Origin of the sequence: Nocardia crassostreae, assembly GCF_001613405.1 — a bacterium.
In the GTDB taxonomy this organism is placed as follows: Bacteria; Actinomycetota; Actinomycetes; order Mycobacteriales; family Mycobacteriaceae; genus Nocardia; species Nocardia crassostreae.
Window position 1 is genome coordinate 1 of the sequence record NZ_BDCH01000040.1, and the last position, 114,725, is coordinate 114,725.

Genomic DNA, 114,725 nt, shown 5'->3' on the forward strand with positions numbered 1-114,725 from the left:
TCCTGAGCAGACCCACCCCGGACACTGTTCGTACATCCCCGGTTTCGCCCCGAGAGCTGGTGGTTTTGTCGCGGTTTCGCCCCGATGGCTGGTGGTCTCTCGTGTCCTCGCTTTGAACTTGGTCATCGTCGCGTGTTCCCGCTGAACTTTGGTCGTCCCACGCGCGTTCGGTACCGGGTTGGTCGCTTACCCGTTTTGCCCCGGCGGGTGGTCGCCCGTCGCGGATTCGCTCCACGGGCTGGGCCTGCGCCTAAGCTTCGTGCCGAAGGCTGGTCGTGGATGCGTCGTGCTCCGCTTCGCCCCGGCGTTCCACGCCGGTTCGTTCGCATCTCGACCGAACCTGGCTCGGTGCGCATACGTTGTTCAGGTATTGCCCGCGATGGCTTACCGAATCGAGGCTGGCTAGATGTCGACGTTTCGTGGACTGCCCACGCATGTGTTGTTGGTGCATGGGTTGGTTGTGCTTGTGCCTTTGACTGCGGTGCTGTTGATCCTGTGTGTTTTGTGGCCTGCGGCTCGGGCTCGGTTGGTTTGGCCTGCGGCGTTATTGGCGGTTGTGGTTGTGGCGCTTACGCCCATTACCACTGAGGCGGGGGAGTTGCTGGAGGAGCGGATCGGCTCGACTCCGGCGATCGAGGAGCACACCGAGTTGGGCGGGACGATGTTGTATTTCGTTGTGCCGCTGTTGGTTGCGGCTGCACTCGTTGTGTTGCTGCACCTGCGGGCGGGGCGGAATCGGCCGGTTGGGCGGGCCTTGGTCGCGTTGGTGGCTGTGCTTGTGGTTGCCGCGGGGGCGGCTGCGACGGTTCAGACCTATCGGGTGGGGGATTCGGGGGCTCGGGCGGTCTGGACGGGGGTTGTGCAGTGAGGGCGCGACTGTCGTGACCCGGCGCCCGGTCTGCGGGGCGGGCGCCGGGTCACGGCAGTGCGGCACGGTCAGATCTTGCGAATGACCGTGACGACCTTGCCGAGGATTTGGGCGTCGTTGCCCGGGATCGGGTCGAAGAGGGGGTTGTGGGGCATCAGCCACACTTGGGAACCGGTGTGTTTGAAGGTTTTCACGGTGGCTTCGCCGTCGATCATGGCGGCTACGATGTCACCGTTTTCGGCTACGTTCTGTTGGCGGACCACTACCCAGTCGCCGTCGCAGATGGCGGCGTCGATCATGGACTGGCCGACGACCTTCAGCAGGAAGAGGGAGCCCTCGCCTACCAGTTCGCGGGGGAGGGGGAATACGTCCTCTACGGCTTGTTCGGCCAGGATCGGGCCACCGGCGGCGATGCGGCCCAGGACGGGGACGTAGGTGGGGATGGGGTGGTCGGAGTCGGTGTCCGACGGTACGGCGCGTAGTTGCGATCCGCCCGAGGTGGCGCGTACGGCTGTTTCGTCCAGGCCCCGGACGTCCACGGCGCGTGGGCGATTGGGGTCGCGGCGCAGATAGCCTTTGCGTTCCAGAGCGCGTAGCTGGTGCGCCACCGAGGAGGTCGAGGTCAGGCCGGCTGCGTCGCCGATTTCCCGGATGCTGGGGGGGTAGCCGCGGTCGCTGACCGATTCGCGGATGACCTCCAGCACCTTGCGCTGCCGGGAGGTGAGATCCGCCCCGGCGCCGGATGTTTCGGGAGTGCCGTCGTCGGCGAGACCGACCGGCCCGTCCTCACCTGCCACACCGCCGTGTTCGCTCACCGCCGCAGTCCTCCGTTCACTGCTGTGTCTCACCGGAATTCGCTCCCCGGACGGCGTGCGTAAGGCCTGCCGGAGAGCTCGTGTCTCGACTGTAGTCCGCGCGGGCCCGGTGATCAAACATCTGTTCGACGCATGTCGCGTGGATAGCTGACATTGTCGGTCCGGCTTGGTAGAAATTCGAACATCAGTTCTTCGAACACATGAGCGAGTCAATCGTCCAGTGCAACCGGTCCCGTCCATTTGGAGGTTTGTTCGATGCGCACGGTGGTCAGCGAATTCGATACTCTTGGAATCGATCTCGGCTTCGACAGCATCCCGTGGGAGCTGCGCGCCGGTGGCGCCCCGACCCGCGGCGCCGAGTCCGTGCAGCGCGCCCAGGCCGGTTTCGCCGCACTCGCCATTGCCGCCCTGGTCAGCGCCCTGGCCGTGGCCGGTCTCATTGGCCTGGCGCAATTGCGCACCATTGAATTCCCGGCCGAGCCCACCCCGGTCGTGGACATCGCCCCCGTCCTGCCTCGCTGATCGCGATCGCCCGCGCCCGCCGCGATCGCACAGGGGATGGTGCGATCGCCGAAGGTTAGCCGTCCGGTCGATAGGGATGGACGGCCAGCGGTATGGCCGAAAATGCAGATTGAAAACTGAAACGCGTTGCTAGCGTGCCCGAGATGTGACAGCGGCTACATTCGCGCCGGTCCGCCCTGGACCGGCGCGCATCTCGACAGGGGGCGCAATGACCATCCGCACCGGCGGAATACGGCTCACCCGCGACAGCGCACGCCGGAATGCGGCCCGGCCGCGACCACTCTCGGGCCGAGCGGGGCGCGGGTCGGGGCGAAGCACGGGCAGACCCGCGCGGGCCCGGCATCTGCTCCGCGGTGCGGTCCTGCTCGCTTCCTTGCTGCTCGGCCTCGCCGCCGCACCCGTGGCGCACGCCGAACCCACCTATGCCGCATATCTGGATCTCCCGTCGGTCAACGGCGACGGTGCGTACGGCGGCGGACTGAACCCGACCCTGCCCCTCGACCCGGACGAACTGCGCACGGCTCTGGACGCGGCCCGCGCCGCGGGTATCCCGCCGACCCGGTATGCCACGCTGCTGCACCAGTATTGGCTGGCCGTGGCCACTCGGAACGCCGATATCGACCTGTCCGGATGGGATCCCGAGCGGGGCGTCGTGGCCAATACCCACACCTTCACCCAGGTTTACGTGAACTATCTGCGGCTCAACAACGAGCATCCGGACTTCTACTGGGTGGGTCTGGCCGGTCTCGCCGGTGGCTCGTTCGCCTCCGGATTCTTCGACATGTTCGATGTCGCCGCCCTGATCGACGTACCGGGCGTCCATCAGCTCGGCGGCGCGGTCGCCGACCTGCTGCGCGGCACACCGGCCGACCTGGCGGATCTGCTGCCCTCCGATATCCGCACCCTCGCGCTCGAGGGCGCGCGGCTCACCGCCGCGGACCTGGCCTGGTACCAGACCCGGCTGATGATCATGCAGAAGCACATCTTCATCGACCAGGTCCCCATGCACGAGGCGTACATCGCCGAGGGGCAGGCCGGTGTCGAGGAGATGTACCGGGCCGGAGTCCTGGACGAGAACGCCATTCTCGCCTGGCGCGGTATCGAGGGCGGCACTCCCGCCGGTCTGGCCGATGCCGCGGTGCGCATGACCGACCGCGAACAGAATCAGATCATCGCTGACCAATGGGACGTCACCTCGCAAGGCCGGGGCGCCATGGGGCGGGTCATGACCTATGTCAGCACCCTCGCGGGCAAGGCCGCCGTACCCGGCGTCCGCGCCCCGGGCGTGTTCGCGCCCATCACCATCTCCGCGGGCACCGCGTCACTGCGCGCCCCGCTCCCGGACTTCAACTGGGCCGACCGCGACACGCGGTGGCACTACATCACCAATGATCTGCTGCCGCGCTACCTGGAACTCTGCGCGAACGAGGCATTCGCGAGACCGATTCTGGCCGAACCCTTCCCGGCCAAACTCGCCCAGGGCAGGCTGCTGACCCGGCTGCCGGACATCCTCGCCGATATGACCCAGCAGTGGCGGGTGACCGTCTGATTCGACCCCCTAACCCGGGCGGACGCACGGTGACCGCGCCCACCCGGGTATCCTCGAGATTGCTGAGGAGCTCAGGCACCGACGAAGGATTCCGGATGCATTGCCCGTACTGTCGCCATCCCGATTCGAGGGTTGTCGACTCGCGTGAGGCCGAGGAAGGCACCGCCATCAGGAGGCGACGTGCCTGCCCGGAATGTGGACGACGTTTCACCACGGTTGAAACCGCGATTCTCTCGGTCGTGAAACGCAGCGGCGTCACCGAACCGTTCAGTCGTGAAAAGGTCATTCGCGGTGTCAGCCGCGCCTGTCAGGGTCGCGAGGTCGACTCCGATGCCCTCAACCTCTTGGCGCAGCAGGTCGAGGATGCGGTGCGCGCCAAGGGCTCCCCGGAAGTGCCGAGCCACGAGGTGGGCCTGGCCATTCTGGGCCCGCTGCGCGATCTCGACGAAGTCGCTTATCTCCGTTTCGCCTCGGTTTACCGATCCTTCAGTTCCGCAGAGGATTTCGAGCGCGAGATCGCCGAGCTACGCAAGCACCGCGAGGAGAACGCGGTAGCCGCCACCTCCACCTAGGCTCGCGCGGTCAGCGCGCCCAGCGGAACGCGATGCCGTAACAGTCATACGTGGTCGCGGATCGGCTGATACCGAAACTGGTGACGCCGGTAGCGGCGCTCGTTGTGATGCGTGCGCCGACAATCCCATCGGCCTGGTCACGGGCGGCGATGTTCTGCATCATCGCCATGGCCTTGGCCAGATCGTTCGCATAGCCCCAGACGATCCAGCCCGCGGTCATCTCGGCGGCGGATCCGGGGACGTGGTCGGTGGTGTACACGGCGGGAAGGGTCATGGACCACCATCGCATTCGGTTCGGACGCGAGTCCATCCCGGATTCAGCGGCGAGGCGGGGGAGCCTTGCGTACGGCGTCGATGGCCTTCTCGATGCGCTTGGCGGACACCGGATATGGCGTGCCGAGCTGCTGGGCGAAGAGGCTGACGCGCAATTCCTCGATCATCCACCAGATTTCGACCACATCCCGGCCGCCTTTGCGACCCTCGGGCAGCGCGGCGACGAGGCGGTCGTAGGCGGCGTGCACCCGATCCAGCTCGGCCATGCCCTGGCGGTCGCGGCCCGAGGACTCGGGTAGCGCCTCCAGACGCACGCGCGCGGCGTCCAGATACCGTGGCAGTTCCCGCAATCGAGCCGGACCCCATTCGGAGATGAAGCCGGGGAAGACGAGATCGTCGAGCTGATGCAAGACATCCTCGACGGCCTCGCCGTCCCGGTGTCGGCCAGCGTGGACCGCACCCGATGCGCCACGGCCAGCGCGGGCACCACCGCGCGGACGATATCGGCGACCGCCGTGGTGAAGCGCGGCCGCACCTTCTCCAGTAGCGCCTGGAACTGCTCGGGCGTGCGCACCGGTCCGCCGTTCGCGGCAATGAGCTCATCGGCGGCGGCCGCGCGGCAGTCCTCCACCAGTGCGTCCAGGGAGCCGTACGGATTCTGGCTCAGCGCAAGGCGATCCACGGGCGGCAGGCTGGCGGTCACGGAGCGGACGGTGGTCGGCAGCGCATTGAGCAACAGGGTGCGGGTGCCGACGCACATGGCGGCGGCCTGCTCGGCCGGTGAGCTCAGCACTCGGACGGCGACGCCTTCGGGCTCGGCGACCAGCGCCGGATATCCGGTAATGGTCTGCCCGCCGACCTGACGTTTGACCGAAGGCGCCAGGGAGCCCAGGGATTCCGAGGTCCAGACCGTGGCCGGTGCGCGTTCGGCGGCCGTGTTCGCCCGCGCGACGGACTTCGAAACCTGCTCGGCAAGGCGGGTTTTCAACTCCGCGAGGCTCTTGCTGCGGGCGATCGGCGCACCCGCCGGGTCGGTGGCCGCGAAGGTCATGCGCAGATGATCGGGCAACCCGGCCGGATCGAGATCGGCGGCGGTAATGGTGACCGAACCCAGTCGCGACAGCTCGCGGGCCAGTCCGGTACGCAGCGGTTCGGCGCGCGGGGTGAGCGCGGCCAGCGCGGCCTGGGCGAAGTCCGGGGCCGGAACGACCATGCGCCGCAACTGTTTCGGCAGCGTCTTGATGAGCGCGACGGCGAGTTCTTCGCGCATGCCGGGGACCAGCCAGCCGAATCCGACGGCCCGCACATGCGCCAGCTGCGCGATCGGAATGTGCACGGTCACAACGTCATCGGCCTGGCCGGGCTCGAATTGGTAGGTGAGCGGGAAGGTCAGCTCGCCCTGCCGCCAGCTGTCCGGGTACGAGGTCGGATCCAGCAGCGCCGCATCCTCGTTTACGACGGTGGAGGCCGTGAAGTTCAGTAGCTCCGGATCCTTGCGCTGCGCCTTCTTCCACCAGCTGTCGAAGTGCCGCACCGACACCACATCCGCCGGGATTCGCTTGTCGTAGAACTCGAACAAGACCTGGTCGTCGACCAGGATGTCGCGCCGCCAGGCCCGATGCTCCAGATCCGCCACATCCTCGAGCAGTTCCCGATTCTCGGTGAAGAACGCGTGCTTGGTCTGCCACTCGCCCTGCACCAGCGCATGCCGAATGAACAACTCCCGCGACAATTCCGGATCGATCCGCCCGAAATCCACCCGCCGCTGCGTAACCAGCGGAATCCCGTACAGCGTCACCCGCTCATAAGCGAGCGCCGCCCCCCGCTTCGACGACCAATGCGGTTCCGAGTAGGTGCGTTTCACCAGATCCCCGGCGAGCCGCTCGGCCCACTCCGGCTCGACGCGAGCCGCCGTCCGCCCCCACAACCGCGACGTCTCCACCAACTCCGCCGCCATCACCCACCGCGGCGGCTTCTTCGCCAGCGATGACCCGGGGAAGATCATGAACTTCGCATTCCACGCGCCCAGGAACTCCCGCGACTCCGCCTCCCGCACACCGATATGCGACAGCATGCCTGCCAGCAGGGCCTGATGAATCGATGTCACATCCCACGGCAGCGCATCATCGGCCGCGGCCAGCGCGGCCAGGTTCGCGAAGCGATCCGCCTCGCCGCGCCCCCGGCCCTGTCCACCCTGGTTCCTGGCGCTCGCGCCACGTCCGCCGGATTCGCCGATCTGGGCGCGTAGCGGATTGGTCGCGGCCCGGGCCCGGCCGCCACTGGCGGGATCGCCCTGATCCGTGCTCCCGCCGTCAGCGCCCATGCCGCGGCCACCCGCGTTGCGTCCGCTGTCGCCACGTCCATCCGCGCCGCCGCGACGACGTCGCGTGCTGGCGCCATGCCGGTCCCCATCGCCGCCGCGGCCGGTGGGCTGCTCGTCGGCGTCGTCGCCCGGGCGGGTGGTGTCGGTGGACCAGCCGAGGCCGCGGGTGATGGTGCGGAGTTGGCCGTGCAGGTCCTGCCATTCGCGGATGCGCAGGTAGTGCAGGAACTCGTCGCGGCACAGGCGGCGGAACTGGTTGGCGGAGAGGGATTTTCGCTGGTCGCCGAGGTAGTCCCACAGGCGGAGGTAGGCGAGGAAGTCGGAGCCTTCGACGGTGAAGCGGGCGTGTTTGGTGTCGGCGGCCTGCTGGTGTTCGACGGGGCGTTCGCGGACGTCCTGGATGGACAGGGCGGCGACGATGACGAGGACCTCGGTCAGGCAGCCGGTGCGGTTGGCCTCGACGAGCATGCGGGCCATGCGGGGATCGACCGGGATCTGCGCCATTTCGCGGCCGACGGGGGTGAGGACCAGGCCCGCGTCCGGAATGTCGGGGCGGGCGTCGTCGGTGCGGCGGCCGAGGGCGCCGAGTTCCTCGAGCAGGGCGATGCCGTCGCGGATGGCGCGATTGTCGGGCGCCTCCACGAAGGGGAAGCTCTCGATATCGCCGAGGCCGAGCGCGGTCATCTGGAGGATGACGGCGGCCAGGTTGGTGCGCAGGATCTCCGGTTCGGTGAACTGCGGGCGCGATTCGAAATCGTCTTCGGAGTACAGGCGGATGGCGATGCCGTCGGCGACGCGACCGCAGCGGCCGGAGCGCTGGCGCGCCGAGGCCTGCGAGACCGGTTTGATGGGCAGGCGCTGCACCTTGGTCCGCAGCGAGTAGCGGGAGATGCGGGCGGTGCCGGGATCGATGACGTAGCGGATGCCGGGGACGGTCAGGGAGGTCTCGGCGACATTGGTGGCGAGCACCACGCGGCGGCCGGTGTGCGGGCTGAAGACCCTGTGCTGTTCGGCGGGGGAGAGCCGCGCGTAGAGCGGGAGGATCTCGAGGCGCGGCAGTTTCATATCGCGCAGCGTGTCGGCGGTATCGCGGATCTCGCGTTCGCCGGAGAGGAAGACCAGGATGTCGCCGTCGCCTTCGGCGAGCAGTTCGCGTACCGCGTCGCCGATGGCGTCGGTCGGGTCGCGGTCCACGACCTCGGTGTCCTCGTCATCGGGATCGTCGGAGGTGAGCGGAACTTCGAGGGACAGCGGCCGGTACCGGATCTCCACCGGATAGGACCGCCCCGAGACCTCGACAATCGGTGCGGGCGTGCCCTTCTCGTCGCTGCCGGAGTCGTCCGTTTGCTTCGTGAAGTGCCGTGCGAACAGCTCCGGATCGATGGTCGCGGAGGTGATGATGATCTTCAGATCCGGCCGCTTCGGCAGCAGCTGCTTCAGGTACCCGAGTAGGAAGTCGATATTCAGGCTGCGCTCGTGCGCCTCGTCGATAATGATCGTGTCGTAGCGCCGCAGCAGCCGATCGCGCTGGATCTCGGCCAGCAGAATGCCGTCGGTCATGAGCTTGACCAGCGTGCGATCCGAGGCCTGATCGGTGAAGCGGACGGTGTAGCCGACCACATCGCCCAGTTCGGTGCCCAGCTCCTCGGCAATGCGCTCGGCCACCGTGCGCGCCGCCAGCCGCCGGGGCTGGGTGTGCCCGATGGTCCCGCGCACCCCGCGCCCGAGTTCCAGGCAGATCTTGGGTATCTGGGTGGTCTTACCGGAGCCGGTCTCACCGGCCACGATCACGACCTGGTGCTCGGCGATCGCCTTGGCGATGTCATCGCGGTGCGCCGAGACCGGCAGCTGCTCGGGATAGACGATCGCGGGTACGGCGGCGCGTCGGGCGTCGACGCGGCGCTGGGCGGCATCGATATCGGCTTCGAGATCGGTGAGATCGCCGCCGCGGGCCTTGTCGAGCCGGCGACGCAAGCGGTATTCGTCGCGGATCGAGAGATCGGCCAGGCGGGTACGAAGCTCGCGAAAGGTGGCGGCGGTCCTGGTCATTGCACCGTCAAGCCTAGCGAAGCCGGGAAATCGGCCGGTCGGCGCGGTGCCGCATACCGCCCAAATAGGATTGCCAGAAGTGTGCTGAATCGGCGTATCGTCCGCGTTCCCGGACCGCCGCGTGCGACGATTCGATCATGAACGGCACAGCTGAAGCGCCCTGGTGGATCCGAGGGTTGCGCCTCGCGTTCGGTGTGCTCGGAGTTTTCACGCTGGCCTGGGGGCCGCTGAAGAACCTCGACAATCCGGCCTACTCCATGGCGAACTACTTCTCCTACTTCACCATTCAGTCCAATATCCTCGCCGCCGTGGTGTTGCTGGTCGGCGGACTGCGCGATCCGCGGGACCGGCGCTGGCGGGTGTTCCGGGGCGCGGCCACGCTGTACATGGTCATCACAGGCATCATCTACGCCGTGCTGCTCGCCGATATCGACGTGCAGATGCAGGGGCAATGGACCAATACGGTGCTGCACCGGGTCATCCCCGTCGTCATGCTGGTGGACTGGCTGCTGGTCCCGGCGGGCATCGGGGTGAGCGTGGGCCTGCTCGGCGCCTGGCTGATCTACCCGATTCTCTACGGCGTCTACACGCTGATCCGTGGGCCGATCGTCGACTGGTATCCGTACCCGTTCATTGACCCGCGTGAGCAGGGCTACCTGGATATGGCGCTCGGATTGGTGGTGATGGTGCTCGTCTTCATGGCGCTGGCCGCCGTGGTGGCCAGATTGGGCGTACTGGTGCACCGCTACTGGGATTCACGCCAAACCCACTACACCCGAGCGTGATTGCCGCTCAGAGGGCGCGCGTCATGAAGATGGAGTACGGGTCCTCGACGTAGTCCGCGAATGGCGCGCACCGGGTGAAGCCGTGGCGCTCGTAGAGCCGCACGGCCGGGGCGAAGAACTCCGGAGCCCCGGTTTCCAGGCTCAGCCGTTCGTAGCCGCGCGCCCGCGCCTCGTCGAGAATGTGGTCCAGCAGCAGCGAAGCCACGCCCTGCCCCCGGAAGTTCGCGGCCGTCCGCATGGACTTGATCTCCCCGTGGGTAGGGTCCAGCTCCTTGACCGCGCCGCACCCGGCCAGCTCCTCGCCTTCCCGGACCGACCAGAAGGTGACCTCCGGCTTGCGCAGCCCCTCCAGATCCAGCGCGTGCACGCTGTCCTCGGGGGAGTGCTCGAACATCTCGGCGACATGGGATTCGAGCAAGGCGATGACCTCGGATCCGGTGAGGTCGTCGAGAACGATGCGCATGGCGGCCAGCCTACGAGACTGGTCGGTCTCCTGCTCGGCGGCCGCCGAACACGGTCATTGCTACGAGAATCACAGCGGTCGTAGCCTGAGAGCGTCACACAGCGGATTGGGGTCGGGGTGGCGTCCAACGAGAAGCCCGGCCGTCTGATCGGTGGGCGGTACCGCTTGGTCGAGGTGCTCGGCGCCGGAGCCTTCGGCGAGGTCTGGCGAGCCCGGGACGAATTGCTCCGGGTCGACGTGGCCGCGAAAAGGATTGCCGGACTACCTGGTCCGGGAGTCGGCGAGCAGATCTTCCGAGCCGCCCGGGAAGCGCGGAATGCGGCACAGCTGCGCGATCACCCCAATGTGGTGGGAGTGCACGATGTGCTGGCCGAGGATGCGGACACGTGGATCATCATGCAGTTGGTGGACGGGTGTTCGCTGCGCGAATACCTCGACCGGAACGGAACACTCACCCGGGAGCACGCGCTCGACCTCGCGCGCCGCCTGCTCGGCGCACTCGTCACCGCGCATGCGGCGGGCATCGTGCACCGGGATATCAAGCCCGCCAACATCATGATGGCCGCGGACGGCGGGGTGCTGCTCGCCGATTTCGGCATCTCCGCGCAGCAGGAAGACACACAGCTGACGGCGACGGGGATCTTCATCGGCACCCCCGCCTATGCGGCGCCAGAGCGTTTGTGGGGCGACGATCGCGGGGCGATCGGCGATCTGTTCTCGCTGGGCGTCACGCTCTACGAGGCGATCGAAGGCAGGCGGCCGTTCGCTGTCGATGCCCGATCGGGAACCGCGCGGGAGCCTACGAAATGTGGCGAGCTCGCCACGCTCGTCATGCGGCTCCTGCGGAAGGATCCGCAACGTCGCCCGACCGCGGCGACGGCGCTCGCCGAGCTGCCGGATCGGATCGCCTCGGCCGCCGCGCCGAATACTCCGGCGCCAATGGTCTTCTCGTGCGTGCGCGCGGGTCGGCGCCTGCCGGGCACCTCTCTCGTCGGGGCTTTCGCGGGTGTGCTGGTCGACATCCCGATCCTCTTGATGGTCACGTTCGTGACGGACGACAAGATGCCGTTGTGGGGACTGCTCGTGCTGCCGGGAGCTCTGGCGGTTGTCGCGCCCTGCGTCGAAGTACCGATGATGTACAGGCAGGCCAAGTGGACACTGACGGTGGACTCGTCGGGGTTGTCGGTCAACCCGAACAGCCGGATCGCATGGCGGCGAATCGAGTTCGTCTCCCTCCATGCCTACCGGATGGCGATCCACATCCGCGAGCCCACCGTCATGGAACGGCGAATCTCGTGGGGCGAGGGAATCGGGTTCACGGCACAGGAGGAATCGACCGAACTCGTTGTCGACCTGTCCTTCCGCAACGCCAAGCCGACATCGATCGTGGCGGCAATGCAGGCCCACCACCCCGACCTGGTGGTGATGCGCTAGCCGAAAGACCCTCGAGCCCTGTGGGTTTCGCGGCGGCGTCCGCCGGTCGCCCCGAACGCCGAGCCCGGCCAGGAGTGCGTCGAGCGTGTCCACATCACTCCACCCGTTCACCGCGATGGTTCCGTCCGTATCCACCCGCACCTCCACCCGATCCGGCGCGCTCACGAACTCCAGCTCGCGATACCGCCCGGTGAGCGCCCGCAACCCCTGATTGGTCGACCCCACCCACGGCCGCACCCGATCGATGAGATCCGCCCGATACGGCCCATCGGCCAGCAGGTCGGTCCGCTCGAGCAACTCCCGGATATCGCGCCGCCGCCGACTCCACACGGTCAGATCGCCGTACTCGTACCCGGTGAACGTCATGACCGACAACCCCCGCGCCTGCGCCGCCGCGGCCAGCCGCGCCAATGGTGCGGCCTGCTCGAACGGTTCACCCCCGAGCAACGTGATCCCCTCGGCCCCGGCCTCCGTCGCCGCATCGAGGACCCGCGGAATCCATTCCCCGACATCCACCACCGTCCCACCCGCCGCCGCCCACATATGCGGGTTGAAACACCCCCGGCACCGAATAGTGCACCCCTGCACCCAGATCGCACTCCGCCGCCCCGGCCCCTCCGCCTCGGTCGCCGCGAGCACCCGACTCACCCGCACCGCATTCCCGGGAACCTCGCCGGGGCACACCGATATCGGAATCACAGATCCAGCTTTCGGCCCAATGCCCGCGCTGGTTGCGGTGTCGCGCCGGTGAAGTCGAGCCGATCCGCGATTCGCCGCAACTCGTGCGGTTTGAGCCCGGATACCGACGCGAACTCCTGCAGATCGCGAATGCCTCCGCTGCGGTCCCGCGCCGCGAGCACTGCCGCCACGGTGTCGGGGCCGAGGGCGAGTGCCGAAAACTGTTCGGCGGATGCGGTATTCACCAGCACGCGAGAGTTCGAGTCGGGAGCGGCGGAGTCCGGAGCAGCAACAAGCGCTCGCGGATCCGGCCATGCGGCAACAGGGGTCGCAGTCGGCGGGTGTGAAGCCCACTGCTGCGGCTGACCGCTGGTGGGCCAGGCTGCACCAGCGGCGGGCGCGCCCGGCGGGGCCCAGCGCCCCTGTGCGTTGCCCGCGACGAAGCCCGGTGCGGCGGGTGCGGCCCAGTAATGCTGGGTGTCGTCCGTCAGCCAGGTCGGTGCCTGGGGTTCACGAATCGGGTTGGGGTAGAGGGGCATCGGAGGATGCTGGCGGGGTACGCCGGACTGGATGCGGTGGAGGTAGTGGGGGTGGGCCAGGAGGGCGTGCACGATGCCGCCGATCCATACGGCGATGAGAGCTCCGGCGCCCCAGTCGTCGATGGTTTGCTGGGTGGGGGTGGGCGGCGCTGCTTTTCCGGATGCGACGTCGTCATCGGTGGGGCCGGACAGGCCCAGGAGGACGAATATGCCGATGGTGGCGGCGAAGTAGACGGCGGCGCTGATCAGCCACGGGCGGTGTTTGGTGCGGACGCCGATGTAGAGGAAGCTCGCCCAGGTCAGGAAGCCGCAGAGGAAGGTGGGGATGATCCACAGGCTGTTCGCGGTGCGCCAGCCGTGGGTGCCGGGGAGCGCGCCGTTCACAGCCGGTCGTCCACCCGGGCGGGATCGACGGCGGGGTCGAGGTGTGAGACCACCGGGGCGGCAGCGGTTTTCCACCAGTCGCCGGTGTATTCGCTGTCGAGGGTGGTGGCTTCGAGCATGTTCTCCAGGATCTGGATGTACGGCAGACGGCCTGCGCCGACGGTGTCATGGGTCTGGGCGCTGACCTGGCCGTCGGCGGCGATGGTGACGGTGATGCGGACCGGCTCGCTCACTGGTTGACCTCCAGGACCATGGTCACCGACTCATCGGTATTGGTGGTTTCCGAGACCAGCGTCATGCCCGCGGCCGGTGCGCGGTCGCGGACCTTGCGCAGGACCTCGGCCTGCACCCGGCGGCCGTAGGCGGCGTCGACGGCGAGCTCGGCGTCCACGCAGCGCTGTTCATCGGTGGTGCCGGTGAAGTGCGCCTGCCAGATGCCCTCGGTATCGCGGCGCAATTGCGCGGCGAGTTCGGCCCATTCGACATCGATGGCATCGGGACCGGTCACGATGGCCCGGCCGCCGGTATCGCCGACGGCGAGGGTGAGCAGCCGCGGATCACGCAGCCGGGTCGAGACGGTGCATACGTTCACCGCCGCAGAACCTTGGGATGCGGCGGCTTTGGCGACCGCGCCGATCGCGAGGGGCAGCAGGATCAGGGAGACGCTCATAATCGGAAGTATTACTACGGCGCTTGTGAATCGCTTATGAAGTTCTTCGCCGCCGTGCCTATTCGATATCGTCCGCGGTCGGCGGCGCGAAGGTCGACGCCGGAACCGCGCGCAGTTTCGCCCATTCCCGCAGGGCGGTGATCTGGGCGTCGTGCAGGGTCGAGAGCGGGACGGTGTTCTCGATGGCGTGGAAGAGATCGGCCGCATCCAGTGGCCGTCGCGCCGAATAGGCGTCGAACAGGCCCGCGATCACGGCCTGCTCGATTTCCGCACCGGAGAAGTCCTTCGAACCGCGCGCCAGATCGGCCAGCAGGCCGGGGGTGAGCTCGAGCCCGGCCGCGGGGCCGATGAGCCGCCGGTGCAGGTGCAATCGCCAGATCGCCTCGCGCTCATCGGCTCCGGGCAGATCCACGAAGAAGATTTCGTCGAATCGCCCCTTGCGCAGGAATTCCGGGGGCAGATTCTCGATATTGTTGGCCGTCGCAATGACGAAGACGGGCCGGTCCTTCTCCTGCATCCAGGTGAGGAAAGTGCCGAAAACCCGTGCGCTGGTTCCGGTATCGCCCGCCGTGCCCGCACCGGCGAAACCCTTGTCGATTTCGTCCACCCACAGCACGCACGGCGCGGACGCCTCGGCCGTCGCCAGCGCCGAGCGCATATTGTGCTCGCTCGCGCCCACCAGCCCGGCGAAGACCCGGCCGATATCGAGCCGAATCAAAGGCAGACCTCATTCGGCCGCAACGGATTTGGCCGTCAGCGATTTACCGCAGCCCGGAACCCCGGTGATCAGCACGCCCTTCGGGACCGGCAATCCGTAGGCGGCGGCCTCGGCCAGCCAGGAGTCGTTGCGTTTGCGCAGCCACGATTTCAGTTCGTCGAGCCCGCCCACATCGGCGAGCGCCGATTCGGTCCGCACCAACTCCAGCAGCCCGGATTTGCGAATCGTCTGCGCCTTCTCGGTCAGCACCACCTCCACACCGGCATCGGTGAGCCGCCCGTCCTGCACCATGGCCAGCGAGAAGGCGTTCTCGGCCCCGGACAGTGTGAGCCCCAGCGCCGCCTTGGTCAGCCGGTCATGACCGTGCGTACCCAGATCGACGGCGACGGTATCGCGATTGCTCGCGATCATGCCGTTGAGCAGTTCGCGGATCTCCGGCTCCCTGGGCAGCGCGAAATCGATTACGGTGACCTCCTTTTCGAGCTCGGGCGGGATGCGCAGCACCGGCGCCACCACGATCACGGTGCGCGCCACCGGCCCGGCGCGGAAATCGCGCACCACATCCCGCAGGGCCCGCACCACCAGCGGTTCGGCCGGACGGGTGCCGTCGCCCAGGAAGGCGTGCAGATCGGTGCACACGAATACGGCGCGCTCACCGACCCGCCGCACGCTCTGCAACATGGCGGCCGGATCGTTGGTATTGCGCTCGGGCAGGCCGCCGGTGCGGCGCAGCCCCTCGGTCGCCGACCAATGCCACGGCGGGCGCGGTGTCTTCAGGGCCGCCAGCGTGGCCGTGATCTCGTCGAGTACCCGCTGCTCCTCGAAGGTTTGGATGTAGAGCAGCGGAAAGCGGGCCTGCAACAGCTGGGTCAGGACGCGGCGAAAGGGGTGCACAGTCGCCGATGGTAGGGAAAATCGGTGGCCGCCGTGCAGTCGCGGACCGTACCGTTATCGCGACGCCCGGAAATGGCGTCGGCAATCGATGAAAGGACACATTGGAAGCGACGGTCACGGTAACCCCGGATCAGTTGCCGGAGTTGCTGCTGCACGTCGCGGTGGTGCGTCCGGTATTTCTGTGGGGCGCCCCCGGAATCGGGAAGAGTTCACTGGTGCGAGCGTTCGCCGATTCACTCGGCCTGGAATGCGTGACGCTGCTGGGCACCCAGTTGGCGCCCGAGGATCTCATCGGCGTGCCCCAGATAGTCGCGGATCGCAGCCGGTTCGCACCGCCGGAAATGATTGCCCGGCCGGAGCCGTACTGCCTGTTTCTGGACGAACTGAATGCCGCGCCCGGCGAGGTGCAGAAATCGTTCTATTCGCTGATTCTGGATCGGCGTATCGGCAATTACGATCTGCCCGCCGGATCGGTGGTCATCGGGGCCGGTAACCGCGCCACCGACAATGCCCTCGCCCGCCCGATGGCCTCGGCGCTGGTGAATCGCATGGTGCACATGCATCTGCGCGCCGATGTGGACGATTGGCTGAAGTGGGCCGCGGACAACGACATTCACCCGTGGGTGGTGGAGTACATCATGCAGCGCCCGGATCATCTGTGGTCGGCGCCACCCAAGACCGAGCAGCCCTTCTCCACCCCGCGCGGCTGGCACATGCTCTCGGATGCCTTGCACTCCTATGGAACCGGGGTCGCGGACGAGGCGCTGTGGGTGCTGGCCTCGGGCACGCTGACCCCCGCGCATGCTTCGGCCTTCCGGGCGTATGTGGAGACGGTGCGGCACGCCTTCGATCTGGAGGCGGTCATCAAGGGTGATACGGCCTGGCCGCGCGATCCGGCCGATCGCGATCTACTGTACTTCCTGTCCGAGACGTTCCGCGCCCGGCTGATCAAAGAATTGCCCGCCTCCCGCGAGCACGCCTCGGCGGGGCTGAAACGCTTTGTGCTGCGGTCGAAGACGATGCTCACCGAACTCGCGGAGATCTCGGTGGAATGCGCCCAGCTGGTCATCGCCACCGATGACGACGGGCTGCCGCTGCTGCTGTCCTGGTACCTGGTGGAGGTCACCCGGGATCTGCCGCGCCTCGCCGCTCGGAGGTGAGCGGTGGCCGCACGGTCGACCCGTAAACGTCGCAAGGTCGCCGAGCCGTGGTACGAGAACGTCCTGGCCGGGTGGCGACTGGTATCCGGCAATCCGCTGTTCCGGTGGGCGGGAAGCCGTTTGATCGAGGGTGAGAAGGAGCTGCCCGCCGACCTCCGGGCCTATATCGACGGGTGGGGTTACGTCGTCTACAACCAGAAGGCGCGAGCACAGCCGGAGGAATGGGCGTGGACCTTCGCGCATCTGCTGCTGCACGCCGGGTTCGGACATCTCGATCCGCGCGAGGTGCCGCCGCGGCTGATGGCTCCGAATAGATTCGACTCCCGCAGGAATCTCGGTGCGTCACAACCGCATCCGGCCTATCGTGCGGCCTGCTGTGTGACCGTCGATCGGTACCTGCTGACCTTGAAGATCGGTCGCCCGCCGGGCGATCTGCCGCCGGGGCCGGGCGGCTCCGACGAGCGGGCCCTGGCCGAGCGCTGGTGTGACGGTGAGGTTCCCGAGCACTACCGGCAGCCGGAGTTCCCGGACTTCTTCATCGCCACGGCCGCGCATGCCGAGAAGGCCGACTACCAGACGAGTTTCGCCGTCGGCGTGGGCCTGGCCGCCCGGGCCGCGCTGGACAGTGCCGGTCACGTTGTCACCCGCGGTCGGCGCGAGACCATGCAGGTGTGGGATCGCGCGCTGAACTGGCTCGTCTCCTCCTATCCGCTGCTGGGTGCGCTGGCGGCGGGCATGAAGATCGTCGCCGACGCGGATGTGGCGCGCGGCTGGGATATTTCGATCGCGGCGGTGAATGCCGAGGCCGCCGAGATCTACATCAATCCGTTCGCCGGGCTGAACGACGACGAGTGGCGTTTCGTGCTCGCTCACGAAATGCTGCACGCCGCCCTGCGGCACGGTGAGCGCGCGGGCTGGCGCGACCACTATCTGTTCAATATCGCCTGCGATTACGTGGTGAACGGCTGGCTGGTCGAGATGGGAGTGGGGGAGATGCCCGAGGGTCTGCTCTACGATCCCGCCCTGAAAGGTCTTTCGGCGGAACAGATCTACGACCGCATCACCGGAGACCTGCGCAAGATGCGCAAGCTCGCCACACTTCGCGGTAAAGGCCGCGGCGACATCTTCGGAGAACCCTTGCCGCACGGTGGTTCTCCCGGCCGCTACATCGACCTGGACGAGTACTACCGCGGCGCCCTCGCCACCGGTCTGGCCTACCACCAGAACAGCGGCCGCGGCCTGCTGCCCGCCGGACTGGAACAGGAGATCCGCGCCCTCGACCAGCCCCCGCTGCCGTGGGATGCGCAACTGGCGCAATGGTTCGACGAGCACGTCCCCGCCGTCGAGAAGCGCCGCAGCTACGCCCGCGCCTCCCGCCGCCAATCCTCCACCCCCGATATCCCGCGCCCCGCCTGGGTGCGCCCACACGACGCGGTCCGCCTGCCCACCTTCGGCGTGGTCCTGGACACCTCGGGTTCCATGGACGTCCGCCTCCTGGGCAAGGGCCTCGGCGCCATCGCCTCCTACGCCCGCGCCCGCGACGTCCCCAGCGCCCGCGTGGTCTACTGCGATGCCGCCGCCTACGACGCGGGCTACCTCCCCGTCGACGACATCGCGGCGAAAGTCCGTGTCCGCGGCCGCGGCGGCACCGTCCTGCAACCCGGCATCCGCCTGCTCGAACGCGCCGAGGACTTCCCACCCGACGGCCCGATCCTCATCATCACCGACGGCATGTGCGACGTCGTCCGCGTCCGCCACGAACACGCCTTCCTCATCCCCGCCGGAGCGTCACTCCCATTCCGCCCGCGCGGCCCCGTCTTCCGCATGCGCTGACCGCCCAGCGCTACTGCCGGACGCAGTCGAGCACCTCGCTGCGATACCCATCGTCCCGATCCAGCGCATCGTGATAGGTCTGACGCACCGTGCACCGCACCCGCTCTCCCACCGCGATCCCCTCGGGCAGCCGTGACGTGGGCAGCCCGTACAGGAAGGAATCCACCAGCGCATCGTCCTCCGCCGTTCCGGGCACGCTCCGCAACTGCACCTTCCCGGTCATGAAGTCCACGCTCTCGACCACGAATTCCATATGCCCGGCCCATTTCCGCTCCACCTCCTGCGGAAAACACGACACCGCCACCACGGCCGCCATCAACAATCCGGCCAACCCCGCGACCACGAACGTCACCACCCGCGACCACACCCGCCCACCGTCCGACATCCCGTGCGTCTCCGGCCACATCGGACACCTCCAGGTCTCGACCACCGACCGCGGCGCAGCCCCCAAACCGTGGTCTGGTCAGGCACATCGGACTCCCTCCCGAACGGCCCCGCCTCACCCATGGTCCCACCGCCGGACCGCCCCTGCCCGCCCACGACCGGTGGTTCCCGATCAGTACGAATATCGAGATCCGCCCGCGACCGCGCACGGAACGGGCCGCCCTGCGATCTCCAACGGAGACGTTCCGCCGCACCTCCATCGCTGCCATCCCGGGTACTCGCGGAGTTGCCTGGGAGGCTGCTCAGTGGCGCGGGAATGGCAGTATTTCGTCCGATTTGCTGCCACTGATACGCAGTCGCTGCCATTTCGGCTGCTTCCGGTCGGAGTCCGGTGCGAGCATGGAGGGGAACCGGTCGCCGCGAGAGGTGGTGGGTGTGACGGTATTCGTGCAGGAATACGACGTGCTGCGGTGGTTGGTGGTTGCCGCGTTCGGGGTGGCTGTGGTGATCGTGGTGGGGCGGCTCGCGGGGGCGCGGCCGGATGCCGCGGGGGCGGGCGGGGGCGGGGCTGTGGTCGGGGACGGCGCTCCAGGGGTGACGTGTGCGCGCGCTGTTTTGACCGAGGGAGTGGCGCTTTCATCGGCGGCGGGAGGAATGGCGTTGGGGCGCAGGGGATTCCGTGCTGTTGACCTGGAATCGGATGCGGCGCATCTGCTGATGTGCCTGGTGATGCTGGCCATGCTGGTGTTTCCGGCGGCGGCCGATCCGCGGGCGGTGCGGGGCGTGCTGACGGCCATGACGGTGGTGTTCGCGATGCTGCTGGTCGGGCGGACGCTCCAGCGGCGCAGTGCGGGCGGGGATTCCGGGATGATGCCCTGGGGTTCGGGTGCCGTGGGTCGGGGATCCGAGTCCGGCCTTGGGCGGGCGGGGTTCGTGGCCGTCCCCGGCGAGCGCGAGGGACTGCCGAGCGGATATGCGGCGCGGTCGGGGGAGAGCGTGACGGCTTTCGCCTATCACGTCGTCGCGGCGGCGGCCATGTTGTACGCGATGAGCGGGCACGGGGGCGGTCATCACGGGGCTGCGCCGACGCCGTGGGTGATGCTCGGACTGGCGGTGCTGTTCGCGCTGGACGCGGTGCTCATGGCGGCGCCGGGGTCGAGACGGGCCTTGCGGCATGTGTTTCCGCATCCGGTGGGGGCGAGTGGGCCGCTGGCGGTGGTGCCGCACGTGGTGATGGATCTGGGGACGGCGTACATGCTGGTGGCGGCGGTCGCAGGCGGAATCGGATAGGTCGTCCGGGTGGCATTCACCTGGAAGCGGTGCCCTTGGCCGGGCGGGTGGTGCGGCATGTGCCGCCGTGTCGGGCTGGCGAGCGGGTGAGCGGCGATGGCGATCGATCTTCGTCGCGGTGTGCGTGCCGGTGGCGGCGGGTGCGGGGGGAACCGGGCGGTTGGTCAGGGGGTAGTTGGGGCTGTTCACGGGGGTGGTGGTGTGATGGTGAGGAGAGAAATCGGGTTGCCGCGGGGTGGCCCGTGTCGGGTGATGGAGGTGCTGGATGGGTTCGCTGTGGCATGGCTTCGCCGATATGGGCGCGGTCGAGCGGGATGGTGCGTTCGTGGTGGCGCGGGGTGCGGGCGCTTACATCTGGGATGAGGGTGGCAACCAGTATCTGGACGCGACGGGCGGGCTCTGGTTCGCCAATGTCGGGCACGGGCGGCGCGAGATCGCGGATGCGGTCGCGGCGCAGCTGACCGATATCGCGCACTACTCGAACTTCGGGGATCTGGCCTCGCCGGTCACCCGGGAGCTGGCCGAGCGGCTGTCCGCGATCGCCCCGGTGCCGGGCAGCAAGATCTTCTTCACCTCCGGCGGGTCCGACAGCATCGATACGGCGGCCAAACTCGCGCGGCGGTACTGGCACGAGAAGGGGCGGCCGGACAAGACCCTGCTGGTCGCGCGGCAGAAGGCCTATCACGGCATGCATATCGGCGGCACCGCGCTGGCCGGGCTGCCGCCCAACCGCGAGGGCTACGGGGAGTTCATGCCCGATACCCGCACCGTCGAATGGGATCAGGCCAAGGCGCTCACCGCCCTGATCGAAGAGGTCGGCGCGGAGCGCATCGCGGCCTTCTTCGCCGAGCCGATCATCGGCGCAGGCGGGGTCTACCTGCCGCCGCAGGACTACCTGACCGAGGTGCGCCGCATCTGCCGGGAGAACGACATCCTGTTCGTGGCAGACGAGGTCGTCACCGGCTTCGGCCGCATCGGCGGATCCTGGTTCGCCTCCTCGCGATTCGATCTGCAGCCCGATCTGATGACCACCGCCAAGGGCCTGACCTCCGGCTACATTCCCATGGGCGCGGTCTTCATCGCACCGCACATCGCCGAGCCGTTCTTCGCGGGCGGCGTCTGGTGGCGGCACGGCTACACCTACGGCGGGCACGCGGCCGCCGCGGCCGCCGCCATGGCCAACCTGGACATTATCGAGCGCGAGAACCTGCTCGACGCCAGCAAGAATCTGGAATCGCTGCTGCACGAGCACTTCTCGCCGCTGGCCGCGCACGCCCGGGTGTCCGAGGTGCGCAGCGGCCTGGGCGCGGTCGCCGCGGTGCAGCTGGCGGATCCGAGCGAGGCGCTCGGCATGGTGAAAACCCTGCGCGCGCACGGCGTCTCGACCCGCGCCGCCGGTCAGGGCGCGCTGCAGATCTCGCCGTCCTTCGTCATTACCGAGGAGCAGATCGTGGAGCTGGCGGCGCGCTTCACCCGCGCGCTCGACGCCTGAGATTCGACATACGTACGGCCCGGACGCTTTCGAGCGTCCGGGCCGTCTATGTAAGGCGGGGAAGTGCCCTTCGTGACCAGAGGTCAGTGCCCTTCGTGTCCGGGCAGTTCTCCGGCCGGAATGTGCTTCAGCTTGATCAGCGCGATCGCGCCGATGAGCGCCGCGGCGACCGTCGCGATTCCCGCGGTCAGCTGCACGCCGTCCACGAATGCCTCCCGAGCCGCGGTCAGCACGGCCGATCCGAGTTGCTCCGGCAGCGAATCCGCCACCGCCACGGCCGCGCCCAGTGTGTCGCGAATCGACTGCGCGGCCTCCGCCGGTAGCCCGGCGGGCAGCGAATCGGCCAGGTCGCCGCGATAGATCGCGACGCTCAGGCTGCCCAGAATCGAAATGCCCAGCGCACCAACGATTTCCGCGCCGGTCTCGGACAATCCGGAGGCCGCCCCCGCCTGCTCGGGCGGAGCCGAGCCCACGATGAGCTCGGTGGTGATCCCGAACACCGGGGCCAAGCCCAGCGAAATCAGCAGCGAGGCAACGATTGCCAGGGCGGGGCCGGTGCCCAGGCTGACCTGGGTCAGCAGCGCCAGCCCGACCGCCGAGGTCGCCATACCGCCGCCGATCAGGTACGCTGGGCGCACGAATCGAACGATGCGGGGCGCCAGCTGCGAGCCGACGATGAAGCCCAGACCGGACGGTGACATGGCCAGGCCCGCCTGCAACGGCGACATGCCGAGCACCAGCTGGAAGTACTGCCCGACGAACAGGAAGTACCCGAAGGCCACGAACACGCCGATCACATTGATGCCCAAGGCCGTCCGGAATGCGCTCAAACGGAACAGCCGCAGATCGAGCATGGGATCCGGACTGGTCAGCTGCCGCCGCACGAACAGCGCACCGACCGCCAGTCCACCGGCCAGCGCGGCCAGCGCCACCACGCCGACGCCATCCTGGGCGATCTTCTTCATGGCGAACACCAGCGCGATCATGGTGACCACCGACAGCGCCGCCCCGACCAGATCCAGCCGCCCGGCCTCCGAATCCCGGAACTCCGGCAGCACTTTCGGCCCGAGCGCCAGCAGCAGCGCCATCACCGGCACCGCCAGCAGGAACACCGACCCCCACCAGTAGTGCTCCAGCAGCACGCCACCCGCCAACGGCCCGATCGCACCGCCCGCGGAGAACGCGCCCACCCACACGCCAACCGCCACCGACCGCTGCCGCGCATCGCGAAACATATTGAAGATCAACGATAGTGTGGACGGCGCCAAGGTCGCCCCCGCGATCCCGAGCACGGCACGGCACGGCACAGTATGAGTATCTCGGCGGTAGGCGAAAACGCCGCCACCACCGACACCACGCCGAAGGCCGCCGCCCCGATCAGCAGAATCCGCCGCCGCCCGATCCGATCCCCGAGCGTCCCCATGGTGATCAGCAGCCCGGCCACCATGAATCCGTAAACGTCGATGATCCACAGCAACTGCGAACTCGTCGGATGCAATTCGGCACTGATCATCGGCACCGCCAGATGCAGCACCGTGAGATCCATGGCATAAACCAGGCAGGCCAGCGCCAGTACGCCCAGTCCGATCCATTCCCGCCGCCCGGCCAGAGGCTCGGCGTGGGTGGCCGAGTCAGCGGATAAGGCAGTTCTTTCCACGGCGGGTAGTCCTTCCATCGGGAGCGTGCAACTGCCGGTCATGACGTCGCGATCCCCATGATTTCATCGGTTGCTGACACTTCCGGGCAACCGATTTTCCGCGCGCGCACGCCGACTTCAGGGGCAACCGCCCTGCTCAGTGAGCTATTCCTGAAGTCGTCCGATGATCAGATGAGAACTGTACGGTTCGCTGCGCCCGGCTAAATGACCACCGGGTGGTCGGGGACGCAGCGGCCGCCGAGGCGGACCCAGCCGTCGGAGTCCCATTCGGTGAAGAGTTGGGAGCCTTCGCCCTGGGTGATGTGGAGGCCGCGGCGGAGGCGGGCGGTGAGGGCTATGGCTGCGGCGCCGGTGGCCTCGTCTTCGGCGATTCCCATGGCGGGGGCGAACATTCGGGTGCGGACGGCGCCGCGGTCCTCGTTGGTCCAGCTCCAGACGTAGTGCTGGCCCTCGGCGAAGTCGGCCGGGTCCAGGGTGAGGAGTTCTTCGGTGTCGGCGAATTCGTGGAAGGTGAACTTGGGGGTCCACTCGGATTTGGCGCGGACCCAGGTCATTCCGTCGGTTCGGGCGATGTCGACCGGTCCGGCGGGGACGTCGAGGACCGTGATCGGGGAGCCCTGGGTGGCCAGCCACCAGGCGGCGCCGACGGTGGGGTGACCGGCGAAGGGGAGTTCCACGGCGGGGGTGTAGATGCGCATGCGGGCGCGGTCCGCGGCCGGTGGGTCGACCACGACGGTTTCGCTGTAGCCCAGGCGCGAGGCGAGGGCCTGGTGATCGATTCCGGTGACGTCGGCGCTGCGCGCGATGCCGAGTGGATTGCCGAATCGGCCCGCCGCATCGGTGAAGACGCGGATCACCTCGACCTGTGTGCCATCGCTTTCCGGGGTACCCATGGTTGCCGAGCTTACCGATGGTTATCGGGTAGCGGGAGGCGCACAGGAATTCAGCATGTCGGCCAGGGCCGACTTCTCGGTGGGCTGCACCGTCAGGCCCCAGCGTTGTTTGACCCCGACCCAGCGCCGCGCGTAATCGCACCAGTACTCCGGGCGCGGCCGCCACTGATCGGGAGTCTTGGAACCCTTGTCCTGATTGGCCTGCTTCTGCACGGCGAGCAGATTGCCGATGTCGTTGGCGAAGCGCTCGCGGCGTTCGGGCTGCCATTCCGAGGCCCCCGAACGCCACGCATCGCCCAGCGCGACAACATGATCGATCTCGATGCCGGAGGCCTTGAAGCGGTCGTAGGGCAGCCGCTCGCCGGAGTAGGGATCGACGAGCGTCCCGGACAGCACCATGCACGGATTGCTGTCCGCCAGGCGCACATCCGTCAGATCGCGCTTCATGACGTCCTCGCGCGCGGTGCAGCCGTCGACGAGCTTGGGCTCACCGCCGTGACCGGACCAGCCGGGCCCGAAGGCATTGCGCTCGTAGGACTCCCAGTTGCGGTTCCAGGCGACGGTGAGCCGGTCCAGATCGCTGCGCGCCTGCTGTGGGTCGGGCAGCGGGGTGCTGGTCGGATCGGCTCCGGCGGTACTGCCGGTGGATTCGGGCTCCCGCGTGTTCAACCAGAGTGCGAGTCCGCCCGCAGCCAGCGCGATGAGCACGACCGAGGTGGCGAAGAACCTGCGCCACCGACGCCGGGCGGGGGTCCGGGTGCGCGTGGGCATGCGGGGGAGTCTAGGTCGCGAAACCGGACGATCCGGTCAATGTTGCGGAGCGGTGACCCGCTTGCAGCTATCTGTTCGCAAATACGACGGAGGCTGTGCACCACATGGATGCACAGCCCCTGCCGGAATGCTTGCGATCGAATCGAATCGCTTTAGACGGCCGCCCCCGCGAGCGCCTCCGTGGTCGCCACGGCCTGGCCGACACCGGCCACGATCGCGGCCACACGCAGCGACTCGAAGATCACCTCACGTGATACGCCCGCCTCGCGCAGGACGTTCTCGTGCGCCTCCAGGCAGTGCGCGCAGCCGTTGATCGAGGAGACCGCGAACGACCACAGCTCGAAATCGACCTTGTCCACGCCTGGCGTGCCGATGATCTGCATGCGCAGACCGGCCCGCAGGTCGTCGTAGCGACCGCCCAGGAACGCCTTGCCGCGGTAGAACATATTGTTGATGCCCATGATCGAGGCGGCGCCCAGGGCGGCGTTGTACGCCTCCGCCGACAGCGTGTCGGCGGCCTCTTCGGCGATCTCCCGCAGCGTGGACGCCGAGCGGGTGGCCGCGGCCGAGGCGAGCAGGGTGCCCCACAGCTGCTGCTCGGTCAGCACGGTGGTGCGTGCGATCGAGGACAGGTTGAGCTTGAGGTCCTTGGCGTACTCGGGGAGCGAGTTCTTCAGGTTTTCGATGGTCACGCTGAAACTTCCTTTAACCGTGTCGGACTGATCGGAATGCGTCGGATCAGACCGAGGCGGTCATGAGCTCGTCGGCCTTGATGGTCGGATCGCCCTTCTTCCAGTTGCAGGCACACAGCTCGTCGGACTGCAGGGCGTCGAGCACGCGCAGCACCTCGTCGACATTGCGGCCGACCGAACCGGCGGTCACGGACACGAACTGGATCTCGTTGTTCGGGTCGATGATGAAGGTGGCGCGGTCGGCGACGCCGTCGGCATTGAGAACGCCGGTGGCGGCGGCCAGATCACGCTTGAGGTCGCTCATCATGGGGAAGGGGAGGGTCTTCAGATCCTCGTGCTGGGCGCGCCACTGGAAGTGCACGAACTCGTTGTCGACGCTGGCGCCGAGCACCTGGGCGTCACGATCGGCGAACTCCTCGTTCAGCTTGCCGAACGCGGCGATCTCGGTCGGGCAGACGAAGGTGAAGTCCTTCGGCCAGAAGAAGACGATGCGCCACTTGCCCGCGTAGTCGTCGCTCGAGATCTGGGTGAAGTAATCGTCGGGCTGCTGAGCGTTCACCTTGGACAGGTCGCCGCTGATGACAGCCGTGAGGTTGTAGGCGGGGAACTGGTCGCCGATGGTCAGCAAGGCCATGAATGTGCTCCTCTATGTAGTCGAACCGATTGTGTCGTGACTTCGGGAAACGATCTTGCCCATCCTCCGGTGAGAGGTAAAGGTGATCAGTCGCACTATACTGATAAGCGTGACTGATCAAACTTATCAGCCGACCCTGTCACAGCTGCGTGCGTTCGTGGCGATCGCCGAATACCGGCATTTCGGAACCGCTGCGACCAGGCTGAATGTGAGCCAGCCAACGTTATCGCAGGCCTTGGCATCATTGGAAAACGGACTCGGGCTGCAATTGATCGAACGCAGCACGCGCCGGGTGCTGGTGACGCCCGCGGGCAAGCGGCTGCTGCCGCAGGCCATGGCCACACTGGAGGCGGCAGATCGGTTCGTGGCCTCCGCGGCCGGGACCGGGCTCGGGGGCACGCTGCGCATGGGGATCATTCCCACCGTCGCCCCTTACGTTCTGCCGACACTGCTGCCCGAACTCCGAAAGCAATTACCGACTTTGGCGCCGTATGTGATCGAGGATCAAACGGCTCGACTATTGGACGCACTGCGCACCGGCGTACTCGATGTGGCCTTGCTCGCGCTGCCGACCGATGCGTCCGGACTGCTCGAGATACGCCTCTATGCAGAAGAATTCGTTCTCGTCGTCCCGCGTGGGCACGAGTTCGCCGGGCGTCGCGATCTGCGTCCCGCCGATCTGGACTCGCTGCCGCTGCTGCTGCTCGACGAGGGGCACTGCCTGCGTGATCAGACCCTGGATCTGTGCCGCTCGCACAATGTGCATCCGGGCGCGGTCGGTGACACCCGCACGGCCTCGCTGGCCACCGTGGTGCAGTGCGTGGCAGGAGATCTCGGCGTGACCTTGATTCCGGAGATGGCGGTATCGGCCGAAACCTCGCGCGGCACTTTGGATATCGCCCGCTTCGCCTCGCCCGCGCCCGGGCGCACCATCGGACTCGCCTTCCGCGCCTCCAGCGCCCGCGTCGAGGATTTCGAGCGCCTCGCCGACATCATTCGCGGTAACCGCCCCGAGTGAGGCGCGCACGGTGACCTTCGCCGCCGAAGTCGCCGCCGCCGCGCGTTCGGATTGACCGTCCGGTTGGCGTCTGCGACGCTCGGGCCATGCGGATCCACCATCTCAACTGCGGCACCATGGCATTCGGCGTGATCGACCACTGCCTGCTCATCGAGACCCGTACCGAACTCGTGCTCGTGGATACCGGATTCGGCCTCGACGCCGTGCGCCGACCAGCGAAGATGATCGGCCTGAGCCGATTCGGCCTGCGCCCCGCGCTGGCCGAGCACGAGACCGCGATCCGCCAGATCCAGGCCCTGGGCTACGACCCCCGCGATGTCCGCCACATCATCCTCACCCACCTGGACCTCGACCACTCCGGCGGCCTGTCCGACTTCCCCGAGGCCACCGTCCACATCCACGGCCCCGAATTCCGCGCCGCCACCGCCACGCCCACCATGTCCGAGCGCATGCGCTACCGCGCCGCCCAATGGGCCCACGGCCCCAAATGGATGGTCAACGAGGTCGAGGACGGCGAGGACTGGTTCGGTTTCCGTGCCGTCCGCGACCTGCCCGGCCTGCCTCCGGAAATCCTGGTGATCCCCCTGGCGGGCCACACCCGCGGCCATGCCGGGGTCGCCGTCGACCACGGGCACGGGTGGCTGCTGCACGCCGGGGACGCCTACTTCGTGGAGTCCTCCATCGACCCGGAGAACCCGCACACCCCGTTCCTGTGGCAGGTCTACCAATCCGGCAATATCGTCGGCGACGCCTACCGGGAGAACCAGAAGCGTCTGCGCGAACTCAAGCGCCTGCACGGCCATCAGGTCACCGTCATCAACTCCCACGACGCGGCGGCCTTCGCCCGAGTGGCGGTGCGGTGACCTCCGATCGTCCCTGGGCTCGGCGGCTCCCGCATCCCGCCGACCCGCTGTTCGTGTACGGCACCTTGCAATTCCCCGAGGTCCTCACCGAATTGATCGGCCGCACACCGGAGTCCGAGCGAGCCGTCCTGCTCGGCCGCCGCGCGGCAGCCCTGCCGGAGGGGGTGTACCCCGGCCTCATGATCGCGAACACCGCTGTCGCTCAAGTCTTTCTGCTCAGCGGACTGACCTCCGCCGAATGGCAGGTGCTCGACGCCTTCGAAGACGACGAGTATGACCTGATCCCGGTCTCGGTCCGAGCGGGCGAGCGCGAAGTTTACGCCTGGACCTACGCTTGGACCGCCGAGGCGCTCCCCACGAACTGGTCACCCCAGGCATTCACCACCGACCACCTCCCGACCTACATCCACCGCTGCACGCAGTGGCGCCGAACGCTCGCCCCCGCCACACCCTGATCCCCGCATCCTGGTGACCAGGACCCTATGACGCACGCCACACTCTCGAGGTAGAACGTGTTGGCATGGAGACACCCATCGTGGCCCACGCGCGCAGTCAGGCGCTCGGGGATCTATTGCGGCGCAGCGCTGCCCGCCTACCCGATAAGACCGCCCTCGTCTGGCGGGGCGAACGCGAGAGTTTCGCCCAGTTGGACGCGGCGGTGAACCGCGTGGCGCACAGCCTCGCGGATCGGGGCGTGGGGCAGGGGGATCGGATCGCGATCTACTCGCACAACTGCCGTGAGTTCGCGCTGGTGTATTTCACGCTGGCGCGGCTGGGCGCGATCTCGGTGCCGATCAACTTCATGCTCACCGCGGAGGGAGTCGCGTATATCCTGCGGCACTCCGGGGCTGTCGGGTTGATCGCGGAGGATGCGCTGGCCGCCGAGGCCGAGGCGGCGGTGAAGCAGCTGGACGGCAATGGGATTCGGGTGTTCGGGTGGATCGGTCTCGGTGGAGTACCGGCCGTTGAGGGGTGGGAGGAGGTGGCCGGATGGGCGGAGCACGCCGACTCCTCGGAGCCGGATGTGGTTGTGGGCGAAGATGATCCGATCCAGATCATGTACACGTCCGGGACCGAATCGCGGCCGAAGGGGGCGGTGCTGTCGAGCCGGAGTCTGATCGCCCAGTATGTGAGCGTCGTGGTCGACGGGCGGATGAGCGCGGAGGACATCGAGGTGCATGCGCTGCCGCTGTATCACTGCGCGCAGCTGCATTGTTTCCTCACACCGGACATCTATCTGGGGGCGACCAGCATTGTGCTGCCGGGCCCGGATCCGGCGACGGTATTGCGGGCCATCGAGACCGAGCGGGCCACCAAGCTGTTCTGCCCGCCGACGGTGTGGGTATCGCTGCTGCGGCATCCGGAGTTCGACGACTTCGACCTGTCGTCGCTGAAGAAGGGCTATTACGGGGCGAGCATCATGCCGGTGGAGGTGTTGCAGGAGCTGGCGCGGCGGCTGCCCGGCGTTGCGCTCACCAACTTCTACGGTCAGACCGAACTCGCGCCGCTGGCAACGGTTCTCGCCCCGGAGGATCAGCTGACCAAGCCGGGGTCGGCCGGTCGCCCGGCCTTGAATGTGGAAACTCGCGTGGTCGACGACGAGGGAGTCCCGGTGGGGCCCGGCGTGGTCGGCGAGACCGTGCACCGATCGCCGCAGGCCATGCTCGGCTACTGGAATGATCCGGACAAGACCGCGGAAGCGTTCCACGACGGCTGGTTCCACAGCGGTGACCTCGGTGTCATGGACGCCGACGGCTATCTGAGCGTGGTGGACCGCAAGAAGGACATGATCAAGACCGGCGGCGAGAACGTCGCCAGCCGGGAGGTCGAGGAGATTCTCTACCGGCATCCGGAGATCTCCGAGGCGGCCGTCGTCGGCATACCGCACCCGCATTGGATCGAGGCCGTCACCGCGATCGTCGTCGTGCGCGCGGGAACCGCTCCCACCGCGGAATCGGTTGTCGCCCACTGCAAGCAGCACCTGGCGGGCTTCAAGGTGCCGAAGTACGTGACCTTCGTCGCCGCGCTGCCGAAGAATCCCAGCGGCAAGATCCTCAAGCGCGAATTGCGATCGGAGTACGCGAATCTCGCCGCCGATTGACGGGCGGCCCGTCGCGCCGGTCAGGGCATTCGGCGGTGCGTTCGCGGCCGCGGTGTGTCGTCCGGCGCACCGCGGCCACGGATTTGTTCGGGCGGCCACGGTGCTCGTCGGCGGGGTTCACGATCGCGCGGCCACCTCGCGCTCGACGCCGGTCTGTGCGGTCCGGTTGCCGTTGCCTTTGATGGTGCTCATCGAACCGGGCTTGCGGCCTTCCTTGCGGATGCTCGACACCGTGCCCTTGCAGATGGCCTCCTTGAGCGAGGCTCCCAGGCGGCCGCCGACGTAGTACTTGGTCGAGGTGTCGTCCTTGCGGGCGATCTGCATGGTGGCCGCGCGTCGGCCGAGGCTGACGCACGAGGCCACGAGCCGATGTTCAATGCGGCGGGCCGGTCACCGGCAATGCGGCTCAGGACGGTTTCGGCCGCCTGCACACCGAGCGGGATGGCGGCCTGGCAGCTCATGCGCAGCGGCTGGCCCGAGGGTGCGGCGGCATCCCCGGCGGCAATGACGCGATCGTCGTCGACGCTGGTCAGGGTTTCGTCGGTGAGCAATCGGCCGAGCGTGTCGGTGCGCAGCCCGCTGCGGGCGGCCAGTTCCGGCACGCCGAATCCGGCGGTCCAGATGGTGACGGCGGCGGGCACGGCGGTGCCGTCGGCCAGTACGACCGCGTCCGCGCGCACCTCGGCCACCTTGATGTTCTCCACCACCTCGACGCAGTTCTTGGTGAGCCACTTGGCAATCGAGCGGCGGGCCGGATCCAGCAGGGACGGAGCCAGGCGCCCGCCGCAGATCAGCGTCACGGCGCGTCCCGTTTCGGCGAGTTCGGCGGCGGTTTCGATTCCGGTGAGCCCGCCCCCGACCACGGTGACCCGGCCTGTCTCCGGCATGGCGTCCAGCGCGGTCCGCAGCCGCCCCGCGTACTCCCATTCCCCGATGGGATGGGCGAATTCGGCCGCCCCCGGAATCCAGCTCGGCGCCGCCGCCGTGCTGCCGACCGCATAGACCACGTAGTCGTAGTCCAGCATCCGCCCCGACCTCAGCTCCACGGTCCGTGCGCCGGTGTCGATGCGCTCGGCGTCATCGACCACCACGCGCACCCGCTCTCCGACCACGGTCCCCAGATCGGCGGCCGCGTCGTTGTTCCCGGCGACGAACTGGTGCAACCGAATACGTTCGACGAACTGCGGCCGCGGATTGACGAGCGTGATCTCGACATCCTCCCGCTGCTGCAGCCGATTGGCCGCGGTGGTCCCCGCGTAGCCGCCTCCGATAACGACAACCTTGGTGATGCTCTGTGCAGTCATGCCCTTCTGACAATCGAGGGCTTCGATTCATGACACCGTGTGACGTGCTTCACGCCGGACCGGGTCGCCCGCCGATCGAATCCACATGCGCGATATTCGCCCGATCCACCGGGTCCGCGCTGGCAGCGCCGGTGAACCAGGCATCCAGGATCTCGCTCAGCAGCACCCGCGAGGTCAGTCGCAGGCTCAAGGCTAGTACATTGGCGTCATTCCACTTCCGGGCTCCTTCGGCGCTGTACGCGTCCACGCACAAGGCCGCTCGCACACCGGGCACCTTGTTGGCCGCGATCGACGCCCCGGTTCCCGTCCAGCAGCAGACCACCGCCTGATCGGCCCGGCCGTCCGCCACATCCCGCGCGGCCGCCTCGCTGGCCCACGCCCAATCGTCCCGTTCCGCGGGCTCCAATGCCCCGTGCACGACGACGTCGTGCCCGCGTTGCCGCAATTCCGCCACGACCTCTGCCGCCACACCGGTGTTCTCGTCCGCCGCCACCGAAATCCGCATGCGCCCATTGTGGACCGGCGACCCCGTCGCGGACCGCCGCCCCGGCGGATCAGAGCTGTTCGGCGGTCAGCAGCAGGCGTACATGGGTGGAGGCCCAGAGTTCGAGGGCATGCGCGGGGCTCGCCGTGGGGAGTGTGCGGCCCAGCGTGTCGAACGTGGCCGCGGCCGATGTCAGCGACAGGCGGCGCAGTGTCGCGGACGTTTCGGTGGCGCGAGTGAACCAGGACGGTGGGAGATGGCGAGTGCCGTGATGGGGGACCTCGGCGGACAGCGACAGCGCGGCGGCGAGGGCCGCGGTGAGCGGATCCCGGTGGGGGAGGACCGTTCCGGTAACGAGTGGACTCTCGGTGGTGGCGAAGCAGGGGGTCACGACGGTGTTTCCGGCGGACACCGCGGTGGGCTCGATGTGCAGGCGACCCTGGTGGCCTTCCACGGCCCCCGCGATGTACCGGACGGGGCCCGCGTCGCCGGATAGGGCGTGCGCCAATGCGTCCAGGGCGCCGGGAGTGGCGCCGCTGTGGGTGTAGGTGAGGGTGGCGGTGCCGGTCGGGGCGTGCACGGTGGCGTGCAGGCGTTGTTCGCCGGGGAGGTACTGGATTTCGGTCACCGCGTCGACGGCTACGGCGCGAATCGAAGCGCCGCGGACACGGGGGCGGATGAGGGAGGGCGGGAGAGATTTCTGGCGGGTTGACTCGGAGTCGAGGTCGGTGAGGAGCAGTTCGGGCGGGAGTTTGGACCAGTCGCCGGTGGAGGGGAGGACGGAGGTGCGGGCCACCCGGCTGGTGGCCAGGCGGACGGTGCGATTGGCCGAGCGTATGGCCGATTCGGTCACGACATTGCCCGCGGCCAGATCGGCGAGGCGGGCCGATCCGGCGCGGCGCGCGCCCAGGGCCGTCACCGCCGGGGGTTCGGCGCCCTCGGGGATGGGTGCGGTGTGGCGCAGCGTGAGTACGATTCTCGCCTCCGAATGGGCGAGATACGTTTCCACGGTGCGGGATTCGGCATCGCCGGTGATTCGGGCGCCCAGGCCGGTGAGCCGGAGATGGCGGAGCGGCGTCTGCGCGGCCTCCTCGGTGCCGAGGACTGGAACCCAATCGCGGCGGCTGGCGCGCTGCCGGGCGACGAGCTCGGCCATGAGGGCCGCGGTGGCCAGGGGGTCGTGGCGGGCGCTGCGGTCCCGATAGGCGGACAGCTGGTCGAGCAGATCGGTGAGGGCGTCGTGCGGCCAGCGGGCGGCGGCGCCGTCGAGGGTGCGCAGCGTCCCGGCGAAAAGTGTTGGGAGCGATACGCCCACATGGGCCACGCCATCCGCGAGGAGATCCGCCAGCGGAGCCAGAACCGACCCCGCCGCCATCACCGCGGCCGACCCGTCCGCCGCATCGCCCACCGTGACCTCGAGCGATCCGGCGGCCGGATCGAGCTCGTCGGCGACGCGAAATGCCCACACCGCCAATGCGATCGCATCGCTGCGGCTGCCCCGGGCCGCATTCACCCGGGCATAGCCGAGTTCGCGGGGAACCAGGAAACGCACCGTCACGGTGGAGAGCTCGACCGACGGAACCGGATCCTGCGCCGTCGCGTGCCGCACCTGGGCGCGGAATCCGGACCGCCGCACACGCTTGGCGGCGGCGAGGACGCGGCTGCCCAAGAGATCGGCGAGCTGCTCGTCACTGAACGCGGCCGGTGACCAATCGTGCTGAGGCGCACCATAGTTCGGCACTCCTCTGGTTGCCGAGGCCGCCGTATCGGGCCTGCCGTCGCCCCGGACGACAGGCTTCGCCTCGGCCGCCTGTGCCGCAGCGCCCAGCGAATGGTCCTCGCCCGCCGGTGCGGTCGCGTCCGGGAAGGTGCCGCCGCTTGCCGATGGCTTGGACCGTGGTGTGGTGTCGCTGCCCGCCGCTGGGATGGTGCGGGGTGAGGTGGTGCTACTTGCTGGTGGGGTAGTGCGCGGTGAGGTGTCGATGCCCGCCGCTGGGGTGGTGTCAGGGGAGATGTCGCTGCTTGTCGGTGGGGTGGTGCGTGGTGTGGTGTCGCTGCCCGCTGCTGGAGTGGTGCGCGGTGAGGTGTTGCTACCTGCTGGTGGGGTGGTGCTCGGCGAGATGTCGCTGCCTGCTGGTGGGGTGGTGCGCGCTGAGGTGGCGGTGCCCGTGGGTGGCGCGGTGGCGGGTGAGTGGTTATCGTCGGCCGATGTCATTGCGTCGCGGTAGGCGAGCACCGCCATGACGCGGTGGCGGCAGACCGTTGTCGCTCCGCAGGTGCAGGGGGCGGAGTCGAGGGGGACGGCGGGTGGGAGGGTGGTTCGGGCGCCGTCGGGGAAGACGGCGGTGACTGTGCCGTCGGGGGATTCGGTGAGTTGGGGTGGGGTGGCGGCGTTTTCCTTGAGGGCGCGTTTGAAGATGCCGCGGTTGGCCAGGGTGATCAGGGAGTCGTCGGTGAGGGCGAGGAGGTCGGGGTGCATGACGGCTATCCGATCGTTTCGGCGATGAAGGCGGCCAGCTCGCCGGGGGTCATGGTGCCGACGTGGACGCCGACATCGGCGAGGCGCTGACCCATCTCGCGATCGAAGACGGGCTCGGCTTGTTCGTCGAGTGCGGCCAGGCCGAGTACGGTCGCGCCCTCGGCTACCAGGGAGGCCGCGGTGCGGACGAGCCAGTTCTCGTCGCCACCTTCGTAGAAGTCGCTGATAACCGCGACAATGGCGCGGCGGGGCTGCTCGACCAGCTGCGCGGCGTAGGCGAGCGCGCGGGCGATATCGGTGCCGCCCCCGAGCTGCACCTTCATCAGCAGTTCGACCGGATCGTCCACATCGCGGGTGAGATCGACGACGGCGGTGTCGAAGGCCAGCAGATGTGTTGTGATGCCGGGCAGATTCCACAGGCAGGCGGCGGTGACCGCGGAGTGGATGACCGAGTTCACCATGGAACCGGATTGGTCCACCAGCAGGATGAACTGCCAGTTGTCCACGTGACGGCGCGTGCGGGCGCGGAAATGCGCGGTCTCGACGTAGAGCTTGCGCTCCTCGGGCCGATAGTGGGCGAGGTTGGTGCGCACCGTCTTCGGGAAGTCGAAGTCGGCGGCGCGGGCAATGCGGCTGGGGCGACGCGAGCGGGTGCCGGTGAAGCTGGTGCGGATCTCGGTGGCCAGCCGTTCCATGAGCTCGCGCACCACCTGCTCGACAATGCGGCGGGCCATGCGCAGCACCTCGGGATTCATGAGATGTTTGGTGCGCAATACCGCACCGAGCAGCTCGGCATTCGGTTCCAGCCGTCCGAGCACCCCCGGATCGGTGAGCACCTCGTGTAATCCGTAGCGATGCACCGCATCCCGTTCGAGCCGTTCGATGGTGGCCTTGGGGAACAGCGTATGGATATCGTCGAGCCAGTCCACGGCCTGCACGATCGATGGGCCGCTGCCGCCCGTGCGGCGGATATCGCGGTCGTCCAGATCGGAGTCACGCTCGTAGAGCCAGTCCAGGGCGGCGTCGCGACCGGCGGCCACTTCGCCGAGCGCGGAGCCCTGGCACACACCGGATCCGGCATTGCCGAGGATCAGCCGCCAGCGCTCTAAACCGGGATCGATCTCAGACATCTTCGCCTCCTTGGCCATTCGTATCAGCGGCTGCGGCCGGTCGAGGTTCGAGCCGCCCCTTTCCGGTGGCGTCGCGCGGTTCGCGCCCGGCCCGCGGCGATGCGTGGTGTTCGTGCTCGAGCAGCCCGTGCTCGGCGAGCATCCGATCCACCCGCTCCTCCACCGCCCGCGCGCGGGCGAGCGTCCCGGCGTCTGCGGGCAGGCGCAGCAGCGTGGACCCCGAACCCGTGATGCCCCGCATCTCCAGCAGCCGCGACCCGATCTGCGCCCGTTCTCGCGGCGGGAACCAGGCGAAGGCCAGTCGTAGCGCGGGCAGCGCGACCAGAAACTCCTCGGCGCCGAAGCCGCCCACCAGCTCGTCCAGGACGGACAGTAATGGTGTTGTGCCGCTGGATATCTCGCTGACATCCTCCATCAGTTGCTCGCGCGCGAGCGCGAACAGCCCGGCCAGGAAATCCCCCAGCACGCCGGGTGCGCCCGCCAACCGGACGGCGCGGGCGACATTCACGCTTTCCTGCGGCGTGAGCGCGGCGACCACGCCGACCGCCGCGCCGCGCCCCGCAGCGCGGGCGGCCGGTCGGCGGCGGTGCACCGGTGGAAGACCGCCGCGAGATCGGCGCGCTCGACACTCAGCACCGCTGCCGCGTGCAGCGCCGCATCCCGGACCGCCACAATGGCTTTCAGCAATCCGTCATCGGCGGGCTCGGGCCCGCCCCGACTCCCCTCCACCAGCCACAGCCGGCGCAGCACCGCCGTATCGATGAGATCTGCCAGCATTGGAGACTGTGCCGTCCCGAAAAGCCGGTCGTGCCGCCACAATCCCAGCGCCACCGCCAGCAACTGCCCCAGACCCGCTGCGTCACCGGAGGATCCGACCAGCCCGCGCACCGTGCCGACCACCCGCCCGGTGAGCTCCGAGAGCCCGCACAATGTGGCATCGAAGAGCACGATCGCCAGCACCCCGGTATCGGATCCGGCTCCGGCGAATCGCTCCCCGAGCCGCGTGGCGGCGGCCTCGGCGCATGTGGCGCCCAGTGATCCGGCCTCGATCAAGGCGGGCAGCCGCATCTCCGACGCCCTGATGCGCCAGCTCTCCCGCAACTTCGGCGCCCGCCCGATGACCGGTCCGCTCTCCCGCTCGTACCCCGGAATCCCCAGCACCCGCAGCCGATGCAGCACCCGGCTCGCCGCCAGCCCCGCCGCGGAACCGAGATCGACCTCGAACCGCCCCTCCTCCGGAATCCCGCAGCGCGCCAACTCCGCGGCCGCATCGTGCACCAGCGGCGGATGCGGCGTCCCCGTGTGCAACCGCCCCACCCGGCTGCCCGACAAGGCGGCCACCATCTCCACCACCACCGGATCGGTCCCGGCCCGCAACTGCCCCCGCCCCGTCCACGGCAGCGGATGATCCAGCGCCGAGGTGATCAGGGCCCCCGCCAACCCATCGAGAACATAGGTCCGCGAAGGTATTTCATGCCCTCGCAACCGGCTCAACCCCACGGTCAACGTGCGCGCCCCGATCAGCGAAGCAGTCGATACCGCCTGCCCTCGCTCCCGCAACCGCCGCACCACCACCCGTGTGATGGTTTCCGCCGCCGCTTCCGCGCCCTCCCGCCAGAGCTGCTCGTAATAGGCGGGTGACGGCATGCCCGACTGATACCCCGCGAACGCATCCAGCCGCCGAAAACTGAACGGCACCAGATAGCTTCCGCCGACGCCCGCCCCGGGGAACGGCGGCACCTCCGGCCACGCACCTCCGGCCGCGACAGATTGGCCCCCGACGCTGCCCGGCGCCTTCGCTTCGGCGGTCGCGTCTGCTGTCAGCAGGCGGGCGATGAGGGGTGGGCGGTGGAAGCCGCCGGTGATCACGACGATGTGTGCGGGCCGGTCCGCGCAGTCGGCCACGGCGGCGCGGATCCACCGGGTCATGTATTCCTCGCGGGCCAGGTCGCCGGGGGAGGCGTCTTCGTCGCCGCGCACCAGGTCGAAGTAGGTGGCCAGGCGTTCCGCGAGGGTTGTGCTGGATTCCGGTGCGGGATCGTCGATTTCGAAGAGGTGGTCCCAGAGGGTGTCGACATTGTCGACGGCGAATTCGGTGCACAAGCGGGTGATCGCACGGTCGTAGCGGCGTTCGGCGTCGGCGTAGCGGTTCTCGGTTCCGGCGAAGGCCGGATGCCAGGCGGGGAGGTCGATGAAGCGGACCTGGGCCCCCGCCGCGCGGCCCGCGGTGAGGGCGACCCATTCGGGGGAGTATTCGCACAGCGGGGCCCAGGACATGTGCCGGGTGTCGACGTCGCGGTAGCTGCTGAATACGGCGATGGGCAGGTCGTGGCCCAGGAGCAGTTCGTCGAAGCGGTCGTTCATATCGGACGGGCCCTCGACGAGCACGTGGGCGGGGCGCAGGGCGGCGATGGTGTCGCGGACCAGGCGGGCGCAGGCGGGGCTGTGGTGGCGCACGCCGAGGAAGGTCACCGAGACCTGGCCGAGCCGGATCGGGGCGTGCACCGCGGCGTCGGGCATACCGGGCACGGCCTCAGCCCGGTAGCTGGAAGCGGGCGTCGTGCAAGGCTTTCCAGGCGCGACCGGATTTGCGGGGGACCTGCTGTTCCAGATAGCGGCGCAGCCGGGCCAGATCGTCCGGATCGTCCTTGGCGGCGGTGCCCGCCAGGCAGTGCACGATATCGGCGGCATCGCCGGGCTCACCGCGCAGGTACCAGCCGCGCAGGCCGACCGCGTGCGCCACCGACACCGCCTCGGCGGTGCTCATGACCGCGGACATGCGGTCGAGGGCATCGCCGGAAGCCGTCGCGCCGGAGCGCAATTCCCGGAATGCCGTGACCAGCACCTCGAGCACGTCGCGCGGCGGCGCCTGCGGCACCCCGGAACGGCGCAGCAGCGCTTCGGACTCGGCTTCGACCAATGCCAGCTCGGCGGTGAGATCGCCGATGGGGAACACGGTTTCGAAGTTGAAGCGGCGCTTGAGCGCGGCGCTCATATCGTTCACGCCGCGATCGCGGGTGTTGGCGGTGGCGATGACATTGAATCCCGCTGTCGCATACACCATCTCGCCGAGCTCCGGCACCGCCAGCACCCGGTCCGACAGCAGTGACAGAATGGAGTCCTGCACCTCCAGCGGACAGCGCGTGATCTCCTCGAACCGCACGATCTTGCCGTCCCGCATACCGCGCATCATGGGCGCGGCCACGATGGACCGCTCCGACGGACCCTCCGACACCAGCAGCGCGTAATTCCACCCGTAGCGGATCTGATCCTCGGTGGTGGCCGCACCACCCTGAATCGTGAGCGTGGAATCCCCCGAGATGGCAGCCGAAAGCAGCTCCGAAAGCAGCGATTTCGCGGTACCCGGCTCCCCGGTGAGCAAGAGCCCGCGGGTGGTGGCCAGACTCACCAGCGCCCGATCCACCAGCGAGGCGTCCCCCACGAACTTGCGTTCGATCCCCAGCGTCGGATCACCGACGATGAACCGCTTGGCGGCATCCACGCTCAAGGCCCAGCCCGGCGGTGTGGGCGCGGTGTCCTGCTCGCGCAGCCGCGCCAGATCGGCGGCCCAGCGCAGCTCGGCGGGTGGTCGCTGCATGTGCTCGGTCGTGCTGTTCATCGTGATTCCGCTTTCAGCCAGGCGATATCGCGCAGTATCTCGGATGCGGTGACCGCGTCCAGGTCGGCGAAGGTGAGGTCGCGGTCGGCATCGAACCGGCTGCCGGTCAGGCGCGCCTCGAAGGTTTGATCGCCATTGGCGTTGGGATCCCAGGCCAGGAGCCCGGGGTCGGTGGTCACCTCGAGGAATCCACCCCGCGGCAGCGGCTTCTCGAAGACGAACAGGTGCTCCCTATCGGTGTACTCGAGTGGTAGCCAGCCCCGTCCTGGCAGCCCGAGGAACCGCGTGCTGCCGACCTTCGTACCGTCATCGGTGATCCGCCCGGTGTGCAGCAGCTCCGCGGGAACCGTGTAGATCTCCCGCCCGAGCTGCGGGAACGGCTGGAGCAGTTCGTAATCGTCGAACAGCTCCGACCAGATCGCCGCCTCGCCGCGGAATTGGACGGGATGCGCGATGCCGAGCACCGCGTCGTCCGCCACGGTGACCGTCTCGTCCGCGCTGTCGGCGAAGGTGCGGTCCTCCGCGATGCGGAAGCTGCTCACCAGTGCGTCGCCCTCGTACACGCCCCACACCAGCCGCCGGGTGACGTGCCAGCGCAGGGGATGCGCGATGAACAGGGTGCGCAACTCCGCCACCGTGAACCGCCGGTTCGTCGCCATGGCCCGCTCCAGGCGTGTGGTCTGGTCGGCGGCGATCACACGGGCGTTCTTCTTCAGCTGCCGGAAAGTCTTGTGCGCCTGTTCGGCGAGCCCCGCGTCATCGTGCGCACCGGCCTTGGGCAGCGTCTTGACGACCTTGCCGCCGTCGGTGGTGAGGACGGGCCGCAGTTGTTCGTCGAATCCGACCACGAAGCGGCGCGGCCCGAAATCCAGTTCGAGGGTGCCGTCGGCGCGCAGCCCGAGATCCGGAACCAGCCGATCGGCGAGCTGATCCGCGGTGAGCCCCAGTCGATCCGACACCGCCTCGATACGCTCCCGCGCCCCGTCGCGCACCCGCTTGGTCTTCACCTCCTCGCTGATGAGTTTCACCGCCAGCAGCGCCGCATCCGAGCCGATGGCGACGAAGGCGTCCAGCGCCGTCACCGAACGCCGGTCGGAACTGTTCCGCCGCACGTGCTCGAGCAGCGCGGCGACGGTGTCATCGTCACCGAGCGAACCGAGCGCCTCGTAGACCCAGTCGTGCTGGGCCGGAACGCCGGACCGCAGCCACTGCGCGTACAGCTCCCAGACCAGCGCACCCAGATCGCCCGGACGACACAGCTTGTAGACCTGTGCCACCCCGGCATACGGTTCGCCGGTCTCGGCGAGCATCAGCATGACGAGCAGATTGTGCAGCGCCGCCGGTGACAGCCGCCCGCCGTCGCGGGTCCGGACGACCGGCAGCACCGCCGGATTCACCCAGGCCGGAACGGCGGGAATCCGGTTGGGCAGCAGGGTGAGCGGATCCGCGTCGAGCAGGGTGACCACGGCCTCGGCCGCCCGCGATCTGTACTCCCGTGCCGCGCCGAGTATCTCCTCGCCGTGACCGAGTCCGTGCAGGAGCCGCAGCGTCCGGATGGCGAGGCGGCGATTGCGCTCCCGGCGGCCGACCGCTCGCGGAATCAGCACCTGCGCCGTGAACCGGGCGTGCCGCCGCAGATACCGCACCGCGCCCTCGCGCATGGTGCGCCGATCGAGGCGCGCCAGTTGCAGATCGACCACCTCGGCGCCGACATAGGGGAGCAGCGCCTCGGTGACCTCCCGCGGCTGATGCCTGATGGCATCCCGCACGAGCGGAAACGCATCGGCCTCGAAGGCGGCGGTGGCGGCCAGCATTTCCCGGGACGGACCCCAGAACCAGCTGAGCCTGGCGTCCCGCACGAGCGACCGGGTGCGGTCCGGCCCGGCCAGCACGAGCGCGCCGAGCTCGAATTCGGTGACGCTCTTCGGATTGATCCGATCGAGTGTGCGCTCGAGCTCCGGATAGCGGGCCGGGTCGACCAGCGCGTGCCAGCGCTGGCGTTCCCCGGGCAGCCAGGCGCAGTGAATCCCCTCCGGCGGCTCGAGCCCTTCCACGACAGCGGCCTTGGCGCGGGCACGGATCGTCCACGGCGGATTCCGCAGCAGTTCCGGTTCGGACTCCGCCTCGTTCGCGGCGGCTTCGGCCCGGCGCACCTCGTCCGCGATGAGAGTCGCGGTGGCGGCGGGCAATTCGTCCTGCCGGGTCCGGGCGAATTCGAGATGCCCGGCGATATGCTCGCGCAGCAGATCGGCATGCTCCGGTTTCCCGGCGTCCAGCAGCTCCAGGGCGCGTCGCGGAAACAGTTTCGCGGCCTCCCGGATCGGCGGTACCGCCTCGGTCCGATAGGCGCGCGCGGCGAGGGCGGTGAATGCCGCGTCGGTGGGAATCACCGCCAGGTCCTGGGCGATCGCCTTGCGGAGCGGCTGATTCATTTCCCAGTGATCGAACCAGTCCGTGAATACCGGGACCACCCCGAAACCGACCCCGTCGACCACGGTGATCGCCGAGTCGCCGTGGGAAAGCGCCACACCCTCGTCCGGTGTGAGGCGCACGGTCGCCACATTGAGCCGCCGCAACTGCGCCACCGTGCTCGCCGCGTCGACGAGCGGTCGGCAATGGGCGTGGGCATTGCCGTCCGCCGCCGCCTCCTCGATATCCGCGGCCACCCACTCTCGTTGCGAGGGCAGCACGAACGAGGTGACCACCCGCGCGTGCCGCGAGTCGCCGCGGACGCTCTCCAGCAGGGCGACGATATCGGGCATGGCCGCCTCGGGCAGCGCGGCGATCCGATTGCGCAGCACACCCAGTGCGGTGCGCACGGGGCCGTACTCGCCCCGATGCCAATACGGCGGCCGCGTCGACAACGGTGCGGTCATTGCCCGCACCATGGCCTCGACCGCGAAGGTGACGCCCCGCACCGCCGTCCAATGATCGAGCAGTGCACCGATATCTGCCACGGCACGCCGTTGCTGTTCGAGAGGAAGCCCGCGCGGCCAGTCCATGCGGGTGCTCAGCAGCGCGGCGGTCACCTCCAACGGCAGTTCTCCCACCGCACCGGGAGTCTCGGGTAGGACGCGATCGGGCCGGGGAGCGCGCTTGTGCAAGCGCTCTACGGCTTGTTCGTAGAACTCCAGGCACGCCCCGGCCTGGGCCGCCACCGCAGCGGCGTCGACCGCCGGTGCGGGCGCTCGCAGCAGCCCGTCCCGCCGGTACAGCAACTGCTTGCGCTGCGCCGCGGTCGGTTCGAACAGATCCTCGGCACCCGGCAGCTCCTCCCTGGTCGCCGGATCGTGCTCGGATTCCGTCATCGGACCCCCATGTCGTACTTCGTGATTCGCGACCGACTGTAATCAGCGCGACCGACACCCGCCGCGCGCACTACCGCCCGCCGTCCGGGACCGCGGTGAGGTATTCGAGATCGCGCAGCACCTCCGAGGCGGTCACCGGATCCAGCACACCGAAGGGCGCGGACTGTGCGCCCGGCCACCAGTGCTGATCCGGACCGCCGCCCTTCAGCCAAACCCGATCCAGCTCCTGATGATCCCCACGCTCATCCGGTGGCATACCGGCGCTGAATCCAGGATCCACGTCGACGACGATCGAGACATCGCCGCCGAGCGCGCGGAAGACGCAGCGCGAATCGCCATTGTCCCCGGGCGCTTCCCGTTCCCAGCCACGGGACATCAAGCCCATGGCATTGCCCACGGGGACCTTGATTCCCATGAACCGCGCCAGGCGAACCGCCCCGGACTCCTCCTCGGTGAGCCGGTAGGTTTCGCGAGCCAGCTGTGGAAACGGTTGCAGGATCTCGTAATCGGCGAAAACCTCACCCCAGGCCGGGAGCATGCCCGGTAGGTGCAGCGGGTGCGCGATGCCGAGGCGGGCGTCGTCGGGGAGCGTCACCGATGCGTCGTGGGCATCGGCGAGACTGCCGTCCTCGGCAATACGCGCCGATCCGATGACGGCGCCCTCCGCGTCGAAGATCGCCCATACCAGTCGTCGCGCCGACTGGCGGACGAGCGGATGGTCGACGAACAGCTGCCGGTATTCGCCGGGCGACCAGCGGCGGCCCGCCACCATGGCGTGCTCCAAGCGGCGGATCTGCCCGCTCGCAATGGTTTTCACGTCCTTCTTGAAGGCGCTGAACTGTTTGACGGCGGCCGCCGCGAGCTCCGGATCGTCCGTGCCGCCGGGTTTGGGCAGACTCTTGCGCGGGGCGCCGTCGGCATCGCCTATGGTCGGCCGCAGTTGCTCGTCGAGTCCGATGCGGAACTGTCGCGGACCGAAATCCAGGTGCAGCACACCCGCGGCGGACAAGCCGAGATCGGGCGCCAGCCGATCGGCGAGCTGCTCGGCCGTCAGGCCGCGCTGCCGCGCGATCCGCTCGATCATGCGCTGCGCCTCGGCCTTGATGCCCTTGAACTTCACCTTCTCGGCAATGCCGTTGAGCTGCATGAGAGCGATATCGGTGCCGATCGCGGCGAGCGCCGCCATGCCGTTGACCGCACGCTGATGCGCGGACTCCCCGGGCCACGCCCGGATGAGCGGGGTGAGGCGGCGCGCGGTCTCGTCATTGCCGAACCAGCCGAGCGCGCGCAGCACCCACCCGTCCGCGGCCGGATAGTTCACCGCCCGCCAGGTGTCGAACAGCGCCCAGGCGAATTCGGCCAGCGAGACCGGATCGGCGATCCGCGCCATGCGGTCCACTCCGGCGTAGCGGTCCTCGGCCTCGGATATTGCCAGCATGGTGCATACCACCTGGACGGACTCCGGTGGCAGCGCACGGCGACCGTCGTGCAAGACGATCGGCGGGAGCGTCGCCGGAATCAGCCAGGACGGCAGTGTCGGCAGCTTGGCCGGTAGCAGCAACAGGGGATCGGTGATCAGTTCGGCCTCGAGCGCGGCGACCGCTTCGGGGCCGAAGTCGGCGGCCGCGGCCAGCAGTAGGTCGCGGTGTCCGCGCCGGGACAGCAGATGTATTGCGGCCCAGGCTTGTTTGCGTGGACGGGCGGGTTTGTCCAATGCGGCGGCGAGGAGATCCGGTGCGGCCGTGGCGATGTGGCGCTCGAACCAGGCGGTCGCGGTCTTCGCGGATTTGCGGGCGCCGAGCAGTCGCGCCATGAGCCGGGTGACCTCGGTGCCCGACAGGGGCGTCAGCGCCTCGGCGCGATCGGCCGGATCCAGTTGTGCCGCCGCGAATATGAGCGGGACCACCGGTTCGCCGAAGCGGGCGAGAATCCGGTCCATTCCGGAGAACGAGCTCCAGAAATGATCCGGCCGTAGCACATCCAGATGCGGAGTCAGCAGCTCGACGGGCGCGGAGCAGAAGACGCGAATCAGCTTGTAGCGGCGGTCGGAGCGCTGATTCGCCAGGGCGGCGTCGATGTCGGCCTGCCAGTCGCGCTCCGCGGGTTCGGTCTCGTTCGGATCCTGGTAGGGGTACCGGGCGGTGGCCCAGCGTTCCCGCTCGCCGTCCTGCCAGTCGAGGCCGACCGGTCGCGGGGTGCCGAGACCGGGTATCACGATCGAGTCGGCCGAGGGTTGTGGCCGGTCCCACGGCGGGATGCGCAGGAAATCGGGCAGCTCGTCCGGTGTGGCGGTGCCGTCATAGGTGACCGCGCTCGGTGCGAGCCGCGCGGCGATGCCGAGTTGGGCCGCCAGTTCCGGGTACATGTGGGCTTGGGCGCGCAGCAGACCGGAGATGATCGCGGAGGGCGCGGGCACCGCCGCCAGGAGCCGCAGCGCCCGGCGCGGGAACCGCCCGATCGCCTCGTACAGGGCGGCGCGCACGGTAGTGCGGTCGATCCGCTCCAGCAGCACCGTGAACGCCTCATCGGTGGGGAAGTGAGTGAGCATCTCCGCCACGGCACGGTGAATTTCGGGCCGCAAACCGGTGTTGTCGAGCGCTTCGGCCATCAAGGGCGCGACCTGTGGACCAATGTGCACGGCCACCGCGAAACGCAGGAAGTCCCACGCGAACAGCCCTCCGTCCGGCAGGGACAGCGCGGTCAGCTGATCGAGGGTCGTCGCGGACGAGACAGCCCCGGTCCACGAGGAATCCCGGTAGCTCGGCCGGTTCTGTACGGCGATGTGCAGGTCGGCATCGAGCCATTCCTGTTCTGTCGGAAACAGATACACCGTGGCCACCCGCGCCGCCACGGTGCCCGGATCGGTGCGCAGAACACCGATCCGGTCGACGACAGCGCGATATTCCGCCTCGGGCAGCTCCGCTAGCAGACCCCGCAGCCGCCGCAGCGTCTCGATGATCTGCGAGTTGTATTGCGCGGCAGGATGCAGCGGCCGCACGAACGCCTCCTGCGACGGGATCGTCAGCCCGGCCATCCGGACGGCGGCCTCGGCGGCGAAGCCCGCACCGTACCGTCCGACCCACGCATCCGCCATCATCACCAGGGACAGCGCCTGGCGGTCCCGTCGGGTGGCGCGGTGTCCGATCAACCCCACCACCGCCGCCCCGAGCGGAGACTCACCCGTACCGTCGAGCAGCGCCGCCCCGGCCGCCCCGAGCTCGGTAAATCCCTCGGCCGCAGTAAGTTCCACCATCGGCCGCACCCGATCGTCGCCGAGCACCGCACTCCACCGCGCCTCGGCCTCCGCATCCAGCCGAACCGGCCGCGCCGGACCCTTGCCCCGGAACCGGTCGACTTCGGCCCACCAGGAATCCGGTACCACCCACGCGTCCTCATCGGCACGACGCTGCTCGGTCATGCTGTCCCTCCCCGGTTCTCGACGATCATGCGGTGAGACTGCGCAGCTCCCGCACCAACTCCGACACCGCGACGGGATCCACGTCGGCGAAGGTGTGCTCGCAGGCGTGGCTACGCCATTCGCTGCCGGAGACGGCGAGCCGGACGCGGTCTATGCGCTGATCGTCCATCTGGTCGGGCGTGAGCCCGATCGACAGACCGGGCTCGAAATCCACTACGGCCATGAGTTTCTCGCCGACTGGGCGGTAGAAGTAGGAATACCAGCCCGCGTCCTGCGGGGCTTGGCGCTCCCAGCCGCGCTGCAGCAGGCCCATTGCCCGGCCTGCCGGGAATGCGGGGCCGTTGAACCGATCGAGGGTGTACCCGGCCAGCTCGGCGTCGGTGAGGTGGTACACATCGCGATTCAGCTGCGGGAACGGTTGCAGGATCTCGTAATCGGCGAAGGCTTCCGACCACGTGCCGAGGGAATCGGTGAGATGCAGGGGGTGAGCGACACCGACCAGCCGGTGTCGTCGAGGGTGACGGTGTCGTCGGAGGCGTCGGCGAAGCCGCGATCCTCGGCGATGCGGAACGAACCGGTGACGCCGCCGTGCTCGTCGAAGGTCGCCCACACCAGCCGCCGGGTCGGATGGCCCAGCAGCGGGTGCTCGGTGAAGAGCTGCCGGTGCTGGGCCAGCGGCCAGCGACGGCCGCGGACCATTGCCCGTTCGAAACGCCGGAGCTGGTCGAGGGCAATAGTTTTCACATCCTTCCGCAGCGCCGCGAACGCCCCCACGCGAATTCGGCCAGCGATATCGGATCGGCGAGGGACCGTACATGCGCCACCCCGGCGTGATTGCCGGTCGGTCCGATCGTCTGCGTCAGCATGCCGCACACCGTGGCGACGGCGGACGGCGGTAAGGCGAGCCGGTTGTCGCGCAACACGATCGGCGGCAGCGCGGCCGGGAACAGCCACGCGGGCGGAACCGGGGCCGCTTCGTCCGATCGCAGTGGCTTGGGCAGCTCGTCGTCGGTGGCGACGCCGCGGCACTCCACCGCGGAAACCACCGGCTCGACCGGAATACCGAGGGCGGCGGCGCGTTCCGGATGCGCCCGCGCCTGCGCGCGCAGCAGATCGCCCGTCATCTCCGTCCCTGACTCGGAGGCAGCCAGCATCCGCAGCGACCGACTCGGAAAGCGTTGCATCGCTTCGATGCGGGCTGTGGAGCTTGGTCTGGGAGCGGCGGCGTACCCGGCCCTCTGCGAAGGCACGTGTCCGGGGTACGTCCAGTTCCAGCCCGGCCAGCTCGACGGCCGCCCGCGCCGCGAACACCACACCGTGGTCGGCGACCCACGTGTCGGCCAGCGGGGTGGTGCGTATGTCGTAGCGCCCATCGATATACATCAGATCGATGAGCAGCCCGAGCACCGCCAACCCCAGCGGCGTCACCGCGCTGCCGTCCCGTGCGGCCCGCCCGGCCTGCGCCAGGTCGGCACTGCCCGCCTGTTCGGTCGCTGCCAGAATGCCTGGCACCCGATCATCGCCCGCGAGCTTCCGATACGTGGGGCGGGCCTTCGAATCGAGTTTGATGGGGCGCGCTGGACCCTGTCCGCGGAAGCGGTCCGCCTTGGCCCACCAGGACTCGGGGACCACCCATTCGTCTTCGTCCACACGGTGCGTTTCGATCACGTTGTCACTTCCGGGTAGTCGATGCGGTTCGGGGGATTGGCCCGCGGCTCAGGCGGTGAGGGTGGTGAGTTCGCGGAGCAGCTCCGACGCGACGATGGGGCTCAGGTCGGCGAAGGCGGGGGCCGTATCCGTACGGGGCCATGAGCTTTCGTGCCCGGACTCGCTGAGGTGGACCTGAATCCTCTGCTCGTCCCATTCCATGGCGTAACCGGCGATGAGGCCGGGCTCCAGCTCGATCACGATCGAATGCCCATTGCCCAGCGTGCGGAACATCTCGCCGGAGACGCCGCCGTCCAGGACTTCGCCGCGCTCCCAGCCGAATCGCGTCAGGCCGAGGACTTTGCCGGTGGGGACGGTGCGATCACTGAATCGCGCCAGCGTCGAGGACCGGAGTTCGGTCTCGGTGAGCGTGTGGATTTCCCGTTGCAGCTGCGGGAACGGTTGCAGGATCTCGTAATAGGCGAATATCTCGCCCCAGGCGCCGAGACTGCCGGTGAGATGCAGCGGATGGGCGATACCGACCATGGCGTCGTCGGCGACGGTGACCGGATCATCGGCCGCGTCGGCGTAGCTGCGATCCTCGGCGAGCCGGAATGATCCGGTGGGGGAGCCGTTTTCGTCGAAGGTGGCCCACACCAGGTGGCGGGCCAGATGCCACAGCAGCTGATGCTCGACGAACAACTGCCGATACGCCGCACCCGGCCAGTGACGGCCACGCACCATTGCTTGCTCGAGACGGCGAAGTTGGTCGGCGGCAGCGGATTTCACATCCTTCTTCAAGACGGTGAACGACTTGTACGCGGCCGCCGCCGACTCCGGATCGTCCTTCGCGCCAGGTTTCGGCAGCCATTTGCGCCGCGCGGTGGCCGTCCAATCCCCGTCGCGTCGCTCGGCGTCGAAGACCACCGGTTTGAGCTCTTCGTCGAATCCGATGACGAAACCCCTTGGCCCGTAGTCGAGTACGAGATCGACCCGCTCGTCCAGCCCGAAGTCGGGGACCAGCCGATCGGCGAGCTCGTCGTGGGTCAGCCCGAGTCCGTCGGCGACCTCGCCGATCTTTTCCTGCGCCTTGGTCTTGAGCCCCTTGAACTTCACCTTCTCGGCAATGCCGTGCAACTGCATGAGCGCGGTATCGCTGCCGATGGCCGCCAGTACATCCAGCCCGGTCACCGCCCGGGAGTGACCGGATTCGCCCGGCCAGGAACGGATCAGCGGCGCCAGCTGCCGCGCGGTCAGGTCATTGCCGGTCAGGCCCAGCGCGTGCAGCACCCAGCCGTCCTTGGCCGGATAGTCGGCCAGTTTCCACTCCTCGAAAATGCCCCAGGTGAATTCGGCCAGCGAGTCCGGATCGGCGGCCTCGATGATCTCGGCCGCACCGGCGTAATCGCCGTTCGGGCCGCACATGGCCAGCATCACGCACACGTCACCGGCCGCCGTCAGCGGCAGGGCGGCGTCGCCGTCACGCAGCAGGAGCGGGGGAAGCAGGTCCAGGACAAGCCAATTCGGCAGCTCCGGGATGCGGGCGGGCAGCTGGAACAGTGGATCGGCCGCCAGTATCCCGGCCACGGCGTCGGCCACCGGCTGCGACAGCGCGGCCGCCGCCGTCTCGATGGCGGCGCGATGTCCGCGCTCGGCCAGCACCCGTAGCGCCGACTCGGCCAGCCTGCGCTCGGTCCCCGGTTTGGCCAGCGCCGCCGCGATGACATCGGGCAGCGCGGTGCCGAGATGACGATCGAACCAGGCCAGCGCCGTCGGCCGGACCTTGCGGCCGTCGAGCCAGCGCGTCATCAACCGCGTCACCTCGGTGCCGGTGACGGGCAGCAGCAGATCCGCCAGCGTCGCCGGGTTCGCCTGCGCACCGGCGAGCACGAAATCCGCGCCTTCCTCCTCGAAACGCGCCAGCACCCGCCGCAGATACCCGCCCGCACCCCACAGCCGCCCGGGGCGGACCGTCGCCAGATGGGGCCGCACCAGCTCCTCGGGGCCGAGCGCGAAGATCGAGGGGGAGTTGTAGTCCCGCTGCGGGGCGGCGAGCATTTCGGCGATGAGCCGCGGCCACCGCGCAGTGGCGCTGGGCCACTGATAGACGTGCGTCTCGGCCCATTCCGCGCGTTCCCCGTCGGCCCAGGCCACGCGTGTCGGCCGGGCGGCGGCCACATCGGCCAGCACCACCGGCTTCGCCCGTCTGCGCGCCTGCTGCCAGGGCCGGATGCGCAGGACCTCGGGCAGTTCCTCCGGCGCGGCGACCCGGGGCGTCGCGGCCGCCAGTTCGGGATGCAGCGCCGTCAGCTCCGGATGTGACCGGATCACCGATCGCACCATATGGCGTGCCGTCGCCGACCGTTCCGCGGCCGGGCGCAACAATCTCATCGCCCGCAGTGGGAATCGATGCGCCGCCGCGGCAAGCGCCTTGGGAAAGTACCGCCTATCCACGCGGGCCAGTAGCGCGGAGAAGGCCGCGTCCGAGGGCAGCAACGACAGCATGTCCGCCAGCTCGGCCGTCGCGGCGCCGTCGACCTCGCGCCGGTCCAGCACCTGCGCGAGCACTCCGGCACCCTCGGGCCCGAACCGGGCGAGTGCGGTGTAGAGCATGGTGCGGCCATGGCCGTAGCTGAGCTGTGGACCCGTCAATGCTCGTGCCGCCGCCTCCATTTCGGTCGCCGAACCGGCCGCGGCCAGCAGCAGCACGACAGGGGTGTGATAGTTGGCTGTCGGGGTCACATCCCGCAGATCCGCGGCGACCCAATCCCGTTCCGTCGGGGCCAGATACGAGGCCGCGATCCGAATCCCCAACCCGCCCGACGTGATCCGCACCTGCCCCAGGCGCTCGACCACGTCCCGGTAGGCATCCTCGGCGAGTGCCGCGATCCAGGGCCGCAGCGCCAGCACGTACCGCATCCCCAATGCGTGCTCGAAATCATCGGGTGTGCATCGGACGAGGAACCACTCGTGGATGCGTCCGGCCTGTGTGTATCGATGCTCGACACGCGATCCGGATAGCTGCACCGCGGCCTCGGCCGCGAATCCGGCGCCGTGTTCACGCATCCACGCTTCGGCCGCGATGAGCGGGTTTTCGCTGCTGTGTCTGTCGCCCATATTGACTGCCGCAGCCAGTACCGCGGCGCCCAATGGTGAACATCCCGCCGGATCGGTCAGCGCAGTTCGGCCCGCGTCGGCCAGGTCGGTGCCTCCGGTGGCCGCCGTGCGCTCGAGGACGTCGAGCACCGCGTCGCGCTGCGCATCGACCGCCGTCGCCCAGGCATCGGCCGCGGTGGTGTACGTGGTGGTCGGCTGCGGCCCGACGCCCCGGGTCGGTACTCCTGGCTGCCACCAGTCCTCGGGAGCAACCCACAGATCTTCGGCGGCGATGGCGGTGGCGGTGGCGGCAGTGGAGTCGAGCATGATCCCCCGAATCGTGGAGCGGTGAACGGCAGCGACTCTAGCGAGCGTGACCGACACCGGCACGACACGCGCTCCGGCCCAACTTCATCCGGCTCATCCGCCGAGGAGACCCGCCAGGGTTTGCAATGACCGCACGAACGCCTTCCGGTCCGCCGCGGGCAGCTGCGACAGCAGTTCCTCTTCCTTGCGCTGGATCTCGGCCTGGGCCCGGTCGCGCAGTTCGCGTCCCGACGCGGTGAGCGAGACGAGATTGACCCGCCGGTCCGCGGGATCGGCCTCGCGCGTGATCAGCCCGCGCTGTTGCAGATCGTCGAGCACCCCGATGATGCGCGTCTTGTCCGCACCGATCGCCTTGGCCAGCGCGGCCTGCGTGTAAACGGGCTCGCCGCCCAGCCCGAGCAGTACGGCATACGCCCACATGGTGAGCCCGTGGCGTTCCAGGACAGGCAGTTCCGTCGCCATCAGCGCCCGGCCCAGCGGTGCGATCATCGCGGCGAGGTCGGGACGGGGGGCTTCGGGCATGGATAGAAAATACCGCTTGAGCAATGATACGCTTGAGCATACGATAGGCTCATGCCTACCAATAGTGACGAACTGATCCCTCTGAATGCGCGGGCGGTACGGGTCAGCATCGATCTTGTCGAACAGCTCACCACCGTTGACCTGCGCAAGCCCACCCCGTGCGCCGACTGGACGCTGCACGGCCTGCTGACGCACATGATCGCCCAGCATCGCGGGTTCGCGGCCTCGGCTCGTGGTGGGAACGACCTCGTGGACTGGAAGACCCGCCCGCTCGGCGACGATCCGGCGCGCGAGTATCGGGAGGCCGCCGAGGATGTCCTCACGGCCTTCGCTGAGCCCGGCGTGCTCGAGCGTGAGGTCGCGCTACCGGAGTTCAGCACGACGCACCGGTTTCCCGCGGCGCGGGCCGTGGGTTTCCACCTGGTGGACTATGTCGTCCACTCCTGGGATGTGGCACAGGCTCTGGGCATCCCGGTGCACTTCGACGCCGAGGTGCTCGCGGCGGCCCACGAGGTGGCCGCCGCGGTTCCCGGCGGCGAGATCCGGGTCGCCCCCGGCGCGGCCTTCGCCCCGGAGGTCTCCTGGTCCGGTGCGGACGCGCTGGACCGGATCGTCGCCATGCTCGGCCGGTCGCCGGAGTGGCCGAAGTGATCTCCGGCGGTCCGGCCTAGGAGAGCTGAGCCAACTCGCGCAGCACCTCGGACATCGTGATCGGGTCCAGATCGGCGAAGACGGGGGCGGTGTGGTCGTTGCGCACCCAGTAATCCTCATGGCCGGTTACCGCCAGGCGGACGCCGATCTGCTGATCCTCGAATTCGGTGGGCCTCCCGGCATAGAGGCCGGGCTCCAGGTCGATGGCGATCGAACGGCCGCCGCCCAGGACGCGGAAAATCTCGGAGGAGACGCCCCCGTCCCCGGGGCGGCTGCGATCCCAGCCGAATCGGGTGAGGCCCAGGATCTTTCCGGCGGTCACGGTGCGGTCCCGGAACTCCGGCAGGACGCTGCCGCGGCGTTCTTCGTCGGTGCAGGCGTATATTTCGCGCTGTAGCTGCGAGAAGGGTTGCAGGATCTCGTAATCGGCGAAGACCTCACCCCACGCGGCGCGGGAGTCACCGAGATGCAGGGGATGGGGGATACCCACCACGGCGGCGTCGGGCAGCGTGACGACCTCATCGGCGGCGTCGGCGTAGCTGCCGTCCTCGGCCACCCGGGACGATCCGGTGACCGCGTCGTTCTCGTCGAAGATCGCCCAGACGATCCGGTGCGACAGGTGCCGCAGCAGCGGATGGTCGACGAACAACCGTCGATACTCCTCGGCGGACCAGCGCCGCCCGGTGACCATGGCGCGCTCGAGGCGGCGAAGTTGCTCGGCGGCAGTCGATTTCACCTCCTTCTTCAGGGTGGTGAAGGCCTTGTAGGCCGCCTTGGCCTGTTCGGGATCATCGTTCGCGCCCGGTTTCGGGAGGGATTTGCGGTGGGCGCCGGGCTGCCAACCCTGGTCGCCGCGGATGGCATCGGCAATGGTGGGCGTGAGTCGCTCATCGAAGCCGACGATGAATGCCCTTGGGCCGTAATCGAGTACGAGGGTGCCATCGGCCTCGAGGCCGAACTCGGGGACCAGGCGGTCGCCGAGTTGCTCCGGGGTGAGGTCCAGCTCGGCCGCGATCTCGGTGATCTTCTCCTGCGCCTTGGTCTTCAGGCCCTTGAACTTGGACTTCTCCGCGATGCCGTGCAACTGCATGAGCGCCGCATCGGTGCCGATGGCCGTCAGCGCGTCCAAACCGGCCACCGCGCGGGCGTGCGCGTTCTGGCCCGGCCAGAGCCGGATCAGCGGGCCCAGACGGCACGCGGTCTCGTCGGTGCCGAGCAGACCGAGGGCATGCAGCGCCCAGCCGTCCTTGGACGGATAGTCGGCCATCCGCCACGCTTCGAAGATGCCCCAGGCGAATTCGGCCAGGGCGTCCGGATCGGTGGCAGCGCGTATGTGCGCGATACCGGCATAGTCGCCGTTCGGGCCGCTCATGGCCAGCATGGTGCAGACGTACTCGACGGCCCACTGCGGTATCGGCGCATTATCGATTGGAAGCGGTAGCGCGGGTAGCAATCTCAGGTCCAGCCAGCTCGGGATCGCGGGGATCTTGGTCGGAAGCTGGAGCAGGGGGTCGGTATTCAGCAAATCGGTCACGGCCGAGGCGACACGATCATCGAATTGTGCAGCGGTGCTGTCGATCACCGCGCGATGGCCGCGTTCGGTGAGTGTACGCAGGGCCGATTCGGCTTGTCCGCGTATCTTTCCGGCCTTGCCGAGCGCCGCCGTGATGAGATCCGGCAGGGCCGCCTCGAGATTGCGGTCGAACCAGGCCAGGGCCAGTGGGCGGGTATGTTTGCCGTCCAGCCAGCGCGACATGGCCTCGGTGACCTCGGTTCCCGTGACGGGGGCGAGAATCGGGATCAAGGTCGTCGGATTGGCCTGAACGGCGCGCAGGACATAGGCGATGGCATCCTCGCCGAACCGCGCCAGGATCCGGCGGAACACGTCCTCGCAGTTCCACGGCCGACCGGGCACGATCGTCGCCAGATACGGCCGCACCAACTCCGCCGGGGCGACGGCGAAGGCCTGCGGCGCCATGCTCTCGTGCGGGCGGTAGTTCTGCATCACCTCGGCGAGCGCCCCGGCCGGATCCTACCGCAGGCCGTACCATCCGTGGACTTCGATGCTCTCCCATTCCTCCCGCTCACCGGCCCTCCACGCGAGGCCGGTGGGCCGATGTGCCGCGATGCCGGGGATCACCGTCGGCTTCGCCATCTTCCGCGTACCCTGCCACGGCGGATTCCGCAGTATCGCGGGCAGATTCGTTTGGTCGGCCGTGCGTGCCCGCGGGTCCACGAACCCGGTGTCGGCGGGCAGTTCGGGAATGAGTTCGGGCCGGGCGGACGCCAGCGTCCTGAGCACCAGCTGCGCGCTCGGCGAGTGCTCGGCGACCGGTCGCAGCAACCGCAGCGCCCGCTGCGGAAACCGTTGTGCCGCAGCCGCCAGCGCGGTCGGGATGAACCGCTGTTCGGCACGGTTCACCAGGATGGTGAAGGCCTCGTCGGTGGGGAACCGGGACAGAATATCGGCGACCAGCTGCACCGAGTTGTCTCCCACATTCCGGTCGTACAGCATCCGGTCGAGCGCGGCGGCGCAGGCCGGACCCAGCCGGACGAGCACGGAGTAGAGCAGTCGCCTGTCCACGCTGTGGAGAAGAGTGTTCGCGCCGCAGGCGCGCAGGACTTTCTCCAGGTCGGCCGAGGTGTACACCGAGGCGGCCAGCAGGCTGCACAGGTTGCGGTACCCTCTATCCTGGGCTATCAGACTGTCGAGGTCCGCTGCCACCCACTCGGTTTCGGTCGGCGCCAGAAACGATGTCGCCACTCGCGCCGCGATACCGCCGGGCGTCGTCCGCAGCGGTTCCAAGCGCGCCACCGCGGCCCGGTAATCGTCCTCGGACGCCACCGCGAGATAGTCCCGCATCCGGTGGAGCGCGAGCGGCCCCGCATTGCCGAACTCCACCTGGTGCGGTGCGAACCGCCGCAGCGCGTAGATGTATCGATCCTTCGCGGAGTCGTGTTTTCCCGTACAGGTGAGGGCCGCGCGCCAGGCGGCGGCGTCGGCGGCGAAGACGAGACCGCGCTCCCGCACCCAGTCGTCGGCGGTGTAGTACGCACCGGGCCGGGTGAAGAAACCGGTCGCCAATTCGACCGCGAGCGAGCAGACCGCGGCGCCGAGCGGGGTGGCCGCCGCGGCGTCCCGCAAGGCCTCGGCCCCGGCCTCGACCAGATCCTGCGCACCGCACGCGGCCGTGTAGTCGAAATTGTCGGCGATCCGATCCCGTTGTGCGGCAGACAGTGCGGCCCGCTCGAAGACTTCAGGGCCGGGTTCGATGGGCTGCGCCGGTCCGAGCCCGCGGGAGGGGAACGCCATCGCCCACCAGTCGCCGGGTATATCCCAGCGGTCTTCCCGATCAGGTGCGTTATCGAGAGTTGTTGCCGCGTCGAGCATATTCCCCCGTTTCGTGGTGTCGTGAACGTCAGCGACTGTAGCCGTCGCCCCCGACAGCGCCGTGGGCGAATGCGACGGCCGAACTCCGCCAGCGCAGGTCTCGGCGGCCCGGGAGCATCGGTTGGCATGACAACAAACCCGCTCGAGGTACTGCACGGCTTCTACGCGGCGGAGGCCGCCTATCTGACCGAGGGCGCGGATTTCGCGGATATGGCGCGGTATCTGGCCGAGGATGTCGTGCTCTACCAAGCCGCCGGGTTGCCCTACGGTGGCGAATGGCGCGGGCACGAGGGCATCCGGCGCTTCGTCGAAACCATGCACGAAGCGTGGGACGCGCTGTATTTCGACGAGCAGCGGTTTGTCGGTGACGAGCACGCGGTAGCGGCCTACAGTCGCGTGCGATTCCGGGCCAGGCATTCCGGTCGCATGCTGGAAACCTCACTGCTGCAATGGATCAGCTTCCGCGACGGCTTGGTCACGGAGTTCCGGCCCTACTATCACGACACCCTCGCCGTGGTAGCCGCGCTCGACGGCCCGGCCGCGTAATCGACTGCGCGGCCGGGACGTTCGAGGGGGTGGTCACCGGTTGGCGACGCGGGCGAGGTCCTCGGGGTAGCGGTAACCGGCAATGTCCTCGGCCGGGGCGGCCGCCTCGATGCGGGCGAGATCCTCGGCGGTCAGGGCGATATCGGCGGCGGCCACGTTCTGTTCCAGGTAGGTGCGCCGCTTGGTGCCGGGGATCGGCACGACGTCGTCGCCGCGGGTTTGCACCCAGGCGAGTGCCAATTGTCCTGCGGTGACGTCCTTTTCCGCGGCCAGTTCGCGCAGGGTGGCGACGATGGCCAGATTGCTGTCGATATTGCCGTCGGCGAAGCGGGGGAGGCGGCGGCGCATATCGTCGGCGGGGAGATCGGCGGTGGAGGTGATGGCGCCGGTGAGGAAGCCGCGGCCCAGTGGGGAGAAGGGGACGATGCCGATGCCCAGTTCGCGGCAGGTCGGCACCACCTCGGCCTCGATATCGCGGGTCCACAGCGACCATTCGCTCTGCAGCGCGGTCACCGGATGCACGGCGTGTGCGCGCCGGATGGTGTCCGGGGCGGCCTCGGAGATGCCGAGGTAGCGCACCTTTCCGGCTTGGACCAGCTCCGCGAGCGCGCCCCAGGTCTCCTCGACGGGGACGGTCGGATCCACGCGGTGCTGGTAGTAGAGATCGATGTGATCGACCCCGAGCCGGGCCAGCGACTCGTCACAGCTCTGCTTCACATAGGCCGCATCGCCCCGCGCGCCCATGCTGCCGCCCTCGCCCCAGACAATGCCGAACTTGGTCGCCAGCACCACCCGATCGCGGCGATCGGCAATGGCGCGGCCGATCAGCCGCTCATTGGTCTCCGGCCCGTACACGTTCGAGGTGTCCAGCATCGTGACGCCGAGTTCCAGCGCCCGATGAATGGTGGCGATCGATTCGGCGTCATTGTCCTGCACGCCGTAGGCCCCGCTCATCCCCATACAGCCGAGCCCCTGCGCACCCACGGTCAGTTCGCCGAGCTTCCTGGTCGCGATCATGCGAAATCTCCTCCTTGGTGACGCCGGATCAGGTAGTGAGCAACGCTCACGAGATGACGCTACGACTTGGAGTGCGCTCCAAGTCAAGCTCGCCGCCACCGCCTCGCGACTGGACGCCACCGCGGGGCGGTCTCCACCCGCCCCGGCGCATCACGCGGCATAATCCCTGGTCAGGATGTGCGGCGGAACAGCGCGGACTGTCTGATGCCGATAATGCCGCGCAGCACCGGCAAGGCGGCGGCCATCGCCAGGATGCCGTAGACCAGACCGGCGATATCCGGTGTCCACAGCGTCAACTGGGAGATTCCGACGCCCAGTCTGGGGGGGGAGCGCGACGCCGAACACGTAGAGCAGCAAGGCCGATGGCAGCAGCCACACGGCGAGCTGCGCCGCGAGCCGCCACGGGCGCGAGACATCGGGTCGCGGGCGGGTGAGCAGCCAGATGCTGCGGATGACCAGGCCGATCAACAAGACGGCCAATGCGCCGAGCAGGGTGAGGATCATCGGATAGGTGCGGTCCGCCTCGGATGCGGGTGCGTCGCGGCCGAGCGTCAGTGCGCCGAGCCCGAATCCGATATCGAGCAGCTGCGGCTCCTGGAATGTCCCGTACGCGTTCACCATCAGCACCACCGCCCGGTCCGGCAGCAGGATGACCTGCGCCCAATAGCCCGCGTTCGCGCCGCCGTGCCAGATCATCGGAACATCGGAGCCGGGCAGGGTCCAGCGCCGCCAGCCGAGCCCGTACCGCTTCCCCGAACTGGTCTCGACGTCGCCCTGGAACATGGTGTCGCGCTGGGCATTATCGAGCACCTCGGGCGCGCCGCCGAGTCCGGCCCGGGCGAAGGCGGCGAGATCTGTGACCGTGCCACCGAGATACCCGTAGCCGACGCCCGCCGGATCGAAGGGTGCGTCGAACGCGACCGTCCGGCCGAAGACGTATCGATGACCGCGCGGGCGCGCGGCACGCGCCTGATCCGCGCTCGTGATGGCGGTGCGCATGCCGAGCGGATCGAGCACGCGCTGGTGCAGCACCTCGGTGAACGGCCGCCCGGTGACCGCCTCCACCACCGCGGCCAGTATCAGGTAGTTCGTGCTCGAATAGCGATGCACGACACCGGGTTCGCCCGCCAGCGAAGTCTCCGCGAGTTCGGGCAGCACATCCGCCGGTCGGCGCTCCTCGTCGGTCCGATCGGTGTGCCTGGTGGTCGTGGGCAACCCGCTCGTCTGATTGACCAACTGCCGCACGGTAATTCGCGCCGATCGCTGCTCGTCCCTGGTCCGGAACGACGGGAGATAGGTGATCACCGGCGCGTCGAGCCGCACCTCACCCGCGGCCGCCATCCGCATGATCAGGGTGGCCGTCAGGGGTTTGGCCACCGACCCCCACAGGAACGGCGTCGTCGTGGTGACCGCGCGGCCATTGCCATCCGTGCCGAACGCGCCACTGTGCCGCACCCCGTCCCGGTCCAGGATCGCGTACGCCGCACCCGGAATCCGCAATGCGCTCATTCGATCTCGTAGATATTCGTCCGTGCGCTCGTACGGTCCCGCACCCGTCGCCCCGGAATGGTGTTGTGCCCCTTGGCTCGTCGCGCATCCGCTGAGCACGAGCAGCGTCAGCGTCGCCAACCACCGTAACAATATGGCTATATTGGAACGATAACCATACGGGTATATTGTTGTCACGTGCCCCGAGTAGCCGACCATGACCAGCGCCGCGAGTCGATGGCGCGCGCCTTCCAGCGCCTCCTGGCCGCCGAAGGACTGCCCCGAGTCACCTTCGCCCGGGTAGCGGCCGAAGCGGGCATCTCGGTCGGCCTGATCCAGCACTATTTCGCCAACAAGGATGAGCTGCTGCGCTTTTCCTACGAGGACTGCCTGCGCACCAGCGCCACCCGGGTCCAAGCCCGCATCCGGGCGGGCGAAGCCGCCGCCGAACCCATCTCCGCCATGCTGCTCGCGAGCCTCACCGAACTGCTCCCGCTCGACGCCGAACGCACCCGCGAATTCCGGGTCGAGCGCAACCTGTGGCTGCTCTCCCTGCACAACCCCGACCTCGCCGCCGTCGCCGGACAAGCGACCGACGACCTGCACGCCCGCATCGCCACCGCGATCGAGAACGGCAAGGAATGCGGCGAAGTCCGCCCCGAAACCGACAGCCCCGCCGCGGCATCCATGATTCTCGCCACCGCCCGCGGCTGCGCCGACTCCCTCTCCCTCCAGCCGTCACCGGCCGACCCGGCCACCGTCGAAGCCGTACTGCGCCCGGTGATCTCGACGGTTTTCACAGGCCGCTGCCACCACTACGACCGCCGATCAGCGGGTGCCTAGGCGGACTCCTCGTCGGCGGACAAGGTCGCGAGGGCTCGGCTGAGGCGATTGGCCCGCGTGCCGGGAGTGCGGGCGCGGAGGAGTTCGAGCACGATCGCGTATTGGCGGGTGCGGTCCAGGGCGGCGTAAGCGGCGGCGGCGCGGGGGTTCTGGGCCAGGGCCGCTTCGAGGTCGAGGGGGGTGGTGAAGTCGCGCTGGGAGGGGTAGGCGGCGTCCCAGCGGCCGTCGGCCTTGGCGGCGTCGACCTCGGCGAGGCCGGGTGGGCGCATGCGGCCCTCGGCCAGGAGTTTGGCGACCTTGTCGACATTGACCTGGGACCAGTGGCTGCGGGGGCGGCGGGGGACGTATTTCTGTAGGTAGTACTTGTCGTCGAGGGCCTTGCGCTGGCCGGAGATCCAGCCCCAGCACAGGCTGACGTCGACGGTCTCGTCCTCGGTGATGGAGGGGATGCCGGAGCCCTTCTTAGCGATCTTCATCCAGACGCCGTCGGAGGTGGCGTGGTTGGCGGCCAGCCAGGTGTCGAAGGCGGTGGCGTCTTCGAAAGCGATCGGGTCCATGCATCCAGCATTCCAGAAACCTCCGACAGCTTCGGGATTCGTTGCCGGTGGCCACGGAAAGCGAAGCGCCCCGCACGGATTCGTGCGGGGCGCTCGCGGAACTGCGTCTCGACTAGCCGACGGTCGCGCCGACGCGCAGGGCGTGCGGCTCGATCGCGCCGCGGACCAGTGCCCGCTCGTCGATGGTCTCGGCCTGGTAGGGCAGGGTCGAGAGGGTGGCGGTCATCTTGGCGACCGGATCCTCCAGGGTCTTCGGGGTGCCGAAGATGAAGGTCCACTCGTGCTCGTCGCTGACATACGGGACGACCGTGGGGAACAGATTGTGGAACCGGGTCCACGACCGCTTCAGGGTTTCATTGCGCCACATGGTCTGACACCCGGCCTGCGCGGCGAGCACGCCGCCCTCGGCCAGCAGCGCCATACAGCGGAGCAGGAACTCGTCCTCGTAGAGGCGGTTGTGCTGCGCGTCCTCGACCCGCTCGTCCGGCAGGTCGATGCAGATCATGTCGTAGCGCACGCCGTCGGCCTCGGCCTTGGCCAGGAAGTCCCAGCCGTCGGCGTAGTGCATCTTGATCGGACCGGTCTGCGCGACCGCCTCGGTCAGATCGGCCTGGGTGTAGCCGTAGGGGAGGTGCTCGGCGCACAGCTCCACCTCCAGCTGGTCGATATCGACGTGATCGACGAGCGACGCGCCCGCCGCCACCGACATCTGCGAGGCGACGCCCTCACCGGAACCGATGATGAGCACCTTCTCCAGCTTCTCGGCCAGCGCGTACCCGGGGACCAGCATGGCCTCGTGGTAGGTGAGCTGCGAGAACTCGGTGGACTGGCGATCGTCGTCGGAGAACAGGGACACGCCCTGCTCGGTCCGCGCGATCACCATGTGCTGGAACGGGGTATTGGTGTCGACGATGACGTCGGACATGTTCCACACCCGGGTCAGGCCCTCGCCCACCGGCTCGTGGATCCGGCGGGCGGTATGGCCGCGCTGGATGACCTCGATGTTCACGCTCTTCGGCGAAAGCTCCCGCTGCAGCAGTTCGACGGCCTTGGTGGCGCCGGAACCGATACTGCCGCAAGTGAATACGTCGACGAAGATGTCACCCGATTCCGGGTAGGTGTGAATCGAGGCGTGCGACTCGGACAGGAGAGCCAGGATAGTGGCCCCCTGCGGCTCGAACTTCTTGCGCACGACATCGCAGATGGTCACCCCCGCGGCGACCAACGATTTTCGAAGCGCGGTTTCGAGGCGTTCGATGTCATCGCAGAGACCAGCGTCGACACCACCGAACTCGGCCAGCACGTGCCAGCCGGTGAATTCTGCCGTCATGGCTAAACTCACTCTCGCTCAGCGCCAATGACATGCACAGTCAGAGGCGGAAAACCGTTGAAGGACACCGACGAATAGCTCGCCGTATAGGCGCCGGTTTCGAGGATCCGAACGGGATCACCGGCTCGCAACGTGGTCGGAAGAAGGACCCGCGTGCGTTGATACAGTACATCGTCGCCGTCACAGGTCGGACCGGCGACCACGGCCTCGTCCTTCGGATCGGTGTCCCGATCGGTCTGGATCCGGTACGCGATGTACTCGTTCTCGGTTTCGGCCATACCGTTGTAGCGGCCGATATCGAGGTATACCCAGCGCCTCCCGTCGGGCGCCTGGCGAACATTCACCACCTCGGCGTGAATCTCACCGGTATTGCCCACCAGGGCGCGACCGGGTTCGACGACGAGTTCGGTGTGTTCCGGGAGATGGGTGGCCGCCGCTTCGGCGATCACCGCGCCCAGCTCGCTCAGTCCGGGAGCCGGGGTGGCGTATGAAATCGGAAGTCCCCCACCGATATTCACCGCCGTAACAGGAATGTCCTTGGCCGCCAGCGCTTCCGCGATGGCTCCGGCCTGCTCGATGCCGATCTTCCAGGCGATCGGATCGGTCTGCTGCGAACCCACATGGAAGTAGGGCCCGACCACCCGCAGCCCGAGATCGCGCGCCCGCACCAGCAGGTGCACGGCCTCACCGGGCGCGCAGCCGAACTTGGTGCCGAAGGGTGTCTGCGATTGCGGCGCGGCCGACAGGAACCGGCATTCGATCTCCGACCCCGGCGCGTGCTCGGCAATGCGCTCGAGATCGTCCTCGGTATCGCAGGCGAAGCGCCGCACGCCGAGCGCGTAGGCGCGGGCGATATGGGCGGCTTTCTTGATCGGATTCCCGTAACACATGACCGCCGGATCCACACCCTGCGCGAGGCAGAGATCGATCTCGCCGACGCTGGCGACATCGAACTCCGCGCCCTCGTCGTTCAGCAGCCGGATGATCTCCGGCACGGGACTCGCCTTGACGGCGAACCGAATTCGCGCCGCGGGTAGAGCGGCATGCAGTGCGCGATAGTTCGCGCGGACCTTGTCGAGGTCGATGACCAGACAGGGCGACTCGGGCAGGTTTCGATCGGTCAATCTAAGGGAACTCTTTTCGATCGGCCGCAGCGGGCGGGATTCAGGCAACCTGCGCGACAATACACGCGTTGTGCCACGCAAAACGAACCGATGGCCACGTCGCCTTCGTCACCGTACCGCCCGGACGGTGCAGTAACACCGGCCGCGCGTCTTACCGAACAGTGACGGAATCAGCCAGCGGTAATCGCGACCTCGTCGAAGACCACTTCACCGGCGGCATCGGATTCGGCCAGATCCACCACGGCGTCGATGGACCAACCGTGGTCTCCGGCCGGGTCGTCGAGGACTTGGCGGACGTGCCAGAAGCCCTCGCGCATCTCGACCTGGAACAGCTTCGGGCCGCGCGCGTTCGGGCCGGTGCCGATGGCGGTGTACTCGGCGAAGTAGGGCTCGAGCTCGGTCTCCCAATCGAGGTCGTCGCCGAATTCCTCGAGGGCCTCCCAGCAGTGCAGGGCGGCCAGTTCGACGCGGCGGAACAGGGCATTGCGCACCAGCACCCGGAAGGCGCGTTCATTGGCCGAGATGGGCCGCACGGTCTCCGCGCCGAAGGCGACCTGTTCGGTATCGGTCTCCGCGCCCGGATTGGTGAGCTGCTCCCATTCGTCGAGGAGACTGGAGTCGACCTGGCGGATGAGTTCGCCCAGCCATTCGGTGATGTCGTCGAGCTCCTCGGTGCGCGCCTGCTCGGGCACGGTGCGCCGCAGCGCGCGGTAGGCGTCGGCGAGGTAGCGCAGCACGACGCCTTCGGAGCGGGCCAGTTCGTAGCCGGAGACGAGTTCGGCGAAGGTCATGGACCGCTCCACCATTTCGCGCACCACCGACTTGGGGGAGGGCTCGAACTCCGACACCCACGGATGCCCGGCCTTGTAGGTCTCGTAGGCGGGCAGGATGAGTTCCTCGGCCAGGGGTTTAGGCCAGGTGACCTCTTCGAGGAGTTCCATGCGCTCCTCGTATTCGATGCCGTCGGCCTTCATCTCCGCCACGGCCGCACCGCGCGCCTTGTGCTGCTGGGCCATGAGCAGCTGGCGCGGATCCTCCAGGGTCGCCTCGATGAGGGAGATGACGTCGAGGGTGTAGGTGGCGGAGTCCTTGTCGAGGAGTTCGAGCGCGGCGAGCGCGAACGGCGAGAGCGGCTGATCGAGGGCGAAGTCGCGCTGCAGATCGACCATGAGCCGCGCGTGGCGGCCGAACTCGTCGGGTTCGTCGAGCTGCTGCACCACCCCGGCATCGCGCAACGCCCGGTAGAGGCGGATCGCCTTGAGGATGTGCTTGCGCTGCGCCGCCCGCGTCTCGTGATTGTCCTCCAGCAGATGCCGCATGGCGTAGAAGCAATTGCCTTTGCGCGCAATCACATTCAGCAGCATGGCATTGGTGACGTGGAAGCGCGACACCATCGGCTCGGGGGATGCGGCGACCAGCCGGTCGAAGGTCTCCTCCGACCAGGACACGAAGCCCTCCGGCGGTTTGCGCTTCTGCACCTTCTTGAGCTTCTTGGGATCGTCACCGGCCTTGGCGATGAGCCGGGCGTTCTCCACCTCGTGCTCGGGCGCCTGCACCACGACCGTGCCCATGGTGTCGAATCCGGCGCGACCGGCGCGCCCGGCGATCTGATGGAACTCGCGCGCATTGAGCCGCCGCGTGCGCACCCCGTCGTACTTGGTGAGCCCGGTGAGCATGACGGTGCGAATGGGCACATTGATGCCGACGCCGAGAGTGTCGGTGCCGCACACCACCTTCAGCAGTCCGTCCTGCGCCAGTTTCTCCACGAGTCTCCGGTATTTGGGCAGCATGCCCGCGTGATGCACGCCGATGCCGTGCCGGATGAACCGCGACAGCGTCTTGCCGAAGCCGGTGGCGAAACGGAATTCGCCGAGCGCCTCGGCAATGGCGTCCTTCTCGGCCTTGGAGGAGAAGTTCACGCTCATGAGGGCCTGTGCGCGTTCCATGGCCGCGGCCTGGGTGAAGTGCACGACGTAGACCGGCGCGAGGCTGGTGGTCACCAGATCCTCGAGGGTCTCGGTGATCGGCGTCTTCACATACGAGAAGCTCAGCGGCACCGGACGTTCCGCGCCGGAGACAATGGAGGTATCGCGTCCGGTGCGGCGCTTCAGATCGGCGGCGAAGAAGTCGACCTCGCCGAGGGTGGCCGACATGAGCAGGAATTGAGCCTTCGGCAGTTCGATGAGCGGCACCTGCCACGCCCAGCCGCGATCCGGATCGGCGTAGTAGTGGAACTCGTCCATGATCACCTGGCCGATATCGGCGGCCGCGCCCTCGCGCAGCGCCAGATTGGCCACGATCTCCGCGGTGGCGCAGATGATGGGCGCGTCCGGATTCACCGCCGCGTCGCCGGTCACCATGCCTACCCGGTCCGCGCCGAACACCTCGCACAGCGCGAAGAACTTCTCGCTCACGAGGGCCTTGATCGGTGCGGTGTAGTAGCTGCGCTGACCGCGCTGCAGGGCCGCGTAGTGCGCGCCGAGCGCGACCATGGATTTACCCGAGCCGGTCGGGGTGGCGAGAATGACGTTCGCGCCGGTGAACAGTTCGAGCAGGGCCTCTTCCTGCGCCGGATACAGCGTCAGCCCCTGCTCGAGGGTCCAGTCCGCGAAGGTCTCGTACAGCCAGTCCGGGTCCATATCGGGTACGGCGCGGTCTGGGATCAATTCGGATAGCTGCACGCCACCACGTTACTGCCCGGGTCGGCCGGTTATGACCACCCGGGGGCCAGGGGTCACAGACGGAAGTCGCCGCCGTCGGGGCCCTCACCCTCGGTGAAACCGGACTGCTCGGCCAGGAAGCGTTCGAATTCCGCGCCCAGCTCCTCACCGGTCGGCAGATCGGCATCGGGGGCCAGCAGGCTGGACTGATTCTCCTGCGCGGTGACGAAGCTGTCGTACTGACGTTCCAGCGCCTGCACCACCGTCTCCACCTCGGAGTTGCCCGCAATGTGCTCGTTGACCTGCTCGCGCACCCGCGCGGCCTGTTCGGTGAGCGCGGCCAGGGGCAGTTCCAGGCCCGCGTTCTCGGCCACGCTCTCCAGCAGCGTCTGGGCGGCCTCCGGGTAGGCGGTCTGTGTCAAGTAGTGCGGCACATGCACCGAGAATCCGACCGATTCGTGGCCGTGCTGGGCCATCCGGTACTCCAGCAGCGAGGACGCGCTGCCCGGCACCTGCAGCTCGCCGGGCCAGCGCTGATGATCACCGATGAGATCGCTGTCGCTGGCGTGCGCGGTCATTCCCAGCGGGCGGGTGTGCGGGATGGCCATGGGAATCGCGCTCAGCCCGATGGTCCGGCGCACACCCAGCTGCTCGGACAGCAACCGCACGGCGGTCACGAACTTCTCCCACCGCAGATCCGGTTCCAACCCGGCCAGCAACAGGAACGGCGTCCCCGCCGTGTCCTTGAGGGCCCACAGATTCAGCTCCGGCTCGGTGTAGTCCGAGAAGTGATCGGTCTTGAACATCATCAACGGCCGCCGCGAGCGGTAGTCCAGCAACTCGTCCATATCGAACGAGGCGACAAGCTCGCTCTCCAAGCTCTCCCGCAGGTGAGTGGTCGCCAAACGCACCGCATGCCCGGCATCGGTAAAACCTTCCAGCCCGTGCACCAGCACCGGACCAGCGCCGTCGGCGGACGACAGCTGCGGAGAGGGGAACTCCAGCTCGTACATTCGCGACTCGTAGTCCATCGCGTACTCCTTCCTGCGTGGCCCACTTGCGCGACCATCCCACATTGTCCCTCATGCGCCCGCGGGCCGTGCACTGCCCGCACCTCGCCTGCAACGCAGCAAACCGGGAGAAGCATTCCCCGCGGTGGTGCTCTTGGGGTTCGTGCTGTGTCGCAATCGGTGTGAACAGCAGATATTCGGCATAGTGGACGGGTGATCGTGCCGGATTCGCCGTGCCGTAAATCCGTTCGCGCCGTGGGGCTCGTGCTGCTCGGTGCCGTGCTGGCCGCCTGTGGGACGACGATCTCGGGGCAACCCGTGGCGTCCCGTGGGCCCGCCTCCACGACGGTGTACACGGATGGGGGATTGGCGAGATTACTGCCCGATACATCCCAATTTCCTTCGCGCTATCCGGCTGCGGTGCTGCCGGGGGATGTGGCGAGCAAGGCCGTGAGTGATCTGGACGGGATTGCCCCGGGGGCGCGGGTGGAACCCTGTGCGTGCGTTCCGTTGACGCCGACCGCGGGGCCGGTGGTCAGTGTGGGGACCGATGACGACAGTCGGGCGACGCTCACCGTCGAGTTGGTGCGGACCGATCAGCCGCTGTCGAAACTGCGGGATCAGTTGCAGCGCTGCGGGACCGTGCGCGCGGGGCTCGGGGGGACGACCGCCACCATTACGACGGAGTTGGATCCGCCGCCGCCGCTGGATGCCGACGACACGCTCGCCTTGCGGCGCACCGTCAGTTCCGAAGCCGGTGGGGCGGGGCTCACTCGGAAGATGCAGTCGCTGGTCGGGCAGATCGGGGATGTGCGGATCAATGTGACCTATATGACCTATGCCGAGGACGACAAGGCCGATGCCGCCGCCCTGGATTCGCTGTTCACGACCGCATTGAGCAAGGTGCGCAAGGGCTGAATCGCTCAGCGCCCGTATCCGGCGACGAGTTCCGCGCCGAGGCGGTGCAATTCGTCGCGCACGGAGTCGGGTTCGACCACTTTGAGTAGCGCGCCCCAGCCCGCGAGATTGCGGGCGATATCGAGGGGCGTCGGTGCGGTGATGCGCACGCGGACGCGGTCCGCGTCGGACGGACCGTCCACCACGCAGTGCCGCCCTTGCTGTCTGCGCAGGATCGGTAGCACCCGGACCGGGACCAAGACGGTGGCCGAGAGGGTCGAGCGGTGCCGCTCCACCTCCTCGACCACGCCGGACCACGCTGTGGACAAATCGAAATCCGCGGGGCGGTGGGCGATTTCCTCGGTGATCTCGACCTCGCTCATGCGGTCCACACGGAAGGTCCGCTGGCCGCGATCGGTTCCGGCCAGCAGGTACCAGATGCCGTCCTTGTCGACCAGGCCCCAGGGGTCGACCGTCCGCTGGGTGTGAGTGCCCTTACGCTCGTAGCCGAAACGGACCCGGCGTCGGCGCACCACGGCGTGCTGCAACAGCTGGACCACGGCGGGCGCCTCGGTATCGCGTTCGCCCCAGCGCGCCGAATCCACCACCACCGCACCGGCTGCCGCCTCCGCCTCGCCGCGGAAGGTCTGCGGCAGGGCGCGCAGCAGTTTGCGCAGCGCGGACTTGGTGGCCGGGGCGCCGGTGGCGACCGGGCCCAGCAGCAGGAACAGGGCCTGCGCCTCATTGGCCGTCAAACCGCTCAAATCCGTGCGGGCCCCGCCCACCAGCGCCCAGCCGCCGCCCCGCCCCGGCTGCGGGTACACCGGAATCCCGGCCGTGGACAGGGCTTCCAGATCCCGGCGCGCGGTCGCCACCGAGACCTCCAGCTCGGCCGCGACCTCGGCCGCGGTCACCCGGCCGCGTGTCTGCATGAACAACAGGGTCGCCACCAATCGATCCGCTCGCATACTCGAAATTTTGTCTGGAAAAGTGCTCATTCGGTGAGCACTTTGAGGCGGATCATTGATTTCAAGAAGTTCGGAACACCGATGAAGGAGAACCCCGATGCTGCGTGGAATGGCGACTGCGAACTACTACGCCGATGATCTGGAGGCCGCGAAGGCCTGGTACAGCGAACTTTTCGGCGTCGAGCCGTACTTCACCGTGCCGGGCGGCTACTACGAGTGGCGCATCGGCGACTACCAGCACGAATTCGGCATCATCAACCGCAAGTTCGCGCCCAGCCGCCCCGATCAGCCCGGCGGCCAGATCGTGAACTGGCACGTGGACGACATCGCCGCCGTTTTCGAACGCCTGCTGGCCCTGGGCGCCAAGGAATTCGAGCCGATCACCGAGCGCGGAGTGGGCACCGGCTTCGTGACCGCCTCGGTCATCGACCCCTTCGGCAATGTCCTCGGCATCATGTACAACCCCCACTACGTGGAGATCCTGGCCAAGACCGGCCCCGCGTAGGCAGCGCACGGTAGCACCGGCCACCGACAAAGTCGTCGTCGCCGGTCGCCCGCCACGCCGAATTCCACACGGCGTGAAGCGTTGTCCACAGGCGCGGAAAAACCCCAGGTCGGCATATGCGGCGGCAACGAGGCCGCCGCGCACCCTCGACCCATGACCACGCACCCCGAACCCACACCCGACCGATGCCCACACACGGCGATCGAACCAGCCCCCGCGCAACCCCGGCACGCCGACAACGCCCAGCGCGCCGACAATCCGCAACACGCAGACGAGTCCCGGCCCGCGAACCGAACCCGGCCTGCGGATGAGCTCCCGCCCGCGGACGAGGGTCGGCGCGTGAATGAAGGGCGACGTGCGGGCGAGGCTCCGCGCGCGGACGAGGTCCGGTATGCGGATGAGGCGCAGTGCGTCGATGAAGTGCGGGCCTTCCTCGACGGTTTGGACGGCGAGGCCGACTTGGCTGGATCAGGGGTGCGCGGGGGCGGTGCGCCGCTCTGTGGTTCGCCGTCGGGCGGCGAACCACGCCTGCGGGATCCGGGTGACTTCATTGCCGCGATTCCGGCCATGCTCGGCTTTCCGCCCGCGCGGTCATTGGTGGTGACCGTCCTCCGGGCGGACCCCGGCGGCACGAACACGGCAATGGTCGATGTCGCCATGCGGCTGGATCTGGACAATCCCGGCCGCGCGGCGCTCGGTGAACTTCTCGAGCGAGTCGCGGGAGTCTGCGTGCGGCACAGCGCCATCGCCGCGGTCGCGCTGATCGTGGACGACCGCGCGACAGCGCCCACCGATCAGCATCGGGGTGTCCGGGCACGCAAACATCGCGATCTCGTACACGCCCTCGAACATCGGCTGGACGCGGAAGCGATTCCGCTGGCCGGTGCGTGGGCAGTGACCGCGATCGGGCCGGATCTGCCCTGGTGGAGCCTGCTGGGCCCGGCGCGGCGGGGCAGGCAACCGGATCCGGCGAGCTCGCTGGTGACCGTGCACCAGGTGCTCGACGGGCGTCCGATGCTCGGGTCGCGCGCCGAGCTCGCCGAACTCCTCGCCGTGGACGCGCGGGCGCGGGCCCGGGTCGAGCAGGCGCTCGAAACCGCCAGTGCCGCCGCGGCCCAGCGGCTGGCCCGCGGTGTGCGGCACGGGGATCCGGACTCCTATACGCGGTCCACCGTCCGGAAGGTGCTGTGGCATATCGCGAATGTGGAATCGGGCGTGGCGCCGGAACCGTCCGAACTGGCGGAACTCGCGGTCGCGCTGCGGGACAAGGCGGTGCGCGACATCATGTTCGGGCTCGCGCCGGGGAGGTACGCCGCCGCCTCGGAACGGCTGTGGTTACAGCTGGCCCGCGCCCTGCCCGATCCGGATCGAGCCGAGGCGGCGGCCCTGGTCGGCTACTCCGCCTATATGCGCGGTGACGGCCCGCTGGCGGGTATGGCGCTCGATGCGGCGCTGACGTCGGATCCGGAGCACCGCATGGCGGTGCTGCTCGATATCGGCCTGCACACCGGTATGCGCCCACAGCGTTTGCGCCGACTGTCCGACTCCGGACGCGAAGCCGCCGCGGATCTCGGCATCGACCTGGAGGCCGAGCAGTCATGAGATCCGCGGCGTGCGGAAGTACCTCTCAGCGGGCGCTGTGCGCGCGATCGCCGAGTGAGCGCAGGAAATCCCAGGCGTCGGAGACGATCTCGTCCAGATCGGTGTGCTCGGGCCGCCAGCCCAGCTCCGCCACGGCGCGATCGCTGGAGGCGACGAGCACCGCCGGATCGCCCGCGCGCCGGGGCGCGTCCACCGCATTGATCGGCAGGCCGGTCACCCGCGCGCACGACGAGATGACCTCGCGCACCGAGAAACCGGTGCCGCTGCCCAGATTGACGATGCGGTGCGTACCCGGCTGCGACTTACCCAGCGCCAGCAGATGCGCCTGCGCGAGATCGCGAATGTGGATGTAATCGCGGACCGCCGTGCCATCCGGGGTCGGATAGTCCGTGCCGAAGACCGAGATCGACTCGCGCTGACCCAGTGCGGTCTGCAATACCAGGGGGATGAGATGGGTTTCCACCACGCGGTTCTCACCGAGCCCGGCGTACGCCCCGGCCACATTGAAGTACCGCAGGCTGGTCGCGGCCAGCCCGTGCGCCACCGCGTAGGAGGTGATGGCGTAATCGATGGAGAGCTTCGACGCGCCATACGGATTCGTCGGCGCCTTCGGCGCGTCCTCGACGATCGGCACCCGCTCCGGCTCGCCGTACACCGCCGCCGTGGAGGAGAACACCAGCCGCGGCGTCCCGGCGGCCCGCATGGCCTCCAGCAGGGTGAGCGTCTTCACCACATTGCCGTGCCAGTACTTCTCCGGCTGCTGCACCGATTCACCGACCAGCGACTGGGCCGCGAAATGCAGCACCCCGTCGAAGTTTTCGGCCGCGACGAGCTCCACGCCCGCCGTGGCGATATCGCCCTCGACGAACTTCGCCCCGGCCGGGACGCCGTCGGCATTGCCGGTGGACAGATCGTCGACCACCACCACCACCTCGTGGCCGTCCTCGAGCAGAACCTGCGCGCACACGCCACCGACGTAGCCCGCGCCTCCGGTAACCAGAAGCTTCAAAACTCAGACCAACTTCACTTGGACGGCGTGCGCCATCTCGTCGGACAGTTCGTAACCGGCATGCCCGGGCACCAGGATGATCACCGAACCCGGCTTGGTTTCGACGTTCACGCGGGCGTCCGGCACCACACCGGCCTCACGCAGCTGACCGATGATCTCCGGATCGGTCTGGATGTGCTCGGACAACTGGCGCACCACCACCGCGGCATTCTGCCCCGCCGGCAGGTCCGACAGCCGCACCAGCTTCTCCTCCGCACCGCCGCTGGGCTGCACGCCCAGCTCGTCCAGGCCCGGAATCGGATTGCCGTAGGGCGAGGTCGTCGGGTGGTTCAGCACCTCCACCAGGCGGCGCTCCACCTCCTCGCTCATCACGTGCTCCCAGCGGCACGCCTCGGCGTGCACGTTCTGCCAATCGAGCCCGATGATGTCGACCAGCAGCCGCTCGGCCAGCCGATGCTTGCGCATGACCGCGATGGCCATGGACCGACCCTTCTCGGTCAGCTCGAGATGGCGATCACCGGCGACGGTCAGCAAACCGTCGCGTTCCATCCGAGCGACCGTCTGGCTCACCGTCGGCCCGCTCTGCTCGAGGCGCTCGGCAATGCGAGCCCGCAGGGGCGTTACACCCTCCTCCTCGAGGTCGTAGATGGTACGGAGGTACATCTCCGTGGTGTCGACCAGATCCTTCACCTGTTAACCCCTTCGTCGGCACGAATTCTACCCATGCACGGCGGCTGCACCGGGCGACAGCTTATTTCGCGAACGCACGGAGAACACCAAGCACGCGCTGCGTGTTCCCTGTGGGTTTCCGCCGTCACAAGGATGGACCGGCGGTATGACAGCGTTGCGAGGCAATCAGCCTACGAATGTATTCAACGCATTAGCGTGGCGGGTATGCCTGACCTACCGCGTGGCGACGGAACCGTCGTCTGGACCGACAAGTTCCTCGACTACGCGTGGACGCCCGAACACCCGATGCGGCCCGCGCGGCTGGAGTTCACCATGGCGCTGGCCGAGGGCATCGGGCTGCTCGACGGGGTCGAGACGCTCACGCCCGGCGCGGTGGGGGAGGCCGAACTGCTGCGCGTGCACACCCACGACTACGTCGAGGCGGTCAAGCACGCGGTGCAGCCGCCCGGCCCGCCGCCGTCGGTGGCGCCGCACGGGCTCGGGACCACCGACAACCCGGTCTTCCCGCATATGCACGAGGCCGCCTCGGTGATCGTCGGCGGGACCTTGGCCGCCGCACAGCAGATCGCGGCGGGCCGGACCCGGCGCGCGGTCAGCATCGGCGGCGGCATGCATCACGCCATGCCCGACAGCGCGGCCGGATTCTGCGTGTACAACGATGTGGCGGTGGCGATTTCGTGGCTGCTGGACAATGGTTTCGACCGCATCGCCTATATCGACGTGGACGTGCACCACGGTGACGGCGTGCAGCGCATGTTCTACGGCGACCCGCGCGTGCTGACCATTTCCATCCATCAGCATCCGGCGACCCTGTGGCCCAATACCGGCTGGCCGGAGGAGACCGGCCTGGGCAAGGCCGAGGGGACGGCCATCAATCTGCCGATCATGCCCGGCACCCGTGATCCGCTGTGGTTGCGCGGATTCCACGCGGTGGTGCCGGGGGCCCTCGCAGCCTTCCGGCCGCAGATCGTGATCAGCCAGTGCGGGGTCGACACCCACCGCGAGGATCCCCTCGCCGATCTCGAGCTGAGCGTGGACGGTCAGCGCGCCGCCTTCCTCGCCATGCGGGAGCTGGCCGACACCTATGCCGAGGGCCGCTGGCTGGCGGTCGGCGGCGGTGGCTACGGGCTGATCCGGGTGGTCCCGCGCGCGTGGACGCATCTGCTGGCGACGGCCCTGGACCGCACCGTCGATCCCGATACCGCCATCCCGCAGGAGTGGAAGGATCGAGTCGGGGCGTACGCGCCGACGGTCGCGCCGCCCGAAACCATGGGCGACGGCGCCGACACCACCTTCGCCCGGTGGGACGGTCCCGGCGGCGGTCGCGAAACCGGCGACGAGCGCGCCGATCGCGCGCGCCGCGCCCTGGACACATCCGTATTGGCAACCCGCCGCGCGACTTTCGGTCTGCTCGGCCTGGATCCGGAGGATCCCCGTGACTGAATCCGCCGAGCCCGGACCCGTTCCGGGCAATGGGGCCGGTCCCACCGGCAGCGCGGGCGGTCCGCCCGACAGGGCCGTCCCGCCCGAGAATGCTGCGCCGCCCGAGAAGGCTGCCCCGCCCGAGAATGCTGCCCCGCCCGAGAAGGCTGCCCCGCCCGAGAATGCTGCCCCGCCCGAGAATGCGGCCTCGCCCGCGAATGTCGCGGCCGCACCGGCCAAGCCGCTGCTGCTGCCGGACACCCCCGGCACCCCGGCCGATCCGCCGCCGCCCCCACAACACTGGTTCGCCGATGTGCTGGCCTCCGACGGCGGCGTGGTGCGGCTGCGGCCCATCACCCCCGACGATGCCGCGCCCATGGAGCGTTTCCACGAGCGGCTCTCGGACCGCACCCGGTATCTGCGCTACTTCGGGCCGTATCCGCGCATGACGCCCAAGGACCTGTACCGCACCACCCACGTCGACTATCACGACCGGGTCGGCCTGGTCATCGAGCTCGGCGAGGACATCATCGCGGTCGGCCGCTACGAGTTCCTGGCGGACAGACCCGGACCGCGCGCCGCCGAGGTGGCGTTCGTGGTGGCCGACGAGCATCAGGGCCGCGGCCTGGGCTCCATCCTGCTCGAGCATCTGGCGGGCGCGGCGGCCGAGCACGATATCGAGACCTTCGTCGCTGAGGTGCTGGCCGAGTACAATGCCATGGTGACGGTCTTCCGGGACGCCGGATATCAGGTGCAGCGCAGCCGCGACGGCTCGGTGCTGCACCTGGAATTCGCCATCGAACCCACCGAAGCGCTGCTGTCGGTGCGGGATTCGCGCGAGCGCGCCTCCGAGGCGCGCAGCGTCGGCAATCTGCTCGCACCGCGGTCGGTGGCCGTCATCGGCGCCACGCCCTCGACCTCGCGGGTCGGCGGCGCGGTGCTGGCCAACCTGCTGTCGGGGGCCTTTCAGGGCCCGGTGTTCCCGGTCAGCCGCACCCGCACCGCCGTGCGCGGGGTGCGCGCCTATCCGACCGTGCGCGATATTCCCGACGAGGTCGATCTGGCGGTCATCGCCGTGCCCGCCGCCGAGATCGGCTCGGTGCTCGACGACTGTATGGTCAAGGGCGTCAAGGGCCTGGTCGTGCTGACCGCCGGTTTCTCCGAGACCGGGCCCAGCGGCTATGCCGCCGAACGCGATCTGCTCGACGCCGCCCGCGCGCACGGTATGCGCGTGGTGGGTCCCAGCGCGCTCGGCATTGCCAATACCGACCCGGCCGTCGCCCTCAATGCCACCCTCGCGCCCGTCCTGCCCGGTCGCGGCCGCATCGGTTTCTTCTGCCAGTCCGGTCCGCTGGGCGCGGCCATTCTCGGCGAGGCGGCGGCCCGCCAGCTCGGCCTGTCCACCTTCGTCTCGGCCGGTAATCGCGCCGACGTCTCCGGCAACGACCTCATGCAGTTCTGGGACAACGACCCCGACACCGATGTGGTGCTGCTGTATCTGGAGACCTTCGGCAATCCGCGCAAGTTCTCCGCGTATCGCGCGCCGGGTCGCGCGCACCAAACCCATTGTGGCCGTGAGCAGTGGCCGCAATACCGCGCGGGTGGAGGGCGAGCGGGATCTGGATCGCTCGCTGGTGCGCAACCTCTTCGCGCAGGCGGGCATCATCCAGGTCGACTCCATTACCGAACTCTTCGACTGCGCCATGCTGCTGGCCTATCAGCCGCTGCCCACGGGCCGCCGCCTCGCGGTCATCGGCAATAGCGCCGCGCTCAGCTGGCTGGCCGTGGACGCGGCCCGCAACGAGGGCCTCGAGGTGGGCGAGCCGATCCACCTCGGCCCGCAGGGCGGCCCGGCCGACTATCTGACGGCGGTCGCCGCAGCGGTCACCGATGCCGCCATCGACGCCGTCATCGTCATCTACTCCCCGCCGGTGCCCACGGCCGTCGCCGCCTATGCCGAGGCCATTCGCTCCGGGGCCCAATCCAACCCGGACACACCGGTTCTCACCACCTTCGTCGCCGATCGGGGCATGCCCAATCTGCTCGCCACCCGCGGCCGCGGCGGCATTCTGGAACGCGGCTCCATCCCCTCCTTCGGCGATCCGGAACGCGCCGCCCGCGTACTCGCCCGGGTCCGCCGCTATGCCGACTGGCGCACCCGCCCGGTCTCGCCCGTGGCCCGCCCGGGCGGGGTCGAAACCGCCCGGGCCCGCGAGCTCGTCGAGGCGTGGACGACCGATGACCCGGCCCATTGGCTGACCGATCTGCAGGCCGCGGAACTGCTGTCCTGCTACGGAATCCGGGTCGTGGACTTCCGGGAGGTCGACGACGCGGAGGCCGCCGTCGCCGCCGCCGAGGACCTCGGCTATCCGGTCGCCGCCAAGGCCACCGGTGAAATGTGGCGCAACCGCCCGGATCTGACCGGAGTCCGCCTGGATCTGTGGCGGCCCGACGCGGTCCGCCGCGCCTACACCGATCTGGCCGAAATCTGCGGGGGACCCATCCATATCCAGCGCATGGCCACCAAGGGCGTCGGCTGTATGTTCCGCGTCCAGGACGATCCGTCCTTCGGCTCGGTCATCAGCTTCGGTCTCTCGGGCACCATCATCGACCTGCTGGGCGACCGCGTGTACCGGGCGCTACCGCTCACCGAGGCCGAATCCGCCGAACTCATCGACGCCCCGCGCGCGGCGCCGCTGCTCTCGGGCACCGTCGCCGGGCGCGATATCGGCAAGCCGGTCGACCGGGATGCCCTGGCCGAAGTGGCGCAACGTATTTCGGCCCTCTGCGACGATCTGCCCGAGGTGCGCGAACTGCTGTGCGAACCGATTCTGGCCTCGCCGGAAGGCGCGGCGGTGCTGTACGGGCGGGTCCGGATCGGCCCGGAGCCGAATCGGTTCGATATCGGTCCCCGGCGCATGGTGTGATGCGATCCGCCGGGGTGGAAGGCCCCTGACGCGGGTTCTGTCGATACTGTTGGCGGTATGCGCGAAGATCAGATCGAGACCGCGACCGCGCCGCTCCGGGACGATATCCGGTTCCTGGGCGGAATCCTCGGCGAGACCATTCGCGACCATGAGGGCGCGCGGGTCTTCGACCTCATCGAACGCGTCCGCGTGGAGGCGTTCAAGGTGCGCCGCTCCGAGGTGGAGCGCAGCGCGGTCGCCGACATGCTGCGCGATGTGGACATCAAGACCGCGCTGTCGGTGATCCGGGCCTTCAGCCACTTCCTGCTGCTGGCCAATCTGGCCGAGGATCTGCAACGCGACCGCCGCCGCGCGGTGCACCTGGCGGCGGGGGAGCCGCCGCAGGACTCCAGTCTGGCCGCGACCTACCGCAAGCTCGACGCCGCCGGACCGGGCGGGGACGCGGTGGCCGAGCTGCTGGCCGGTGCGCTGGTCTCGCCGGTGATCACCGCGCATCCGACCGAGACGCGGCGGCGCACCATCTTCGACGTGCAGGCGCGCATCACCGAGCTCATGCGGCGGCGGCAGCGGTACTCCGAGGGCGAGCCCGAGTTCGCGCGGATCGACACCGATATCCGGCGGCAGGTGCTGGCCCTGTGGCGTGCGGCGCTGATCCGGTTGGCGCGCTTGCGGATTCAGGACGAGATCGAGGTCGGGCTGCGGTACTACGACCTCACCCTGTTCGATGTGATCCCGCGGATCAACGACGAGGTGCGCGCGGCGCTGCGGGCCCGCTGGCCCGAGCACGAGCTGCTGGCGCGGCCCATTCTGCGGCCGGGCTCCTGGATCGGCGGCGACCGGGACGGCAATCCGTTCGTGACCGCCGAGGTGGTGCACCGCGCCACCCATCGCGCCGGGTCCATTGCCTTCGAACGGTATTCGAGTTCGCTTGTCGAACTGGAGAAGTCGCTGGCACAGTCGGCGCGGCTGGTGCCGGTGACGCCCGAGCTGCAAGCCCTGTCCGACGCCGGATTCGACGATTCACCGCAGCGCGCCGACGAACCCTACCGCCGCGCCATCCGTGCCATCCGGGCCCGGCTGAGCGCGACGGCGCGCCGCGCGCTCGGTGAAATCCCCGCCGACGGAATCGATGTCGCGGCGCAGCCGTACGCGGGGCCGGAGGAACTGCTCGCCGATCTGAACGTGGTCGACGCCTCCATGCGCGCTTCCGGTGACGGACTGCTCGCCGATGACCAGCTCGCCGCCCTGCGCGGGGCCGTGGAGACCTTCGGATTCCATCTACAGGGCCTGGATCTGCGGCAGAACTCCGAAATGCACGAACAGGTGGTGGCCGAGCTGTTCGCCTGGGCCGGAGTGCATTCCGACTACGCCTCCCTCGACGAAGCGCAGCGGGTCGAACTGCTGGCCGCGGAGCTGACCACCCGCCGCCCGCTCATCGGCCCCAATGCCCGGCTCAGTGAACTGGCGACCAAGGAGCTCGCGGTCGTGCGCGCGGCCAAGACCGCCCTCGACGATCTGGGCCCGGATACCGTGCCCAACTACATCATCAGCATGTGCACCTCCGTCAGCGATATGCTCGAGGCCGCGCTGCTGCTGAAGGAAGCGGGCATTCTCGACCCGGGCGACGCCGCCGCCGCGCCGTCCAGCCCGGTGGGCGTGGTGCCGCTGTTCGAGACCATCGACGATCTCCGCCACGGCGCCGACATCCTCACCGCCGCCCTGGAAGTCCCGGCCTATCAGCGCCTGGTCGCCGCGCGCGGCATGCATCAGGAAGTCATGCTGGGCTATTCCGACTCCAACAAGGACGGCGGCTATCTGGCCGCCAACTGGGCGCTCTACCGCGCCGAGCTGGATCTGGTCGATGCCGCCCGCAAGACCGGAATTCGGTTGCGGCTCTTCCACGGTCGCGGCGGCACCGTGGGCCGCGGCGGCGGGCGCAGCTACGACGCCATCCTCGCTCAGCCCGCGGGCGCGGTCCGCGGCTCGCTGCGGCTGACCGAACAGGGCGAGGTCATCTCGACCAAATATGCCGAATCCGGTACGGCCTACCGCAATCTGGAGGCCCTGGTCGCGGGCACCCTGGAATCGACCCTGCTCGACGTGGAGGGCCTGGGCGCGGAGGCCGAACCGGCCTACGAGGTGCTCGACGAGCTGGCCGAGCTCGCCCGTCAGGCGTATTCGAAGCTGGTCCACGAAATCCCCGGCTTCGTCGAATACTTCCGCGCCTCGACGCCCATCGCCGAGGTCGCCGACCTCAACCTCGGCTCCCGGCCCGCCTCCCGCAAGCCCACCAACTCGGTCTACGATCTGCGCGCCATTCCGTGGGTCATGGCCTGGAGTCAATCGCGGGTCATGCTGCCCGGCTGGTACGGCACCGGCGCGGCCATCGAGCAGTGGATCGGCGACGATCCGGCCCGCCTGGCCACCCTCACCGATCTCTACAACCGCTGGCCGTTCTTCCGCACCGTGCTGTCCAACCTGGCCCAGGTCATGGCCAAGGCCGATATGGACATTGCCAGCACCTATGCCGAGCTGGTGCCCGACGAGTCGTTGCGCGACACCGTCTTCGCCATGATCCGCGCGGAGTTCGCCCGCACCGCGCGCATGCACGCGGCGATCACCGGCACCGACGAGCTGCTCGCCGACAACCCGGCGCTCGCCGAATCCATCCACAACCGCTTCCCCTACCTGGAACCCCTCAACCAGCTCCAGGTCGAGCTGCTGCGCCGCCGCCGCGCGGGCGACGATTCCGAACTGGTCGAACGCGGCATCCTGCTCACCATGAACGGTTTGGCCACCGCGTTGCGCAACTCCGGTTAGCGTCGCGCCGGACCGGCCGGTCGCCGTGGGTGATCGCGGCGACGAATTCGGTCCACCCGTCGGCGAGAGTGGCCAGGTGATGCCAGGCCGCGTCGACCGATTCGTCGGATAGATCGGCGGTGGAGTGCAGCAGCCGATTGGCGCGCACCTGGGCGGCCGCCATGCGGTCCACGAAACCGCCCGGGGAGCAGGCGCACGGTTCCGGCGCCGGGCCGAACTCGAGCAGCACGCAATTGTCGATGCGTGCGATGAGCTCCGCTCGGTGACAGTCGATCTCGGACACATGGCTGGGTTTCTCGCGCCGGTCCCGGTGCAATTCGGCCAGCGTCAGAGCGGATCGCACCACCGGGTGGTCGTCGGGCAGATGACCGCGGTGCCCGCCGAACGCGGCCAGCAGCTCGTGCCAGTCGGGCAGCCTCGGCGGGGTGCGGGTCGCACCGGTCGCCGAGGTGAGCTCATGCGGAAATATGGTCGGCCCCTTGCAGTATGGCTTGACGGACGGCGGTCAGGACGACCACCCGGTGCGGTAACGACAGCGGCCCGGGCTCCGGCTCGCACGCCCAGTGCCAGCCCTCGGGTCCGTCCTCGCGCGGCAGCATGATCCGGCTGCCGGGCTGCGGGACCGACGCCCCGTACGCCAGCAGCCGCCGGAGCAGGGGATTGGGAACCGGGTGGTAAGGCGTCGGCGGCGCGACCAGGAACAGCCACCGCAGCTCGCGCGGATCGGCGATGACCGGGGTGGCCGACCGGTCCGACAGCGCTAGCCGGACGCGCCGCCCAAGTTCGGCGGGCAGGTTCACGGTTTCGACCGTGCGTCCGGTGGTGAGGTAGGGCCGATCGGCGAACACCTCCACCGGCAGCCCGTACCGCGTACGCAGCAGATGGGCGGATTCGTAGGGGGAGCAACATGATTCGAACATCGGAACCTCCAACGCCGGATGGTGGCACCCGGCGCCGAGGGCGTCGACGGATCCCGATGTGGAACGCGACCGAGGGGCGGGCGGATCGCGTCGGATCCGAATCGCCGGGCCCGCAGAGGGAGTGAGCTGCAACCCGGCGCCGGGTGCAGGAGAAAGTCTGCGCCGCCCAGGTTGCCCTGGCGGTGACGTGCCGATGGCATTCACATGACCGTCTGTAACGCGGTCTTTCCCGGTCTCGCAATGGTTGCCGTGAGGTCTTTCACCGAGCCGAATCCGTTGTGTCGGATAACTTTCCAGGCTAGGTTGCGCCGATGATGCCCAAACCCGGCGAGTTCGCTGTGGCGTCCTTGGATGCGGGCGCCGCGGCGGCGCGCCTACCGGCCTGGATGCCGCTGTACAACGCGTGTTTCAATCCGCCGCCGTGGAACGAACCGACCCGGGGCGCCGTCGAATACACGGCCCAGACGGCATGGCATTTGGAGCAGCCCGGATTCACCGCCCTGGAGGCGCGGACGCCGAGCGGCCTGCCTGCGGGTGTGGCCTACGGCTGGCCGACTCCCGTTCCCTGGCCCGATACCGAGTTCTACCGCGCCATCGTCCGCGACCTGCCGCCGCATCATGCCGGGCAGCTCGCCGCGCGTGGCACGTTCGAAGTCGTCGAGCTCATGGTCGATCCGGCGATGCGGGGCCGCGGTCTGGCCCGGATGCTGCTCGACACTCTGATCGCGAACTACCGGCGGGCATGGCTGTGCACACTGCCGGAATCACCGGCCGCCGCGATGTACCGCCGCTGGGGCTGGCGGGAGATGGGCGTCTTCGACACCGATCGCCATCCGCGGCTCGAGGCCTACCTCCTCATTGGGTAGGAAAAATCCTACGGTTGATAGGTAGGTGAAAACCTACCTATATTTCGATCATGACCATTTCGCAGATCAGGACCATTACCGCCTTCGTCGACGACCAGGATCGCGCCGCGCGGTTCTACACCGACGTCCTCGGCTTCACCGTCCGCGCCGACTTCACCATGGGCGACAATCGCTGGCTCGAGGTGGGCCCGGGCGACACCGGCGCCGCCATCGTGCTGCACAAGCCCTTCCCGGGCGCGTCCAGCGGAACCCTGTCCGGCGTGATCCTCGACAGCGACGATCTCGACGGCGCCGTCGCCCGCCTGCGCGCCTCCGGAGCGCACGTCGACGGCCCGGCCGATATGCCCTGGGGCCGCCAGGCGACCTTCGCCGACCCGGACGGCAATTCCTACGTCCTCACCGCCGCGAACGGTGCGCGATGACAATGCTTTTCGAGGTGGACGGCGTCACCAAGCGCTTCGGTGACACCGTCGCCCTGGACGGGCTGACGCTGGCGGCCGAGCCCGGGCGGCTGCTGGCCGTGCTCGGCCGCAACGGTGCGGGCAAGACGACCTTGGTCCGCATGCTGGCCACCGTGAGTCACCCCGACCGCGGCAGCGTCCGGGTGCACGGTCACGACACCGGCCGCACGGTGTTTCACCGCCGCGCCCGAGGTGGTGATCGAGGAGATCACGGTCCGCAGGCCGACGCTGGAGGAGGCCTTCGTGGAACTCACCGCCGATCTCGACCATCGCACCGAGGTGACGGCATGACCGTGACCGACGCTGTCCCTCGGCGGGTGCACCTCCCGTCGGCCACCGCCGCCGTCGCCCGGCGGGTCTGGCCGTCGCGGATGTCCAGGCCGCGCAGGGGCTCGGATTCCTGGTCCTGCCATGGTCTTTCGTCTCCAGCGCCTTCGTGCCCGTCGACACCATGCCCGGCTGGTTGCGGGTGGTCGCGGAGCATTAGCCGCTGACGGTGATCAGCGAGGCCAATCGCTACCTGAGCCAGGGAGCGGCGGGGCTGATCGGATCCGCGCACTCCAGCGGCTACTACGTCGCGGCCGCGCTCGCCTGGTGCGTCGGTATTCTCGTGCTGGCTGTCGGTGCCGCGGTGGCGCTGTTCCGGCGGCGCTGAACTCGTGAGCGAATGAAGGGCCGATGCCGCAGCGCGTGAAATCCAGCCTCGCCGACCTGGTGTTCGGCGCCCTGGCCAATCCCACCCGCCGGGACATCCTCGATGTGCTGCTCGATGGTGAGCGGACGGTCGGGGATATCGCCGAGCGGTTCGATATGGCCCGGCCGAGCGTGTCCGAGCATCTGAAGGTGTTGCGCGACTGCGGGCTGGTCAGCGAGGAGAAGCGCGGGCGGCATCGCTACTACCGCGTGGAGCCGCAGCCCTTGCACGATCTGCAATCCTGGCTGGATCCGTTCGAGCGGTTCTGGCGCTCCCGCATGCGCGATCTGGGCGCCACCCTCGATGCCATGCCCGACGAAACCGACGATATGCCCGACGAATCCGACCCGACGGAGCGCGCCCGGTGACCGACGACCCCACCACCATCGAACTCGACCAGTTCTATTCGCATGCGCCCGGCAAGGTGTGGCGGGCACTCACCACACCGTCGCTCATGGCGCAGTGGCTCATGGAACCCGACGGCTTCGAACCCGTCGTCGGCACCCGATTCAGCCTGCGCGCCAAGCCTATCCCCGCCACCAACTTCTCCGGCGAGATCAGCTGCGAAGTCCTCGAGGCCGTCCCGCCCAAGCGCCTGCGCATCTCCTGGGAGGACGCCGCCGCCGAGCGCCCGACCGGCTGGACCGTGACCTGGGACCTCCATCCCGAAGGCCACGGCACCCGAGTCGTCCTGACCCACAACGGCTTCGACCCGGACGACCCCACCGCCCAGCTCTCCCGCAGCATCATGCGCGGTGGCTGGCCGAGCATCCTGCACCGTCTGGACGCGGTGCTCGCGGACGCCTAGGCGGGCGCGAAGGCGGCGGCGTGGTCACGCGCCCAGTCGGCGTAGCTGCGCGGGGCGCGGCCGAGGATCCGCGCGACATCGTCGGTGACGACGTTATTGTGGCCCGCCCGGCTAAAGGCCTGGCCCGCCAGCGCGCCATCGGCAAACTCGGCGGACATGCCCGCGGCGAGCATGTGCTCGCGGGCGGTGTCGTGCGGGATGTCGACGGTGCCGATCGGCCTGCCCAGCACGGTGGCCAGCGCATCGGCCTGGTCCTGGGCCGTCACGGCTCGCGGGCCGGTGAGGGTGTAGATACGGCCCGCGTGGTCGTCGGAGAGCAGGGCTTCGACGGCCACCGCGGCCACATCGCGTGGATCGACGACGCCTTGCGCACCGGAGCCGGTCAGATTCGGCACCGGTTGCCCGGCCGCGATGGGCTGTGCCCAGCTCAACGTATTCGAGGCGAAACTACTGGGCCGCAGGATGGTCCATGCCACCCCGCTTTCCCGGACCACCCGCTCGCCCGGCATGTGCCAGGTGCCCACTCGGCCGAGTCCCGGATCGCCGGTACCGATGGCCGACAGCTTCACGATCCGGCGCGCCCCCGCATCGCGGGCCGCGCGGATGAGCGCCTGATCCAGGTCCACGAACTCGGGTCCGAGCAGCCCGACCACGAAGACCGCCTCCGCGCCGTCGAAGGCCGCGGCCATGGACGTGGTATCCGTGTAATCGCCGCGCACCACCTCGACCTCGGTCGGGAACTGCGCTCGTTCGGGATTCCGCGCCACGGCCCGCACGCGTTCGCCGCGCGCCGCCAGCTGCCGGACCACTTCGCCGCCGATGGTGCCTGTCGCACCGGTAATCACGATCATGCCGTCAACCCTGGCGTGCCCACCCGGCCCGGCTATAGGAAAAACCGGCACAGCGCACCACCCGCAACCCGCTTACAGTGAATCCGGTGACCACCCTGGAACGCCCGGCGACCGTCGTCACCGCCGAACTCTTCGAGCACGCGACGACACCCCCGGAGTCCTTGCGCCCGTGGATCGCCGAAGTCGGCCACATCCCCACGGTCTTCGAACCCTTCGAGCCGTTCACCCACATCCCGCACGCGGTGACCACCATAGTCGTCCGCACCGAACCCTCGGGCCGCAGCGAAGCGCTGGTGGTCGGCCCGCAGACCCGCGCCACGTACTCCACCGCCAAGAAACCGGCAGGATGCCTGCGATTGCGGTTGGCTCCGGGTGCATCCCGGCCCCTGCTCGGCCTGCCCGCCGCCGATCTCGCCGACCGCGCACTGCCGCTCGGCGAGGTGCCCGGCCCCGCCGCCGAATTCGCCGCCGCGCTGACCGAACTCGGACCCGAGGACGCCCTCGGCTTCCTGGAACAAGCTCTCCCACACCGCATCTCCGAAGACGCCATAGCGCGCGACCACCGCCGCCTACTCGCTGCGGCCGTCGACTCCCTGCTCGGTGCGCCCGCACCGGTCGGCGCGCTCGCCGCCGATCTGGCCGTGAGCGAACGCCAACTCCGCAACCTCTTCGCGACCGGAATCGGCGTCTCGCCCAAGCACTTCGCCCGCATAGCCCGTATCCGCCGCATTGTCGCCGCGACGCCCGATGCGCCGTGGTCCCCCGGCACGGTCCGCGACGACCGGAACGCGCGCCGTGAACCACAGCCTTCCCACGCTCGGCTGGCGGCCGACAACGGCTTCTACGACCAGTCGCATATGGTCGCGGACTTCCGTTCGGTCATGGGCGTGACACCCGACCGATTCTTCAAAGGGCGCCTGCCCGCACCGGCTCCCTGCCGGGCGTTGATCTCGCCGGGCCCCTGACGGTCCGGCCGATGACGCGGCCGGACCGTCAGAAGCGCCGCTGGGACGATCCGATGGTTGCGAGGCCGGAGCCCCGGGAGCGCGCCTAGTCGCCCCAGCCGTTCGACAGATCCGCCCCGCCGATTCCCGCCAGCGCGCGCTCCGGATGCAGGCCCTGGACGATGGCATTGGCCAGGGTGCTGGGCATGGCCTTGGCGGTTCGGGGCTATTCGCCGAAGAACGGGTGGTCGATGGCGTAGAGCCAGCGGCCGTCCGGCTGCTTGCGCGCGACCTCGGTGGTGGTCGTGGTGACGGGTTAGTCCGCCAAGCCGGTGACGGTGGCGTCACTGGACAGCAGGGCGATATCGCCCGCGGTGTGAATCCGCCTGAGTTGCAGCGAGACTCGCGAACCGGCGCTCACGTAGTCGCGCAGGCTCTCGCGGATCTGCTCCGTGCCGTAGACCGTCATGGCGGGTGCGGGCGCGAAGACCGCCGCGGGCTTGTACAACTCGACCAGCCCGTCGAGATCCCCGGCGGCCAGCCGTTTCACGAACAGCTCCGCCAGTTCCTCCGGCGTCGCGGCGAGTTCGGGTGTGCGCGCGGCGAGCGGCCGATCGCTCCACCCGGTCTGCGCCATGAGATCGTGCCAATCGGGCATCGCGCCATAGGGCAGGCTGCGGAGCAGCAGTTGCCCCGGGAAGCTGAGCGGACCGGCCTTGCCCGGTTTGCCGTGCAACTGGGCGATGATCTCGTCGGTGAGCGCGAAACTCAGGTCGGCCCTGGGGAAGACGCGGTGCGCCCGCTCCACGAGCGCGGCGGGCAGCCGCTCCCGATTGCGCCCGGCGACATCGGCCGCGGTGCCGAGCTGGACGAGCGCCACCTCGGGCTCCTTCTTCCCGGCGATCCCGTCGGAGGTGTGCAGGGCCACCGCATCCCACACGATCCGCACGCGCGGCTCGGCCACTTCGTGGTCGCGCAGGAAGGCCGCCGCGGTGTCCGCGCCATCGACTTCGAACCGCTGATCGCCGTTTCCGGCCGCGCTCAGCCCGATATCGTGCAGCACGCAGCCGAGGAACAGCAGTTCGTCGTCGTACTCGGCGCCCGGATGCAGTTGCGCGGCGAGTTCCCGCGCGTACAGATAGCTGCGTACGCTGTGCGCGAAGACCACCGACGTCTCCGCGCTCTCCGCGAACTGATAGGCCGCGATGGTCAATTCCGTTGCGGACAGATCGAAATCATTGAAGGGTTCGGGTAGCTGATCACTCACTGTGTCTCCTGAGGGGTAGGTGCCCTCGATTCTTCGACGGGCGCACACCACCCGAACAGTGGCCAGAACGACAGGGTGCATTAAATTCTGGCCATGCACGTGATAGCGATTCTGGCCCTCGACGCGGTGGTCCCGTTCGAACTCACGATCCCCGGCCAGGTCTTCGGCACGGCCAATACCCTCACGCCCGCACCCGCTTACGAGATCCGCCTGGTCGCCCCCGGCCGGAAGATCCTCGCCGATCCGTCCCTCGGCGGCTTCACCCTGCGCACCGAATGGGACCTACCCGATCTGGTCGCCGCCGACACCATCGTCATTCCCGGTCACGCCAATTTCGCCGCGCCCCAACCGGAACCGGTCCTGGCGGCCCTGCGCGCGCCCGCCGCCCGCGGCACGCGCATCGCCTCGGTCTGTGTCGGCGCCTTCACCCTCGCCGCCACCGGCCTGCTGGACGGCCGCCGCGCCACCACGCACTGGCGCCACGCCGACGAGCTGGCGCAGCGCTATCCGAGCGTCGAGGTCGACCCCGCCGTCCTGTTCATCGACGACGGCCAACTCCTCACCTCGGCGGGTGTCGCCGCCGGTCTGGACCTGTGCCTGCACCTGGTCCGCCGCGATCTGGGCGCGGCCGTCGCCGCCTACACCGCCCGCGGCATCGTCATGCCGCTCCAACGCGAAGGCGGCCAGGCGCAATTCATCCACCACCCCGTCCCGGGCCGCCCCGACAACCCGCTCCAGCACACCCTCGCCTGGATGGAAGCCAACCTGCACCGCTCCCTGACCCTCACCGATATCGCCCGCCACGCATCGCTGAGCGTCCGCACCCTCACCCGCCACTTCCAGGACCAGGTGGGCACCACACCCCTGCAATGGCTCCTGTCCACCCGCGTCCGCTACGCCCACGAACTCCTCGAAACCACCGACCTCCCCATCGAAACCATTGCCCGGCAGGCCGGTTTCGCCACCTCGACCACCCTGCGCCACCACTTCACCCACCGCCTGGGCGCTTCCCCGAAGCAGTACCGAGCCAGCTTCCACGCCTGCTGATCCGAGCCGGATCACAAGGGGCGCACCTCTTGTATCGACCCCGGAGCGTCGGACGGATCGGACGCCTCCTCCGGGTCGTCCGGCACGTCGGCGATCGGTGGTCGAACCGGTTCGGCCGAGTCGTGTATCGCCGCGGCGTATTCCCCGTCCCACCACGGCTCGGTCTCGATCAGCACCGGCGGCACCCCCGACGCGAGCAGCACCGCCCGGCCGCGTGGCAGTGAGCGCAGATCCGGTACCCCCGGCCTGTCCCGCAGATGTGGAATGTCGTCGACGCCGCCGCCCAGCACCTTGATGGTCGCGGCCGACCACAGTTCGTCCATACCGCCGCGGCCCCAGCAGCGCACGCCCTGGGCCCACGACTGGAGCATGGTCATCACGACGATGCCGCGGCCTCCGCACTGGCCGGACCGTTGCGGGAAGTCGCGCCACCGCACCACATTCGCGGCATCGTCGAGCACCGCCAGCAGCGGGATCGCCAGTCTGCCGCCGGGAGAGCGGGCCGCCTTGCGGGCCCGCGACATCGAGGACGGCTTCGATGAAGGCGCTCACCAGCGGCGCCGCCGAACCGCGCCCCTCGGCGGACAGCGCGTAGACGGTTCCGTTGTCCCCGAGGAAGGCGAGCTCATCGAAGGCCGGACGGTCGTCGGTCGGGGTGATCCACGGGTGCACATCCGGAAATCGCAGGCAGCGGGCCTGCTTCTTGGCCGTGCCGAAGATTCCGCTCTGCTGTCGCGGATCGGCGTTGTACATGGCGGACAATTCGGCCGCGGCGAAGTGCCGTCCCGCCCGGCGCAGCAGCTCGATCGGTTCGGTATCGATGGGATTGGTCACCCACTCCCACACCTGGGTGATCGGGCGATGGTCCACCGAGGCGGCGAGGAAGAAGGCCGCCAGCAGTTCCTCGCCCTCGATCTCGAAATAGTCCTGGCGATCGGCGTGCGTGTCGGTGGCGGCGAAGTGCGCGGCCAGCTGGGTGGCGCGGGCGTCGTCGCCGCCGACCCACGCCAGCGGGTCCCAGCACCACGTCGGCGCTTCGCCGGTGATGCCCTGCGGGTCGAACACCCAGGTGCGGCTGCCCTTGGCCGTCCGCACCTTTCGCGTCGCCTCGACGATGTCGGACCGGTTCGATGTCACGATGACCGGGCCGACCGCCGTCACGATCGCTGGGATCACCGGCGGCTCGACTTGCCCCGCCGGGGTCCCCAGATATCCAGGTGCAGATCCTCGTAGGAACCGTAGAGTCGTCGTCCGCTCGCGGCCGCGCGGCCGATCGCCACGCCGGGTGCGTCGCCGGGTCCGAGCCGCAGGCCGAGCCGGACCGCCCGCTGTCGTACACCGCGGGTCGTGAGCGGCCGAAGTTTCCTGCCCGCCGCCCTGAATCGGGCGATTCCCACCAGCACTACGACGAGAACGACCGCGAGGACCGCCACCGTGGTGGCGCCACGTGGCCAATTCAGGTGTCCCCGAACCAGTTCCTCGATCGCGGTGATCGGATTCGCGGGAATATCCTGCCGGACAGCGGATCCGGCATTCCCGATGTGCAGCGCGCCCACCAGGATTCCGCCCCCGAGTACAAGCCAGAGCAAGACGCGGGCCGCCCTCGAATGCTCGAAATCGAAGTGCCTAAGCCTTTTTCCCATTGCGCCCCCTGATTCGCAATCCATGTGCGAATCAGAGTGTCAGCAGGATCGGTGTACCGCCAGTCCCGGCTCCGGGTGTGCGCGAATCAGTCGGCGGTGGCCTTGATCCACCGGGTGGCGAGATCCACGACGGCTGGAAGCTTCGCCTGCACGTCCTGCTTGTCGGCGAAGCCGATCAGGCCGCGGTCGGGGGAGCGCCAGTCGATCAGGCCGGTCGGGTCGTCGAAGGTGAAGCCGTCCGCGTCGCCGTCCCGTTTCTTGGCGCCGCGGTGGAATATCAGGGCGACGACGTCCTTGGGCTGGAGTTGGAAGGTGATGCGGTCGTCGCCGTTGACGCAGAAGCTGGGGGCATTCCACTTGATCTGTTCGGTGAGTTGGGGATTCGCCAGCAGGATGGCGGCGCGCAACTCCTCGATCTTGGCCTTGCGGGGATGCGGGGAATCGGCGAGGAACTCTTCGACGGTCTGCTTCCTGGCCATGTCCACTCCGGTTGCTCGGCGGTAGTTCCGGACACGTTCGAGGAGTGATCCTACGCCGCACACGAAAAAGCCGGTCGGTTCGCGATACCCGGAGGGGGACAGGCGGGTACCGAAACCGACCGGCGTGGATCGGGCCGACGCCTCGAAGACGGCCCGATGTATCGGAGGCCTAGCTCGCGTAGGCGCGCAGGCGGTCGGCGCGCTCGCCCTTGCGGAGCTTGGACATGACCTCGCGCTCGATCTGGCGGACCCGCTCGCGGGAGAGCCCGAAGAGCTTGCCGATCTGGTCGAGGGTGCGCGGCTGGCCGTCGTCGAGGCCGTAGCGCAGGCGGATGACCTGCTGCTCCCGCTCGTCGAGGGTGGCAAGCACGGTGCGCACATCGCGGTGCAGCAGACCGGCGATGACGGCGGACTCGGCGGAGGTGGCCTCGGAATCCTCGATGAAATCACCGAGCGGGGCCTCTTCGTCATTGCCGACCGGCATATCCAGGCTTACCGGATCCCGGCTGTGATCGAGCAGATCGGCGATCTTCTCCTGCGGAATGCCGGACTCGCGCGCCAGTTCCGCATCGGTGGCCTCGCGACCGAGCTGCTGATGCAGTTCGCGCTTGATGCGGGCCAGCTTGTTGACCTGCTCCACGAGGTGCACGGGGAGGCGGATGGTGCGGCTCTGATCGGCCATACCGCGGGTGATGGCCTGCCGAATCCACCAGGTGGCGTAGGTCGAGAACTTGAAGCCCTTGGTGTAGTCGAACTTCTCCATGGCGCGAATGAGGCCCAGGTTGCCTTCCTGGATGAGGTCCAGCAGCGGCATTCCGCGGCCGGTGTAGCGCTTGGCCAGCGACACCACGAGGCGCAGATTCGCTTCGAGCAGATGCTGGCGGGCGGCTTGACCCTCACGGACCAGGATCGCGAGATCCTTCTTGCGGGCCGCGGACAGTCGCTTGCTCGTCTCCAGCAGGTGCTGAGCGTAGAGGCCCGCCTCGATGCGCTTGGCCAGCTCGACCTCGTCGGCGGCCGTGAGCAGCGCCGTCTTGCCGATTCCGTTCAGGTACACGCGTACCAAGTCGGCTGCGGGGCTCTGGGCGTCGAGGTCCTGTTCGCTGGTGCGCACGTCAGTGGTGGCGGGGCTTGTCATGACTTGCCTCCTGTCGGTGGTGTCTCGCTCTGTTCAACGGACCCGACATCAGGAAAGTTCCCCGCGGCGGGCTGCATAAACCGCATCTGAGCTGCGGTTTTTACGGCGCACGTCTGAGAAGTTCCTGAGAACGGCGCAGGTCGGGGAACACGGCCGTCGCGCGGGCGTCCGCCGGTGTCCGGGCGGTTGCCACCGCTGGACCCGAACTTCGGCTCGCGACAATCGATTACGTGTCAATGACCCCTGCCCCTGCTGCTGGTCCGTCGAGCTGCCGATGCAACGATGCGCAGGTCATCGGCATTCCCCGGATCATGACCAGCAAGCCCGGTATGTGACCGGTATCACTTCCTGAATTCCGGTCTGGGAGGCTATATGACCGCCGAGCGGGGCGAGTTCAGCGGGGATGGATCAGGCCGTGGCGCACCAGGCCGACGACCACGCCCAGCGCGGCGGCTTCGAATTCCGGGGTCGCGGCATCGCCGGTCTCGCCGAAGGCGAGCAGTTCGACGAGTTCGCTCAGCGGCAGGCCGTCGGGGCGCATACCGGCCAGCAGCGCGGCGATGGTGTCGTCGACCTCGTGCTGCCAGCGCGGGCCGTCACCGCGATGCAATCGCGCCACCCGCTGTTCCCAGCCGTCGGGGCCGGGCAGGTACACGCGCTCCAGCGCGGTGGCCGGATCCACTTCGAAACGGGTGGCGAGAATGCGGTCCGGATCCGTGGCCACGGCGCGCAACCAGGCCGAGCGCTCGAAGTAGCGGGTCGCCTCCGCGCCCAGCGGATCGTCGAAGCCGTGCGTGAGGTCCTCGGCGAGCAGTTCGGTGGGGCCGTCGATGGCGCGCAGATAGACGAAGCCGAAGCCGATGCCCTCGACATCCGCGGCGGTGAAGGCGTCGAGCCACTGCTCGGCGCGGGCCTGGGCCGCCACCTCGCGCGGATCCAATCCGGCGTCGCGCAACCAGGTTCCGACATACAGGGCGGGATCGGCGATATCGCGCTGCACGATCCACGCCTCGACACCCTGATCGGGCAGCCAGCTCGACACCCGCGTCCGCCAGTCCTGTCCCTCTATATGCACCCACGAGGCCAGCAGCGCCGCGGTGCCGCCCGGGTTCAGCAGTTCCGGGATTCCGGAGATGACGAGTTCGCTGGCGCCGTCGAGGGCCAGCCCGGAATCGCGATAGGTGTGCTCGATGCGCGCGGGACCCACCACGAACGGCGGATTGGCGACGACCTGATCGAAGCGGCGGCCCGCCACGGGTCCGAACCAGGAGCCTTCGCGCAGTTCGATATCCAGCTCGTTGAGGGCCGCATTGGCCTCGGCCAGCCACAGCGCCCGCTTGCTCACATCGGTGCCGGTGACGGTGCGGCCGTAGGACTTCGCGTGAATGGCCTGCACGCCGCAGCCGGTGCCGAGGTCCAGCACGGTGCCGACCGGATTCGTCGGCGTGGCGCGCAGCAGCGAGAGCGAGGCCTGCCCGACGCCCAGGCCGTGCTCGGCGTCGAGGGAGCGGCGGTGCATGGAGTCGTCGAGGTCCGACAGCACCCAGCGGGTGCCGGAGCCCAGATTGAGCGGACGCAGATCGAGCGCGGCGCGCACCTGCGCGCCGTCGCGGGCGAGCAGTCCGGCGGCCACCGCGCGATCGAGGTCGACGGGGGCCAGCGCCGCGGCCGCCTCGCGCTCGGGCACGGCGTGCGCGTCGTCGCCGAGCGCGTCGAGGAGGGTATCGGCGTCGTAGCCGACGCGGGTCAGCGCGGCGCGCAGCGCCGGAGCGAGGTCGGCGAGCAGGGACGAGGCGGTCGTCTGGTGCGTCGGCATGATTGCCAACTCTGCCACCGCAACCCTCGGGCATAGAGAACCGGCCCCTGCTCAGCCTCGCCGATGTCCGACATGCCGGAATTCAGCGTCATTCTGGCAATTATTCGCAACCTTGCGTCTAAGCTTTCCCGAGCGTTTCCGGGGGGTGGACAAACGGGCTCTACAGACCATTCCGTATGGATTCCCTCGATCCCCATCGGCGGGGCCGGGACCTGCGGAGGAACAACGAGATCGGAGGTTTGCCGGTGGCGGGTGGCCGAAAGTCGTTTCCGCAATTCAAGATCAAAAATTTGAAGATCAGAATTGTTGTCACGCAATGTTCTTCGCCTGTGTATGCTGCGATCATGTGCGGCTCCACGACGAGGTGGTATGACGGCGAGGCGGTGTCATAAGTGGATGTCAACAGGATCCGGCGTCGGACAGCCGCAATAGCGGCAGTGCTGGGCGTCCTGGCTCTGATGATTACTGGTGTGCTGGATCGATTGTTGCTGGGTGTTTACATAAGCGCCGGACTCACCCTCGGCTGGGTTAACGCTCAGCTCACCTGGATGACCATTGTGCGCATCACCGATTCGGAAACGCCGAGTAAGCAGAAACTGGCGATGTCCTCCGCCGCGCGCCTGCTTTCACTGACCGGTCTGGCTATCCTGATCGCCATCTTTACCCGGCCCAACGGCATCGGAATCTTCTTCGGGCTGGCCGTCTTCCAGATCGTGCTGATCTACCACACCGTTGTGCCCGAACTGAAAGGGCTTCGACAGCAATCATGAGCTATCCAGTCGCATCGATCGCCCCACCGGGCGGTCCCTTCGGTCTGTTCGCGGCAGCGGAGGGTGAATCCAAGATCCATGCCGGCGAGTACATGCAGGCGCATCTGTTCGGGATGACCTTCAATGTCGACACCATCGTCTCCACCGTGGTGGCCGCGATCATCGTGCTCGCCTTGGCTTTCTATCTCCGGGCGAAGATCACCTCGGGCGTCCCCAACGGCGTGCAGTTGTTCTTCGAGGCCGTCACGGTCCAGATGCGCAATCAGGTGGAGAGCGCCATCGGCGTCAAGATCGCGCCGTTCGCGGTGCCGCTGGCGGTCACGCTCTTCGTCTACATCCTGGTGTCCAACTGGCTGTCGGTGCTCCCGGTCCAGTACGGCCAGGGCGAATTGATCAAACCGCCCGCTTCCGATGTCAACTTCGTCTTCGCGCTGGCGGTGTTCGTGTTCATCTTCTACCAACTCGCCGGTGTCTGGCGACGCGGAGCGGGCGGCCATGCGAAACAACTGCTGAAAGGCCATACCGGTTGGGGGCCGATGGTCTTCATCAACGTGATCGAGGAGATCGCCAAACCGATCTCTCTGTCCCTGCGACTGTTCGGCAATATGTTCGCGGGCACGGTGATGATCTCGGTGATCACGTTGTTCCCCTTCTGGATCAGCTGGGGTCCGAATGCCGTCTGGAAGCTGTTCGATATGTTCGTCGGGCTCATCCAGGCATTCATTTTCTCTCTGCTGACCATCCTGTACTTCAGCTCGTCCATGTCGCTCGAGCACGACAAGCACTGACCGACGGGCCAACTCCGTACCGAATCGTTTCTAACAAGGAAGTGAAGAATGGAAACTGCGACCATTGTCCAAGGCGCTCTGATCGGCGGCGGCCTGATCATGGCGGGTGGCGCCATCGGCGCGGGCATCGGTGACGGCCTGGCCGGCGCGGCCCTGATCAACGGCGTCGCGCGACAGCCCGAGGCCGAACCCAAACTGCGCATCAACTTCTTCTTGACCGTCGGTCTGGTCGAGGCGGCCTACTTCATCAATCTAGCGTTCATGGCTCTGTTCGTATTCGCTACTCCCGGCAAGTAGACGACGTCATGTCGCCGAGAACAGATGTGGTGGCCCAACAGAATTTTCTGATTCCCAACGGCACCTTCTTCGTCGAGCTGGCGATCTTCCTGATCGTGCTCGGGGTCATCTGGTTCTTCGTGGTTCCGCCGATCCGGAAGGTATTGGAGGAACGGGGGGCGCGCATCAGCGAGACGGCGGTGACCGCCAAGGAAGCCTCCGAGGTATTCGCGGAGGCCGAGGCCCGCTACAACACGGCGCTCGAGAAGGCGCGCGCGGAGGCCGCGGAAATCCGCAACGAAGCGCGCGCGGAGGGCAGGGCGATTCTCGAGGAACTCCGCGGCGAGGCCCAGCAGGAGGCCGACCACATTGTCGCGGAGACCACGGCGCAACTGCGCGCCGAGGCCGATCAGGTCGCCGCCGAACTGCGTGAATCCGTCGAACCACTCGCCCACGATCTGGCCGATCGAATGCTCGGCACGAACGGCCGTACCCGCACCAGTGCCGGTCATCAGAGAGGACAGGGGTCGTGATCGACACGTACGACCTGCTCGCAGCCGAAGGTATCTACAACATCACCTGGGATTGGCCGATCTTCTTCAGCCAGCTGTTCGGCTTCGGCGTCATTGTGTGGTTCTTCGTGAAATACATTGTGCCGCCGGTGAAGAAGGTCATGAGCAAGGCCCAGGAACAGGTCCAGAAGCAACTCGACGACAGCGAGAAGGCGGCGGACCGGTTGCTCCGGGCGAAGCAGGCCTACGACAGCTCCGTCAAGGAGGTGCAGGCCGAGCTTGAGCGGATGCGCGAGGAAGCGCGCATCGACGCCGACCGCATCATCGCGCAGATGCGGGAGGCGGCCACCGAGGAGGTGACGCGCGTGCGGAAACAGGGTCGCGAGCAGATCCTGCAATTCCGCAGGCAGCTGATCCGCGATCTGGAGGCCGATCTGTCGGCCGCCATGCTCGCGCTCACCGAGGAGAAGTTGCGCGAGCACGTCAACACCCCGCAGGCCCGGGCCGAGAGCGTCGAGAAGTTCCTCGAGGATCTGGAAGCCCTGGCCAATTCCGCTCCGGCCGCGCGGCCGGAGCCGCGGACCGGTTGGAGCTGAACGGTTTTCAGGCAGGCGTCCGGCCGGTCAGGCAATAGACCTGACCGGCCGGATCCGTCATGACGAGCCAGTTGCTGCCCTCCGCTAGCCGACGCGCGCCCAGTTTCTCGTGCCAGGCGGCGGTGGCGTGCCGGTCGGTGCAGGCCAGGTCCACATGCGCCGAGGTGGGCCGATCCGCGCCGAGTCGCTGCAACAGCAGATTGATCGCCTGCTGCGGATCCGCCCGCAGCCGGGTGAATTCCGGCAGCGTGCTCGCCGTGAGGTTCCAGCCGGTCAGCTCCTTCCAGAACCGCACCTCGTCGTCGTGATCGGCCGCGCCGATATCCAGGGTGACCTGATCGAGACGGCTGCGATCGCCCTCCGGACCCACCACCGTGGGCGTGAGCTCACCGCCGCCCCGGCCCGCCGGGGTGAGGCAGAAGATCATGCCGTGCGGGGATTTCAGAACCGTGTAGTCCGGATGCTCGAGCACGAGCGTCGCGCCCAGTCCGACCGCGCGCCGCGTCTCGGCCGGGATATCGTCCACGTCGAGATCCAGATGCAGGCGCGGCTCATCGCCCGCGATGGCCTGCATCTTCACCAGGGACGCACCGGACTCCGGGAGCAGGGTGAGGAATTCGGAGTTCTCCCCGCGCCGCGGTGACAAGGCCGAACCGGTGACGGTCGCCCAGAACTCGGCGCACTCGTCGAATTGCGCTGCCGGACGGTCGAGGAACGCCCAGACCCACCGAATCGTCATGCTGTCTCCCAACACTCGTTTGTTCGCGCTGCCGATGCCCGTCCGCTGCCGCCGAGGCTAATCCCGCAATGCGAGCCCCGTCGCCGCGACGGTGTGCACCGGACCGGAACGAAATGTCTTGCGGTAGGCCAGCGGTGACACCCCGAGCTGGCCGAGCATATGGTGCCGCAGCGAGGCCGCGGTGCCCAGTCCGGCCGCCCGGGCCACCTCGTCCACCGGCAGCGCGGTGGTCTCCAGCAGCTGTCGCGCATGCCGGAGCCTTTGTTGCAGCACCCAGGCGCCCGGCGCCATTCCCGTCTCGGCCTTGAAATGCCGGGTGAAGCTGCGCACGCTCATACAGGCGTGGGCGGCAAGGGAATTCAGATCGAGATCGCGGTCGAGATGCCGCAGCGCCCACAGTCGCGTCGCGGCGGTGCCGCCGTCCGATTCGGGGATGTGCCGTTCGATGTATTGCGACTGACCGCCTTCCCGCCAGGGCGGCACCACGCAGTAGCGGGCCACGTCATTGGCCACCGCCGCGCCGTGATCGGTGCGGATGAGATGCAGGCACAGATCGATTCCGGCGGTGAGACCGGCCGAGCTCCAGATGTTTCCGTCCTGCACGAACAGCAGGTTCTCGTCCAGGCGGACCCGCGGATACATGGATCGGAACAGATCGGCGAAACGCCAGTGCGTGGTCGCCCGGCGCTCGTCGAGCAGACCGGCGGCGCCGAGCACGAAGGCGCCGGTGCAGATGGAGACGATGCGGGCCTCGGGGCGAATGGCGCCCAGCGCGGCGGCCAGGTCCGCGTCCAGCGCGCCCTCCACCCGCGGGCCGTGAATGCGGGTGCCCGGCACGATCACCGTGTCCGCGCGGGCCAGCAGCTCCGGGCCGAACTCGGGCACGATGAAATACCCGGTGGTGGAGGCGATCTTATCGGTGCTGAGCCCGCAGACGTGGACCTCGTAGAGCGGTTCTCCGGCCTCGTCGCGGGCCGAGCCGAGCACCGTGGTCGGGATGGTCATATCGAAGCCGACGGTCGGTTCCAGGGCGAGAACGGCCACCAGATGGGGTTTCGGCATGGGGTGCTCCCTCTCGCTGAGTTGGCGTGATCTTTACGCATTGTGGCATTCAGGCCACTCGTTCGCGACCGCGATTTCCGGGACGCTCGTGCGGTGACTGAACTTCGAAACGATCCCGCCACGCAATCACCGGGCGGCGGAACGGCATTGCCCACCCGGCGGCGACTGCATCCGGCCTGGATCGTGGCCGCGGTCGGCTTCGTGACGCTCATCGGCGCGGCGGCCTTCCGCTCGGTGCCCAGCGTGCTCATGGATCCGCTGCATGCGGAATTCGGCTGGTCGCACGGCACCATCGGGGCGGCGGTCTCGGTGAATGTGCTGCTCTACGGCCTGATCTCGCCGTTCGCGGCGGCGCTCATGGACCGCCTCGGCATTCGCCGGGTGGTGGCGGGCGCGCTGGTGCTGGTGGCCGCGGGCAGCGGACTGACGGTGTTCATGACCCAGGCGTGGCAGTTGGTGCTGCTGTGGGGCGTGGTGGTCGGCGTGGGCGTGGGCTCGATGTCCATGCCGTTCGTGGCCATCATCTCCGGGCGGTGGTTCGTGAAGCAGCGCGGCCTGGTCACCGGCGTGCTCACCGCGGCGGGCGCGACCGGGCAGCTGATCTTCCTGCCCTTGATCGCCGCGCTCGCCCATGATCAGGGCTGGCGGTTTCCGGCGCTGCTGGTGGCGGCCATCTCGCTCGCGGTGGTGCCGCTGGTGTGGTTCTTCATCCGCGACTACCCGAGCGATATCGGGGAGACCGCCTACGGTGCGGAGCCGGGCAGTCCGGTCGGGGTGCGGGTCGCCGTCACCGGTGGGGCCTCGCGGGCGCTGACGGTGCTGTTCACGGTGGCGCGCAAGCCGGTGTTCTGGCTGCTGGCAGGCGGTTTCGCGATTTGCGGTATGTCCACCAACGGGCTCATCGGCACCCATTTCGTGAGCGCCGCCCACGATCACGGCATGCCCGTCACCACCGCCGCGGGACTGCTCGCGCTGGTCGGCGTGTTCGATGTGGCCGGGACCATTGCCTCGGGCTGGCTCACCGACCGGTTCGATTCGCGGTATCTGCTGCTCGGCTACTACTCGCTGCGCGGGATCTCACTGCTGTTCCTGCCCGCGCTGCTGGCCCCCGATGTGGAGCCGAGCATGTGGGCGTTCATCATCTTCTACGGCCTGGACTGGATCGCGACCGTGCCGCCGACCGTGGCGCTGCGCCGGGAGCACTTCGGCGAGGACGGTCCGGTGGCCTTCGGCTGGGTCTTCGCCTCGCATCAGATCGGCGCGGCCGTGGCGGCGGCGGGCGCGGGCGTGATTCGCGATATCCAGGGCAGCTACAGCCTGGCCTTCTACATCGCGGGCGGTTTGCGCGCCGTGGCGGCACTCATGTCCCTGAGCATCCGCCGGGCGGTCCCCTCAGCCATCGATGGCGCGGTGCGGGCGTGATTCGATAGCGGTCTGGTCCTCGCGACGGCCGTCCCAGCGGCTGGGCTCGTCCTTGCTGCGGGGCGGCCGGTCATTGGCGATGAGCACCGCGATCCACGGCAGCGGCACCGAGATCCCGATGATGAGCAGCGAGATCACCCAGTTCTCCCACACGCTGTAGGCCACCGCCGCCAGCACCAGGCACGGAATCCGGAACGCCATGAGGATGGTGTACCGCCGAACCCGATCCCGATGCTGCTGCTTCAGTGACGGCGCCGCCTCGGTGATCAGCGCCGGATGCTCTTTCTCCCCCGGGAAATAGCCCTCGGGCTTGCGCGGCGGGTTCGGAATCGAACCGGCTGGATGAAATTCGACCTCGGGGCGATCGCCGCCACCGACCTCGGCCTCGAAATCGCCGTCGCGCTGCATACCCCGAGTCTTCCACTACAGCCTGTCGAAGTCACATGCCGGTGGTTCCGATGAGCCCCCGACCACACCCTGGCATCATGGATCAGGTGAGCGCATCAGACACCCTGGTCCGTCCGGATACGACCACCGACGAGTCGACCGACAACGACACCCCCAAGTTCTTCCACTACGTGAAGAAGAACAAGATCGCCGAGTCCGCCGTCATGGGCACCCACGTGGTAGCCCTCTGCGGCGAGGTCTTCCCGGTGACCAAGTCCCCCAAGCCCGGCTCTCCGGTCTGCCCGGAGTGCAAGCGCATCTACGAGATGATGAAGAAGGACTAGTCGGAGTATCGGGACTGTGAGAAACCAGTTCGAGGTGACGCAGGCGGTTCCCGATCCGTGGGCGAGCCACGCTGTCGCCCCGCACTGGATTCCGTCGCGCGGCTTGAGCAACGGGCTGCACGCCCGGGCCTGGGGAGCGCTCGCCGACCTGGACGAATCGCAGGTCTACCGGGTGCTTTTCGCGCTCTCCGACGCGCGGATCGCGGGGTATGTCCTGCCGGTGCGCGCGACGGTCCTCGAACCCGGTGATCCGGAGGTCGTGTGGCGGCTGCGGGTCGACATGCAGCGGTATCGCGCCGCCGAGGATCGATTGATGGAGCTCCTGCGCTACAGCCGCCCGCGCCGCGCACCTCGGGCGGCGCGCGGCGGCCGCCGCCGACTGCGCGTGCCGTTGGTTCGCAAGGCGCGGTGACGACGACCTGCTCTGCGGCTACAGGAAGCGTTCGAGGTGGGGTACGGCCTCGACCGGGTGCCGGGCCGCTATGCCCTCGTTGATTTCCCGGAACTCCCAGGTTCCGCTCGGGCGGAACAGTCCACCCATGATGAAGCCGGTGCCGGTGACAGCGGCAATGTCGTAGCGGGCCAACTCGGTGGTGGTCGCGCTGTTCACGATGCGGCAGAAGGCATCCTCGACCCCGGACAGATCCTGCCCGGTGTAGCAGGTGGCCACGAAGAGCACGGCCGTCACGGCAGCATCCATGCGAGCCAGATCGACGGTGATGATCTCGTCGTCCCCCGGACCTTCGCCGGTGAGGTTGTCCCAGTGCAGGCGCACCGCCCGGTCGGCGGAGAACATCTGCTCGTGATAGACGACATCGATGAGGCCGACGTCGTCGTAGATCATGGCCGCGATATTCAGATCGATCTCGGCCTGCTTGCCCCAGGGCCTGCGTCGCGCCGGATCCCACCCCAAACCCACTCGCAGATAACTGATCTCGGCGCCTTGCCCATCCCGCAACGGAATTATCACGACCGACCTACCTCGTTTCCCCGGCCAATGCGGTCCATCAGCACGGTCGATTCGGTCATAGCACCCAAGCCACCATGAATCAACGAAACATGTCGGAGGCGACCGCTGCGGCGGATGCGTAGTGGTCGGTCCGCGGATCGGCGGCACGTGCCCCGGCTGGGGCGGGGGCCGCAGCGCATTGGCCCGAAAGGCGTACTTGACGCCCCGTTCGGATTATTTAACCGGCCAAACCGTCTCGATACGCTCAACAGGTGGCCAGCGCAGATCGAGTAGGGGTAAATAATGAATAGGCGGGGGATCGCAATCGTCACAGGCGCGTTACGCGGAATAGGCGCACCGAGATGAGTGAGCACGGTATCGCCGTGGTAGGAAATATCTGCCTGGCAGTCATGATCGTCTGGACCGCCGGACTGGCCGGGTGGGCGATCCGGATCTGGGCGAAACACCGAAAGTATTATCTGTTCGCGCTGCTCGTATCATGTCTTGCTGCCGCTCCGTTCGAGGGTCTACTCGATAAGCTGATAGGCGTCACGTATGCGGTCCCGGACGGTGTTCCCTACGTCCGCCAATTCCAGGAAGACATCCCGGTGTGGGGCATCCTGGTCTATCTGGGCTGGTATTGCACGGCGATCTGCATTTTCATGGTCGCATTGGAGCGGAGCTGGTCGAGCGGCGCCGTCTGGAAACTCTACGGAGCGCTTGTGCTCTTCGATGCGGCGGCGCAAATGTCGATCATCAACGCGGGACTGTACCGATACGTGGGCGGTCAGCCGCTGAGAATATTCGAACTGCCGTTCACGGTTCCGGTCTTCAACGCGGCCCTCGAGTTGCTCACGGCAGTTGCCCTGCGTCTTTTCGTCTCCCGTGCGCACGGGATGAGCCGAATTCTGATTCTTCCGCTCGCACTCGGGGCGTTGTACGGCGGGAATTTCTTCATGAGCGGACCGTCGATATTTGCTGTGATGACGGGTCTCTCCACGGCAACCGCCAGCCTCCTGGGGTTGGTGACCATCCTGTTCTCGCTCCTGACGGTGAATGCCGTGATCGGGTTCGAGACGACCGGTGGCCCGATGCGGCCCGCGCCCTCGCTACTTTCGAATAAATCAGTGTAATTCCACTATCTGAGGAGAGTTGTTTTGATTTTTTTGGGCTACAACGGGTTCACTCGCAGCCGCGATCAGGATCTCATGCTTCCGGGACCGGAAAAAATAGATCACTACGCGGCCGTAGGCCACGATGCCGGAGCTGCAATCATAATCGACGGCCAAGTCGTCGCGGCCGTCGAAGAGGAGCGTCTGAACAGGGAAAAGAAGACGACCAAGTTTCCGTCGAATGCGATAGACTGGTGCCTCGAAAAGGCTGGCATTTCGCTGTCCGATGTGGACTACTTTGCTTTTCCGTGGGCATTTACGGATGAAGTACTCGAGTTGATGAAGGGGGATGTGGCCGAAGCTGTGCCCGACCCGGACCTTCGCTCGATGGTACTTGCGGAGTTCGATAAGTTATACGAGCGACTCTTCGCGCCGGAGCAGATTGCGAACGACTTCCATGCGCAGACCGGGTACAGGATTCCGGCCGGAAAGCTGATTCTCGTTCCGCATCATATGGCCCACCTGATGTGCGGCTACCAGGTACGTGGTGGCGGTGATTCCGTATTCTTCATCAGCGACGGCCGAGGGGAGCGGAACTCGTCTGTTTCGGGCCAGATCGAGAGCGGTGAGATTACCGTCTTCGAACATCTGACCATAGGTAGTGGCAATTCGATAGGGCTGTTCTACAGTGAAATAACCCGCTACCTGGGATTCTATCCGAACAATGATGAATACAAGGTGATGGGGCTCTCCGCATACTGCCCGAACCCAACTGATCCGCAAATTATCGATTCACTGATCACACTCCTCGACCATGGTGGGATCAGATTCACCATTCCGCTGGGCGGTCCACAGAGTCACATCGCCTACGAAAGCGAGCTCGACCGCCTCTTCGGCGGAAACGATTCCACCAGAGATACCGTGGAGTTCAAGGCGCGAGTCGCACGTGCGGCACAGGATGTCCTCGAGCTGGCGACTGCTCATCAGATTGCCGAACTATCCAAATGCACGAGTCTTTCGAACCTGATTCATGAAGGTGGCGTCGCACTGAATTGTGTCAATAATACCAAGGTGCTGGAGGCCGGTAACTTCGCCTCCGTGGATGTGAGCTACGGAGCCAGTGATACCGGACTCCCCATCGGTGCGGCGGCATTCGTCGGTCATGTGTACGGGCACGTCACCCCGGCGCCCTGTACGACATATCTGGGTCCGGAGTACACACACGAAGAAATGCTCCAGGCTACCCGGCTGTTCGAGGATCGCATTGTCGTGACGGAGCTGAATGCTGCCGACGTCACCGCGAAGACTGCCGAATTGCTGACCGAGAAAGTTGTCATCGGCTGGTTCCAGGGCTGCGCCGAGTACGGCCCTCGTGCCCTCGGTAGCCGAAGTATTCTCGCAAACCCGAAGTTCGAGGACATCAAGGACATCATCAATCTTCGCGTCAAACATCGAGAACCGTTTCGCCCCTTTGCGCCCGTGGTTCTGGAATCCGATGCCAACAGACTTTTCGACATGGGGAAACTCGCGCCCTCTCCGGATATGACATTCGTGGTGCCCGTGCGGGAGGAGTTCCGCGACCAGATTCCGGGGGTAAGTCACGTCGACGGCACATCCCGGGTTCAGACGGTTGACGACAGTCAGAACCCGCTACTGGCCGAGTTGCTTCGTGAGGTGCAAGAACGAACCGGTATGGGGTACTTGATCAATACCTCCTTCAATGTTGCCGGTGAGCCGATCGTCGGTTCCCCGGAGGATGCCATCCGATGCTTCTTGAGTACCGAAATCGACTATCTGGTTCTGGGCAATCTGCTGATTCGTAAACCGGAGAGCGTGGACGACGTCTCAGTTGCCGATCGAGCTCCGCTGGCCGTCGTGGGAATCGCCCGGCCCAAACCGGACAGTGCCGACGAGCTGAAGCAATTGCTGCTGTCGTTCGTGGCACCGTCTCGCGCCGAAGACGGGGCCTTGGAGTATCACTTCCACGAGGATGCGAACGACCCGTCGATTTTCGTTCTCTACGAGGTGTGGCGCTCCCAGGAGGATTTCGAGCGTCACCTGGCGCTACCGCACATGGTGTCCTTCTGGGAACGCCGTATGGACTACCTCGAGGAAGACCTCGACCTCCGGTTCCTGTCGATGCAGAGCTCCTACCCGCACCGCAGCGCCGAGTAGACGATCGCGACCCTTGACGGAGTAGGGGTGCCCGAAAGGGCCACCCCTACTTCGTTTTCGATCGTCGGAGTTCGTCGTAGCCCGCATGTCGACAATCCGAAGGAGGCCGGATTCCGTGGCACGCCCCACGGGCTTCGGCCACGAGCCAAGGAATGATGGTCGACGGCACATTCATGCTGTCGGCCGTCGGGCCGGTAATCTGCGGGGCATGAGCGCAGGCCTTTTCGGACTCCTCGATGACGTGGCCGCGCTGGCCCGGCTCGCGGCTGCTTCCATTGACGACATCGGGGCGGCTACCGGGCGGGCGACCGCGAAGGCCGCCGGGGTGGTCATCGACGACACCGCTGTGACACCGCAGTATGTGCATGGCATCACCGCGGAGCGTGAGCTTCCGATGATCAAGCGGATCGCCATCGGGTCGCTGCGCAACAAGTTGGTGTTCATTCTTCCGGCGGCGCTGATTCTCAGCCAGTTCGTGCCGTGGCTGCTCACACCGATCCTGATGATCGGCGCCACCTATCTGTGCTTCGAAGGCGCGGAGAAGGTGCTGGGGCGGTTCCTGCACCATGACAGCCACGGGCCCGAGGCCGACGGGGCCGCCGATGAGAAGGCGATGACCGCGGGCGCTATTCGCACCGATTTCATTCTGTCCGCCGAGATCATGGTGATCGCCCTCAATGAGGTTGCCCACCAGTCGTTCTTCCCTCGGCTGATCATTCTTGTCATTGTCGCCGTGGTTATCACCGCCGCGGTGTACGGCGTTGTCGGCGTCATCGTGAAGATGGATGATGTCGGATTGGCGCTGGCCCAGCGGTCCTCCCGGTTTGCGCAGGCCGTCGGTCGCGGACTGGTGACGGGGATGCCCAAACTGCTGACGGCGCTGTCGCTCATCGGTACGGTCGCGATGCTCTGGGTCGGCGGGCACATCCTGCTCACCGGCACCGATGAGCTCGGCTGGCACGCGCCGTACGAGTTGGTGCACCATGCCGAGGAGGCTGTCCGCGATGCCGTCCAAGGTGTCGGGGGACTGCTGGCGTGGCTGACGAATACGGCCGCTTCGGCGGTGGTCGGATTCGTCGTCGGCACCATCGTGGTGCTGATCGTGCAGGTGCTGCCCTTCAAGAAGAAGCACTGATCGGCTGTTTTCATGGTTCAGGCTGCGGGGAGCATGCTCGGTTGTGGACGGCGGCGGCCAGTTCACAGGTCGAGTTGCTGGCGGCGCGGTTCGAGACGTTCGAGTTCGATCGGCACAGTCATGAGCAGCTCTCGGTAGGGGTGATCGAAGAGGGGGCGGAGGGGCTGGACATGGCCGGGGGGAAGGTGGTGATTCCCGCCGGGCAGTTGGTGATCATCAATCCAGGGCAGGTGCACACCGGGTTCGCGCCGGCGGCGGACGGATGGCGGTATCGGAGTTCTATTTCGATACGGGACTGGTCGCGGAGTTGGCGGGGGAGCGGTGGGGGAACAGGGAAGTGTGGTTCCCCGAGACCGCGGTGCGGGATGACGAATTGTTCGGCCGGTTGCGGATGGTGCATCGCGAGCAGGAGTTGGCGGGCGATGCGCTCACGGCGGAATCATTGCTGATCGCGGGGTTGGGGGCGGTGCTGGATCGACATGCCCGGCATGGGCGGGCGGGTGCGGCGGGGGTGGCGCCGCGCCGGGGCGTGGACGCGGCTCGTCAGGTATTGCACGACCGCTGGACCGAGGCGGTCACCATCGCGGAACTCGGTGCGGCGGCGGGGATGTCGCGGGCCGCGCTCATGAACGCCTTCCGGGCCGCGTACGGGTTGCCGCCGCACGCCTATCTGATGCGGTTGCGCGCCAACCGCGCCCGCCGGTTGTTGCTGGCGGGGCAGACTCCGGCCGTGGTGGCGGCCGCGACGGGGTTCGCCGATCAGGCGCATCTGACGCGAATCTGCAAGCGCTACTTCGGCGTGACGCCGGGCGCGATCCGCCCGTGAGGTGACGATCGCGCGGCGATGCGAATTCGCGCGCCGAGATTTTTGTTCAAGACCACCGGCCACCCCTGCCGTCAGGCTGTGTCGCAGCTGTTCGGAAGGTGAGGAAGGTCGGATCGATGGTGTGGGTACTGGCGGTGATCCCGCTGCTCGTAGTGCTGGGAATGATCACGGGATGGCGGCGTCCGGCGCATTGGGCCGCTGCCGCGGGTGTTTCCGTGGCCGCGGTGCTCGTCTGGTGGCGGCCGGAATTCACCATGCCGGAGGACGGTTTGACAGGCGCGGCCGCCGGAGCCGGGCTGCTGGTGCTGAACGCGGCGGCGGTCATGCTGCCCGGCGTCTATCTCAGCCAGGTGTTCACCCGCCGCGGCGTGGATCGGGACCTGCGGGAGTGGGTGCGGGCGCTACCGCTGTCCGGCCCGGCGAAGATCGCGCTCATGGTGGCCGGGATCGCCCCGATGGTGGAGGCGCTCACCGGATTCGGCGTCTCGCTGCTGGTCACGGTGCCGGTGCTGCTGGCGCTCGCGCCGCCCGCGACCGCGCTGCGGCAGGCCATGCTCGGCATGAACATCATGCCGTGGGGCACATTGGGTTTGGCGACCGTGATCGGCGCCGCGCTCACCGGCCTGCCGGTGACGACCCTCGGCTCCGCCACCGCCGTCACGAGCGCCGCGGTCTTTCCCCTGGTGACGGTGTGGGCCGTCCTGCTGGCCCGCCCGCGCCGCCGCCTGCGCGCCGCGACCCTGGCCGCGGGGGCGGGCCTCCTGCTCGCCACCGGCCTGCTGATCTGCAATCGACTTGGCCTGGTGTCGCCCGCGGGGGTGCTGGCGGGCTTGTTCACCACCACGATCGGGCTGGCGCTGTGCGCAATTCGTCGTCGGGGTGCCGTCACACCCGACCCGGCGCCCGCGACCTCAGGAGCAAAGGCCGAATCTGCTGTAGCGCTCGCGTCTTCGGAGAGCGTCGTTTCCGGCACGATGCAGACGTCTTCGGAGAGCGTCGCGTCCGGTGTGGTGCACACGTCTTCGGGGAGCGCCGCGTCCGGCGTGGCGCTTACGACTTCGGGCAGCGTTGCATTTGGTGCGGCACAGGTGATTTCGAGCGCGACGGATAGGTCGTCGAGCGGCGAGCCGGTCGTTGAGGCCGAACTCGAGCCTGCGGGGCGGTTGCTGCCGCCGCACGCGGTGCTGTCCGCGTACGGTCTCGTCCTGGGCGGTATCGCGGTGCTGCGGGCGGCGACCGCCGTCGGTGTACCGGCCCTCGAATTGCGTGCTGGCGGTGCGAGTTTCGCGCTGCTGTCCTCGCCCTGCCCAGCCCTGCTGATCGCCGCCCTGCTGCTGGACCGCGGCCGCCCGCACGTCCCCGATCTGCGCGCCGCACTGGTGCGGGCGGGCCGCCCGCTGCTCGCCTTGACCGGGTTCGTCGTGCTCGGCCGCCTGCTGGCCGACACCGGAATGATCGCGGCGGTGGGCGGGGCCGTCGCCACGGCCCCGCCCCTGGCCATCGCCCTGGCCGCCCCCGCCCTCGCCATGGCGGGCGGTTTCGTCACCGGTTCGAATGTCGGCGGCGACGTCCTGATGATGCCGCTGCAACAACAACTCGCCCCCGCCGGACTCGACACCTGGTTCGCGGCCATTCAGAACAGCGGCGCGGGACACGCCGTCTTCACCTCCCTGCCGATGATCATGCTGATCCTGGCCGTGGCCGGTGACCGCGCGGCGAGCGTCTCGGATCATCACCTGCTCCGCTTCGGATTGCGGGTGGCCGCCGCGATCTATGCGGTTCTGGCGGCGGCTGCGATCATCGTGGTTTCGGTCTAGCGGGACCTCCGCCCTCTCACTGCCGTGTCCCCCCGCCGATTCTCGTCCGATTTCCGGCTGTGCCGGACTAGCGTCGAGTCATGGATGCGCACCGGGGTCTGCTCGCGATCGTTCTGTTCGCCGGGGTCGTCATTGCCGCGCCGCCGGTGCACGCGGCCCCGCCGCCGACCCTGCGGCTCGGTTTCCACAATGGCTACTGCACGACGACCGAGCTCGACGCCCCGGCCGATACCCCGTTCGCCATCGAGATCGACACCGGTTTCCAGTTCACCGATCAATCGGAATTCCGCATTCCCGCATTGAAGATCCGGGTGATCCTGCCGAGCTCCTACTTCAACCCCCGGGCCCGGGTCGATGTCCCCGCGCAGCCGCCGGGCCCGATTCCCTTCGAGCTCATGACGCCGAAGCAGTCGGGGAGTGCGGGCGACGGCTGCTGGGGCGTCATCCACGTCCGGTGAGGGCTCGGAAGTCTCATCCCCGCACGGTGATCGAGAGGCGGGGCTTGACGGTGTCGGCGGGACCGGCCACGCGGTCCCACACGGCGTCGATCATGGGGGCGAGCAGCAGTTCGCCGAACTGGTTCACCAGGACATCGACGATCTGGGTGGATTCGCGGCGGGTGGTGGAGGCCAAGCCCGCGTCGCGGAGGGCGGCCACCTCGCGGCGGGTCAGATCGATGAGCGATTCCAGCAGGCGCATCTGGGCATCGCCGGGTTCCAGGATCGCCCGGCGGATGTAGTTCACGACCGCGGGGTTGTCGCGGAGCATGACGCGGACGGCCTCATTGCGGGCGGCGACATTCTCGCCGGGGGTGCCGGTCATGGGCACCGAGGAGACGGCGGCGGCGAAGTAGTCGACGACCAGTTGATCCGCGGCCTCGATCAGACCGGCCTTGGTCTTGAAATGGTGCTGGACCAGGCCGAGGGTGACACCGGCCGCGGCGGCGACAGCGCGCAACGAGACCCGGGATTCGCCGTACTGGGCGAACAGATCCATGGCGGCATTGCGAATGCGCGCCTTGGCGGTCAGGTCGTCGTTGGTGGCTCGCGGATTCAGCACATCGCCCCTCGGATAGTCGGTGTCCGGCAATTCTACGATGTGTAGTAATCAGCTGGTCGCAAGACAACCAAATATTACGGTTGACCCAGCTACTATACAAACGTATCGTCCGTGCCATGGAGGATGCAATGACGCCGCCCCTGGCCGGGATCGAGGTCGTGTCGCTGGCCGTGAACCTGCCCGGCCCGCTGGCCGCCGCCCGGCTCGCCGAACTCGGGGCGACCGTCACCAAGGTCGAGCCGCCCGGCGGTGACCCGTTGGCCGCGGTCGCGGGGGACTGGTATCGGGCGCTGACCAGCGCGCAGACGGTGGTGACGCTCGATGTCAAACAGCGGGCCGACCGCGCCAAGCTGGACGAACTGCTGGCCACGGCCGATCTGCTGATCACCTCCATGCGGCCGAGCGCGCTGGCGAAACTCGGGCTGGCGCAACCGCAGGAACGTTTCCCGGAGCTGTCGCTCATCGAAATCGTCGGGCACGCGGAGGATCCCGAGATTCCCGGGCACGACCTGAACTATCAGGCCGTGCACGCCACCCTCACCCCGCCGCACATGCCGACCGTGCCCATTGCCGACATGCTCGGCGCGGAACGCGCGGTGTCCACCGCGCTGGCGGCGCTGGTGGCCCGCGCGACCACCGGTGCGGGACGGCCCTACCGGGTCGCGCTGGAGGATGCGGCGGCCCGCGCGGGCGATGCCGTGCGCTACCGGCTCATGGGACCGGATGCGGTGCTCGGCGGGGCGTTTCCGGGCTACGGCATCTACGCGTGCAAGGACGGGCACGTGGGCTCGGGGCCGCGGAACCGCACTTCTTCATGGCCGCGCTCCAGGTCCTCGGGGCCGACGGCACCCACGCTGCCTTCCGGACAGCGTTCGCCGACAAGACCATTGCCGAACTCGAGACGATCGCCGCGGCGAACGATCTACCGCTCAACGGGGTGCGCACCCCCACCATCGGAAAGTAGAGAACAACGATGTCGCGACTCTTCCCCGACTACCGGCCCACCTGGGAGACCGAGCAGCACCGCGAACTGCGCAAGCACGCGGCCGAATTCTTCGCCAAGGAGATCCCGCCGAACCGGGAGCGCTGGAACCGCGAACACCAGGTCGACCGCGAGTTCTGGAACAAGGTCGGCGACGCGGGTCTGCTCGGTCTCGATCTGCCGGAGGAATTCGGCGGCGCGGCAGGGGATTTCGGACTGCAGGCCGTGGTGCAGGAAGAGTTGGTCTACGCGCACGACAATGCCTTCGGCTTCTCGGTGCACTCGCCGATCGTGTCGCACTACATCTACAACTACGGCAATGCCGAGCAGCGGAAGAAGTGGCTGCCGGGCATCATCAGCGGTGAGCTGGTGCTGGCCATCGCCATGACCGAACCCGGCACCGGCTCCGATCTGCAATCGGTGCGCACCACCGCGATTCGCGAGGGCGACCATTACGTCATCAATGGCTCGAAGACGTTCATCTCCAATGGAACCCACTGCGATCTGGTGGTGATCGTCGCCAAGACCGACCCGTCCCAGGGCGCCGCGGGCGTCTCGCTCATCGTGGCCGAGACCGCGGACCTGCCCGGTTTCGAGCGCGGCCGGGTGCTGGAGAAGATGGGCCAGTACGGCCAGGACACCCGCGAACTGTTCTTCTCCGATATGCGTGTGCCCGTGGCGAATCTGCTCGGCGCACAGGAGGGGCTGGGCTTCTACCATCTCATGGAGCAGCTGGCCCGCGAGCGCCTGATCATCGCCAGCCTGTGCTCGGCGCTGGCCGAGGCCGCCGTACTGGAGGCGCTGAAGTACTCGAAGGAGCGCGAGGCGTTCGGTCGCCCGATCGGCAAATTCCAGCACAACGCCTTCACCCTGGCCGAGGTCAAGACCGAGGCCCTGGCCATCAAAACCCTTGTCGACTACGCGATTCAGCAGTACATCGACGGTAAGAACGACCCGTCCACGGCATCCATGGCCAAGCTGTTCGCCGCCGAGACCGCGGACAAGGTCGTGGACAAATGCCTCCAGCTCTTCGGCGGCTACGGCTACATGATGGAGTACCCCATCGCCCAGATGTACACGGGCTCACGGGTGAACCGCATCTACGGCGGCACCAGCGAAATCATGAAGGAAATCATCTCCCGCTCGCTCTGAGGGTGGGTTCGTTCACCGGCCGAGTGCGTCGGCCAGTTCGGTGAAGCTGGTGACGGACAGGTCGCTGATCACGTCGGCGCTCCGGTCAGCGGGGGTGTGCGGGCCCTTCTCCAAGGACCGTTCCACGAACGCGGTGCGCAGCCCCGCCGCGCGGGCGCCGTCGAGGTCCCAGCCGTGGCAGGCCACCATCAGGGTCTCCGTCACGTCCACGTCGAGGAGTTCGACGGCCTTCAGGTAGGCCGCGGCGGCGGGCTTGTAGGTGCGGGCCAGTTCCGCGGACAGGATGCAGTCGAAGGGGAGTGACTCGGCTTTGATCAGTGTCGTCAGCAGTGCGAAGCCGCCATTGGACAGAGCCGCCACCGTGTAGTGGTCGCGGAGTCGCCGCACACCCTCGGCGGCGTCCTTCCAGGCGGGGAGGCGGTGCCAGGCGTGAACCATGCGGCGTCGGGCTCGCTCATCGAATTCCGTGGCCCAGCCGTGGGTTTCGATTGAGGGCAGGTAGCGCTCACGCCAAGCCGAGGCGAATGCGCCGCCGTCCAATGCGATACCGGCCTCCCGGGCGATCGCGGTGGCCTGGTTCCCGACACCGGTGTACCAGTCCACCGTGGTGCCGAAGATGTCGCAGAGGACGACACGAATTCCGGTCGGATCGAAATCTGGCATACGTCCACCGTAGGCAACGACCGCTGCTTTATCACCGGGTCAGGCACCCAGGGCTCGGCCTCAGCTCGCGGCCGCCAGCACCCGCCACACCTTTCTGGACCGCGAGCGGACCTGTGGAGCCGCATATTCGATTCGCCGCCGCGCCTCGTGGGCGCTGATCCGCAGCAGATCGGTCAACAACTCCACGGTGTCCCGATACCCGGTGTCCGCGGCGAGGCCACGACGCTCGGCTTCGGCGACGGCCGCGCGCATGGCGGCATCCAGCCGCCTCCGACGGCGTTCGGTCTCGACGAGGGTGCGCAGCAAGTTGACATCGGTCAGTTCCGGCCATCCCGATGCTGGAGCATTCGGCGCCAGCGCGGTCGAATGTGTGTTCACGCGAGCAGACTACCTCAGCGATAGAACATATGTTCGACAATCCGCCGTTGCCGTGGGGTTGAGTCTCCATCAGGGGGAGACAGCAGGATTGGGGCATGGACGACGAGACGCTCTTCACGATCGGAGCACTGGCCGGGCGGACCGGATTGACGGTCAAGACGATTCGGTTCTACTCCGACAAGGGGATCGTCCCGCCAACCTGTCACAGCCCGGTCGGCTACCGACTCTACGACGTCGATGCCCTGGCACGCCTGGAACTGGTCCGCACGCTGCGCGAGTTGGGAATCGATCTGCCCACCGTACGACGGATCCTGACCAGGGAAACCACACTCGCCAGTGTCGCCGCGGCGCACGCAACCGCGCTCGACGCGCAGATCCGGGTGCTCCGGCTGCGGCGCGCGGTGCTGCGGGCAGTCGCCGACCGAGAATCGAACCCCCAGGAGATGGATCTGATGCACAAACTGGTGAACCTGACCCAGTCCGAACGACACCGCTACATCCACGAGTTCATCGATGACACCTTCGGCGGTGTCGATGCCAATCCAGCCATGGTGGAGCTGCTCCGCACCACCATGCCCGACCTGCCCGAGGACCCGACCCCCGACCAGGTCCAGGCATGGATGGAACTCGTGGAACTGGTGCAGAACAACGACTTCCGGCTCGCGGTCCGGAGAATGGCCGAATACCAGGAGAAGCAACGAGCCGACGGCGACGACACCGGCCTGCACCATGAGCTGACCGAGACCGTGCGCGACGAGGTCGGCCGGGCCCTGACCGCCGGTATGGCACCGGACACCCCCAACGCCGCGGCGGTCGTCGATAGACTGACCGCCCAGTACGCCAAGACCTTCGGCCTGCCCGACGACCCCGCCCTCCGACGCTGGATACTCGAGCGTTTGGAGATCGCCAATGACGCTCGGGTGACGCGCTATTGGCAGTTGGTGGCGACCGTCAACGGCTGGCCCCCGATGCCTGATCTGGAACCGGTGTTCACCTGGTTCAACCAAGCGCTACGCAGCGCGTAGCATCTGGTGGCCATGAACGGCCGGGAGATCGTAGCGACGGGATCGTGGCTGTATGCCGACGTCGTCCTCATGCCGGTGTTCGTCGTCCGTCTCGACTACGACTTCTGGTACGAGATGGCCAGGGAAGAGGGCACACTCGTCGCGGACGAGGAGCCGCTGCTCGATTCGGCCGGGCATGCCTACTACGTGTCGTTCAAATCCCTCCGCAACGATGCGCCGTTCTGGCCTGATTCCGGTCCGCACCGTTCGGTTGACGAGGCGCGGATCTCGGCAGAATCGAGGGTGCCCTCTCCGATCACTTGGCAGTCTGATTAATCACTTCCATGCTTCCGCAGGGGTTGCGGGGGCTTGGGGGCGGATTGTTGGGTCTCGGCGGGGGAATGGCGGTAGTGTCGCGGCAGCAGAATTGAATAGGCTGTTGATGCGCGGCGGGAGAGCCTCCTGCGAGGGGGCGCCGAAGGAGCAAATTCCTCCCCGGGAATCTCTCAGGCACCAGTACCGCCGCGTCGAGGCCACTCTGGAGAATAGGGGATCGGTTCGGCCGGTGTCCTATACCGAAGGTGTAGGGCCGCAGTGTGATTGCGCTGTGGCAGGAGACTCTCAGGTTTCAGGACAGAGCGGGGAGGGCCCCTTGTCCCGTCCGGCGTGCGCCGGGCACAGCGATACCGGAGTCCGTGATGAATGCCTTTCCCATCGACCGCAGCTACACCGCCGAACACGAATGGGTCATGCTCGCCCCCGGCGCGCCGATGCCGGACGCACCTGTGCGCGTCGGCATTACCGCCGTCGCGGTGGAAGCGCTCGGCGATCTCGTGCACCTCGAGCTGCCCGCTGTCGGCTCGACCGTCGCGGCCGGTATGCCCTGTGGCGAGGTCGAATCCACCAAGGCCGTCTCCGAGATCTACTCCCCGGCCAGCGGCCGCATCACCCTGGTCAACAGCGCCGCCCTCGACGATCCGGGCCTGATCGGCGCCGACCCCTACGGTGCGGGCTGGCTGTTCGCCGTCCTGCCGACCGGCACCAGCGAACTGCTCACCGCCGCACAGTATGCGGAGAAGACGAGCCAATAGGCGACACGAGCGCAGGCATTTCGCTCGAACCGGATTGTCCCCGTAGCCGGTTCGACGGGCGATTCGCCTCCGGGTCATAGATCATGTGCGCGTAGCTCGAATCGGTGCACGGGTCGAATGGGGGAGTGATGGCGGAGTCCGGATCGGTCGACGGGTTCGGCGACAACCGGGTCGAGGCGCAGGGCGAGGTCGCCGTGGCGGTACTCGCCCTGGACAGTCTGGATCTGCCGCATGCGGCGGATCATATTGCGGCGGCGCTACATTCGGATCCGACCCTGCCCGAGGCGCACGAGATGCTGTCACGGCTCGTGGTGGCGGCCGGTGGGGCCGATGCGGCGCTGGAGCTGTATTCGATGGACCGCCCGTATATCGGCGCGATGGCCGCGCGGGCGCACCTGCTGGCCGCCACCGGGCGGTGGGACGCGGCGGTATCGCTGCTCGCACAGATCGTCGCCGTCGATCCGCGGCTGCCGTGGGCGCACGTGCCCTGGATGGAGCGGACGGACCTGGCCGCGGCCCTGAGCGCGGAGACGGTCCTGCACGCGATCATCGCGCTCAACCGGGAACTGCCGGAGCCGGTGCCCGTCGACGACCAGCGCGTGCTCGCACCCCTGTACGAACTGCTGTGCGCGGGAGTCGAACACCACGCCGACGACGCCCGCCTGCTGGCCATCGGATCCGGGTTGGCCCGCCGGTTCGCCGCCTTCGACCGCGCGGAAACCTGGGCGCTGCAAGCACATCGAATGGAACCGGGGCAGATCACCAGCGTCATGCTCGGCCAGGTGTACCGCGCCTCCGAGCGTCCGGAGGCGGCGATCGCGGTGTGGACCGAACAACTGCACCGGGATCCGTCGGATCTGCACCTGCACACCGATCTCGCCGAGCTCTACGCCCAGATCGACCACCCGGAACTCGGAATCCCTTGGCTGGAACGGGTATTGGCCCTCGATCCGGTGCACGAGAAGGCCGCGCCCGCCCTGCACGGGCTGCGCTACCGCATCGACGGTGACGCCCGGCATCTGGTGGCGCTGGCAGATCATCTGCGCGAGTATCCGGAACATCATTACGCGGGTGACGTGCTGGCCGAACACTGCGGTGGCGCACCGTGGCTCGGCTATGTCGACGTGGCCACGGAGTCCCTGGTGAACCTGCTGCGCCAAGTCCTCGACGAGGTCCCCGACTGCCGGGAACTCGACCTGGAGGCCACCGTGTCCATGATCGAGCCGCCGAGCGCCATCATGACCGTCCGGTCGGTGCTGCCGCGCGCGACCATCGCGGTGTCCGCGGTCGGCGATCCGGATCCGCGGCTGGGGTCGCAAACCTGGGCGCCGGTGGGCGCGGTGGTGTGGCAGTACCCCGGCAATGGCACGAGCGCGGTGGCCGCGGTGCCCGCGCCCGCCCCGGCGCCGGCCGAGAAGGTCAGGCAGACAGCCCGAT

General features: G+C 68.0%; 101 protein-coding genes, 9 pseudogenes and 1 riboswitch (1 of these 111 running past the window's edge). Of the genes and pseudogenes, 52 read left to right on the forward strand and 58 right to left on the reverse strand.

The features are described from left to right. The first annotated feature begins 406 nt into the window (after nt 1-406). Nucleotides 407-868, forward strand: coding sequence for a DUF2231 domain-containing protein (locus NC4_RS34790; protein WP_067547513.1), 462 nt, complete (start codon nt 407-409; stop codon nt 866-868). Between the two features lie 68 nt (nt 869-936). Here the strand turns inward: NC4_RS34790 and lexA are convergent, their stop codons facing one another. Next, complete coding sequence (lexA, locus tag NC4_RS34795) at nt 937-1,665, reverse strand: transcriptional repressor LexA (protein WP_067547854.1); 729 nt, start codon at nt 1,663-1,665, stop codon at nt 937-939. A 273-nt stretch (nt 1,666-1,938) separates the two neighbouring features. On the opposite strand from lexA, the gene NC4_RS34800 reads away from it, so the two are divergent. The 3 genes from NC4_RS34800 to nrdR all read left to right on the forward strand — a co-directional run bounded on the left by NC4_RS34800 (nt 1,939) and on the right by nrdR (nt 4,326). After that, nucleotides 1,939-2,205, forward strand: a complete 267-nt coding sequence (locus NC4_RS34800) for a hypothetical protein (protein ID WP_067547515.1) — start codon at nt 1,939-1,941, stop codon at nt 2,203-2,205. A gap of 208 nt (nt 2,206-2,413) precedes the next feature. Continuing rightward, nucleotides 2,414-3,754, forward strand: coding sequence for a hypothetical protein (locus NC4_RS34805; protein ID WP_245722133.1), 1,341 nt, complete (start codon nt 2,414-2,416; stop codon nt 3,752-3,754). A gap of 95 nt (nt 3,755-3,849) precedes the next feature. Beyond that, nucleotides 3,850-4,326, forward strand: coding sequence for a transcriptional regulator NrdR (gene nrdR, locus NC4_RS34810; RefSeq protein WP_067547518.1), 477 nt, complete (start codon nt 3,850-3,852; stop codon nt 4,324-4,326). 10 nt (nt 4,327-4,336) lie between these two features. On the opposite strand, the gene NC4_RS34815 is transcribed toward nrdR, so the two are convergent. Both NC4_RS34815 and hrpA read right to left on the reverse strand, forming a co-directional pair. After that, on the reverse strand, nt 4,337-4,600 hold the full coding sequence (locus tag NC4_RS34815) for a hypothetical protein (RefSeq protein ID WP_067547521.1): 264 nt from the start codon (nt 4,598-4,600) through the stop codon (nt 4,337-4,339). 43 nt (nt 4,601-4,643) lie between these two features. Then, nucleotides 4,644-8,971 (reverse strand): annotated as a pseudogene (gene hrpA / locus NC4_RS34820) (ATP-dependent RNA helicase HrpA). Nucleotides 8,972-9,108: 137 nt separating this feature from the next. Between hrpA and NC4_RS34825 the strand changes: the two are divergent. Further along, nucleotides 9,109-9,756 carry a Pr6Pr family membrane protein gene (locus NC4_RS34825; protein WP_067547524.1) on the forward strand — a complete coding sequence of 216 codons (648 nt, stop codon included), beginning with the start codon at nt 9,109-9,111 and terminating at the stop codon, nt 9,754-9,756. Between the two features lie 7 nt (nt 9,757-9,763). Here the strand turns inward: NC4_RS34825 and NC4_RS34830 are convergent, their stop codons facing one another. After that, on the reverse strand, nt 9,764-10,219 hold the full coding sequence (locus NC4_RS34830; RefSeq protein WP_067547527.1) for a GNAT family N-acetyltransferase: 456 nt from the start codon (nt 10,217-10,219) through the stop codon (nt 9,764-9,766). 117 nt (nt 10,220-10,336) lie between these two features. Between NC4_RS34830 and NC4_RS34835 the strand changes: the two genes are divergently transcribed. Further along, nucleotides 10,337-11,653 (forward strand): serine/threonine-protein kinase, encoded by a 1,317-nt coding sequence (locus NC4_RS34835; RefSeq protein ID WP_067547530.1) that lies wholly within the window; start codon nt 10,337-10,339, stop codon nt 11,651-11,653. 213 nt (nt 11,654-11,866) lie between these two features. On the opposite strand, the pseudogene NC4_RS39660 reads toward NC4_RS34835, so the two are convergent. The 6 genes and pseudogenes from NC4_RS39660 to NC4_RS41965 form a co-directional block, all read right to left on the reverse strand. Beyond that, a pseudogene (locus NC4_RS39660) lies at nt 11,867-12,352 on the reverse strand (4Fe-4S single cluster domain-containing protein); the annotation flags it as partial. After that, the gene (locus NC4_RS34840; RefSeq protein ID WP_067547533.1) at nt 12,349-13,254 is read right to left on the reverse strand and encodes a ComEA family DNA-binding protein; all 906 of its coding nucleotides are present in this window, start codon (nt 13,252-13,254) and stop codon (nt 12,349-12,351) included. The pseudogene NC4_RS39660 and the gene NC4_RS34840, both read right to left, overlap by 4 nt. After that, complete coding sequence (locus NC4_RS34845) at nt 13,251-13,487, reverse strand: DUF2997 domain-containing protein (protein ID WP_067547536.1); 237 nt, start codon at nt 13,485-13,487, stop codon at nt 13,251-13,253. The genes NC4_RS34840 and NC4_RS34845 overlap by 4 nt, the downstream gene beginning before the upstream one ends. Then, complete coding sequence (locus tag NC4_RS34850; RefSeq protein WP_067547539.1) at nt 13,484-13,924, reverse strand: hypothetical protein; 441 nt, start codon at nt 13,922-13,924, stop codon at nt 13,484-13,486. The genes NC4_RS34845 and NC4_RS34850 overlap by 4 nt, the downstream gene beginning before the upstream one ends. Nucleotides 13,925-13,982: 58 nt before the next feature. Beyond that, the gene (locus NC4_RS41960) at nt 13,983-14,642 is read right to left on the reverse strand and encodes an AAA family ATPase (RefSeq protein WP_218021378.1); all 660 of its coding nucleotides are present in this window, start codon (nt 14,640-14,642) and stop codon (nt 13,983-13,985) included. A gap of 9 nt (nt 14,643-14,651) precedes the next feature. After that, complete coding sequence (locus tag NC4_RS41965) at nt 14,652-15,536, reverse strand: Ycf46 family AAA ATPase (RefSeq protein ID WP_218021379.1); 885 nt, start codon at nt 15,534-15,536, stop codon at nt 14,652-14,654. A 101-nt stretch (nt 15,537-15,637) separates the two neighbouring features. Between NC4_RS41965 and NC4_RS34860 the strand changes: the two genes are divergently transcribed. Next, nucleotides 15,638-16,696, forward strand: a complete 1,059-nt coding sequence (locus NC4_RS34860; protein WP_067547542.1) for an AAA family ATPase — start codon at nt 15,638-15,640, stop codon at nt 16,694-16,696. 3 nt (nt 16,697-16,699) lie between these two features. Beyond that, complete coding sequence (locus NC4_RS34865; protein ID WP_067547545.1) at nt 16,700-18,529, forward strand: vWA domain-containing protein; 1,830 nt, start codon at nt 16,700-16,702, stop codon at nt 18,527-18,529. 10 nt (nt 18,530-18,539) lie between these two features. Here NC4_RS34865 and NC4_RS34870 read toward each other — a convergent pair whose 3' ends face one another. After that, nucleotides 18,540-18,935 carry a hypothetical protein gene (locus NC4_RS34870; RefSeq protein WP_157555404.1) on the reverse strand — a complete coding sequence of 132 codons (396 nt, stop codon included), beginning with the start codon at nt 18,933-18,935 and terminating at the stop codon, nt 18,540-18,542. Nucleotides 18,936-19,348: 413 nt separating this feature from the next. Here NC4_RS34870 and NC4_RS34875 point away from each other — a divergent pair, with 413 nt between their 5' ends. Both NC4_RS34875 and NC4_RS34880 read left to right on the forward strand, forming a co-directional pair. Beyond that, nucleotides 19,349-20,203, forward strand: coding sequence for a DUF5134 domain-containing protein (locus NC4_RS34875; protein ID WP_157555405.1), 855 nt, complete (start codon nt 19,349-19,351; stop codon nt 20,201-20,203). A 265-nt stretch (nt 20,204-20,468) separates the two neighbouring features. Beyond that, on the forward strand, nt 20,469-21,695 hold the full coding sequence (locus NC4_RS34880; protein WP_067547552.1) for an aminotransferase family protein: 1,227 nt from the start codon (nt 20,469-20,471) through the stop codon (nt 21,693-21,695). A gap of 83 nt (nt 21,696-21,778) precedes the next feature. Here the strand turns inward: NC4_RS34880 and NC4_RS34885 are convergent. The 5 genes and pseudogenes from NC4_RS34885 to NC4_RS34905 all read right to left on the reverse strand — a co-directional run bounded on the left by NC4_RS34885 (nt 21,779) and on the right by NC4_RS34905 (nt 26,342). Beyond that, nucleotides 21,779-23,370 (reverse strand): annotated as a pseudogene (locus tag NC4_RS34885) (MFS transporter). Nucleotides 23,371-23,552: 182 nt separating this feature from the next. After that, complete coding sequence (locus NC4_RS34890) at nt 23,553-24,245, reverse strand: PhzF family phenazine biosynthesis protein (protein ID WP_067547555.1); 693 nt, start codon at nt 24,243-24,245, stop codon at nt 23,553-23,555. Between the two features lie 21 nt (nt 24,246-24,266). Next, complete coding sequence (locus NC4_RS34895) at nt 24,267-25,016, reverse strand: HNH endonuclease family protein (protein WP_067547558.1); 750 nt, start codon at nt 25,014-25,016, stop codon at nt 24,267-24,269. Nucleotides 25,017-25,168: 152 nt separating this feature from the next. Beyond that, on the reverse strand, nt 25,169-25,708 hold the full coding sequence (gene ahpD / locus NC4_RS34900; protein ID WP_067547561.1) for an alkylhydroperoxidase, AhpD family: 540 nt from the start codon (nt 25,706-25,708) through the stop codon (nt 25,169-25,171). A 46-nt stretch (nt 25,709-25,754) separates the two neighbouring features. Then, entirely contained in the window at nt 25,755-26,342 is a 588-nt protein-coding gene (locus tag NC4_RS34905) for a peroxiredoxin (RefSeq protein WP_067547564.1), read from the reverse strand. A 109-nt stretch (nt 26,343-26,451) separates the two neighbouring features. On the opposite strand from NC4_RS34905, the gene NC4_RS34910 reads away from it, so the two are divergent. From NC4_RS34910 to NC4_RS34925, 4 genes are all read left to right on the forward strand, one after another. Then, a complete protein-coding gene (locus NC4_RS34910) occupies nt 26,452-27,360 on the forward strand; it encodes a hydrogen peroxide-inducible genes activator (RefSeq protein ID WP_067547567.1) in 909 nt (302 codons plus the stop codon). Between the two features lie 86 nt (nt 27,361-27,446). Continuing rightward, complete coding sequence (locus NC4_RS34915) at nt 27,447-28,223, forward strand: MBL fold metallo-hydrolase (RefSeq protein ID WP_067547569.1); 777 nt, start codon at nt 27,447-27,449, stop codon at nt 28,221-28,223. Then, nucleotides 28,220-28,678: a gamma-glutamylcyclotransferase family protein gene (locus NC4_RS34920; protein WP_067547572.1), complete on the forward strand. Its 459-nt coding sequence runs from the start codon at nt 28,220-28,222 to the stop codon at nt 28,676-28,678. The genes NC4_RS34915 and NC4_RS34920 overlap by 4 nt, the downstream gene beginning before the upstream one ends. Nucleotides 28,679-28,743: 65 nt before the next feature. Further along, complete coding sequence (locus tag NC4_RS34925; protein ID WP_067547575.1) at nt 28,744-30,324, forward strand: fatty acyl-CoA synthetase; 1,581 nt, start codon at nt 28,744-28,746, stop codon at nt 30,322-30,324. A gap of 117 nt (nt 30,325-30,441) precedes the next feature. On the opposite strand, the pseudogene NC4_RS34930 reads toward NC4_RS34925, so the two are convergent. From NC4_RS34930 to NC4_RS35005, 13 genes and pseudogenes are all read right to left on the reverse strand, one after another. After that, nucleotides 30,442-31,628 (reverse strand): annotated as a pseudogene (locus tag NC4_RS34930) (NAD(P)/FAD-dependent oxidoreductase). 49 nt (nt 31,629-31,677) lie between these two features. Next, on the reverse strand, nt 31,678-32,133 hold the full coding sequence (locus NC4_RS34935; protein ID WP_067547578.1) for an RpiB/LacA/LacB family sugar-phosphate isomerase: 456 nt from the start codon (nt 32,131-32,133) through the stop codon (nt 31,678-31,680). Nucleotides 32,134-32,182: 49 nt separating this feature from the next. Beyond that, the gene (locus NC4_RS34940; RefSeq protein WP_157555406.1) at nt 32,183-34,591 is read right to left on the reverse strand and encodes a YehQ family protein; all 2,409 of its coding nucleotides are present in this window, start codon (nt 34,589-34,591) and stop codon (nt 32,183-32,185) included. A gap of 5 nt (nt 34,592-34,596) precedes the next feature. Further along, the gene (locus tag NC4_RS34950; protein WP_067547860.1) at nt 34,597-35,721 is read right to left on the reverse strand and encodes a VWA domain-containing protein; all 1,125 of its coding nucleotides are present in this window, start codon (nt 35,719-35,721) and stop codon (nt 34,597-34,599) included. Further along, entirely contained in the window at nt 35,714-36,259 is a 546-nt protein-coding gene (locus NC4_RS41970) for a DUF5682 family protein (protein ID WP_218021380.1), read from the reverse strand. The genes NC4_RS34950 and NC4_RS41970 overlap by 8 nt, the downstream gene beginning before the upstream one ends. Next, a complete protein-coding gene (locus tag NC4_RS34960; RefSeq protein ID WP_067547590.1) occupies nt 36,226-38,241 on the reverse strand; it encodes a DUF5682 family protein in 2,016 nt (671 codons plus the stop codon). Before NC4_RS34960 ends, NC4_RS41970 begins: the two co-directional genes overlap by 34 nt. Before the next feature lie 13 nt (nt 38,242-38,254). After that, entirely contained in the window at nt 38,255-39,340 is a 1,086-nt protein-coding gene (locus tag NC4_RS34965) for an ATP-binding protein (RefSeq protein WP_067547592.1), read from the reverse strand. Beyond that, nucleotides 39,337-42,648, reverse strand: a complete 3,312-nt coding sequence (locus tag NC4_RS34970; protein ID WP_067547595.1) for a DUF4132 domain-containing protein — start codon at nt 42,646-42,648, stop codon at nt 39,337-39,339. The genes NC4_RS34965 and NC4_RS34970 overlap by 4 nt, the downstream gene beginning before the upstream one ends. A gap of 70 nt (nt 42,649-42,718) precedes the next feature. Continuing rightward, on the reverse strand, nt 42,719-46,066 hold the full coding sequence (locus tag NC4_RS34975) for a DUF4132 domain-containing protein (protein WP_067547598.1): 3,348 nt from the start codon (nt 46,064-46,066) through the stop codon (nt 42,719-42,721). Between the two features lie 25 nt (nt 46,067-46,091). Further along, nucleotides 46,092-46,840: pseudogene (locus NC4_RS44920) on the reverse strand (DUF4132 domain-containing protein). Further along, nucleotides 46,807-47,190 (reverse strand): hypothetical protein, encoded by a 384-nt coding sequence (locus tag NC4_RS34990; RefSeq protein WP_157555407.1) that lies wholly within the window; start codon nt 47,188-47,190, stop codon nt 46,807-46,809. Before NC4_RS34990 ends, NC4_RS44920 begins: the two are co-directional and overlap by 34 nt. A 592-nt stretch (nt 47,191-47,782) precedes the next feature. After that, nucleotides 47,783-51,136 carry a DUF4132 domain-containing protein gene (locus NC4_RS35000; protein WP_067547613.1) on the reverse strand — a complete coding sequence of 1,118 codons (3,354 nt, stop codon included), beginning with the start codon at nt 51,134-51,136 and terminating at the stop codon, nt 47,783-47,785. A gap of 93 nt (nt 51,137-51,229) precedes the next feature. Next, complete coding sequence (locus NC4_RS35005) at nt 51,230-51,658, reverse strand: MarR family winged helix-turn-helix transcriptional regulator (RefSeq protein ID WP_067547616.1); 429 nt, start codon at nt 51,656-51,658, stop codon at nt 51,230-51,232. A gap of 51 nt (nt 51,659-51,709) precedes the next feature. Between NC4_RS35005 and NC4_RS35010 the strand changes: the two genes are divergently transcribed. Then, nucleotides 51,710-52,309 (forward strand): TIGR03086 family metal-binding protein, encoded by a 600-nt coding sequence (locus NC4_RS35010; protein WP_067547619.1) that lies wholly within the window; start codon nt 51,710-51,712, stop codon nt 52,307-52,309. A 16-nt stretch (nt 52,310-52,325) separates the two neighbouring features. Here NC4_RS35010 and NC4_RS35015 read toward each other — a convergent pair whose 3' ends face one another. Both NC4_RS35015 and NC4_RS35020 read right to left on the reverse strand, forming a co-directional pair. Further along, complete coding sequence (locus NC4_RS35015; RefSeq protein WP_067547621.1) at nt 52,326-54,314, reverse strand: DUF4132 domain-containing protein; 1,989 nt, start codon at nt 54,312-54,314, stop codon at nt 52,326-52,328. A gap of 27 nt (nt 54,315-54,341) precedes the next feature. After that, nucleotides 54,342-55,622 (reverse strand): hypothetical protein, encoded by a 1,281-nt coding sequence (locus tag NC4_RS35020; RefSeq protein ID WP_067547622.1) that lies wholly within the window; start codon nt 55,620-55,622, stop codon nt 54,342-54,344. A gap of 204 nt (nt 55,623-55,826) precedes the next feature. Between NC4_RS35020 and NC4_RS35025 the strand changes: the two genes are divergently transcribed. Beyond that, on the forward strand, nt 55,827-56,246 hold the full coding sequence (locus NC4_RS35025; RefSeq protein WP_067547625.1) for a nuclear transport factor 2 family protein: 420 nt from the start codon (nt 55,827-55,829) through the stop codon (nt 56,244-56,246). A gap of 33 nt (nt 56,247-56,279) precedes the next feature. Here the strand turns inward: NC4_RS35025 and NC4_RS35030 are convergent, their stop codons facing one another. After that, nucleotides 56,280-57,263 carry an aldo/keto reductase gene (locus tag NC4_RS35030; RefSeq protein WP_067547627.1) on the reverse strand — a complete coding sequence of 328 codons (984 nt, stop codon included), beginning with the start codon at nt 57,261-57,263 and terminating at the stop codon, nt 56,280-56,282. Nucleotides 57,264-57,413: 150 nt separating this feature from the next. After that, a complete protein-coding gene (locus tag NC4_RS35035) occupies nt 57,414-58,970 on the reverse strand; it encodes a serine hydrolase domain-containing protein (protein WP_084530068.1) in 1,557 nt (518 codons plus the stop codon). Between NC4_RS35035 and NC4_RS35040 the strand changes: the two genes are divergently transcribed. Continuing rightward, nucleotides 58,950-59,594 carry a TetR/AcrR family transcriptional regulator gene (locus tag NC4_RS35040; protein ID WP_067547640.1) on the forward strand — a complete coding sequence of 215 codons (645 nt, stop codon included), beginning with the start codon at nt 58,950-58,952 and terminating at the stop codon, nt 59,592-59,594. The genes NC4_RS35035 and NC4_RS35040 overlap by 21 nt on opposite strands. On the opposite strand, the gene NC4_RS35045 is transcribed toward NC4_RS35040, so the two are convergent. The 5 genes from NC4_RS35045 to NC4_RS35065 form a co-directional block, all read right to left on the reverse strand. Beyond that, entirely contained in the window at nt 59,591-60,151 is a 561-nt protein-coding gene (locus NC4_RS35045) for a YdeI/OmpD-associated family protein (protein WP_067547642.1), read from the reverse strand. The two genes, NC4_RS35040 and NC4_RS35045, sit on opposite strands and share 4 nt — an antisense overlap. A gap of 112 nt (nt 60,152-60,263) precedes the next feature. Further along, nucleotides 60,264-61,481 carry an adenosylmethionine decarboxylase gene (speD, locus tag NC4_RS35050; protein ID WP_067547644.1) on the reverse strand — a complete coding sequence of 406 codons (1,218 nt, stop codon included), beginning with the start codon at nt 61,479-61,481 and terminating at the stop codon, nt 60,264-60,266. An 8-nt stretch (nt 61,482-61,489) separates the two neighbouring features. Further along, entirely contained in the window at nt 61,490-62,590 is a 1,101-nt protein-coding gene (locus NC4_RS35055) for a type III PLP-dependent enzyme (protein ID WP_067547862.1), read from the reverse strand. A 185-nt stretch (nt 62,591-62,775) separates the two neighbouring features. Continuing rightward, nucleotides 62,776-65,286, reverse strand: coding sequence for a DEAD/DEAH box helicase (locus NC4_RS35060; protein WP_067547645.1), 2,511 nt, complete (start codon nt 65,284-65,286; stop codon nt 62,776-62,778). A 53-nt stretch (nt 65,287-65,339) separates the two neighbouring features. Then, nucleotides 65,340-66,296: a proteasome assembly chaperone family protein gene (locus NC4_RS35065; RefSeq protein ID WP_067547646.1), complete on the reverse strand. Its 957-nt coding sequence runs from the start codon at nt 66,294-66,296 to the stop codon at nt 65,340-65,342. A 399-nt stretch (nt 66,297-66,695) separates the two neighbouring features. On the opposite strand from NC4_RS35065, the gene NC4_RS35070 reads away from it, so the two are divergent. Continuing rightward, complete coding sequence (locus tag NC4_RS35070; protein ID WP_245722137.1) at nt 66,696-67,193, forward strand: sensor domain-containing protein; 498 nt, start codon at nt 66,696-66,698, stop codon at nt 67,191-67,193. 5 nt (nt 67,194-67,198) lie between these two features. Here NC4_RS35070 and NC4_RS35075 read toward each other — a convergent pair whose 3' ends face one another. Next, on the reverse strand, nt 67,199-68,140 hold the full coding sequence (locus tag NC4_RS35075; protein WP_067547648.1) for a helix-turn-helix transcriptional regulator: 942 nt from the start codon (nt 68,138-68,140) through the stop codon (nt 67,199-67,201). A gap of 97 nt (nt 68,141-68,237) precedes the next feature. On the opposite strand from NC4_RS35075, the gene NC4_RS35080 reads away from it, so the two are divergent. Both NC4_RS35080 and NC4_RS35085 read left to right on the forward strand, forming a co-directional pair. Then, the gene (locus tag NC4_RS35080) at nt 68,238-68,645 is read left to right on the forward strand and encodes a VOC family protein (RefSeq protein ID WP_067547650.1); all 408 of its coding nucleotides are present in this window, start codon (nt 68,238-68,240) and stop codon (nt 68,643-68,645) included. Nucleotides 68,646-68,984: 339 nt separating this feature from the next. After that, nucleotides 68,985-70,247: a DUF4192 domain-containing protein gene (locus NC4_RS35085; RefSeq protein WP_169814933.1), complete on the forward strand. Its 1,263-nt coding sequence runs from the start codon at nt 68,985-68,987 to the stop codon at nt 70,245-70,247. A 25-nt stretch (nt 70,248-70,272) separates the two neighbouring features. On the opposite strand, the gene galE is transcribed toward NC4_RS35085, so the two are convergent. Together galE and NC4_RS35095 are read right to left on the reverse strand one after the other, a co-directional pair. Then, entirely contained in the window at nt 70,273-71,256 is a 984-nt protein-coding gene (gene galE / locus NC4_RS35090) for a UDP-glucose 4-epimerase GalE (protein WP_067547655.1), read from the reverse strand. 3 nt (nt 71,257-71,259) lie between these two features. Next, a complete protein-coding gene (locus NC4_RS35095; protein WP_067547658.1) occupies nt 71,260-71,946 on the reverse strand; it encodes an iron-dependent transcriptional repressor DtxR in 687 nt (228 codons plus the stop codon). Between the two features lie 204 nt (nt 71,947-72,150). Between NC4_RS35095 and NC4_RS35100 the strand changes: the two genes are divergently transcribed. The 3 genes and pseudogenes from NC4_RS35100 (at nt 72,151) to ppc (ending at nt 79,115) form a co-directional block, all read left to right on the forward strand. Further along, nucleotides 72,151-73,389: an acetoin utilization protein AcuC gene (locus NC4_RS35100; protein ID WP_067547661.1), complete on the forward strand. Its 1,239-nt coding sequence runs from the start codon at nt 72,151-72,153 to the stop codon at nt 73,387-73,389. A 223-nt stretch (nt 73,390-73,612) separates the two neighbouring features. Further along, a pseudogene (locus tag NC4_RS35105) lies at nt 73,613-76,295 on the forward strand (bifunctional acetate--CoA ligase family protein/GNAT family N-acetyltransferase). 57 nt (nt 76,296-76,352) lie between these two features. After that, nucleotides 76,353-79,115: a phosphoenolpyruvate carboxylase gene (gene ppc / locus NC4_RS35110; RefSeq protein ID WP_067547664.1), complete on the forward strand. Its 2,763-nt coding sequence runs from the start codon at nt 76,353-76,355 to the stop codon at nt 79,113-79,115. Here ppc and NC4_RS35115 read toward each other — a convergent pair. Both NC4_RS35115 and NC4_RS35120 read right to left on the reverse strand, forming a co-directional pair. Beyond that, entirely contained in the window at nt 79,072-79,461 is a 390-nt protein-coding gene (locus NC4_RS35115; protein ID WP_067547667.1) for a hypothetical protein, read from the reverse strand. The two genes, ppc and NC4_RS35115, sit on opposite strands and share 44 nt — an antisense overlap. A 109-nt stretch (nt 79,462-79,570) precedes the next feature. Then, nucleotides 79,571-80,035, reverse strand: coding sequence for a hypothetical protein (locus NC4_RS35120; protein WP_067547871.1), 465 nt, complete (start codon nt 80,033-80,035; stop codon nt 79,571-79,573). Between the two features lie 311 nt (nt 80,036-80,346). Here NC4_RS35120 and NC4_RS35125 point away from each other — a divergent pair, with 311 nt between their 5' ends. From NC4_RS35125 to NC4_RS35140, 6 genes are read left to right on the forward strand one after another with little or no spacing between them, the layout of a single operon-like run. Then, nucleotides 80,347-80,901, forward strand: coding sequence for a GNAT family N-acetyltransferase (locus NC4_RS35125; protein ID WP_067547671.1), 555 nt, complete (start codon nt 80,347-80,349; stop codon nt 80,899-80,901). A 50-nt stretch (nt 80,902-80,951) separates the two neighbouring features. Beyond that, complete coding sequence (locus NC4_RS35130; protein WP_067547674.1) at nt 80,952-81,323, forward strand: VOC family protein; 372 nt, start codon at nt 80,952-80,954, stop codon at nt 81,321-81,323. 2 nt (nt 81,324-81,325) lie between these two features. Then, nucleotides 81,326-81,856 carry an ATP-binding cassette domain-containing protein gene (locus tag NC4_RS40765; RefSeq protein ID WP_245722148.1) on the forward strand — a complete coding sequence of 177 codons (531 nt, stop codon included), beginning with the start codon at nt 81,326-81,328 and terminating at the stop codon, nt 81,854-81,856. A 2-nt stretch (nt 81,857-81,858) separates the two neighbouring features. Next, on the forward strand, nt 81,859-82,017 hold the full coding sequence (locus NC4_RS40770) for a hypothetical protein (RefSeq protein WP_157555411.1): 159 nt from the start codon (nt 81,859-81,861) through the stop codon (nt 82,015-82,017). Nucleotides 82,018-82,040: 23 nt separating this feature from the next. Then, nucleotides 82,041-82,424 (forward strand): ArsR/SmtB family transcription factor, encoded by a 384-nt coding sequence (locus NC4_RS35135; protein ID WP_067547676.1) that lies wholly within the window; start codon nt 82,041-82,043, stop codon nt 82,422-82,424. Next, nucleotides 82,421-82,864: an SRPBCC family protein gene (locus tag NC4_RS35140; RefSeq protein WP_067547678.1), complete on the forward strand. Its 444-nt coding sequence runs from the start codon at nt 82,421-82,423 to the stop codon at nt 82,862-82,864. The genes NC4_RS35135 and NC4_RS35140 overlap by 4 nt, the downstream gene beginning before the upstream one ends. On the opposite strand, the gene NC4_RS35145 is transcribed toward NC4_RS35140, so the two are convergent. Then, a complete protein-coding gene (locus NC4_RS35145; RefSeq protein ID WP_067547681.1) occupies nt 82,861-83,715 on the reverse strand; it encodes an SDR family NAD(P)-dependent oxidoreductase in 855 nt (284 codons plus the stop codon). The genes NC4_RS35140 and NC4_RS35145 overlap by 4 nt on opposite strands. An 86-nt stretch (nt 83,716-83,801) precedes the next feature. Between NC4_RS35145 and NC4_RS35150 the strand changes: the two genes are divergently transcribed. Then, nucleotides 83,802-84,680, forward strand: coding sequence for an AraC family transcriptional regulator (locus NC4_RS35150; protein WP_218021381.1), 879 nt, complete (start codon nt 83,802-83,804; stop codon nt 84,678-84,680). A 295-nt stretch (nt 84,681-84,975) separates the two neighbouring features. Here the strand turns inward: NC4_RS35150 and NC4_RS35155 are convergent, their stop codons facing one another. Continuing rightward, a complete protein-coding gene (locus tag NC4_RS35155; protein ID WP_067547683.1) occupies nt 84,976-85,926 on the reverse strand; it encodes an HD domain-containing protein in 951 nt (316 codons plus the stop codon). Between the two features lie 93 nt (nt 85,927-86,019). Here NC4_RS35155 and NC4_RS35160 point away from each other — a divergent pair, with 93 nt between their 5' ends. Continuing rightward, the gene (locus NC4_RS35160; RefSeq protein ID WP_067547685.1) at nt 86,020-86,973 is read left to right on the forward strand and encodes a GlxA family transcriptional regulator; all 954 of its coding nucleotides are present in this window, start codon (nt 86,020-86,022) and stop codon (nt 86,971-86,973) included. Between the two features lie 11 nt (nt 86,974-86,984). Here the strand turns inward: NC4_RS35160 and NC4_RS43630 are convergent, their stop codons facing one another. From NC4_RS43630 to NC4_RS35190, 6 genes and pseudogenes are all read right to left on the reverse strand, one after another. After that, a complete protein-coding gene (locus tag NC4_RS43630; RefSeq protein ID WP_067547688.1) occupies nt 86,985-87,497 on the reverse strand; it encodes a TraM recognition domain-containing protein in 513 nt (170 codons plus the stop codon). Nucleotides 87,498-87,687: 190 nt separating this feature from the next. Beyond that, nucleotides 87,688-88,149: pseudogene (locus tag NC4_RS43635) on the reverse strand (type IV secretory system conjugative DNA transfer family protein); the annotation flags it as partial. Then, nucleotides 88,146-88,562: a hypothetical protein gene (locus tag NC4_RS43640; RefSeq protein ID WP_067547693.1), complete on the reverse strand. Its 417-nt coding sequence runs from the start codon at nt 88,560-88,562 to the stop codon at nt 88,146-88,148. The pseudogene NC4_RS43635 and the gene NC4_RS43640, both read right to left, overlap by 4 nt. Nucleotides 88,563-88,702: 140 nt before the next feature. Next, nucleotides 88,703-89,095, reverse strand: a complete 393-nt coding sequence (locus NC4_RS35180; RefSeq protein WP_067547877.1) for a DUF1801 domain-containing protein — start codon at nt 89,093-89,095, stop codon at nt 88,703-88,705. A gap of 169 nt (nt 89,096-89,264) precedes the next feature. After that, the gene (locus tag NC4_RS35185; RefSeq protein WP_067547695.1) at nt 89,265-90,233 is read right to left on the reverse strand and encodes a sigma-70 family RNA polymerase sigma factor; all 969 of its coding nucleotides are present in this window, start codon (nt 90,231-90,233) and stop codon (nt 89,265-89,267) included. A gap of 394 nt (nt 90,234-90,627) precedes the next feature. Continuing rightward, nucleotides 90,628-92,049 carry a DUF7782 domain-containing protein gene (locus tag NC4_RS35190; RefSeq protein WP_067547697.1) on the reverse strand — a complete coding sequence of 474 codons (1,422 nt, stop codon included), beginning with the start codon at nt 92,047-92,049 and terminating at the stop codon, nt 90,628-90,630. Nucleotides 92,050-92,486: 437 nt separating this feature from the next. Here NC4_RS35190 and NC4_RS35195 point away from each other — a divergent pair, with 437 nt between their 5' ends. The 5 genes from NC4_RS35195 to NC4_RS35215 all read left to right on the forward strand — a co-directional run bounded on the left by NC4_RS35195 (nt 92,487) and on the right by NC4_RS35215 (nt 94,991). Continuing rightward, entirely contained in the window at nt 92,487-92,819 is a 333-nt protein-coding gene (locus NC4_RS35195; protein WP_245722138.1) for a hypothetical protein, read from the forward strand. Between the two features lie 92 nt (nt 92,820-92,911). Continuing rightward, nucleotides 92,912-93,607, forward strand: a complete 696-nt coding sequence (atpB, locus tag NC4_RS35200; RefSeq protein ID WP_245722149.1) for a F0F1 ATP synthase subunit A — start codon at nt 92,912-92,914, stop codon at nt 93,605-93,607. Nucleotides 93,608-93,655: 48 nt separating this feature from the next. After that, on the forward strand, nt 93,656-93,904 hold the full coding sequence (locus NC4_RS35205) for a F0F1 ATP synthase subunit C (RefSeq protein ID WP_067547707.1): 249 nt from the start codon (nt 93,656-93,658) through the stop codon (nt 93,902-93,904). Nucleotides 93,905-93,912: 8 nt separating this feature from the next. After that, a complete protein-coding gene (locus tag NC4_RS35210) occupies nt 93,913-94,416 on the forward strand; it encodes a F0F1 ATP synthase subunit B (RefSeq protein WP_067547710.1) in 504 nt (167 codons plus the stop codon). Continuing rightward, nucleotides 94,413-94,991 carry a F0F1 ATP synthase subunit B family protein gene (locus tag NC4_RS35215; RefSeq protein WP_084530073.1) on the forward strand — a complete coding sequence of 193 codons (579 nt, stop codon included), beginning with the start codon at nt 94,413-94,415 and terminating at the stop codon, nt 94,989-94,991. Before NC4_RS35210 ends, NC4_RS35215 begins: the two co-directional genes overlap by 4 nt. Before the next feature lie 7 nt (nt 94,992-94,998). On the opposite strand, the gene NC4_RS35220 is transcribed toward NC4_RS35215, so the two are convergent. Both NC4_RS35220 and NC4_RS35225 read right to left on the reverse strand, forming a co-directional pair. Then, on the reverse strand, nt 94,999-95,730 hold the full coding sequence (locus NC4_RS35220) for a VOC family protein (protein ID WP_067547714.1): 732 nt from the start codon (nt 95,728-95,730) through the stop codon (nt 94,999-95,001). Nucleotides 95,731-95,787: 57 nt separating this feature from the next. Next, entirely contained in the window at nt 95,788-96,792 is a 1,005-nt protein-coding gene (locus NC4_RS35225) for a GlxA family transcriptional regulator (RefSeq protein WP_067547719.1), read from the reverse strand. A 93-nt stretch (nt 96,793-96,885) separates the two neighbouring features. Between NC4_RS35225 and NC4_RS35230 the strand changes: the two genes are divergently transcribed. Beyond that, entirely contained in the window at nt 96,886-98,214 is a 1,329-nt protein-coding gene (locus NC4_RS35230) for an MFS transporter (RefSeq protein WP_169814934.1), read from the forward strand. Here the strand turns inward: NC4_RS35230 and NC4_RS35235 are convergent. Continuing rightward, nucleotides 98,185-98,622: a DUF3099 domain-containing protein gene (locus NC4_RS35235; RefSeq protein ID WP_084530075.1), complete on the reverse strand. Its 438-nt coding sequence runs from the start codon at nt 98,620-98,622 to the stop codon at nt 98,185-98,187. The genes NC4_RS35230 and NC4_RS35235 overlap by 30 nt on opposite strands. Before the next feature lie 77 nt (nt 98,623-98,699). On the opposite strand from NC4_RS35235, the gene NC4_RS35240 reads away from it, so the two are divergent. Beyond that, the gene (locus tag NC4_RS35240) at nt 98,700-98,945 is read left to right on the forward strand and encodes a DUF3039 domain-containing protein (protein WP_067547724.1); all 246 of its coding nucleotides are present in this window, start codon (nt 98,700-98,702) and stop codon (nt 98,943-98,945) included. A gap of 16 nt (nt 98,946-98,961) precedes the next feature. Next, the gene (locus NC4_RS35245; protein WP_157555413.1) at nt 98,962-99,357 is read left to right on the forward strand and encodes a hypothetical protein; all 396 of its coding nucleotides are present in this window, start codon (nt 98,962-98,964) and stop codon (nt 99,355-99,357) included. An 18-nt stretch (nt 99,358-99,375) separates the two neighbouring features. On the opposite strand, the gene NC4_RS35250 is transcribed toward NC4_RS35245, so the two are convergent. Then, complete coding sequence (locus NC4_RS35250; protein ID WP_169814935.1) at nt 99,376-99,915, reverse strand: TerD family protein; 540 nt, start codon at nt 99,913-99,915, stop codon at nt 99,376-99,378. Between the two features lie 341 nt (nt 99,916-100,256). On the opposite strand from NC4_RS35250, the gene NC4_RS35255 reads away from it, so the two are divergent. The 7 genes and pseudogenes from NC4_RS35255 (at nt 100,257) to NC4_RS35280 (ending at nt 107,417) form a co-directional block, all read left to right on the forward strand. Continuing rightward, on the forward strand, nt 100,257-101,027 hold the full coding sequence (locus NC4_RS35255) for a hypothetical protein (protein WP_067547730.1): 771 nt from the start codon (nt 100,257-100,259) through the stop codon (nt 101,025-101,027). 24 nt (nt 101,028-101,051) lie between these two features. After that, on the forward strand, nt 101,052-103,181 hold the full coding sequence (locus tag NC4_RS35260) for a carbamoyltransferase C-terminal domain-containing protein (RefSeq protein WP_218021382.1): 2,130 nt from the start codon (nt 101,052-101,054) through the stop codon (nt 103,179-103,181). 208 nt (nt 103,182-103,389) lie between these two features. Continuing rightward, nucleotides 103,390-104,316, forward strand: a complete 927-nt coding sequence (locus NC4_RS35265; RefSeq protein WP_067547737.1) for a DUF808 domain-containing protein — start codon at nt 103,390-103,392, stop codon at nt 104,314-104,316. After that, nucleotides 104,217-104,534: pseudogene (locus NC4_RS44925) on the forward strand (AraC family ligand binding domain-containing protein); the annotation flags it as partial. The gene NC4_RS35265 and the pseudogene NC4_RS44925, both read left to right, overlap by 100 nt. Nucleotides 104,535-104,578: 44 nt before the next feature. Beyond that, complete coding sequence (locus NC4_RS35270; RefSeq protein ID WP_084530077.1) at nt 104,579-105,142, forward strand: helix-turn-helix transcriptional regulator; 564 nt, start codon at nt 104,579-104,581, stop codon at nt 105,140-105,142. 116 nt (nt 105,143-105,258) lie between these two features. Next, a complete protein-coding gene (locus NC4_RS35275; RefSeq protein ID WP_067547741.1) occupies nt 105,259-106,959 on the forward strand; it encodes a hypothetical protein in 1,701 nt (566 codons plus the stop codon). Between the two features lie 80 nt (nt 106,960-107,039). Beyond that, a complete protein-coding gene (locus NC4_RS35280) occupies nt 107,040-107,417 on the forward strand; it encodes a cupredoxin domain-containing protein (RefSeq protein WP_067547743.1) in 378 nt (125 codons plus the stop codon). A 13-nt stretch (nt 107,418-107,430) separates the two neighbouring features. On the opposite strand, the gene NC4_RS35285 is transcribed toward NC4_RS35280, so the two are convergent. Next, nucleotides 107,431-108,018, reverse strand: coding sequence for a TetR/AcrR family transcriptional regulator (locus tag NC4_RS35285; RefSeq protein WP_067547889.1), 588 nt, complete (start codon nt 108,016-108,018; stop codon nt 107,431-107,433). Between the two features lie 128 nt (nt 108,019-108,146). Between NC4_RS35285 and NC4_RS35290 the strand changes: the two are divergent. Both NC4_RS35290 and NC4_RS35295 read left to right on the forward strand, forming a co-directional pair. Then, a pseudogene (locus NC4_RS35290) lies at nt 108,147-108,982 on the forward strand (CoA transferase). A gap of 9 nt (nt 108,983-108,991) precedes the next feature. Next, nucleotides 108,992-110,152 (forward strand): acyl-CoA dehydrogenase family protein, encoded by a 1,161-nt coding sequence (locus NC4_RS35295; RefSeq protein ID WP_067547745.1) that lies wholly within the window; start codon nt 108,992-108,994, stop codon nt 110,150-110,152. Between the two features lie 12 nt (nt 110,153-110,164). Here NC4_RS35295 and NC4_RS35300 read toward each other — a convergent pair whose 3' ends face one another. Continuing rightward, nucleotides 110,165-110,815, reverse strand: a complete 651-nt coding sequence (locus NC4_RS35300; RefSeq protein ID WP_067547747.1) for an HAD-IA family hydrolase — start codon at nt 110,813-110,815, stop codon at nt 110,165-110,167. 60 nt (nt 110,816-110,875) lie between these two features. Next, nucleotides 110,876-111,193 carry a 13E12 repeat family protein gene (locus NC4_RS35305; protein WP_245722139.1) on the reverse strand — a complete coding sequence of 106 codons (318 nt, stop codon included), beginning with the start codon at nt 111,191-111,193 and terminating at the stop codon, nt 110,876-110,878. 95 nt (nt 111,194-111,288) lie between these two features. Between NC4_RS35305 and NC4_RS35310 the strand changes: the two genes are divergently transcribed. The 4 genes from NC4_RS35310 to NC4_RS35325 all read left to right on the forward strand — a co-directional run. After that, nucleotides 111,289-112,218 carry a MerR family transcriptional regulator gene (locus NC4_RS35310; protein ID WP_067547750.1) on the forward strand — a complete coding sequence of 310 codons (930 nt, stop codon included), beginning with the start codon at nt 111,289-111,291 and terminating at the stop codon, nt 112,216-112,218. A gap of 12 nt (nt 112,219-112,230) precedes the next feature. Continuing rightward, nucleotides 112,231-112,533 carry a hypothetical protein gene (locus NC4_RS35315; RefSeq protein ID WP_157555414.1) on the forward strand — a complete coding sequence of 101 codons (303 nt, stop codon included), beginning with the start codon at nt 112,231-112,233 and terminating at the stop codon, nt 112,531-112,533. 104 nt (nt 112,534-112,637) lie between these two features. Further along, nucleotides 112,638-112,729, forward strand: a riboswitch (glycine riboswitch). A 166-nt stretch (nt 112,730-112,895) separates the two neighbouring features. Then, nucleotides 112,896-113,288 (forward strand): glycine cleavage system protein H, encoded by a 393-nt coding sequence (locus tag NC4_RS35320; RefSeq protein ID WP_067547754.1) that lies wholly within the window; start codon nt 112,896-112,898, stop codon nt 113,286-113,288. Nucleotides 113,289-113,416: 128 nt separating this feature from the next. Continuing rightward, nucleotides 113,417-114,725, forward strand: partial view of a tetratricopeptide repeat protein gene (locus NC4_RS35325; protein ID WP_067547763.1) — the 5' portion only. The gene runs 509 nt beyond the window's last position; the window shows 1,309 of its 1,818 coding nt (coding positions 1-1,309); it begins with the start codon at nt 113,417-113,419; its stop codon lies off the right edge, out of view.

Excerpts from the sequence above, each read along its gene's own strand:
- NC4_RS34790 (WP_067547513.1), top strand. The coding sequence starts at position 407 with ATGTCGACGTTTCGTGGACTGCCCACGCATGTGTTGTTGGTGCATGGG.
- NC4_RS34800 (WP_067547515.1), top strand. The coding sequence starts at position 1,939 with ATGCGCACGGTGGTCAGCGAATTCGATACTCTTGGAATCGATCTCGGC.
- NC4_RS34805 (WP_245722133.1), top strand. The coding sequence starts at position 2,414 with ATGACCATCCGCACCGGCGGAATACGGCTCACCCGCGACAGCGCACGC.
- nrdR (WP_067547518.1), top strand. The coding sequence starts at position 3,850 with ATGCATTGCCCGTACTGTCGCCATCCCGATTCGAGGGTTGTCGACTCG.
- NC4_RS34815 (WP_067547521.1), bottom strand. The coding sequence starts at position 4,600 with ATGACCCTTCCCGCCGTGTACACCACCGACCACGTCCCCGGATCCGCC.
- NC4_RS34825 (WP_067547524.1), top strand. The coding sequence starts at position 9,109 with ATGAACGGCACAGCTGAAGCGCCCTGGTGGATCCGAGGGTTGCGCCTC.
- NC4_RS34830 (WP_067547527.1), bottom strand. The coding sequence starts at position 10,219 with ATGCGCATCGTTCTCGACGACCTCACCGGATCCGAGGTCATCGCCTTG.
- NC4_RS34850 (WP_067547539.1), bottom strand. The coding sequence starts at position 13,924 with ATGAGCGTCTCCCTGATCCTGCTGCCCCTCGCGATCGGCGCGGTCGCC.
- NC4_RS34870 (WP_157555404.1), bottom strand. The coding sequence starts at position 18,935 with ATGTGGCCGGAGACGCACGGGATGTCGGACGGTGGGCGGGTGTGGTCG.
- NC4_RS34880 (WP_067547552.1), top strand. The coding sequence starts at position 20,469 with ATGGGTTCGCTGTGGCATGGCTTCGCCGATATGGGCGCGGTCGAGCGG.
- NC4_RS34890 (WP_067547555.1), bottom strand. The coding sequence starts at position 24,245 with ATGGGTACCCCGGAAAGCGATGGCACACAGGTCGAGGTGATCCGCGTC.
- NC4_RS34895 (WP_067547558.1), bottom strand. The coding sequence starts at position 25,016 with ATGCCCACGCGCACCCGGACCCCCGCCCGGCGTCGGTGGCGCAGGTTC.
- NC4_RS34905 (WP_067547564.1), bottom strand. The coding sequence starts at position 26,342 with ATGGCCTTGCTGACCATCGGCGACCAGTTCCCCGCCTACAACCTCACG.
- NC4_RS34915 (WP_067547569.1), top strand. The coding sequence starts at position 27,447 with ATGCGGATCCACCATCTCAACTGCGGCACCATGGCATTCGGCGTGATC.
- NC4_RS34925 (WP_067547575.1), top strand. The coding sequence starts at position 28,744 with ATGGAGACACCCATCGTGGCCCACGCGCGCAGTCAGGCGCTCGGGGAT.
- NC4_RS34935 (WP_067547578.1), bottom strand. The coding sequence starts at position 32,133 with ATGCGGATTTCGGTGGCGGCGGACGAGAACACCGGTGTGGCGGCAGAG.
- NC4_RS34940 (WP_157555406.1), bottom strand. The coding sequence starts at position 34,591 with ATGCACCCCGACCTCCTCGCCCTCACCGACGACTCCCTGATCACCCTG.
- NC4_RS34950 (WP_067547860.1), bottom strand. The coding sequence starts at position 35,721 with ATGTCTGAGATCGATCCCGGTTTAGAGCGCTGGCGGCTGATCCTCGGC.
- NC4_RS34960 (WP_067547590.1), bottom strand. The coding sequence starts at position 38,241 with ATGCCCGACGCCGCGGTGCACGCCCCGATCCGGCTCGGCCAGGTCTCG.
- NC4_RS34965 (WP_067547592.1), bottom strand. The coding sequence starts at position 39,340 with ATGAACAGCACGACCGAGCACATGCAGCGACCACCCGCCGAGCTGCGC.
- NC4_RS34970 (WP_067547595.1), bottom strand. The coding sequence starts at position 42,648 with ATGACGGAATCCGAGCACGATCCGGCGACCAGGGAGGAGCTGCCGGGT.
- NC4_RS34975 (WP_067547598.1), bottom strand. The coding sequence starts at position 46,066 with ATGACCGAGCAGCGTCGTGCCGATGAGGACGCGTGGGTGGTACCGGAT.
- NC4_RS34990 (WP_157555407.1), bottom strand. The coding sequence starts at position 47,190 with ATGACGGGCGATCTGCTGCGCGCGCAGGCGCGGGCGCATCCGGAACGC.
- NC4_RS35000 (WP_067547613.1), bottom strand. The coding sequence starts at position 51,136 with ATGCTCGACTCCACTGCCGCCACCGCCACCGCCATCGCCGCCGAAGAT.
- NC4_RS35005 (WP_067547616.1), bottom strand. The coding sequence starts at position 51,658 with ATGCCCGAAGCCCCCCGTCCCGACCTCGCCGCGATGATCGCACCGCTG.
- NC4_RS35010 (WP_067547619.1), top strand. The coding sequence starts at position 51,710 with ATGCCTACCAATAGTGACGAACTGATCCCTCTGAATGCGCGGGCGGTA.
- NC4_RS35015 (WP_067547621.1), bottom strand. The coding sequence starts at position 54,314 with ATGCAGAACTACCGCCCGCACGAGAGCATGGCGCCGCAGGCCTTCGCC.
- NC4_RS35020 (WP_067547622.1), bottom strand. The coding sequence starts at position 55,622 with ATGGCGTTCCCCTCCCGCGGGCTCGGACCGGCGCAGCCCATCGAACCC.
- NC4_RS35025 (WP_067547625.1), top strand. The coding sequence starts at position 55,827 with ATGACAACAAACCCGCTCGAGGTACTGCACGGCTTCTACGCGGCGGAG.
- NC4_RS35030 (WP_067547627.1), bottom strand. The coding sequence starts at position 57,263 with ATGATCGCGACCAGGAAGCTCGGCGAACTGACCGTGGGTGCGCAGGGG.
- NC4_RS35035 (WP_084530068.1), bottom strand. The coding sequence starts at position 58,970 with ATGGTCGGCTACTCGGGGCACGTGACAACAATATACCCGTATGGTTAT.
- NC4_RS35045 (WP_067547642.1), bottom strand. The coding sequence starts at position 60,151 with ATGGACCCGATCGCTTTCGAAGACGCCACCGCCTTCGACACCTGGCTG.
- speD (WP_067547644.1), bottom strand. The coding sequence starts at position 61,481 with ATGACGGCAGAATTCACCGGCTGGCACGTGCTGGCCGAGTTCGGTGGT.
- NC4_RS35065 (WP_067547646.1), bottom strand. The coding sequence starts at position 66,296 with ATGGACTACGAGTCGCGAATGTACGAGCTGGAGTTCCCCTCTCCGCAG.
- NC4_RS35075 (WP_067547648.1), bottom strand. The coding sequence starts at position 68,140 with ATGCGAGCGGATCGATTGGTGGCGACCCTGTTGTTCATGCAGACACGC.
- NC4_RS35080 (WP_067547650.1), top strand. The coding sequence starts at position 68,238 with ATGCTGCGTGGAATGGCGACTGCGAACTACTACGCCGATGATCTGGAG.
- NC4_RS35100 (WP_067547661.1), top strand. The coding sequence starts at position 72,151 with ATGCCTGACCTACCGCGTGGCGACGGAACCGTCGTCTGGACCGACAAG.
- ppc (WP_067547664.1), top strand. The coding sequence starts at position 76,353 with ATGCGCGAAGATCAGATCGAGACCGCGACCGCGCCGCTCCGGGACGAT.
- NC4_RS35120 (WP_067547871.1), bottom strand. The coding sequence starts at position 80,035 with ATGTTCGAATCATGTTGCTCCCCCTACGAATCCGCCCATCTGCTGCGT.
- NC4_RS35125 (WP_067547671.1), top strand. The coding sequence starts at position 80,347 with ATGATGCCCAAACCCGGCGAGTTCGCTGTGGCGTCCTTGGATGCGGGC.
- NC4_RS35130 (WP_067547674.1), top strand. The coding sequence starts at position 80,952 with ATGACCATTTCGCAGATCAGGACCATTACCGCCTTCGTCGACGACCAG.
- NC4_RS40765 (WP_245722148.1), top strand. The coding sequence starts at position 81,326 with ATGCTTTTCGAGGTGGACGGCGTCACCAAGCGCTTCGGTGACACCGTC.
- NC4_RS35135 (WP_067547676.1), top strand. The coding sequence starts at position 82,041 with ATGCCGCAGCGCGTGAAATCCAGCCTCGCCGACCTGGTGTTCGGCGCC.
- NC4_RS35145 (WP_067547681.1), bottom strand. The coding sequence starts at position 83,715 with ATGATCGTGATTACCGGTGCGACAGGCACCATCGGCGGCGAAGTGGTC.
- NC4_RS35160 (WP_067547685.1), top strand. The coding sequence starts at position 86,020 with ATGCACGTGATAGCGATTCTGGCCCTCGACGCGGTGGTCCCGTTCGAA.
- NC4_RS43630 (WP_067547688.1), bottom strand. The coding sequence starts at position 87,497 with ATGTCGCGGGCCCGCAAGGCGGCCCGCTCTCCCGGCGGCAGACTGGCG.
- NC4_RS35180 (WP_067547877.1), bottom strand. The coding sequence starts at position 89,095 with ATGGCCAGGAAGCAGACCGTCGAAGAGTTCCTCGCCGATTCCCCGCAT.
- NC4_RS35185 (WP_067547695.1), bottom strand. The coding sequence starts at position 90,233 with ATGACAAGCCCCGCCACCACTGACGTGCGCACCAGCGAACAGGACCTC.
- NC4_RS35190 (WP_067547697.1), bottom strand. The coding sequence starts at position 92,049 with ATGCCGACGCACCAGACGACCGCCTCGTCCCTGCTCGCCGACCTCGCT.
- atpB (WP_245722149.1), top strand. The coding sequence starts at position 92,912 with ATGCAGGCGCATCTGTTCGGGATGACCTTCAATGTCGACACCATCGTC.
- NC4_RS35205 (WP_067547707.1), top strand. The coding sequence starts at position 93,656 with ATGGAAACTGCGACCATTGTCCAAGGCGCTCTGATCGGCGGCGGCCTG.
- NC4_RS35210 (WP_067547710.1), top strand. The coding sequence starts at position 93,913 with ATGTCGCCGAGAACAGATGTGGTGGCCCAACAGAATTTTCTGATTCCC.
- NC4_RS35220 (WP_067547714.1), bottom strand. The coding sequence starts at position 95,730 with ATGACGATTCGGTGGGTCTGGGCGTTCCTCGACCGTCCGGCAGCGCAA.
- NC4_RS35225 (WP_067547719.1), bottom strand. The coding sequence starts at position 96,792 with ATGCCGAAACCCCATCTGGTGGCCGTTCTCGCCCTGGAACCGACCGTC.
- NC4_RS35235 (WP_084530075.1), bottom strand. The coding sequence starts at position 98,622 with ATGCAGCGCGACGGCGATTTCGAGGCCGAGGTCGGTGGCGGCGATCGC.
- NC4_RS35240 (WP_067547724.1), top strand. The coding sequence starts at position 98,700 with ATGGATCAGGTGAGCGCATCAGACACCCTGGTCCGTCCGGATACGACC.
- NC4_RS35255 (WP_067547730.1), top strand. The coding sequence starts at position 100,257 with ATGAGTGAGCACGGTATCGCCGTGGTAGGAAATATCTGCCTGGCAGTC.
- NC4_RS35265 (WP_067547737.1), top strand. The coding sequence starts at position 103,390 with ATGAGCGCAGGCCTTTTCGGACTCCTCGATGACGTGGCCGCGCTGGCC.
- NC4_RS35270 (WP_084530077.1), top strand. The coding sequence starts at position 104,579 with ATGGCGGTATCGGAGTTCTATTTCGATACGGGACTGGTCGCGGAGTTG.
- NC4_RS35275 (WP_067547741.1), top strand. The coding sequence starts at position 105,259 with ATGGTGTGGGTACTGGCGGTGATCCCGCTGCTCGTAGTGCTGGGAATG.
- NC4_RS35280 (WP_067547743.1), top strand. The coding sequence starts at position 107,040 with ATGGATGCGCACCGGGGTCTGCTCGCGATCGTTCTGTTCGCCGGGGTC.
- NC4_RS35295 (WP_067547745.1), top strand. The coding sequence starts at position 108,992 with ATGTCGCGACTCTTCCCCGACTACCGGCCCACCTGGGAGACCGAGCAG.
- NC4_RS35300 (WP_067547747.1), bottom strand. The coding sequence starts at position 110,815 with ATGCCAGATTTCGATCCGACCGGAATTCGTGTCGTCCTCTGCGACATC.
- NC4_RS35310 (WP_067547750.1), top strand. The coding sequence starts at position 111,289 with ATGGACGACGAGACGCTCTTCACGATCGGAGCACTGGCCGGGCGGACC.
- NC4_RS35315 (WP_157555414.1), top strand. The coding sequence starts at position 112,231 with ATGAACGGCCGGGAGATCGTAGCGACGGGATCGTGGCTGTATGCCGAC.
- NC4_RS35320 (WP_067547754.1), top strand. The coding sequence starts at position 112,896 with ATGAATGCCTTTCCCATCGACCGCAGCTACACCGCCGAACACGAATGG.